The 110,138-nt window shown below is 70.0% G+C and carries 115 protein-coding genes (2 of these 115 cut by a window edge); 56 read left to right on the top strand and 59 right to left on the bottom strand.

The genetic code is table 11. The features are described from left to right. The 3 genes from BLV57_RS05790 to BLV57_RS05780 all read right to left on the bottom strand — a co-directional run. On the bottom strand, positions 1-1,641 hold the 5' portion of the coding sequence (locus BLV57_RS05790; protein ID WP_091287453.1) for a hypothetical protein. Its footprint begins 399 nt before the window's first position; the window shows 1,641 of its 2,040 coding nt (coding positions 1-1,641); it begins with the start codon at positions 1,639-1,641; its stop codon lies beyond the left edge, outside the window. Between the two features lie 76 nt (positions 1,642-1,717). Beyond that, the gene (locus BLV57_RS05785; protein ID WP_091287452.1) at positions 1,718-2,230 is read right to left on the bottom strand and encodes a GNAT family N-acetyltransferase; all 513 of its coding nucleotides are present in this window, start codon (positions 2,228-2,230) and stop codon (positions 1,718-1,720) included. A gap of 24 nt (positions 2,231-2,254) precedes the next feature. Then, positions 2,255-3,034: an NAD(P)H-dependent oxidoreductase gene (locus tag BLV57_RS05780; protein ID WP_091287450.1), complete on the bottom strand. Its 780-nt coding sequence runs from the start codon at positions 3,032-3,034 to the stop codon at positions 2,255-2,257. Positions 3,035-3,151: 117 nt separating this feature from the next. Between BLV57_RS05780 and BLV57_RS05775 the strand changes: the two genes are divergently transcribed. Beyond that, entirely contained in the window at positions 3,152-4,015 is an 864-nt protein-coding gene (locus tag BLV57_RS05775) for a helix-turn-helix transcriptional regulator (protein ID WP_091287448.1), read from the top strand. Here the strand turns inward: BLV57_RS05775 and BLV57_RS05770 are convergent. Then, complete coding sequence (locus tag BLV57_RS05770) at positions 3,944-4,717, bottom strand: putative protein N(5)-glutamine methyltransferase (protein WP_091287446.1); 774 nt, start codon at positions 4,715-4,717, stop codon at positions 3,944-3,946. The genes BLV57_RS05775 and BLV57_RS05770 overlap by 72 nt on opposite strands. A 109-nt stretch (positions 4,718-4,826) precedes the next feature. Between BLV57_RS05770 and BLV57_RS05765 the strand changes: the two genes are divergently transcribed. Next, the gene (locus BLV57_RS05765; RefSeq protein WP_091287444.1) at positions 4,827-5,786 is read left to right on the top strand and encodes a helix-turn-helix transcriptional regulator; all 960 of its coding nucleotides are present in this window, start codon (positions 4,827-4,829) and stop codon (positions 5,784-5,786) included. After that, positions 5,764-6,567, top strand: coding sequence for a pentapeptide repeat-containing protein (locus tag BLV57_RS05760; RefSeq protein ID WP_218134609.1), 804 nt, complete (start codon positions 5,764-5,766; stop codon positions 6,565-6,567). The genes BLV57_RS05765 and BLV57_RS05760 overlap by 23 nt, the downstream gene beginning before the upstream one ends. A 7-nt stretch (positions 6,568-6,574) precedes the next feature. Here the strand turns inward: BLV57_RS05760 and BLV57_RS05755 are convergent, their stop codons facing one another. From BLV57_RS05755 to BLV57_RS05745, 3 genes are read right to left on the bottom strand one after another with little or no spacing between them, the layout of a single operon-like run. Next, positions 6,575-7,411 carry an aminoglycoside phosphotransferase family protein gene (locus tag BLV57_RS05755; protein ID WP_245757210.1) on the bottom strand — a complete coding sequence of 279 codons (837 nt, stop codon included), beginning with the start codon at positions 7,409-7,411 and terminating at the stop codon, positions 6,575-6,577. Next, a complete protein-coding gene (locus BLV57_RS05750; protein WP_091287437.1) occupies positions 7,344-9,047 on the bottom strand; it encodes an ABC transporter ATP-binding protein in 1,704 nt (567 codons plus the stop codon). The genes BLV57_RS05755 and BLV57_RS05750 overlap by 68 nt, the downstream gene beginning before the upstream one ends. Further along, on the bottom strand, positions 9,044-10,702 hold the full coding sequence (locus BLV57_RS05745) for an ABC transporter transmembrane domain-containing protein (RefSeq protein ID WP_091287435.1): 1,659 nt from the start codon (positions 10,700-10,702) through the stop codon (positions 9,044-9,046). Before BLV57_RS05745 ends, BLV57_RS05750 begins: the two co-directional genes overlap by 4 nt. A gap of 187 nt (positions 10,703-10,889) precedes the next feature. On the opposite strand from BLV57_RS05745, the gene BLV57_RS05740 reads away from it, so the two are divergent. From BLV57_RS05740 to BLV57_RS05720, 5 genes are all read left to right on the top strand, one after another. After that, positions 10,890-11,735, top strand: coding sequence for an LLM class flavin-dependent oxidoreductase (locus tag BLV57_RS05740; protein ID WP_091287433.1), 846 nt, complete (start codon positions 10,890-10,892; stop codon positions 11,733-11,735). Between the two features lie 69 nt (positions 11,736-11,804). Further along, positions 11,805-12,635 (top strand): helix-turn-helix domain-containing protein, encoded by an 831-nt coding sequence (locus BLV57_RS05735; protein WP_176968501.1) that lies wholly within the window; start codon positions 11,805-11,807, stop codon positions 12,633-12,635. Beyond that, a complete protein-coding gene (locus BLV57_RS05730) occupies positions 12,632-13,237 on the top strand; it encodes a short chain dehydrogenase (RefSeq protein WP_091287431.1) in 606 nt (201 codons plus the stop codon). The genes BLV57_RS05735 and BLV57_RS05730 overlap by 4 nt, the downstream gene beginning before the upstream one ends. Positions 13,238-13,269: 32 nt before the next feature. Beyond that, positions 13,270-13,824: a TetR/AcrR family transcriptional regulator gene (locus BLV57_RS05725; RefSeq protein ID WP_091287899.1), complete on the top strand. Its 555-nt coding sequence runs from the start codon at positions 13,270-13,272 to the stop codon at positions 13,822-13,824. Next, a complete protein-coding gene (locus BLV57_RS05720) occupies positions 13,824-14,405 on the top strand; it encodes a DUF4865 family protein (RefSeq protein ID WP_091287428.1) in 582 nt (193 codons plus the stop codon). The genes BLV57_RS05725 and BLV57_RS05720 overlap by 1 nt, the downstream gene beginning before the upstream one ends. Positions 14,406-14,525: 120 nt before the next feature. Here the strand turns inward: BLV57_RS05720 and BLV57_RS05715 are convergent, their stop codons facing one another. The 4 genes from BLV57_RS05715 to BLV57_RS05700 form a co-directional block, all read right to left on the bottom strand. After that, the gene (locus BLV57_RS05715; RefSeq protein WP_091287426.1) at positions 14,526-15,635 is read right to left on the bottom strand and encodes an SWIM zinc finger family protein; all 1,110 of its coding nucleotides are present in this window, start codon (positions 15,633-15,635) and stop codon (positions 14,526-14,528) included. Then, entirely contained in the window at positions 15,632-18,118 is a 2,487-nt protein-coding gene (locus BLV57_RS05710; RefSeq protein ID WP_425425961.1) for a DEAD/DEAH box helicase, read from the bottom strand. The genes BLV57_RS05715 and BLV57_RS05710 overlap by 4 nt, the downstream gene beginning before the upstream one ends. 246 nt (positions 18,119-18,364) lie before the next feature. Then, positions 18,365-19,147, bottom strand: coding sequence for an ABC transporter permease (locus tag BLV57_RS05705; RefSeq protein WP_091287897.1), 783 nt, complete (start codon positions 19,145-19,147; stop codon positions 18,365-18,367). Positions 19,148-19,152: 5 nt separating this feature from the next. Next, the gene (locus BLV57_RS05700; protein WP_091287424.1) at positions 19,153-20,103 is read right to left on the bottom strand and encodes an ATP-binding cassette domain-containing protein; all 951 of its coding nucleotides are present in this window, start codon (positions 20,101-20,103) and stop codon (positions 19,153-19,155) included. A 481-nt stretch (positions 20,104-20,584) separates the two neighbouring features. Between BLV57_RS05700 and BLV57_RS05695 the strand changes: the two genes are divergently transcribed. Then, positions 20,585-21,283, top strand: coding sequence for an LppU/SCO3897 family protein (locus BLV57_RS05695; protein WP_091287422.1), 699 nt, complete (start codon positions 20,585-20,587; stop codon positions 21,281-21,283). Between the two features lie 136 nt (positions 21,284-21,419). Here the strand turns inward: BLV57_RS05695 and BLV57_RS05690 are convergent, their stop codons facing one another. Beyond that, positions 21,420-22,490, bottom strand: coding sequence for a coiled-coil domain-containing protein (locus BLV57_RS05690; protein ID WP_143046988.1), 1,071 nt, complete (start codon positions 22,488-22,490; stop codon positions 21,420-21,422). A 572-nt stretch (positions 22,491-23,062) separates the two neighbouring features. On the opposite strand from BLV57_RS05690, the gene BLV57_RS05685 reads away from it, so the two are divergent. Together BLV57_RS05685 and BLV57_RS05680 are read left to right on the top strand one after the other, a co-directional pair. Beyond that, positions 23,063-24,154, top strand: coding sequence for a site-specific integrase (locus BLV57_RS05685; RefSeq protein WP_245757165.1), 1,092 nt, complete (start codon positions 23,063-23,065; stop codon positions 24,152-24,154). A gap of 229 nt (positions 24,155-24,383) precedes the next feature. Next, the gene (locus BLV57_RS05680) at positions 24,384-25,517 is read left to right on the top strand and encodes a cytochrome P450 (RefSeq protein WP_218134608.1); all 1,134 of its coding nucleotides are present in this window, start codon (positions 24,384-24,386) and stop codon (positions 25,515-25,517) included. Between the two features lie 125 nt (positions 25,518-25,642). On the opposite strand, the gene BLV57_RS05675 is transcribed toward BLV57_RS05680, so the two are convergent. Next, entirely contained in the window at positions 25,643-27,115 is a 1,473-nt protein-coding gene (locus tag BLV57_RS05675; protein WP_245757164.1) for a glycosyltransferase family 39 protein, read from the bottom strand. Positions 27,116-27,207: 92 nt separating this feature from the next. Here BLV57_RS05675 and BLV57_RS05670 point away from each other — a divergent pair, with 92 nt between their 5' ends. Further along, positions 27,208-28,332 (top strand): hypothetical protein, encoded by a 1,125-nt coding sequence (locus BLV57_RS05670; protein ID WP_091287416.1) that lies wholly within the window; start codon positions 27,208-27,210, stop codon positions 28,330-28,332. Positions 28,333-28,386: 54 nt separating this feature from the next. Here the strand turns inward: BLV57_RS05670 and BLV57_RS05665 are convergent, their stop codons facing one another. Further along, positions 28,387-29,640, bottom strand: a complete 1,254-nt coding sequence (locus BLV57_RS05665; protein ID WP_091287413.1) for an RNA polymerase sigma factor — start codon at positions 29,638-29,640, stop codon at positions 28,387-28,389. Positions 29,641-29,687: 47 nt separating this feature from the next. Continuing rightward, complete coding sequence (locus BLV57_RS05660; RefSeq protein WP_091287410.1) at positions 29,688-30,119, bottom strand: YciI family protein; 432 nt, start codon at positions 30,117-30,119, stop codon at positions 29,688-29,690. Positions 30,120-30,286: 167 nt separating this feature from the next. On the opposite strand from BLV57_RS05660, the gene BLV57_RS05655 reads away from it, so the two are divergent. Both BLV57_RS05655 and BLV57_RS05650 read left to right on the top strand, forming a co-directional pair. Next, positions 30,287-30,766, top strand: coding sequence for a GyrI-like domain-containing protein (locus BLV57_RS05655; RefSeq protein ID WP_091287408.1), 480 nt, complete (start codon positions 30,287-30,289; stop codon positions 30,764-30,766). Between the two features lie 224 nt (positions 30,767-30,990). Continuing rightward, entirely contained in the window at positions 30,991-34,248 is a 3,258-nt protein-coding gene (locus tag BLV57_RS05650) for a glucodextranase DOMON-like domain-containing protein (RefSeq protein WP_245757163.1), read from the top strand. 79 nt (positions 34,249-34,327) lie between these two features. Here the strand turns inward: BLV57_RS05650 and BLV57_RS05645 are convergent, their stop codons facing one another. The 4 genes from BLV57_RS05645 to BLV57_RS05630 form a co-directional block, all read right to left on the bottom strand. Further along, the gene (locus tag BLV57_RS05645; RefSeq protein WP_091287402.1) at positions 34,328-35,086 is read right to left on the bottom strand and encodes an SGNH/GDSL hydrolase family protein; all 759 of its coding nucleotides are present in this window, start codon (positions 35,084-35,086) and stop codon (positions 34,328-34,330) included. Between the two features lie 65 nt (positions 35,087-35,151). Next, positions 35,152-35,916 carry a S1 family peptidase gene (locus BLV57_RS05640; RefSeq protein WP_091287400.1) on the bottom strand — a complete coding sequence of 255 codons (765 nt, stop codon included), beginning with the start codon at positions 35,914-35,916 and terminating at the stop codon, positions 35,152-35,154. Between the two features lie 88 nt (positions 35,917-36,004). Then, a complete protein-coding gene (locus BLV57_RS05635; RefSeq protein ID WP_091287397.1) occupies positions 36,005-37,090 on the bottom strand; it encodes an epoxide hydrolase family protein in 1,086 nt (361 codons plus the stop codon). A gap of 38 nt (positions 37,091-37,128) precedes the next feature. Then, positions 37,129-37,620 carry a GNAT family N-acetyltransferase gene (locus BLV57_RS05630; protein WP_091287395.1) on the bottom strand — a complete coding sequence of 164 codons (492 nt, stop codon included), beginning with the start codon at positions 37,618-37,620 and terminating at the stop codon, positions 37,129-37,131. A gap of 50 nt (positions 37,621-37,670) precedes the next feature. Between BLV57_RS05630 and BLV57_RS05625 the strand changes: the two genes are divergently transcribed. Next, entirely contained in the window at positions 37,671-38,618 is a 948-nt protein-coding gene (locus BLV57_RS05625; RefSeq protein ID WP_091287393.1) for a helix-turn-helix transcriptional regulator, read from the top strand. Beyond that, positions 38,615-39,055 (top strand): GNAT family N-acetyltransferase, encoded by a 441-nt coding sequence (locus BLV57_RS05620; RefSeq protein ID WP_091287391.1) that lies wholly within the window; start codon positions 38,615-38,617, stop codon positions 39,053-39,055. The genes BLV57_RS05625 and BLV57_RS05620 overlap by 4 nt, the downstream gene beginning before the upstream one ends. Here BLV57_RS05620 and BLV57_RS05615 read toward each other — a convergent pair. Beyond that, positions 39,039-39,263 carry a helix-turn-helix domain-containing protein gene (locus BLV57_RS05615; protein ID WP_091287389.1) on the bottom strand — a complete coding sequence of 75 codons (225 nt, stop codon included), beginning with the start codon at positions 39,261-39,263 and terminating at the stop codon, positions 39,039-39,041. The genes BLV57_RS05620 and BLV57_RS05615 overlap by 17 nt on opposite strands. 203 nt (positions 39,264-39,466) lie before the next feature. Between BLV57_RS05615 and BLV57_RS05610 the strand changes: the two genes are divergently transcribed. Then, entirely contained in the window at positions 39,467-40,372 is a 906-nt protein-coding gene (locus tag BLV57_RS05610; protein ID WP_091287387.1) for a GNAT family N-acetyltransferase, read from the top strand. A 72-nt stretch (positions 40,373-40,444) separates the two neighbouring features. On the opposite strand, the gene BLV57_RS05605 is transcribed toward BLV57_RS05610, so the two are convergent. From BLV57_RS05605 to BLV57_RS05590, 4 genes are read right to left on the bottom strand one after another with little or no spacing between them, the layout of a single operon-like run. Then, positions 40,445-41,014, bottom strand: a complete 570-nt coding sequence (locus BLV57_RS05605) for a TetR/AcrR family transcriptional regulator (RefSeq protein ID WP_091287384.1) — start codon at positions 41,012-41,014, stop codon at positions 40,445-40,447. 20 nt (positions 41,015-41,034) lie between these two features. Continuing rightward, on the bottom strand, positions 41,035-41,457 hold the full coding sequence (locus tag BLV57_RS05600; RefSeq protein ID WP_091287382.1) for an SRPBCC family protein: 423 nt from the start codon (positions 41,455-41,457) through the stop codon (positions 41,035-41,037). Continuing rightward, positions 41,454-41,765, bottom strand: a complete 312-nt coding sequence (locus BLV57_RS05595) for an ArsR/SmtB family transcription factor (RefSeq protein ID WP_218134606.1) — start codon at positions 41,763-41,765, stop codon at positions 41,454-41,456. Before BLV57_RS05595 ends, BLV57_RS05600 begins: the two co-directional genes overlap by 4 nt. 41 nt (positions 41,766-41,806) lie before the next feature. After that, entirely contained in the window at positions 41,807-42,085 is a 279-nt protein-coding gene (locus tag BLV57_RS05590) for a YggT family protein (protein ID WP_091287379.1), read from the bottom strand. Positions 42,086-42,186: 101 nt separating this feature from the next. Between BLV57_RS05590 and BLV57_RS05585 the strand changes: the two genes are divergently transcribed. Both BLV57_RS05585 and BLV57_RS05580 read left to right on the top strand, forming a co-directional pair. Beyond that, positions 42,187-42,933: an SIR2 family NAD-dependent protein deacylase gene (locus BLV57_RS05585; protein WP_091287376.1), complete on the top strand. Its 747-nt coding sequence runs from the start codon at positions 42,187-42,189 to the stop codon at positions 42,931-42,933. A gap of 10 nt (positions 42,934-42,943) precedes the next feature. Then, positions 42,944-44,155 (top strand): hypothetical protein, encoded by a 1,212-nt coding sequence (locus tag BLV57_RS05580; RefSeq protein ID WP_091287374.1) that lies wholly within the window; start codon positions 42,944-42,946, stop codon positions 44,153-44,155. Between the two features lie 60 nt (positions 44,156-44,215). On the opposite strand, the gene BLV57_RS05575 is transcribed toward BLV57_RS05580, so the two are convergent. Continuing rightward, the gene (locus tag BLV57_RS05575) at positions 44,216-44,959 is read right to left on the bottom strand and encodes a GH12 family glycosyl hydrolase domain-containing protein (RefSeq protein ID WP_091287372.1); all 744 of its coding nucleotides are present in this window, start codon (positions 44,957-44,959) and stop codon (positions 44,216-44,218) included. A 173-nt stretch (positions 44,960-45,132) separates the two neighbouring features. On the opposite strand from BLV57_RS05575, the gene BLV57_RS05570 reads away from it, so the two are divergent. The 4 genes from BLV57_RS05570 to BLV57_RS05555 all read left to right on the top strand — a co-directional run bounded on the left by BLV57_RS05570 (position 45,133) and on the right by BLV57_RS05555 (position 49,933). After that, positions 45,133-45,759 carry an alpha-ketoglutarate-dependent dioxygenase AlkB gene (locus BLV57_RS05570; RefSeq protein WP_091287894.1) on the top strand — a complete coding sequence of 209 codons (627 nt, stop codon included), beginning with the start codon at positions 45,133-45,135 and terminating at the stop codon, positions 45,757-45,759. A gap of 310 nt (positions 45,760-46,069) precedes the next feature. Then, positions 46,070-48,613: a permease gene (locus BLV57_RS05565; RefSeq protein WP_091287369.1), complete on the top strand. Its 2,544-nt coding sequence runs from the start codon at positions 46,070-46,072 to the stop codon at positions 48,611-48,613. Continuing rightward, the gene (locus BLV57_RS05560) at positions 48,606-49,274 is read left to right on the top strand and encodes an ABC transporter ATP-binding protein (protein ID WP_091287368.1); all 669 of its coding nucleotides are present in this window, start codon (positions 48,606-48,608) and stop codon (positions 49,272-49,274) included. Before BLV57_RS05565 ends, BLV57_RS05560 begins: the two co-directional genes overlap by 8 nt. Beyond that, the gene (locus tag BLV57_RS05555) at positions 49,271-49,933 is read left to right on the top strand and encodes an ABC transporter ATP-binding protein (protein WP_091287365.1); all 663 of its coding nucleotides are present in this window, start codon (positions 49,271-49,273) and stop codon (positions 49,931-49,933) included. The genes BLV57_RS05560 and BLV57_RS05555 overlap by 4 nt, the downstream gene beginning before the upstream one ends. Here BLV57_RS05555 and BLV57_RS05550 read toward each other — a convergent pair. After that, entirely contained in the window at positions 49,930-50,811 is an 882-nt protein-coding gene (locus BLV57_RS05550) for a threonine/serine exporter family protein (protein WP_091287362.1), read from the bottom strand. The genes BLV57_RS05555 and BLV57_RS05550 overlap by 4 nt on opposite strands. Beyond that, positions 50,808-51,365 carry a hypothetical protein gene (locus tag BLV57_RS05545; protein WP_143046987.1) on the bottom strand — a complete coding sequence of 186 codons (558 nt, stop codon included), beginning with the start codon at positions 51,363-51,365 and terminating at the stop codon, positions 50,808-50,810. The genes BLV57_RS05550 and BLV57_RS05545 overlap by 4 nt, the downstream gene beginning before the upstream one ends. Positions 51,366-51,482: 117 nt before the next feature. Between BLV57_RS05545 and BLV57_RS05540 the strand changes: the two genes are divergently transcribed. Continuing rightward, positions 51,483-52,562: a GDSL-type esterase/lipase family protein gene (locus BLV57_RS05540; protein ID WP_091287357.1), complete on the top strand. Its 1,080-nt coding sequence runs from the start codon at positions 51,483-51,485 to the stop codon at positions 52,560-52,562. 127 nt (positions 52,563-52,689) lie between these two features. On the opposite strand, the gene BLV57_RS05535 is transcribed toward BLV57_RS05540, so the two are convergent. After that, entirely contained in the window at positions 52,690-53,211 is a 522-nt protein-coding gene (locus tag BLV57_RS05535) for an LppU/SCO3897 family protein (protein WP_091287355.1), read from the bottom strand. A gap of 151 nt (positions 53,212-53,362) precedes the next feature. On the opposite strand from BLV57_RS05535, the gene BLV57_RS05530 reads away from it, so the two are divergent. Further along, on the top strand, positions 53,363-54,073 hold the full coding sequence (locus BLV57_RS05530; RefSeq protein ID WP_091287352.1) for an SRPBCC family protein: 711 nt from the start codon (positions 53,363-53,365) through the stop codon (positions 54,071-54,073). 12 nt (positions 54,074-54,085) lie between these two features. Then, positions 54,086-54,880, top strand: coding sequence for an alpha/beta fold hydrolase (locus BLV57_RS05525; protein WP_091287350.1), 795 nt, complete (start codon positions 54,086-54,088; stop codon positions 54,878-54,880). Positions 54,881-54,949: 69 nt separating this feature from the next. Here the strand turns inward: BLV57_RS05525 and BLV57_RS05520 are convergent, their stop codons facing one another. The 8 genes from BLV57_RS05520 to BLV57_RS05485 all read right to left on the bottom strand — a co-directional run bounded on the left by BLV57_RS05520 (position 54,950) and on the right by BLV57_RS05485 (position 59,841). Next, a complete protein-coding gene (locus BLV57_RS05520) occupies positions 54,950-55,165 on the bottom strand; it encodes a hypothetical protein (RefSeq protein WP_091287347.1) in 216 nt (71 codons plus the stop codon). Positions 55,166-55,212: 47 nt separating this feature from the next. Beyond that, the gene (locus BLV57_RS05515) at positions 55,213-55,512 is read right to left on the bottom strand and encodes a hypothetical protein (protein ID WP_091287346.1); all 300 of its coding nucleotides are present in this window, start codon (positions 55,510-55,512) and stop codon (positions 55,213-55,215) included. Continuing rightward, complete coding sequence (locus BLV57_RS05510; RefSeq protein WP_091287343.1) at positions 55,499-55,729, bottom strand: hypothetical protein; 231 nt, start codon at positions 55,727-55,729, stop codon at positions 55,499-55,501. The genes BLV57_RS05515 and BLV57_RS05510 overlap by 14 nt, the downstream gene beginning before the upstream one ends. Before the next feature lie 24 nt (positions 55,730-55,753). Continuing rightward, complete coding sequence (locus BLV57_RS05505; RefSeq protein ID WP_091287340.1) at positions 55,754-56,206, bottom strand: Lrp/AsnC family transcriptional regulator; 453 nt, start codon at positions 56,204-56,206, stop codon at positions 55,754-55,756. Further along, complete coding sequence (locus BLV57_RS05500) at positions 56,203-57,345, bottom strand: M24 family metallopeptidase (RefSeq protein ID WP_091287337.1); 1,143 nt, start codon at positions 57,343-57,345, stop codon at positions 56,203-56,205. Before BLV57_RS05500 ends, BLV57_RS05505 begins: the two co-directional genes overlap by 4 nt. 42 nt (positions 57,346-57,387) lie before the next feature. Further along, complete coding sequence (locus BLV57_RS05495; protein ID WP_091287334.1) at positions 57,388-57,984, bottom strand: sigma-70 family RNA polymerase sigma factor; 597 nt, start codon at positions 57,982-57,984, stop codon at positions 57,388-57,390. Positions 57,985-58,297: 313 nt separating this feature from the next. After that, complete coding sequence (locus BLV57_RS05490; RefSeq protein ID WP_091287331.1) at positions 58,298-58,687, bottom strand: response regulator; 390 nt, start codon at positions 58,685-58,687, stop codon at positions 58,298-58,300. 182 nt (positions 58,688-58,869) lie between these two features. Then, complete coding sequence (locus BLV57_RS05485; RefSeq protein ID WP_483860459.1) at positions 58,870-59,841, bottom strand: tetratricopeptide repeat protein; 972 nt, start codon at positions 59,839-59,841, stop codon at positions 58,870-58,872. Between the two features lie 75 nt (positions 59,842-59,916). Between BLV57_RS05485 and BLV57_RS05480 the strand changes: the two genes are divergently transcribed. Continuing rightward, the gene (locus BLV57_RS05480; protein ID WP_091287325.1) at positions 59,917-60,342 is read left to right on the top strand and encodes a DUF5655 domain-containing protein; all 426 of its coding nucleotides are present in this window, start codon (positions 59,917-59,919) and stop codon (positions 60,340-60,342) included. A 12-nt stretch (positions 60,343-60,354) separates the two neighbouring features. Here the strand turns inward: BLV57_RS05480 and BLV57_RS05475 are convergent, their stop codons facing one another. Then, positions 60,355-60,882, bottom strand: coding sequence for an EF-hand domain-containing protein (locus BLV57_RS05475; RefSeq protein ID WP_091287322.1), 528 nt, complete (start codon positions 60,880-60,882; stop codon positions 60,355-60,357). Further along, positions 60,872-61,351 carry a DnaJ family domain-containing protein gene (locus tag BLV57_RS05470; RefSeq protein ID WP_091287318.1) on the bottom strand — a complete coding sequence of 160 codons (480 nt, stop codon included), beginning with the start codon at positions 61,349-61,351 and terminating at the stop codon, positions 60,872-60,874. Before BLV57_RS05470 ends, BLV57_RS05475 begins: the two co-directional genes overlap by 11 nt. Before the next feature lie 117 nt (positions 61,352-61,468). Between BLV57_RS05470 and BLV57_RS05465 the strand changes: the two genes are divergently transcribed. Together BLV57_RS05465 and BLV57_RS05460 are read left to right on the top strand one after the other, a co-directional pair. Continuing rightward, positions 61,469-61,669, top strand: coding sequence for a hypothetical protein (locus tag BLV57_RS05465; protein WP_091287316.1), 201 nt, complete (start codon positions 61,469-61,471; stop codon positions 61,667-61,669). Between the two features lie 134 nt (positions 61,670-61,803). Then, the gene (locus tag BLV57_RS05460; protein WP_176968498.1) at positions 61,804-62,901 is read left to right on the top strand and encodes a response regulator; all 1,098 of its coding nucleotides are present in this window, start codon (positions 61,804-61,806) and stop codon (positions 62,899-62,901) included. Here BLV57_RS05460 and ligD read toward each other — a convergent pair whose 3' ends face one another. Beyond that, positions 62,902-63,843, bottom strand: a complete 942-nt coding sequence (gene ligD, locus BLV57_RS05455; RefSeq protein ID WP_091287310.1) for a non-homologous end-joining DNA ligase — start codon at positions 63,841-63,843, stop codon at positions 62,902-62,904. It abuts the gene before it with no gap. 162 nt (positions 63,844-64,005) lie between these two features. On the opposite strand from ligD, the gene BLV57_RS05450 reads away from it, so the two are divergent. Next, the gene (locus BLV57_RS05450; RefSeq protein WP_176968497.1) at positions 64,006-64,767 is read left to right on the top strand and encodes a spherulation-specific family 4 protein; all 762 of its coding nucleotides are present in this window, start codon (positions 64,006-64,008) and stop codon (positions 64,765-64,767) included. Here the strand turns inward: BLV57_RS05450 and BLV57_RS05445 are convergent. Beyond that, positions 64,747-65,928: a cysteine desulfurase-like protein gene (locus BLV57_RS05445; protein WP_091287303.1), complete on the bottom strand. Its 1,182-nt coding sequence runs from the start codon at positions 65,926-65,928 to the stop codon at positions 64,747-64,749. The two genes, BLV57_RS05450 and BLV57_RS05445, sit on opposite strands and share 21 nt — an antisense overlap. Before the next feature lie 4 nt (positions 65,929-65,932). Then, entirely contained in the window at positions 65,933-67,135 is a 1,203-nt protein-coding gene (locus BLV57_RS05440) for a sulfite oxidase (protein ID WP_245757162.1), read from the bottom strand. Positions 67,136-67,299: 164 nt separating this feature from the next. On the opposite strand from BLV57_RS05440, the gene BLV57_RS05435 reads away from it, so the two are divergent. Continuing rightward, on the top strand, positions 67,300-67,710 hold the full coding sequence (locus tag BLV57_RS05435) for a MerR family DNA-binding protein (RefSeq protein WP_091287297.1): 411 nt from the start codon (positions 67,300-67,302) through the stop codon (positions 67,708-67,710). A gap of 88 nt (positions 67,711-67,798) precedes the next feature. Here BLV57_RS05435 and BLV57_RS05430 read toward each other — a convergent pair whose 3' ends face one another. Next, a complete protein-coding gene (locus tag BLV57_RS05430; RefSeq protein WP_091287294.1) occupies positions 67,799-67,963 on the bottom strand; it encodes a CsbD family protein in 165 nt (54 codons plus the stop codon). A 195-nt stretch (positions 67,964-68,158) separates the two neighbouring features. Here BLV57_RS05430 and BLV57_RS05425 point away from each other — a divergent pair, with 195 nt between their 5' ends. Genes BLV57_RS05425 through BLV57_RS05385 form a run of 9 tightly spaced genes read left to right on the top strand, consistent with a single transcriptional unit; the run spans position 68,159 to position 72,003 of the window. Continuing rightward, entirely contained in the window at positions 68,159-68,716 is a 558-nt protein-coding gene (locus tag BLV57_RS05425; protein WP_091287292.1) for an RNA polymerase sigma factor, read from the top strand. Further along, positions 68,707-69,240 (top strand): hypothetical protein, encoded by a 534-nt coding sequence (locus tag BLV57_RS05420; RefSeq protein WP_091287290.1) that lies wholly within the window; start codon positions 68,707-68,709, stop codon positions 69,238-69,240. Before BLV57_RS05425 ends, BLV57_RS05420 begins: the two co-directional genes overlap by 10 nt. Beyond that, positions 69,230-69,616 (top strand): Asp23/Gls24 family envelope stress response protein, encoded by a 387-nt coding sequence (locus BLV57_RS05415; protein WP_091287287.1) that lies wholly within the window; start codon positions 69,230-69,232, stop codon positions 69,614-69,616. Before BLV57_RS05420 ends, BLV57_RS05415 begins: the two co-directional genes overlap by 11 nt. Next, positions 69,613-69,915, top strand: coding sequence for a hypothetical protein (locus tag BLV57_RS05410; protein WP_091287284.1), 303 nt, complete (start codon positions 69,613-69,615; stop codon positions 69,913-69,915). Before BLV57_RS05415 ends, BLV57_RS05410 begins: the two co-directional genes overlap by 4 nt. A gap of 58 nt (positions 69,916-69,973) precedes the next feature. Beyond that, a complete protein-coding gene (locus BLV57_RS05405) occupies positions 69,974-70,420 on the top strand; it encodes an Asp23/Gls24 family envelope stress response protein (protein ID WP_091287283.1) in 447 nt (148 codons plus the stop codon). 11 nt (positions 70,421-70,431) lie between these two features. Further along, positions 70,432-70,608, top strand: a complete 177-nt coding sequence (locus BLV57_RS43165) for a hypothetical protein (RefSeq protein WP_091287281.1) — start codon at positions 70,432-70,434, stop codon at positions 70,606-70,608. Between the two features lie 2 nt (positions 70,609-70,610). Beyond that, positions 70,611-70,922, top strand: coding sequence for an Asp23/Gls24 family envelope stress response protein (locus tag BLV57_RS05395; RefSeq protein WP_091287278.1), 312 nt, complete (start codon positions 70,611-70,613; stop codon positions 70,920-70,922). Further along, entirely contained in the window at positions 70,919-71,443 is a 525-nt protein-coding gene (locus BLV57_RS05390; RefSeq protein WP_091287276.1) for a DUF6286 domain-containing protein, read from the top strand. The genes BLV57_RS05395 and BLV57_RS05390 overlap by 4 nt, the downstream gene beginning before the upstream one ends. Then, a complete protein-coding gene (locus tag BLV57_RS05385; protein ID WP_091287273.1) occupies positions 71,440-72,003 on the top strand; it encodes an alkaline shock response membrane anchor protein AmaP in 564 nt (187 codons plus the stop codon). The genes BLV57_RS05390 and BLV57_RS05385 overlap by 4 nt, the downstream gene beginning before the upstream one ends. Before the next feature lie 81 nt (positions 72,004-72,084). On the opposite strand, the gene BLV57_RS05380 is transcribed toward BLV57_RS05385, so the two are convergent. Genes BLV57_RS05380 through BLV57_RS05330 form a run of 12 tightly spaced genes read right to left on the bottom strand, consistent with a single transcriptional unit; the run spans position 72,085 to position 83,917 of the window. Further along, positions 72,085-73,485 carry a lyase family protein gene (locus BLV57_RS05380; RefSeq protein WP_091287270.1) on the bottom strand — a complete coding sequence of 467 codons (1,401 nt, stop codon included), beginning with the start codon at positions 73,483-73,485 and terminating at the stop codon, positions 72,085-72,087. Positions 73,486-73,495: 10 nt separating this feature from the next. Beyond that, the gene (locus BLV57_RS05375) at positions 73,496-75,346 is read right to left on the bottom strand and encodes an FAD/NAD(P)-binding protein (RefSeq protein ID WP_091287268.1); all 1,851 of its coding nucleotides are present in this window, start codon (positions 75,344-75,346) and stop codon (positions 73,496-73,498) included. Further along, entirely contained in the window at positions 75,336-76,250 is a 915-nt protein-coding gene (locus BLV57_RS05370) for an NAD-dependent epimerase/dehydratase family protein (protein ID WP_091287265.1), read from the bottom strand. Before BLV57_RS05370 ends, BLV57_RS05375 begins: the two co-directional genes overlap by 11 nt. Positions 76,251-76,253: 3 nt before the next feature. Next, on the bottom strand, positions 76,254-76,769 hold the full coding sequence (locus BLV57_RS05365; protein ID WP_245757161.1) for a hypothetical protein: 516 nt from the start codon (positions 76,767-76,769) through the stop codon (positions 76,254-76,256). Further along, complete coding sequence (locus BLV57_RS05360) at positions 76,766-78,430, bottom strand: class I adenylate-forming enzyme family protein (protein WP_176968496.1); 1,665 nt, start codon at positions 78,428-78,430, stop codon at positions 76,766-76,768. Before BLV57_RS05360 ends, BLV57_RS05365 begins: the two co-directional genes overlap by 4 nt. Next, a complete protein-coding gene (locus BLV57_RS42765; protein ID WP_143046986.1) occupies positions 78,427-79,008 on the bottom strand; it encodes a beta-ketoacyl synthase N-terminal-like domain-containing protein in 582 nt (193 codons plus the stop codon). The genes BLV57_RS05360 and BLV57_RS42765 overlap by 4 nt, the downstream gene beginning before the upstream one ends. After that, positions 79,005-80,153 carry a beta-ketoacyl-[acyl-carrier-protein] synthase family protein gene (locus BLV57_RS05355; RefSeq protein WP_091287263.1) on the bottom strand — a complete coding sequence of 383 codons (1,149 nt, stop codon included), beginning with the start codon at positions 80,151-80,153 and terminating at the stop codon, positions 79,005-79,007. The genes BLV57_RS42765 and BLV57_RS05355 overlap by 4 nt, the downstream gene beginning before the upstream one ends. After that, complete coding sequence (locus BLV57_RS05350) at positions 80,146-80,388, bottom strand: hypothetical protein (RefSeq protein WP_091287261.1); 243 nt, start codon at positions 80,386-80,388, stop codon at positions 80,146-80,148. Before BLV57_RS05350 ends, BLV57_RS05355 begins: the two co-directional genes overlap by 8 nt. Further along, positions 80,385-80,654, bottom strand: a complete 270-nt coding sequence (locus BLV57_RS05345) for an acyl carrier protein (RefSeq protein ID WP_091287258.1) — start codon at positions 80,652-80,654, stop codon at positions 80,385-80,387. Before BLV57_RS05345 ends, BLV57_RS05350 begins: the two co-directional genes overlap by 4 nt. Positions 80,655-80,667: 13 nt before the next feature. Continuing rightward, complete coding sequence (locus tag BLV57_RS05340; protein WP_245757160.1) at positions 80,668-82,035, bottom strand: class I adenylate-forming enzyme family protein; 1,368 nt, start codon at positions 82,033-82,035, stop codon at positions 80,668-80,670. Beyond that, positions 82,035-83,114: a 3-dehydroquinate synthase II family protein gene (locus tag BLV57_RS05335; protein WP_091287255.1), complete on the bottom strand. Its 1,080-nt coding sequence runs from the start codon at positions 83,112-83,114 to the stop codon at positions 82,035-82,037. The genes BLV57_RS05340 and BLV57_RS05335 overlap by 1 nt, the downstream gene beginning before the upstream one ends. Beyond that, positions 83,111-83,917, bottom strand: a complete 807-nt coding sequence (locus BLV57_RS05330; RefSeq protein WP_091287253.1) for a 2-amino-3,7-dideoxy-D-threo-hept-6-ulosonate synthase — start codon at positions 83,915-83,917, stop codon at positions 83,111-83,113. Before BLV57_RS05330 ends, BLV57_RS05335 begins: the two co-directional genes overlap by 4 nt. An 895-nt stretch (positions 83,918-84,812) precedes the next feature. Here BLV57_RS05330 and BLV57_RS05325 point away from each other — a divergent pair. From BLV57_RS05325 to BLV57_RS05315, 3 genes are read left to right on the top strand one after another with little or no spacing between them, the layout of a single operon-like run. Continuing rightward, a complete protein-coding gene (locus BLV57_RS05325; protein WP_245757159.1) occupies positions 84,813-85,418 on the top strand; it encodes a flavodoxin family protein in 606 nt (201 codons plus the stop codon). Further along, complete coding sequence (locus BLV57_RS05320) at positions 85,415-86,914, top strand: MFS transporter (protein ID WP_091287249.1); 1,500 nt, start codon at positions 85,415-85,417, stop codon at positions 86,912-86,914. Before BLV57_RS05325 ends, BLV57_RS05320 begins: the two co-directional genes overlap by 4 nt. Position 86,915: 1 nt before the next feature. Further along, positions 86,916-87,824, top strand: a complete 909-nt coding sequence (locus BLV57_RS05315) for a LysR family transcriptional regulator (protein ID WP_091287246.1) — start codon at positions 86,916-86,918, stop codon at positions 87,822-87,824. Here BLV57_RS05315 and BLV57_RS05310 read toward each other — a convergent pair. After that, positions 87,821-88,516 (bottom strand): response regulator transcription factor, encoded by a 696-nt coding sequence (locus BLV57_RS05310; protein WP_245757158.1) that lies wholly within the window; start codon positions 88,514-88,516, stop codon positions 87,821-87,823. The genes BLV57_RS05315 and BLV57_RS05310 overlap by 4 nt on opposite strands. A gap of 284 nt (positions 88,517-88,800) precedes the next feature. Then, positions 88,801-89,580 carry an IclR family transcriptional regulator gene (locus BLV57_RS05305; protein WP_091287243.1) on the bottom strand — a complete coding sequence of 260 codons (780 nt, stop codon included), beginning with the start codon at positions 89,578-89,580 and terminating at the stop codon, positions 88,801-88,803. Positions 89,581-89,701: 121 nt separating this feature from the next. Here BLV57_RS05305 and BLV57_RS05300 point away from each other — a divergent pair, with 121 nt between their 5' ends. The 9 genes from BLV57_RS05300 (at position 89,702) to BLV57_RS05260 (ending at position 102,997) form a co-directional block, all read left to right on the top strand. Further along, positions 89,702-90,310 (top strand): DUF2238 domain-containing protein, encoded by a 609-nt coding sequence (locus BLV57_RS05300; protein ID WP_091287889.1) that lies wholly within the window; start codon positions 89,702-89,704, stop codon positions 90,308-90,310. Between the two features lie 266 nt (positions 90,311-90,576). After that, positions 90,577-96,078, top strand: coding sequence for an ATP-binding protein (locus BLV57_RS05295; protein ID WP_091287241.1), 5,502 nt, complete (start codon positions 90,577-90,579; stop codon positions 96,076-96,078). 312 nt (positions 96,079-96,390) lie between these two features. Further along, on the top strand, positions 96,391-97,353 hold the full coding sequence (locus BLV57_RS05290; protein WP_091287238.1) for an AraC-like ligand-binding domain-containing protein: 963 nt from the start codon (positions 96,391-96,393) through the stop codon (positions 97,351-97,353). 58 nt (positions 97,354-97,411) lie between these two features. Further along, positions 97,412-98,179: a MoaF C-terminal domain-containing protein gene (locus BLV57_RS05285; protein ID WP_091287237.1), complete on the top strand. Its 768-nt coding sequence runs from the start codon at positions 97,412-97,414 to the stop codon at positions 98,177-98,179. 10 nt (positions 98,180-98,189) lie between these two features. Beyond that, positions 98,190-98,582, top strand: a complete 393-nt coding sequence (locus BLV57_RS05280) for a nuclear transport factor 2 family protein (protein ID WP_091287234.1) — start codon at positions 98,190-98,192, stop codon at positions 98,580-98,582. Then, on the top strand, positions 98,579-99,748 hold the full coding sequence (locus tag BLV57_RS05275; RefSeq protein ID WP_091287231.1) for an ABC transporter substrate-binding protein: 1,170 nt from the start codon (positions 98,579-98,581) through the stop codon (positions 99,746-99,748). Before BLV57_RS05280 ends, BLV57_RS05275 begins: the two co-directional genes overlap by 4 nt. Before the next feature lie 9 nt (positions 99,749-99,757). Next, positions 99,758-100,618 (top strand): branched-chain amino acid ABC transporter permease, encoded by an 861-nt coding sequence (locus tag BLV57_RS05270; protein WP_091287228.1) that lies wholly within the window; start codon positions 99,758-99,760, stop codon positions 100,616-100,618. Beyond that, positions 100,605-102,308 carry a branched-chain amino acid ABC transporter ATP-binding protein/permease gene (locus BLV57_RS05265; protein WP_091287227.1) on the top strand — a complete coding sequence of 568 codons (1,704 nt, stop codon included), beginning with the start codon at positions 100,605-100,607 and terminating at the stop codon, positions 102,306-102,308. The genes BLV57_RS05270 and BLV57_RS05265 overlap by 14 nt, the downstream gene beginning before the upstream one ends. Next, entirely contained in the window at positions 102,305-102,997 is a 693-nt protein-coding gene (locus tag BLV57_RS05260; RefSeq protein WP_091287224.1) for an ABC transporter ATP-binding protein, read from the top strand. Before BLV57_RS05265 ends, BLV57_RS05260 begins: the two co-directional genes overlap by 4 nt. Before the next feature lie 87 nt (positions 102,998-103,084). On the opposite strand, the gene BLV57_RS05255 is transcribed toward BLV57_RS05260, so the two are convergent. Together BLV57_RS05255 and BLV57_RS05250 are read right to left on the bottom strand one after the other, a co-directional pair. Continuing rightward, a complete protein-coding gene (locus BLV57_RS05255; RefSeq protein ID WP_091287223.1) occupies positions 103,085-103,879 on the bottom strand; it encodes an SDR family NAD(P)-dependent oxidoreductase in 795 nt (264 codons plus the stop codon). 14 nt (positions 103,880-103,893) lie between these two features. After that, positions 103,894-104,601: an SDR family NAD(P)-dependent oxidoreductase gene (locus tag BLV57_RS05250; protein ID WP_091287220.1), complete on the bottom strand. Its 708-nt coding sequence runs from the start codon at positions 104,599-104,601 to the stop codon at positions 103,894-103,896. Positions 104,602-104,724: 123 nt separating this feature from the next. Here BLV57_RS05250 and BLV57_RS05245 point away from each other — a divergent pair, with 123 nt between their 5' ends. The 4 genes from BLV57_RS05245 to BLV57_RS05230 are packed head-to-tail and all read left to right on the top strand — an operon-like array spanning position 104,725 to position 109,649. After that, positions 104,725-106,584 carry a primary-amine oxidase gene (locus tag BLV57_RS05245; protein WP_091287888.1) on the top strand — a complete coding sequence of 620 codons (1,860 nt, stop codon included), beginning with the start codon at positions 104,725-104,727 and terminating at the stop codon, positions 106,582-106,584. 7 nt (positions 106,585-106,591) lie between these two features. Beyond that, positions 106,592-107,383, top strand: coding sequence for a molybdenum cofactor biosynthesis F family protein (locus BLV57_RS05240; RefSeq protein ID WP_091287219.1), 792 nt, complete (start codon positions 106,592-106,594; stop codon positions 107,381-107,383). 3 nt (positions 107,384-107,386) lie between these two features. Next, positions 107,387-109,021 carry an amidohydrolase gene (locus BLV57_RS05235; protein ID WP_091287216.1) on the top strand — a complete coding sequence of 545 codons (1,635 nt, stop codon included), beginning with the start codon at positions 107,387-107,389 and terminating at the stop codon, positions 109,019-109,021. 40 nt (positions 109,022-109,061) lie between these two features. Next, positions 109,062-109,649: a TetR/AcrR family transcriptional regulator gene (locus BLV57_RS05230; protein ID WP_091287215.1), complete on the top strand. Its 588-nt coding sequence runs from the start codon at positions 109,062-109,064 to the stop codon at positions 109,647-109,649. A gap of 323 nt (positions 109,650-109,972) precedes the next feature. Here the strand turns inward: BLV57_RS05230 and BLV57_RS05225 are convergent, their stop codons facing one another. Then, positions 109,973-110,138 carry the 3' portion of an alpha/beta hydrolase gene (locus tag BLV57_RS05225; protein WP_091287213.1) on the bottom strand. The gene runs 761 nt beyond the window's last position, so 166 of the gene's 927 nt are visible here — the last part of the coding sequence; the start codon falls outside the window, past its right edge; the stop codon is at positions 109,973-109,975.

Below are 110,138 nucleotides of genomic sequence, written 5' to 3'. Positions count from 1 at the left end.
GACGGCGGTTCCGTCGACGACCGGCACGGTCTCCCAGTCCCCCAGGTCCAGGCGGTAGGTGAACGTGGCCGATCCGGGCAGCGTGGCGTGCAGCCGGATCGAGACAGGCGTGCCCATCATCGGCGAGTCGGCCGGCATTTCGGCGGTGGGGTGCCCGAGGTCGACGAAGAAGTAGGCGTTGCCAGGTGCCGTGGCGTGGCCGGTGGTCAGCTTGGTCCGGACGCTCAGGGTGTTGAAGCCTGTTTCCGGGTCGGTCGGCGTGATGGTGATGGTCGCCGGGCCGTCGGCGTTGATCGTGCGCTCGGGTCCGTTGTTGAGCTGGTAGCTGTACCCGGTCACTCCCCCGGCGCCGCGCGGTTTGACGGCACACTGCCATGGCTTGCCGACGTAGGACGACTGCGCGGTGCAGGTGACCTCGGGTTCGTTGGCGGCGACCCAGAACCGGTAGTCGCCGGTCAGCGAGGTGTTGCCGGCGGCGTCGACGGACTGTGCGGCGATCCGGTTGAGGCCGCTGCTGGTCGGGACGTACTGGATGCTCGCGGTGCCGCCGGGACGGTCGGCGGCGATGTAGGTGGACGGGTATTCGCCGTAGCGGAAGCCGACGACGTCCTGGTCTCCATCGGCGTCGAAGGTGATCGTGCCGGGGACGCCGGTGCCGCCCGTGCCGGGCTGGGTGTCGGTGTTGTACTCAGCGGACCTGATGGTCGGTGAGCTGCCGGGGATGCTGTAGTCGGTGGTGAACCGGCAGATGTCGCTCCATGGGCCGTAGTCTTCCGATTCGTCCTGGGTGCGTATTTGCCAGGCGTAGGTGGTGCGCTCGACGAGGCGGCCGATGTCGGCCGTGACCTTGGCCGATGACGGGATTCTGGGCAAGGTGGTGCGCTGGTCCGGGTGATCGACAGGCCAGTAGACGAGCTCGGGGATGAAGTGGCTGTTGTCCGGGTCGGACAGCGTGGCACCGAGCTTGAACGAGGTGCTGACGAAGCTGGGGTTCGCGGTGCACGGTGCGTTGTTGACGGTCAGCCCGGCGGGCTTGGCCGGGTAGTGGTTGTAGGTGACGCCGAGGCGCATGGCCGAGGTGTACTCGCGGAAGCGGTCGGGGTCGTCCTGCTGGTCTTCGGGCAGGCGGAGGGTGAACGTCGCGGTGGAGCGGCCTGCGGCGAGCGCGTGCTGGAGGCCGGTGGTGACGGTGAAGATGAGCTCCGGCGCCGGGCATGCGTCGGCGCGGTCCGGGCCGGCCATCTTGAGGAGTTCGGCTGGCTGGTTGTTCCAGCTGGGTTCGTCCGCGGGCTCGGTGAGCCAGAGTTCGGTGCTCCGGGGCTGGTCGCAGTCGGCGACGCTGGTCTCGCCGGCGAACAGCACGGCGCGCAGGACGTTGGTGCCGCGCATGTCCGACAGGTCGAAGGTGACGTAGGTCTTGGCGATGTGGGTGGTGCCGTCCTCGTCGGTGTACGCGCCGACCGGCGCGTCTCCCCCGTTGTCGACGAAGCTCGCGTCGGGTGCGGCGGAGTCGGTGTGCGCCCAGGAGGTGGCGTCGCGTGTGACGGCGGTGCCCGCCAGTGCGGGCGTCGTGGTGATGACGGTGGTGCCTGCGATGAGCAGTGTCGCGGTTAATACGGTTCTGAGCGCGTGTGAGCGCACCAGACCTCCCCCATGTTCGTGTGACCCCAGGCCGCGGTGTGCGGCTGGTCGGTTATCGACGCATTTGGGTGGTTTGTTACCGGCCTTCGGGGCCGCGGGCGGGTCGTGAGCGCCAGACCGTCGCCAGCGCGCGGTCGCCGGTGGAGCTGGGTTCGATTCGGTCTACGACGAAGCCTTCGCGTTCGTAGAAGGCTGCCGCGAGTTCGTTCGCGGCGAAGTGTTCGATGTGGAGCCGGTCGGCGTCGGCGGGGAGCTGGTCGGCGAGGGCGTTGAGCAGCTGGGGACCCAGTCCGCGGCGGCGGTGTCCAGGATGGATGTAGAGCTTGTAGATCACGTGGTCGGCGCCGAGCTGGCCTACGCCGACGAGCTGGTCCCCTGCCTGCGCGATGATCACCCGGCCGTCGGTGACGGCCGCGCGGATCTGTGTCTCGTTCCACCACAGGCGGACCTGGTCGTCCGCGGCGGCGGCGCCGATCAACGGCGTGTAGTGCGGCCGGATGTGCGTCTCGCCGAACCGGCGGATCGCGTCGACATCGGTTTCCTCGGCGTTCCGTATCAAGGGCTGCTCCCAGCCATCGCGGGTGACCATGGCCCGACGCTACCGACCGGGGGCTCAGCCGTGCACGTGCAGGCTGAAGCCTGTCTGTCCAGCGGGCTCGAGTCCTTCCTTCAGGTGCAGTGAGGGGATCTCGTAGTCGCCGAAGTTCTGGCGCCGGAAGGCGATCGGTTCGGTCGAGTCGAGGGTGAGCAGGCGGTGTTGCCACGCTTTGGCGACGTCGGTGTAGTCCTCGGCGGTCATCCTGTCGGTGCCGTAGAGCACGAAGGGTGGCAGCACTTCGATGCCTGGGTAGTACAGGATGCCGTGGTGGATCGGGAAGAGCAGGTCGTCGATGGGGCCGTTGATGCCGCGGGCGGCGTAGTGCGACTCCGGGCCCCCGGCGGTCACCGACAGCAGGGCTTTCTTGCCCGCGAGGGTGCCTTCGCCGAAGCGCTCGCCGTACTTGGTGTCGCTGTGTTCGCCGACGCCGTACGCGAAGTGGTAGGTGAAGACGCGGTCCACCCAGCCTTTGAGGATGGCGGGCATCGTGTACCACCACAGTGGGAACTGGAAGATGATCGTGTCGGCCCAGAGCAGTTTCTCCTGCTCGGCTCGGACGTCGGGGGTGAGGGTTCCGGAGTCGAAGGCGCGGCCTGAGTCGAGGGCGACCTTCAGTGGGTTCGAGGCGGCGGGGCCGTAGTCGGTGGCGTCGACGACCGCCTTCCAGTTCATCGCGTACAGGTCGCTCAGCTGTACCTCGTGCCCGGCGTTTTCCAGGGTGGACACCGCGAGGTTCTTCAGTGAGCCGTTGAGCGAGTTCGGTTCCGGGTGGGCGTGGACGATCAGTGTTTTCATGGACTCGATCTTGGGTGCCGTGGTGGCGGGTGTTCAGGGGCGCTTCGTCCGTCGGCTTGGACTTCCTGGTATTGGCAGGGCCACCTTCGCGGGCGCGGCCGGGGTCATACTGGGGGCATGGATGATCTTGCGGGCTTTCTGCGGATGCGGCGGTCGCGGGTCGATCCGGCGGCGGTCGGTATCCCCGCCGAGAAGCGGCGGCGGGTGGCGGGGTTGCGGCGTGAGGAGGTCGCGCATCTGTCGGGGGTCAGCGTCGACTACTACGTGCGGCTGGAACAGGGGCGTGCGACGCAGCCTTCCGAGCAGGTTCTCGACGCGCTTTCGGGTGTTCTCGATCTTGACGAGACCGAGCGGGAGCATCTCCATCGGCTCGCGCGACAGCCTCGTCGCCGGGCGAAGGCGCCGGGTGGGCGGGTGCGGCCGGAGCTGGCGCGGGTGCTTGATCTGGTGGTGCACGCGCCGGCGCTGATCATGGATCATCGGCTGGACGTGGTGGCCGGGAATCGGCTGGCCAGGCTGTTGTTCGGGCGTGGCCTGCCGGGGTTGAACACCGCTCGGCACATCTTCCTGGAGGAGGCGGAGCGCGGGCTTTACGCGGAGTGGGAGGCTTGCACTCTGGATGTGGTCGGGCATCTGCGCCTGGCCGCCGGTAAGTATCCCGATGATCCGCGGCTGGCGTCGTTGATCGGTGAGCTGGCGATGGGCAGTGAGCGGTTCCGGCGGCTGTGGGCTCGTGCGGAGGTGCGGGCGCGCACGCATGGGCGGAAGGTGTACCGGCATCCGCTGGTCGGGTTGCTGGAATTGCATCAGGAGAATTTCGCGCTGCCGGACGAGTCGGGCTTGGAGTTGCTGGTGTTGTCCGCGGCAACCGGCAGTGCTGCCGAGGACGGGCTGCGCCTGCTCGCGGGGTTACCCGGCGGTCTTGGTGCCGATGACGACGGTGGCGTCGAGTTCGTCCGATGTGGACACTCGGGCTCGTAGGCCGTTGCGGGTGAAGGCTTCCGCGGTGCCTGCGGCTTGGGTGCGGCTGGTTTCGATGAGGAGGTGGCCGCCGGCGGTGAGCCAGTGGGTGGCTTCGGCGGTGACGCGGCGGTGGAGGTCGAGGCCGTCGGCTCCCCCGTCGAGTGCGACGCGGGGTTCGTGGAGGCGGGCTTCGGGTGGCATGAGGCCGATGGCGTCGGTGGGCACGTAGGGGGCGTTGGCGACGAGCAGGTCGACTTGGCCGCGCAGGTGTGGTGGGAGTGGGGTGTAGAGGTCGCCTTGGTGGACCTCTCCCCTGGTGATGTTGCGGCGGGCGCAGGCCACGGCGGCGGGGTCGATGTCGGTGGCGTGGAGTTCGGCGGGGTCGAGTTCGGTGGCGAGCGCGGCGGCGACGGCGCCGGAGCCGCAGCAGAGGTCGACGATGACCGGGTGTGGCGGGGCGAGTGCGACGGCGAGTTCGACGAGGTGTTCGGTGCGGCGGCGGGGCACGAAGACGCCGGGGTCGACGGTGATGTGGCGGCCGCGGAAGCTCGCCCAGCCGAGTACGTGTTCGAGTGGGAGGCCGTCGATGCGCTGCTGGAGCATGGTGGCGAGTTCGGCGGGGGTTTTCGCCGTGGTGAGCAGGAGTTCGGCTTCGTCCTCGGCGAAGACGCAGCCGACGGCGCGGAGCTTGGTGATGATGGTGGTGCGGGTGAGTGTCATGGAGCGCCTTCTGGGGTGATCCGGGCGCTCTCGCGTCGTGAACCGCGGTGAGGTTACCGCACGCGGAATGTGCTCATCGGGTGCGCACTTTGTTTGGGAGACTGCGGGGATGCGGGCGGATCGGCTGGTGGCGACTCTTCTGGTGTTGCAGGCGCGGGGGCGGGTGACGGCGGCGGAGCTGGCCGAGGAGCTGGAGGTGTCGGTGGCGACGGCGCGGCGGGATCTGGAGTCGTTGTCGTCGGCGGGGATTCCGGTGTATCCGCAGGCGGGGCGTGGTGGCGGGTGGCAGCTGGTGGGTGGGGCGCGGACAGATCTGAGTGGGTTGTCGGCGTCGGAGGCGCGGGCGTTGTTCTTGCTGGTGGGGCCCGCGGCGGCGATCGCGCCGGAGGCGAAGGCGGCGTTGCGGAAGCTGGTGCGGGCGTTGCCGGAGACGTTCCGGGCGGACGCGCGGGCGGCCGCGGAGGCGGTGGTGATCGACACGGCACGGTGGGGTGCGCGGGATCGGCGGCGGCCGGCGTTGGTGGATGTGCTGCAGGGTGCGGTGGTGCTGCGGCGGAAGGTGCGGCTGGCGTATGAGGGGCGGGCGCGGTCGGAGCGGGTGGTGGATCCGCTGGGGTTGGTGGACAAGGACGACATCTGGTACTTGATCGCGGGTACGCAGCGGGGGCGGCGGACGTTCCGGGTGGAGCGGATCGTGGAGGCGGAGGTGCTGGCGGAGCCCGCGGAGCGGCCGGCGGATTTCGATCTGGCGGCGGCGTGGGCGGAGGTCGTCGAGGTGGTGGAGGGCAAGCGGTCTCTGCTGTCGGCGACGGTGCTGATCGAGGATCGGTTCGTGCCGATCCTGCGTGATCATTTCGGGCGGCATTGTCAGCGGCTCGGTGTCGAGGAGGGCTGGGCGAGGGTGCGGGTGGCGGCGCCGACGGCGTTGGACATCGCGCGGACGCTGGCGGGCTGGGGCACGCAGGTGGAGGTGGTGGAGCCGGGTGCGGTGCGGCTGGAGCTCGCCCGGATCGGGGCGGAGCTGGCGGAGCACTACGCTGTTTTGGGTGAACCGCGAGCTGAAGGCTGATTGCGAGAACTGTTTCGCGTTGTGTTGTGTGGCGCCCGCTTTCGCGGCGTCTTCGGATTTCGCGATCACCAAGCCTGCTGGGCGGGCGTGCCCGAATCTGGCTGAGGATTTCCGGTGCGGTATTCATCGTGAGCTGCGGGCGAAGGGGTTTCGCGGGTGCACGGTGTTCGACTGTTTCGGTGCCGGTCAGCAGGTTTCGCAGGTGACGTTCGGCGGTGAGGACTGGCGGCGGTCGCCGAAGCTGGCGCGGGAGATGTTCGCGGTGTTCCCGGTGATGCGGGATCTGCATGAGCTGCTCTATTACCTGAGCGAGGCGCTGGGGTGGCCCGCGGCGGGGCCGGTGCGCGCGGAGCTCGAGGTGGCGGTGAAGGAGACCGAGCGGCTGACGTTGCACAATCCGGCGGCGTTGGGGCGGCTGGATGTGGCGGCGCATCGGCATGGGGTGAACGGGGTGCTGCTGCGCGCGAGTGAGCTGGCGCGTGCGGAGGTCAAGGGTAAGAAGAAGGATCGGCGGGGTGCGGATCTGATCGGGGCGTCGTTGCGGGGCGCGAGCTTGCGGGGTGCGAGTTTGCGGGGCGCTTATTTGATCGGGGCGGATCTGCGGGAGGCGGACCTGCGGGTGGCCGATGTGATCGGGGCGGATTTCCGGGACGCGGATGTGCGTGGGGCGGATTTCACGGGTGCGTTGTTCTTGATCCAGTCGCAGCTGGACGCGGCGAAGGGTGATGGGAGCACGAAGCTGCCGCCGTCGCTGCGTGCTCCCGGGCATTGGTCGGGGTAAGGCCGGTTCAGAGCAGGTCGGCGAGTTCGCGGGCGGTGGCCATTTCTTCGGCGGCGTCGTCGAGGTCGTCTTCGGAGACGCACCAGAGTGCGGATTCGACGGTGCGGGCGAGTGCCCAGGCGGTGAGCCGGTGCGGGGTCTCCCCCAGTGTTTCGGCGGCGATGGTGAAGCGGTCGGCGAGGGTGTGGTCGTCCTCGGTCTGTTCGATGAGGGGCCAGGGGTCGTAGGCGGGGTCGCCGGTCATGGGTTTGGGGTCGATGGCGAGCCAGGGTTCGCGCTGGGCGGCGAGGACGTTGCCGGGGTTGAAGTCGCCGTGGAGCAGGACGTCGCGGCTGGCGGAGGCGGGTAGCTCGCGCAGGAGCTTGACGCCGAGTGCGACGAGTCCGGGGTCGAATCCGGGCCGGTGGGTGTCCATGCGGGTTTCGACGAGGTCGGCCCATTCGGCGGTGACGTCGGCGAGTGTTTCGAGGCCGGTGCCCGCCGGTGGGGTGATCCAGAGTTCGCGCAGCAGTGCGGCGCCGGTGACGAGGTCGTCGAGGTGGGTGCCGGGGTCGCAGCGTTCGATGAGCAGTGCGAAGCCGTCGTTTTCGTAGAGGCGGGCGGCGTGGTGGCCGTTCCAGAGGCGTAGTGCGGTGGCTTCGCCGGCGGCTTCGCGGTGGGGGTCGCTGATCTTGAGCACGGCGGGGGTGCCGTCGGCGCGCCAGGCTCGGGCGGTGAAGGAGCAGCTGCCGCCTTCGTAGGGGGTGCCGAGGGTGAGTGACCAGCGTTCGGCGAGGTCAGCCGGTGTGGCCGTGCCAGGAGGCCCAGAGTGCTGCGTAGGTTCCGTCGCGGGCGAGGAGGTGATGATGACTCCCTAGTTCGGTGATGCGTCCGTGGTCGATGATCGCGACGCGGTCGGCGTCGTGCGCGGTGTGCAGGCGGTGGGCGATGGCGATCACGGTCCGTCCTTTGAGGACGGCGGCGAGCGCGCGTTCGGTGTGCCTGGCGGTGGCGGGGTCGAGCAGTGCGGTGGCTTCGTCGAGGATGACCGTGTGGGGGTCGGCGAGCACGACCCTGGCGAGTGCGAGCTGCTGGGCCTGTGCGGCGTCGAGTGCGCGGCCGTCGGGGCCGAGCGGGGTGGCCAGGTCGTCGGCCCAGTGGGCGCCGACGGTGGCGAGCGCGTCGCGCAGTGCGTGGTCGTCGGCGTCGGGTGCGGCGATGAGGAGGTTGTCGCGCAGGGTGCCGAGGAAGACGTGGTGGTCTTGGGTGACCAGGACGATCTCACCGGGTGCGAGTGCGGCGACGGGGACGCCGCCGATGGTGATGGCGCCGGTGCGGGGGTGGTCGACGCCGGCGAGCAGGCGCCCGAGTGTGGATTTCCCGGCGCCGGAGGGGCCGACGAGTGCGAGCTTCTCCCCCGGTTCGATCGTGAGGTCGATGCCGGTGAGGACGTCGGGGTGGCCTGGGTAGGCGTAGTGGAGGCCGCGGACTTCGATGGCGGTCTCGGGTGCGGTGGCGGTGGGTGGCTCGGTGGTGGCGTGGACGCCTTTGATCCTGGCGAGTGAGGCGCTGCCGAGCTGGAGCTGGTCGAGCTGCATGAGGATGCGGTCGAGCGGGTCGATGACCTGGCGCAGGTAGAGGCTGGTGGTGACGACGGCCCCGAGGGTGGCGTGGCCTGCGAAGTAGAGCGCTCCCCCGGCGAGCAGTGCGACGACCGTGGGGATGGCGTAGGCGATGTCGAGTCCCGGGAAGAGGACGCTGCGCAGGTAGAGGGTGCGGGTGCGGGCGGCGCGGGCGGTGGCGATGGTGCGTTCGCCCGCGGTGACGCGGCGTTCGCCGAGGTCGAAGGCCTCGACGGTGCGGGCGCCTTCGGCGGTGGCGGCGAGTGCTTCGGCGAGCGCGGAGTTGGCGGCGCCTTCGGCGAGGTAGGCGTCGCGGGCGCGGGCGAGGTACCAGCGGGTCACCACGTACATGAGCGGGAATCCGGTGAGGGCGGTGAGCCCGAGCAGTGGGTCGAGCAGGAAGACCGCGGCGTAGAGGAAGAGGATCTGGATGGTGGCGAGGAAGACCTCGGGCACGGCGTCGCGCAGGGTGGCGCCGACGGCGGCGACGTCGGTGGTGCCGCGGGTGAGCAGGTCGCCGGTGCTCGCTTGTTCGACGACGGCGGTGGGCAGGTTGAGGGTGTGGTCGATGAGGTCTTCGCGCAGTGTGGCGAGTGCGCGTTCGCCGATGCGGTGGGCGGTGTAGCGGGCGAAGCGGGTGAGCACGAGCTGGGTGAGGGCGAACCCGAGGATGGCGAGGGTGAGCGCGTCGACGGTGCCGGTGGTGGTGCCGGTTGCGACGCTGTTGACGACGAGGCCGAGCAGCCAGGGTGCGCCGAGTCCGGCCGCGGCGGCGAGTGAGCTGAGCAGGAGCACGCCGGCGGTGGCGCGGGCGTCGGCGCGGATGAGCGCGATGAGCGCGCGGCGGACGGTGGCCCGGTCGGCGATCGGGAGGGTCATCCGCGGAACACCAGCCGCTGGTAGCCGGGGCAGGTTTCGAGCAGGGCGGCGTGGGTGCCGGTGGCTTGGATGTGGCCGTGTGCGAGGTAGGCGACGGTGTCGGCCTGGTCGAGCAGCAGGGGTGAGGTGGTGACGACGACGGTGGTGCGGCCGGTCCTGGCGGTGTGCAGGCGGCGGGCGATGATCGATTCGGTGTGCGCGTCGACGGCGGAGGTGGGTTCGACGAGCAGGAGCACTTCGGGGTCGGCGAGCAGTGCGCGGGCCAGGCGCAGGCGCTGGCGTTGGCCGCCGGAGAGGTTGCGGCCGCCCGCGTCCACTGTGGAGTCGAGGCCGTCTGGCAGCGCGTCGATGATGTCTTCGGCGGCGACGGCGTGCACGGCGGCGGTGATCTCGTGGCCGGGGTGGTCGCGGTGGGTGGCGACGGTTTCGCGCAGTGGTCCGGCGAAGAGGTGGCTGTCGTTGTCGGCGACGAGGACGCGGGCGCGGATGTCGGCGAGCGGGATGCGGGTCAGCGGGGTTCCGCCCCAGGTGGCGGCCGAGTCGGTGTAGCGGCCGAGGCGGTCGATGAGGGCGAGCGCGTCGGCGGGGTCGGCCGGTGCGAGTGCGAGCATCCGTCCACTGGGGACGGTGAGGCCGGTGGCGGGGTCGTGCAGGTCGGCGGGTCCCGTGGGCCCGGGGTGGTCGCCGTCCGCTGGCTGGGGGCGCAGGTTGAGCAGGGTGGTGACGCGGCGGGCGGCGACGATGCCGCGGCCGACGTCGGTGGCGCTGGCGACGATGAAGTCGACGGGGATCACGAGGACGGCGACGTAGCCGTAGACCGCGACCAGTTCGCCGGTGGTGATCGCGCCGGTGACGGCCATGCGGGCGGCGAGCCAGGTGACGGTGGCGAGGAAGACGGCGGGCAGTCCGGCGGCGAGCGCGTCGATCCAGCTGCTGACGGCGCCGACGCGGTAGCCCTCGGTGCGCAGGTGGCGGGACGCGCGGTGGTAGCGGGTGGCGAAGAAGTCCTTGCCGCCGATGCCGCAGAGCACGCGCAGGCCGGAGATGAGGTCGGCGGCGCGGGCGGTGAGCGCGCCCTGGTGTTCGCGGTAGCCGGTTTCGGCGCGCTGCAGGCGGGTGAGCAGCGGGCCGATGATCAGGGCCAGCACCGGGACGCCGATGAGGATCACGGCGGCGAGCAGCGGGGAGATCGGGAAGAGCACGGCCGCGATCACGCAGAACGCGATGACGGCGCCGACGCCGGGTCCGGTCATGGTGAGTGCCTTGCCGATGTTGATGACGTCGGCGGCGCCGATGGTGACGACTTCGCCGCCGGTCATCCGGCGTGGCAGCACCGCACCGAGACCGGCGGCGTGGCGGGTGACGAGGTCGGCGGTGCGCAGTGAGGCGTCCATGCGCACGAAGGTCATGGTGCGGTGGCGGAAGGTGCCGAGCCAGGCGAGCAGGAGCCCGGCGCCGAACAGGCTCAGCGCCCACCAGGTCAGCGCGCGGGGGTCGTGTGCGCGCAGGCCGTCGTCGATGGCGTGGGAGAGCAGGTAGGGCGGGAGTGCGAGCGTGAGCATCCAGGCGGTGCCGACGAGTGCGCCGCGCAGCACGCGCCAGCGTTGGCGCATGGTCAGCCACCACAGATACCGGCCCGGCCCCCAGGCGATCATGGTTCCACGGTAGCGGTGGTGCCGAACGGTTTTCCGCGGAAAACCGGTGGACGGGGTCCGGTAGGGTGAGATCACTCTTAAGGAGCACGCTTCCCGGAAGTATCGCCGCAGTGTGGAAGCAAGCCCGCGGACTCGCGTGGCCAGGAGGGGCGGCAGCCTTATTCGTCATGCCCTTCCAAGGAGTCCCATGAACATCGGTCTCGGCCTTCCCATCGCCGACCCCGCCGGTTTGCTCACCTGGGCGCGTCGTGCCGACGCCGGCCCGTTCCGCACGCTCGGTCTGCTCGACCGTCTCGTGTATTCGAATCCTGAACCTCTGGTCACGCTGGCGGCGCTCGCCGGCGCCACCTCGCGTATCCGCGTGCAGACCGAGGTGCTCATCGCGCCCGTGTACGACACGGCCATGCTCGCCAAGCAGACCGCGACCCTCGACCGGATGTCCGGCGGCCGGTTCACGCTCGGCATCGGCGTCGGTGGCCGTGACGACGACTTCCTCGCCGTCGACCGTGATCTGCGTAGCCGTGGCAAGCGGCTCGACGAGCAGCTGGTGCGGCTGCGCCGGATCTGGGCCGGTGAACCGTTCGGTGAGGATGTCGGCCCGATCGGGCCCGCGCCGGTCACTCCCGGTGGCCCTGAGCTGCTGTTCGGCGGGTTCGCCGACGCCGCGCTCGAACGTGTCGCCCGCTTCGGCGACGGGTTCCTCGGTGCGTTGGCGCCGCAGTATCAGGATCGGATGTTCCGCAAGGTCGAGCACTTCTGGCGTGAGCACGGCCGCGACGGCGAGCCGCGGCTGGTCGCTCAGGTCAACACGGCCATCGGGCCGGACTCGGTGATCGACGAGGCGCGCTCGAACATCCTCGAGTACTACGCGTTCACCGATCGCGCCGAGTACATGGTGGACGGCATGGTCACCACGCCTGCGCGGTTGCGTGAGGTGATCGCCGCGCACACGGCGCTCGGCGCCGACGAGGTGATGCTCTACTGCTGGTCCCCCGACCCGGACCAGGTGGACCGGATCGCCGACCTGGTCTGACGGTTCGCTGCCTGCCCCGGTTTGGGGCAGGCAGCGGCGGGCGATCAGCGCCACGATGGGGTGGTGATCATGACAGCGAACGATCTCGGCGGGTTTCTGCGCAGCAGGCGGGAACGCCTGACGCCGGAGGCGGCGGGCATCGAACCCGGCCTCACGCGCCGGCGGGTTCCCGGGCTGCGCCGGGAGGAGCTGGCCGAACTCGCCGGCGTCAGCGTCGGCTACTACACCCGGCTCGAGCAGGGCATCAGCGCCAGCGCGTCGGGCGCGGTGCTCGACGCGCTGGCCGCGGCGTTGCGGCTGGACCCGGCTGAGCACGAGCACCTGCGGGTCCTGGCGGCGCCGAGCAGGCCGGTGCGTGCCCGGTCCCGCCGGAGCAGGCTGCGGCCGTCGGTGCGGGACCTGCTCGCGGCCATCCCCGGCACCGCGGCGGTCGTGCTCGATCACCGCGCCGACGTGCTCGCCTGGAACGCGCTCGGACACGCGCTGCTCGCGGGGCATGTCGCGATCGACGCCCCGGACTCGGCGGTCCGGCCGAACCTCGCCCGGATGCTGTTCCTCGATCCGCATCATCGGGCGCTCTACCGCGACTGGCACGCCAAAGCGCAGGTCACGGTCGCGTCCCTGCATCAGGCGGTCGCACGGCATCCGGGCGACACGGAGCTGGAACGGCTCATCGGCGGGCTCGCCGCGGACAGCCCGGAGTTCGCGAAGCTGTGGGCGCGGCGCCCGGTGCGGACCTGCTCGTTCTACGTCCGCGACTTCGACCATCCCGTCGTCGGGCCCGTGACCTTGGCGAACGAGACGGTCACGCTGCCCGACGACGATCAGCGGATCGGGCTGTTCTACGCGCGTCCCGGCACCGCGGACGCCGACGCGCTCACGTTGCTGGCGCGGCGATGAGGATCGTCATCGTCGGTGGCGCGGGGACCATCGGCCGTCGTCTGGTGCCCGCGCTGCGTTCACGCGGGCACGACGTCGTCGTCGCCGGGCGGGCTTCGGGCGAGGTCCGCGTCGATCTGGCGTCGCCCGCGGCGATCGAGGCCATGTACCGCGAGGTCGGGGCGGTGGACGGGGTCGTGAGCATCGGGGCGCACGGCGCGCTCGACGAGTTCGCGACGCTGACATCGGCAGCGCTGGCCGAGAACATGCGCGCGAAGTTCTTCGGGCAGGCCGAGCTGGTGCTCACCGGGCAGCGCCACTGTGCCGATGGCGCCTCGTTCACGCTGACGTCGGGGATCTTCGCCGATCAGGCGTGGCCCGGGGTCACCGGTGGTGGTGTCATCAGCGGCGCGTTGCACAGCTTCGTCCTGTCGGCGGCACTCGAGCTGCCGAGGGGCATGCGGGTCAACGTGGTCAGTCCGACGCTGGTGGGCGATTCGGCCGAGACGTTCGGTGAGCGGTTCCCCGGTATGCGGCCGGTGCCGATGGACGAGCTGGTCGGCCATTACCTGTCGTGCGTCGAAGGGGAGAGCACCGGGGGCGTCATCCGCGCATACGGCTGAGTCCTGTACCTACTGGTATGTACACTGACCGCATGGACACGGCCGAGCGGTTGATCACGAGCACCCAGGAGCTGCTGCGCGAGCGCGGGTACGTCGGCACCAGCCCGAAAGCCATCCAGCAACGGGCGGGCGCCGGACAGGGCAGCATGTACCACCACTTCACCGGCAAACCCGACCTCGCCCGCGCGGCGCTGACCCGCAGCGCGGCCGAATTGCGGGCGCTGGCCGATCAGCTGCTCTCGGCCGACGACACCGCGGTCAACCGCATCGAGGCCTACCTGCGCCGCGAACGCGATGTGCTGGCGGGCTGCCCGATCGGCCGTCTCGCCCAAGACCCCGACATCATCGCCAGCCCCACGTTGCGCGCGCCGCTGGACGAGACTTTCGCCTGGCTGCGCGGAAAACTCGCCGACGTCCTCACCGAAGGCCGCGAGCGCGGCGAGCTCGACCTCGACCCGGTCACCACGGCCGCGACGATCGTCGCCGTGCTGCAGGGCGGCTACGTGCTGGCGCGCGCCGCGGACTCGGCCGAACCGTTCGACCAGGCCGTCACCGGGGTGCTCGCGCTGCTGAAGGGAACCGCCTGATGTACGCGATGCAGTACCAGATCACCCTGCCCGCCGACTACGACATGGACATCATCCGGCACCGGGTCGCGTCCAGGGGACACCTGCTCGACGACTTTCCCGGCCTGGGCCTGAAGGCATACGGCGTCCGCGAGCGCGGTGTCGACGGCTCGCCGGTCAACCAGTACGCGCCGTTCTATCTGTGGAACACCTTGGCTGGCATGAACGCCTTCCTGTGGGGCGCCGGGTTCCAGGGCATCATCAACGACTTCGGGCGGCCGTCGGTGCGGCACTGGACCGGCGTCGCGTTCGAACACGGCGCGGCCCATGGCTCGCTCCCCCAGACCGCGACCCTGCGCACCGAGACGCTGCCCGCCTGGTCCGACCCGGCGCCCGCGCTGGCCGCCGCCCACGACGAACTCCGCGACCGCGCCGCACTGTCCACAGTGCACTCGGCCGCGCTGGCGATCGACCCGCGCCACTGGGAACTCGTCCACTTCACCCTCTGGACTGGCGACGCGCCGCCCGGCTCAGGCGAACGCTGGCAGGTCCTGCACCTCTCGACGCCCGAACTGGCCACCCTGCCCACCGGCCGCCTGTAGGACGTCGTGCGCGTTGCGGGCGCTTCTCACCGCCCGCAACGCACACGACCCACGTTTGCCCAGCTCAGGGGTCGTGAGTGGTACGGCCGGTTCTAACCGGTCTAAACACTCACGAGCCCTTTAGGCGTGGGTTGCCAGGAGGGTGGGGAGGTCGGCGGGCGGGCCTGCGGGCCACCACTCGCCGTCGTGGTCGCGGTAGGGATACCAGCGCTCGTCACGACCGAGCCGCAGCTGCAGGTCCCGGTCCGCCAGCGTGAACCGGTTGCGCGAGACCTCCACGACGTGGCCGTCCGCTTCGAGGACGGCCGTGGCACGGGCCTGGGCCTGCTTCGGTGGGGTCCATGGCGACTCCAGCGTCTTCACCGCCGCCAGCCCGCCGTAGGACCACGCCACCGCGGCCCGGTCCAGCTCCGGGTACCGCGCGCGCAACCCCGCGTCCGACGCCGCCAGCCGGACCGTGTCCTGCCGCAGATCCAGCGCGGGCTCCCCCGCCAGCAGCCGCCGCGCCTGCTCGGCCGCGTTCGCGACCAACGGCGCCACCTCAGGCCCTGGTGGCAACTCCACCGGCGTGAACACACCCGCGCCCAGCGGCTCGGGCAGCGGCGGCAACTCCCGCGCGTACGCCACCTCACCGCTGACCCCGCGCCGCTGCACCGGCGGAGCGTTGCGCAGGTTCAGCGCGTCGAGCAGCTCACGCTCACCACGTCCGCGCAGCAGCAGCAACACGAACGGATCCGCGTCCAGCAGCCACGACACCTGATAACACAACGCCGCCGCGTGCTCGCACGGCAACTCCCAGCCGGGACAGTCGCACTCCGGCTCCAGGTCACCGATCCCCGGCAGCAGCTCCACACCGGCGTCCTCCGCGGCCGACACCAGATCCCGCGGCATGTCCTTGTCCAGCAACGCCGCCAGATGCGACGCCCGCGCCGCGACCCGGTCGAGGAACCTCTCCCAGTCGGCGTCACTGAGCCGCGCCAGCGTGACCCGGGTCTGGAACAACCCGTCCGGGCTGCCGTCTACGGTCGCGCTCAGCCGCCCCGGGCTGACCGTGATCGTGCCGACCCGTCCCGCGTAGGCGAACCGCCTGCCCCGCTTGAGCGGGTCGAGCGCGAGCGCGCTGTCCTCCATCGCCTTGATCCACGCCTGGCCCCACCACGACCGCGCGAACCGCCCGGCGCCGCGCTTGACCACGCCGAAAGCCGGGAAACCCCGTACCCGATCGTTCATCGCAACTCCACGAGCTCGGCCAGTTCGGCGTCGGTCAGTTCGGTCAGCGCGGCCTCACCCGAGGCCAGCACGGCGTCGGCGAGCGCGCGCTTGCCCCGCAGCATCGCCCCGATCCCGTCCTCGACGGTGCCCTCGGCGATCAGCCGGTGCACCTGCACCGGGCGCGTCTGCCCGATCCGGTAGGCGCGGTCGGTCGCCTGGTCCTCCACCGCCGGGTTCCACCAGCGGTCGAAATGCACGACGTGATCGGCCCGCGTCAGGTTCAGCCCGGTGCCCGCCGCCTTGAGCGACAACAGGAACACCGGCGCCTCACCGGCCTGGAACCGGCGCACCAGCTCCTCCCGCTTCGGCACCGGAGTGCCACCGTGCAGCAGCTGCGTGGTGATCCCGCGCGAGGCGAGATGGCTCTCGATGATCCGCGCCATCGTCACGTACTGCGTGAACACCAGCACCGCGCCGTCCTCGGCGAGGATCGTGTCCAGCAGCTCGTCGAGCAGCTCGAGCTTCCCGGACCGCCCGGCCGCGTGCCCGCCGTCCTTGAGGTACTGCGCGGGGTGGTTGCAGATCTGCTTGAGCCCGGTGAACAGCTTCATCACCAGCCCGCGCCGCGCCATCCCGTCGCTTTCGGCGATCTGCGCCAGCGTCTCGCGCACCACCGCCTCGTACAGCCCGGCCTGCTCCTTGGTGAGCCCGACCGGCCGGTCCGTCTCGGTCTTGGGCGGCAGCTCGGGCGCGATACCCGGGTCGGTCTTCTTGCGCCGCAACAGAAACGGGCGCACCAGCCGCGACAACCCGTCCAGATCGTCCGACCAGCGCGTCAGGAACGACCCGAGCGAGCCCAGCAGTCCCGGCGTCGTCCAATCCAGCAGCGCCCACAACTCGGAGAGGTTGTTCTCCACCGGCGTGCCCGTCAGCGCGACCCGCGCCTGCGCCGGGATCCGCCGCAACGCCTTCGCCGTGCCCGACCGCGCGTTCTTGACGTGCTGCGCCTCGTCGGCCACCAGCAGACCCCACCGCGGGCCCGCCAGCCGCTCGGCGTCCAGCCGCATCGTCCCGTAGGTGGTCAGCACGAACCCGTCGGTCACGTCGTCGAGTGACCGCTCGCCGCCGTGGAACCGCCGCACCGCGGTACCGGGCGCGAACCGGCGGATCTCGCGTTCCCAGTTGCCCAGCAGCGACGCCGGGCAGACCACCAGCGTCGGCCCGGACGCGCGATGCAGGTGCAGCGCGATCAGCGTGATCGTCTTGCCCAGGCCCATGTCGTCGGCCAGGCACCCGCCCAGCCCGAGCGAGGTCATCCGGTCGAGCCAGTTCAGCCCGCGCAGCTGGTAATCGCGCAGCGTCGCGGCCAGCGCGGCGGGCTGCGGAGCCGGTTCGGGCGCCTCCGTCAGCCGCGCGCGCAACGCTTCGAGCCAGCCGTTCGAGACGACGTCGACCCGCTCGCCCTCGATGTCGGCGGTCCCGGTCAGCGCCGCACCCAGCGCGTCGATCGGGGTGAGCGGCTTCAACGCCCGGTCACGGGCCTTGCGCGCCAGCGCCGGATCGAGCAGCAGCCACCGCCCGCGCAGGCGCACCACCGGCCGATGCGCCTCGGCCAGCTGATCCATCTCCGCCTCGGTCAGCGCGCCGTCGCCGAGCGCGAGCTGCCAGTCGAACCCGAACAGCGTGTCCGCGCCGAAGAACGACTCACCCGCCGACTCGCCGGCATCGACCACGGCCCGCGCGGTCAGCCCGAGCTCGAGGTCCTTCGGCCAGCGCACCTCGACACCGATCGCCGCCAGCCGCGGCAGCACCGAGCCGAGCAGCTCCCCGAGATCGGCGTCGGTGAGCCGGACCGCGTCGGGCACGGCAGCGTGCAGCAGCTGCTCCAGCACCGGCCACACCCGCGCCACCCGCCGCACCGCCAGCAGCGTGTCGATCCGCGCTCTCGGCCCAGCGCCGTCGGCCCACAGCTCGGCCGCGTCGCTGACCTGCGCCGGATCGGCCAGGCTGTGCACCTGCAGCACCGCCCGGAACTCGGCTCCGTCGAAGTCGCCTTCGAAGTCGCCTTCGATCCGCAGCGACAGCCGCACCCCGGCGTCGAGACCGGCCGCGACCTCATCGGCCCACCCTCGCAGCTCGGGCACCCGGTGCGGAGCCTTCGCCGCGAACGCGGGCGCACCGGCCAGCCGTACGGCCGCCGGTGTTCGCGGCAGTCCGTCCACGACGGCGTCCACGAAGTCCCTGGTCAAACCGTGCGCGTCGGCGAGCAGCCCGTCCGGCGTGACGGCTCTGGCCTCCGGCGGCATCGCCTCACCGAGCGCACGCAGATGGCCGGACTCGTCGGCGGCGAGGGGACCGGCACGCCACGCGTCGAACCCGTCGGCAGAAACCCCCGGCAGCAGCCGCCCGCGCGCGGCCAGCCGCCACGCCGCGTCGACCAGCGCACCCCAGAACACCACCGACCGGTGCGCCCCGGCCTGGTTCCGCGCCGCGTGCAGCATCGGCGCCGCCGCGTCGACGCCCAGCCGCACCGCGGGCACGGTCCGCGCGCCCTCGGGAAGCATCACGGTCACCGATCCCGCCTCGCCGGACGGCAGCGCGCCGCCCTCCGGCGACCAGAAGACCATCCGGCCCGACCTCGGCGGATCCCCCGCTTCGAACACCGCCGCATATCCGGGAAAAGTCACCCACACCCCTAACTCTGTACAAAGTACGATACTGGCTTGTCGTGTGGCACCTGAAGATCGTTACGCCCCGAGCCCGCGATAGGCGCGCACGGACAGCGGGAAGAACACCGCGAGGATCACCACCGGCCACACCGCCGCCATCAGCACGCCGTGCCCGGTGATCCACGAATCCCCGCCCCAGCCGGGATTGCCGAACAGCTCCCGCGCCGCGCCCGCGGTCGACGACAACGGATTCCAGTCCGCGATAGTGCCCAGCCACGCCGGCATCGTGCTCGTCGCGACGAACACCCCCGACAGGAACCCGAACGGGAACTCCAGCGTCTGCACCAGCGTCACCGACGACGGCGTGCGGATCTTCAACCCCAGGTAGATCCCCACCCACAGCAGCGAGAACCGCAGCAGGAGCAGCAACCCGAACGCGCCCAGCGTCGCGCCGAGACCGCCATGCGGCCGCCACCCGACGGCGAACCCGCTCCCGACGACCGCCGCCAGCGCGATCACCGCGCTGACCATGTCCGCCAGGCTCCGCCCTACCAGCACGGCCGACGGCGCCATCGGCAGCGAGCGGAACCGGTCGGTGACGCCTTTCGACGCGTCGTCGAGCACCGCGATCATCGTCGCCGCCATGCCGAATCCCATGGTCATCGCGAACATGCCCGGCATCAGGAACTCCAGGTAGTTCCCGCCACCCGGTACCGTCATCCCGCCACCGAGCAGGTACCCGAACATCAGCACCAGCAGGATCGGGAACGCCGCCAGCATCACGAGCTGTTCCGGCTGCCGCCCCAGATGGATGAGGTAGCGCCGGGTCACCGTCCAGCTGTCCTCGACAGCCCAGCGCAGCGCGCTCATGCGTTCTCCTTCTCGGTCAGGCGCAGGAAGACCTCGTCGAGCGTCGGCCCCCGCAGCGCGATGTCGTCCGCGGGAACCCCCGCCTCGTCGAGCGCCCTGGTCACCTCGGTCAGCGCCCGCACCCGGTCCGCCACCGCGACGCTGACCCGGTAGGTCTCGGCATCGGCCGCCACCTCGGCGCCAAGCGCCGCCCCGATCAGCTTCGCCGCCCGCGACGCGTCCTCACCGGTCCGCAGCACCACCTCGATCCGGTCACCGCCCAGCGCCGACTTGAGCTCGGCCGGCGTCCCGTCGGCGATGACCGTGCCGTGGTCGACGACCGCGATCCGGTCCGCGAGCTGATCGGCCTCCTCCAGGTACTGCGTGGTCAGCAGCACCGTCATGCCCCCGGCCACCAGCGACCGCACGGCCGCCCACACCTCGGCCCGCCCGCGCGGATCCAGCCCGGTCGTCGGCTCGTCCAGGAACAGCACCGCGGGCGACAGCAGCAACCCCGCCGCGAGATCCAGCCGCCGCCGCATCCCGCCCAAGTACTGCTTCACCGGCTTCCCGCCTGCCTCGTCGAGCCCGAACTCGGCCAGCAGCTCATCCGCACGCCGCCGCGCCGCCTGCGGCCGCAGATGATGCAGCCGCCCGAACATCACCAGGTTCTGCCTGCCGCTGAGCACCTCGTCCACCGCCGCGTGCTGCCCGACCAGCCCGATACTGCGCCGCACATCGGCGCCCCGGCGCGCCACATCGAACCCGGCGACCTCGGCCCGCCCGCCGTCGTAGCGCAGCAACGTGCTCAAAATCCGCACGGTCGTGGTCTTGCCAGCGCCGTTCGGCCCGAGCAGCCCGCACACCGAGCCCGCAGGCACCGCCAGATCGATTCCCCGCAAGGCGACAGCGTCGCCATAGTTCTTCCGCAGCCCGTCGGTGACGACCGCGTATTCGGGATTGCCCACCCAGAAACCCCTCACTCTGTACGTTGTACGACAACCACGATAACACAACGCCGTACTACGTACAGAGAATTCCGGTGATTCGGCGTTCACCTCGGGCCGGTTCGTCCACGTGAGCGCCACTTTCACAACGTTGAGCGTTGTGAAAGTGGCGCTCACGTGGACGAACCGGCGCACCGCCAACGGACTTGGGTAGGCCGGTTTTGCGCGCACTGGGGAGGGCCGGCGCGTAACGAACGGGACTTCTGTCACGCTGAGCGTTACGGAGGTGGCGTGCGTGCGGACCGGACGGCTCAGGAGGGTCAGGTTCCCGCGACGCCATCCGCGACTTCCGGCCAATGACCGGTCGCCACGCTCACGACCATCGTCGGCGGACGTCCGGCGGGGTGTGATAACGGACGCTGTTGGGGAATCGGGTCATACCAGACGAGAGTCATCACCTAGAGTGAGCGCACTACGATCGACTTTCACCCTGGGGAACACTATGACCACGCCACCGCAGTCCGGCCAGCCCGAATTCCCGCCCCCGCCGCCTGCTTCCCTTCCCGAGTTCCCGCCGGCCCCGCCCGCCCCGGCACAGCCCGCCAAGCCGAAGCGCGGCCTCAAAGTCTTGCTGCGGTTCGCCATCCCCATCGTGATCGGCCTGATCGTCCTCGGGGTGCGCGTGTTCTCCGGTGGCTCGTTCTCCTCGGCCAGCCACGACGTCGGCGACTGCCTCAAGGGCAACAGCAACGACGCCGACAGCATCTCCAGTGTCGACTGCGGCCCTGACGCCAACTACAAGGTTTCTGGCGTCGTGAAGGACCAGAACGAGTTGTCGGTCAAGTTCTCCTCGGCCTGCGACCCCTTCCCCAACACCGACGCGACGTTCTGGTACGGCAAATCCGGCGGCACCGGCACCCTGTACTGCCTGGAGAACCTCAAGAACCCCGGCGAGCGCATGCCCGCGGTCGGCGACTGCCTCAAGCGCTCCGGCACCGACGACGCCAAGAAGATCGAGTGCGGCCCCGAAGCCGACTACAAGGTCGCCGCGATCGAAGACGCCCCGTCAATCGCGATCCCCGGCGACACGAGCACTTGCGCCTCGGTCCCCACCGCCAAGACGGTATTGCGCTGGTCGAAGTCAGGCGGCTTGCTCCCCACCACCAAGGCACTCTGCCTTGAAGAACTGAAGAGCCCGTGACCACAGGCTGCGGTTGCGTGAGTCACCCTCGCGCAGCCGCAGCCTGCGACTCCGCTCCTCCCCGGCTGTCCCCGCGACCACCTCGCAGGGGTTATTTCCTGGAGAGCAGCACTTACCGCCTCATCACGCAGGCGGCTCACGGAGCGAGCGCACCACGCAGGAGTTCTCGCACCGTCTCGGACAGTTCGCCGTCGTGTTCGGCCACCAGGTCGCGCACGACGGCGAACCGCGTTCCGGCGGCTTCCGCCCGGTCCTCGGCGACTTGCCGGGCATGCTCGGCCGCCCCCAGATCCCGGTTCAGTGAGTTGATCGACGCCCGCAGCTCCGCCAGCACACCGTCCTGCACCACCCGCGTCGCCCGCACTTCCTGCTCGAGCCTGCCCCGCGTTTCCTCGGCGTGCACACGGACCTGCTCGGTCTCCGCCCGTGCCCGCTCGATCGCCGCACGCGCCTCGGACAGCTCCTGGCGGTACCCCCTTTCCGCCGCTTCGACCTGCTCACGCAGCTTGGCCGCCTCCCGCGACAACCCCTCACCCCGTTCTTCGGCCGCCGCCGCCCGAGCCCGCTCGTCGTTCAACGCCGTCTTCGACTCCTCGAACGAACTCCGCACCGCGGCCAGCTCGGCGACCGTGGCGGCGAGCGTCTTGTCCAGCTCCGCCACCTGCCCGACAGCGGCTTCCGCCCGCGCGGTCGCCCGCGCCAGCTCGTCCTGCATCGCCGCCGTCGCGCCTTCCGCGCGCAATTGGGCCTGCTCGGCCTCGGTCCGCGCATGCTCTTCCTGGATGCGCAGCCGCTTCTGATTCTCCCGATCGCGAACCGCCGCCTGCGAAATCCGCAACGCGTCATCGGCCTTATCGCGCGCTTCGGCCGCCGCCGCGTCGGCGATCCCGCGCAGCCTGCGCTGCTCCGTCGCGTCGGCATCGGCCGAGTCGCGCGCCGTCAACGCCTCGGCGACGGTCGTGCGCAGCTGCCGCTCGATCGTCGTCAACGCCTCGATCAGCTCCCGCGCCGGCTCCGCCGCCCGCGTCACCTGAGCACCCAGCGCTTCGACCGAGGCGCTGTCCAACGCGACCGGCCCCTCGCGCAGGGAGTCCACATCGACCAACGCCGCCTCGGCATCCCGGCAGCTCAAGTTCCGCGTGCCCCAAGCCTTGCCGTCCTGGCAGAACCTCGCCCGGTTTCCCCGGCCGCTGACCTGCGGTAACACGGCTCCGCAGCGTCGATAGCCACAGGTCCGCCGACTTTCGTCACCGTTTTCGTCAGGCCTCGGCGGAAGTGGGGGTAATCCCTCCAGGCTCAGGCCGTCCAAGTCGCCGGTTTCGGGCGTTGGGTTCATGGTTTACACCCTATCATCACGATATTTTTGGAAGAATATTGAGTCTGTTTTAAAAATATCTGAGTTGAAGGATGCAGCTAGCTTCCGATAAGGTCACATATCCCAAGTGAGCTACCGGGCAAAACGGACACCGCTGGGGACGGGCTGACGGGCGGGAGGAGAGGGCGATCTCGGAGCTTCACGAGGGGTCGAAAAACTGGGTGGCCGCCCCCGGGGCGTCAGCGGAGCCTTTCGCGCCGCAGGGACCGGTGGCGCCGACTGAGTTGGCAGACGCGGCAGAGCCGACCGAATCGGCGATAGCCGCGGAATCGGCAGAGCCGACCGAATCGGCGATAGCCGCGGAATCGGCGGACGCTGAGGCTGAGACGGCAGGACTCACGGAGGCTGTCGGACTTACCGGGCCTACACGGGCGATCGCGCCGCAACAGCATCAGGAACGGCAGTTGGCACGGCAGTCAGAACGGCAAGTGGAACGGCAGCGGGAACGGGATGCGGATGTCGCGCTACTCCCCCGGTTCGCCGAGCTCACCCCGCAGGAGCGACTGGAGCGGCTCGACGAGGCCGCCACCCAGTACGTCGAAACCCAGAGGCCTGAGAACACGCTCAAGGCGTACGCACAGGACTGGAAGATCTGGCAGGACTACACGGCCGATCTCGGCATCCCGCTGCTGTCGGGCACGGCGGGCGCGTTGACCGGCTTCGTCGTCTGGCTTGAACAGGGCCGGGTGCTTCGACCGAGCGAGCGCGAGACCGTCGCGGGTGAACCGGGAACGTGGCGAGCCGCTCCCGCCGCGCCGTCGACGATCGAACGGCGGCTGACCGGGGCGATCGCGGGGCTGCGGGACCACCGCGTGCATGTCGAACCGGAGGCGAGCCGGGCCGCGTGGCAGGCGCTCAAGGGATACCGCAGGCGGCTCGCGCAGGCCGGGACCGAACTCGGGCGGGGCAAGGCCACGATGGTCACCCTCGCCGACCTGCGCGCGATGTCGCTGGCGTGCCCGGACACCCTCGCGGGGCGGCGGGACCGGGCGATGCTGCTGATCGGGTTCCCGATCGCGGCTCGGTGCTCGGACTTGACGAACCTGCTGGTCACCGACGTCAAGCAGATCGACGATCGTGGGCTGGAGGTCACCGTCCGGCATGGGAAGAGCACCGGTGAGATGGCGATCCCGCGCCGGGACAACCTCGCGACCGATCCGGTGCGGGCGTGGCGGGCTTGGCGTGAGGCTGCCGGGATCAGCGAGGGAGCGGCGTTCCGGCGGATCGATCGGCACGGGAACCTGTCCGAGCACGGGCTGACCACGACCGGCACCAATCAAATCCTCACGCGCGCCGGTGAGCGCGCGAACCTGCCGTATGCGGTGACCGGGCACTCGCTGCGGTCCGGGTTCGCCACCGAAGCCCGGCGGGCCGGGGCCGATGACGTGGCCATCGCCGATCAAGGGCGGTGGGTGCGGGGCAGTCGCGCGCTCTACGAGTACATCCGGCGCGTTGACCGCTGGGATGACAACGCCGCCGGAGCACTGGATCTCTGAGGTGATCAGCGTGGAACGCCGGCGCGCTCCACAGGCTCGGCGGCCATGCCATCGCCAGGGCATAGGCGGCGCCCCACGGATCGGCAGGCAGCGCATGGACCGGGCGAGTGGTGGCACTCCCGGCCGTACGGAGGTACGCCTGTTCTTCCGCCCCGAAGGCCGGATCGCCGGCGCTCGAGCTTTGTGATCCTTCGTAAGGATCTTGAGCGGCTCGAGGAGGGGGTGCCCGGTGAAGATCGGCGACAAGCGACGGCTGCGGCGCGACCCGCTGGCGTACCTCGAGGATCTCCACCGGCGCAGCACGGGCGACGTGATCCGGCTGCCCTGGGGCGGCTGGTGCGTCGGCGACGCCGACCTCGCCCACGACCTGTTGCGTGACCCGGAATTCAACGGCGACCGGTCGGAGTTCTTCGGCGACCTGCTGCCGACACGGGCGGCCCAGATCGACGTCGGCCACGCGGTGCGGGACTTCCTGCGGGCTCGGGTGCCGCGGTACCGGACCGCGCTGGCCGAGGCGGTCGCCGAGCTGCCCTCGGTGAGCCACTGGCCCGACGCGGGGACGGCGCTGGCGTACGGCTGCCTGGCGGACCTGCTGCTCTATCCGGGCACTCCGGCCGGCACCCGGCGGCTGCTGGCGCGGGCCGTCGACGGCGGCGTGGTGGTCCGGCCGACGCGGCTGTGGGAGCGGGTCCAGGCGGAAGTGGTGCGGGGCAAGCTGATCACGGCCGTGGCCGGGCAGGTCGCTCGGCGCCGGGAACACCCCGCCGCCGAGCCGCGCGATGTGCTGGACGTCGTGCTCGGCGCTTGCGCGCTGACCGATCGCCTGGTCGCCGAGGTGTACCTGACGATGGTCAGAGCGGTCGTGGCGCCGATCGGCATGATGACCGCCTGGTCGGTTCTCCTGGCCTGCCTGCGGAACCCGGCGGACGGCGCGTGGCCGTGGCCGGTCGACCAGATCGTCCGGGAGGCGCTGCGGTTCCGGCCGATGCCGTGGATGCTCGGCCGCACCCTCGCCAAGCCCACCCGCGTCGGCGGTGTCTCGCTGCGGGCAGGCGCCACTGTCTCGGTCAGCCCGTACCTGGTGCACCACGACGAACAGCGCTGGAGCGACGCCAAGGTGTTCCGGCCCGAACGCTGGGCATGCCCCAGCGGGCACGGGCCGAGCGTCTCGTTCGGCGCCGGGCCCTTCACCTGCCCCGGCGCGTCACTCGCACAGGTGCTGATCGCCGACACGCTGACCGCGCTCACCCGTGACGCCACCCTGGCAGTTGCCGGTGGCGACGTGCGACCAGTGCTCAGCGAGCACGCGATCCCCCGGCCTTTCACGGTCCGCCGGACCATGACCGACTCCGGGAGGAGGTGACCTGCCTTGCTGCGACGCATCTTCGGTACCAAGCCCGCCCTGCGCTGGAACTGGTGATCCGCTCGGCCCGGTGACCCCGAACCCGATGTGACGGGTCACCGGGCCGACGCACCCGCGCGGACCGCTCAGTAATACACGCGCAGGTCCGGCCACAGCTGCGACCACGGCTTCGGCGGGCGGGCGCACAACGCCAGGCGGGTGCCCTGCTCGTCGTTGTCCAGGCCGATGCCGTTGTCGTGCACCGCGACCACGCGGCAGTCACGGAAACCACGGCGAGCCGCCGCTTCCTCCTTGAAGCCGACGAGGAGCACCGGGCCGGTCTTCGCGTCCGACGGCGGGCCCCAGTCGTAGTAGGACATGTGGCCGGAATAGGGCTGCGGCAGGCCGAAGTTGCCACCGTAGCGCTCGACCGCGGCCGCCTGGCCGTAGTTCGACGTGAAGATGACCGCGCCGCTCTGCTGACCGGGCGGAATCTGTTCCCAGGCACGGGCGACCGTCGCGGTGAACTCAGGCCAGCCGACCTGCTCGCCCTGTTCCTTGTTCATCGCCATGATCGGGCCTGCCAAGGCACTCGCCGGAACGATCGGCAACCCGATCAGCAGCGAACCCGGAAGCGCCGCCACGGCCAGGACCGCCGCGATGATCACCCTGGACCTGCGGTCGATCCAGCCGAGCGTCGGTTCGGCGCCCGCCGCGGTCAGCAGGATCAGCAGCGGCACCGAGTAGTACGGCTTTCCGCCGAGCACCAGCAACACCACGCACAGCACGGGATAGCTCAAGGCGACCGCGCGCAGCTTCGGCGTGCGCCACAGCCGGACCAGGCCCGCGATCCACACCGGCACCAGCATCGGCGACAGATACACCAGCTGCAGCGGCACGAAGGTCAGCCGGTTCGCCGTGCCGTCGTCCTGGCTGATGCCCTCCGCGACCGTGAGCAGCGGGAAACCGTGGGCCGCCTGCCAGAGGAACGACGGGGCCGCGATCACCACCGCGATGCCGACCCCGGCGGCGAGCCAGCCGCTGCGGAACACCGCGCGCGGCCCCACCGCCAGCACCGCGGCACCGAGCGCGAACAGCAGCAGGAACACCAGCCACTTGTTCGTCAGGCCGAGTCCCGACACCACGCCGAGCGGCACCCACCAGCGGCCATCGCCGGTGCGCAGCAACCGGATCGCCAGCAGGCCGATGAGCAGCCAGATGACCATGTCCATCGTGTTGGTCGACACCATGTGCGACATCAGCAGCACGAAGGCGGACAGCGCGGTCGTCGCGGCGGCGAACAGCTGCGGGCCTCGGCCCCCGCCCAGCTCCCGCGCGATGAACGCGGCCAGCACGACCGTCAGCACACCGGCCAGCGTCGCGATCACGCGCAGGCCGGCCGGATCGCTGCCGAACACCTCCGCCGCGATCCGCGCCAGCAGCGGCGTGAGCGGCGGCTGATCGACGTAACCCCAGGCGAGCCGGTCACCGGCGGCGACGAAGTACAGCTCGTCACGGTGGAACCCGTAGCCGCCGGAAAACGCCGTCAGCACCACGACCTGGACGGCGACGAGCGCGCCGACCAGTCCTCCTTCGAAACGCGGCAGTTCTTCGTCCACAGCGGACCTCCCCAGGTTGCGTCGGAATCCTAGGGCAACCCCGCCGGGGGCCGGGGCGTGCTCGACACAGAGCACCAAGGGAAGGGGCCCTCATGTCCGTGCTTCACCTCAAGACCATCGCCGCGGGCGCCGCGGCGCTGCTCGTGCTCGGCGCCGCCACCGCGGCCGCCGAGCCACCGGGCAGCCCGCCGCGGGACCTCGGCGTGCTACCCGGAGATGCCTACAGCGAAGTGACAGGCATCAACGCCGCGGGGACGATCATCGGCCACTCGTACCAAGACCTGTCCGCCAAGCACGCCGTGAAATGGGACAGCACGGGCACGATGACCCGGCTCGACACCCTCGGCGGCAAGGTGAGCCACGCCGGCGCCATCGCCGACGACGGCACGATCGTCGGATACGCCGAGCGCGCCGATGGCACCATCGCCGCGACGCGCTGGGACGGCACCGGCCGGATCAGCGAGTTGCCCGCCCTGCCAGGGGGTCGCACGGTCGCGGCCGCGGCGATCAACGCCGATGGCGTCATCGTGGGCGTGTCCGTCAACGCGGCGGGCGAGCCGCGCGCCACGCGCTGGGACCGCGACCGCGTCACCGACCTGGGCACGCTCCCTGGCGGGCCGCGCAGCACGGCGAACGGGATCAACCGTGAAGGCATGAGCACCGGCCAGGCCATCGACGCCGATGGCCACGCGCACGCGGTGCGCTGGGATGTCGACGGCCGTATCACCGACCTCGCGCCGAAGGGCAGCACCACCAGCCGCATCACCGACAGCAACGACCGCGGCACGATCGTCGGGCAAGGCGATAGCGCCGCGGTGGCGTGGAACCGCCTCGGCACGCCGACGAAACTGTCGTGGCCGTCGGCGACCGACCCGAGCTGGGCGAACAAGGTCAGCGAGGACGGCACGATCGTCGGCGGCGGCTACCCAAGCTTCGCTCAGCAGCAGGCCGCGCGTTGGGACGCCACCGGCAGGCTCACGCTGCTGGGTCGCGCCGGCGCCGACAGCGACGCCAAGGACGTCAACGCGGCGGGCACGATCGTCGGCCAGTCCAGCGGCTTCGCGGCACGCTGGGACGGCAACGGCGTACTCGTCGACCTCGGCGCGCTGCCGGGTGGAGCCGACAGCTGGGCCGAAGCGATCAACGACCAGGGAACGATCGCCGGTGGTTCACGGACCGCCGACGGAAAACACCACGCGGTCGTCTGGCGCGCGTAGACACGGGGACAGGGCAGGCAGAGGCGCGCCTGCCCTGTCCAAAACCACGGGTGCTCACCAATCCATGACGCCCTGAGCGCAGGACGCGGCGCGCTCGGCCAGCAGGGCGCGCTCGCGTTCGTTCTTCGTCATCGAAGCGGCCCGCTCGAACTCCGGCTGGGCCTCGCCGAACCGGCCGAGCTTCGCCAGCAGGTCGCCGCGCACGCTCGGCAGCAGGTGATAGTTCTTCAACGAGGGGTCGTCGACGAGCTGATCGGCGAGTTCGAGGCCGACCGCGGGGCCGTACGCCATCGCCAGCGCGACCGCGCGGTTGAGCTCGACGACCGGCGACGGCACCGCGTCGGCGAGCTTCTCGTACAGGGCGGCGATGCGTTCCCAGTCGGTGTCCTTGGCACGCCGGGCCTGCGCGTGGCAGGCGGCGATCGAGGCCTGCAGCACGTACGGACCTTCGCCGCCCAGCGCGACGGCGCGCTCGAGCGCCTGGAGCCCGCGGCCGATGAGCAGGTAGTCCCAGCGGGCGCGGTCCTGGTCCAGCAGCAGCACCGGCTCGCCGTCGGCGCCGATGCGGGCGCGTGCCCGGGACGCCTGGATCTCCAGCAACGCGATCAGGCCGTGTACCTCGGGTTCGTTGGGCGCGAGCCCGGCGAGGATCCGGCCGAGGCGCAGCGCGTCCTCGACCAGCGCCGGCCGCATCCAGTCGTCACCCGCGGTCGCCGAGTAGCCCTCGTTGAACACCAGATAGACGACTTCGAGCACCGAAGACAGCCGGGGCGCGAGCTCGGCGCCCTCGGGCACCTCGAACGGCACGCCCGCGTCGGCGAGCGTCTTCTTCGCCCGGACGATGCGTTGCGCCACGGTCGATTCCGACGCCAGGAACGCCCGCGCGATCTCCGGTGTGCTCAGCCCGCACAGCAGCTTCAGCGTGAGCGCGACCCTGGCTTCCTTCGACAGCACCGGGTGGCACGAGACGAAGACCAGCCGCAGCAGGTCGTCGCTGATGGTCGCGGTCAGCTCGGGTTCCGGCTCGTCCTCGAGCTCGTTCGCCAGCAGCGCGTACTTGCGGCGCAGGGTCTCGTTGCGGCGGATCTGGTCGATCGCGCGCCGCTTCGCGATGGTCATGAGCCAGGCGCCCGGGTTACGCGGGACGCCCGATTCTGGCCATTGTTCGAGCGCCGCGACCAGCGCGTCCTGCGCGAGTTCCTCGGCGAGGCCCACATCGCGGACCAGGCGCGCGAGGCCGGCGATGAGCCGGGCCGATTCGATGCGCCACACCGCGTCGATCGCGCGGTGGGTATCGGTTGCCGTCACGGCGAGCCATCAGATCACCGATCAGGCCGTGACGGCAACCGAATCGCTCAGGAGCCGATCGGCTTCTCGTTCGCCTCGCGCCACTGGGCCTCCTTCTCGAGCACCTCCTGCGGCACCGCGCCCTCTGGCAGGTCCTCGGGCGCGAAGATCCGGCGGACCTCCAGCTCGAAGCCGTCACCGAACGGCGCGCGCTGCGCCCATTCGATGGCCTCCTCGCGCGACTTGACCTGCAGCAGCCAGAATCCGGCGAGCAGCTCCTTGGTCTCGGTGAACGGGCCGTCTGTCACGGTGGTCTTGCCGTTGCCCTCGTAGCGCACCTTCAGCCCGTGCGAGCTGGGCGCGAGGCCTTCGGCGGCCAGCATGACGCCCGCGGCGATGAGCTCCTCGTTGTACTTGTTCATCGCCTCGAACACCTCCGGGCCGGGCATCGTGCCGGCTTCGGTGTTCTCGTCGCCCTTGACCAGGAACATGTAACGCATGGCTTCTCCTCGACGTACGGAGCGGGTCTTCCGCCTGCTCTCTGCCTACGCGTCGAACAGCCCCCAGAGCTTTCGACACACCGTCCGAAGATTTTCTCCGGCCGGTTTTCCGGCGTTGACCCTGACACAGTGTGAGGTCGTAGAACAGCGGTATGGAGGAACACACCATGCGGATCGAAGACCGGCCAGAGCAGCACTACGTGGCGATCAAGCGGACGATCTCGATCAACGACTTCCCCGAGATCGCGGACAAGCTGCCCGTGGTCATCGGCTGGCTGGCCGGGCGCGGGATCGCCCCGGTGTCGGCGCCGTTCTTCAAGTACGACTCGCTGGAGATGCCGGACCGGCTGGAAGTCGAGGCCGGCGTCCCGGTCGCCTCACCGGTCGAAGGCGACGGCGAGATCTTCGCGGGCGTGCTGCCGGCGGGGCGCTACGCGGTGCACACCCATCACGGCCACCCGGACAAGCTCGCCGACGCCACCGGCAAGCTTCTCGCGCAGGCCGCCGAGCAGGGCCTGCGCTGGGACATGACCGACCGCGACGGCGTCGAGACCTGGGCCGCCCGCCTCGAGGTCTACAAGACCCACCCGGCCGAACAGCCCGACTGGAACAAGTGGGAGACCGACCTAGTCTTCAAACTCGCCTGACCGGGATTTAGCGGGCTTTATCCCGGACGCTTTTCCCGGGATAAAGCCCGCTAAATCCCGGTCCCACCCCAGCACCCACCCCAGCACCCACCCCAGCACCCACCCCAGCACCCAACCCAGCCCCACCCTGCACAAAGCACGCTTCACCCCCAGGCCGTCTTAGGGGTCCCTTGCGCCCATTCGGCCGTTGTCCCCCCGCCCGCAGCCGTGATCCGATGCTCGCCATGAATCGGTCCAGAGTCGTACCGGCCGCCCTGCTCGTCCTGCTGGCGTGTGCCACGCCGCCCGCCCACGCCGACCCGCCGTCCGGTCCCGGCGCGACCTCGCACTTCGGTCTCGCCCGCAAGGACTGCCTCGGCACCGCCCGCACCACCGCGAGCAAGACGTGGTTCACCGTCGCGGGCGGCGTGCTCTCCGACGTCTACGCGCCCACGATCGACAACACCAACGTCGAGTCACTGCAGTTCGTCGTCACCGACGGGCGCACCTTCACCGACCTGCAGAGCCGCGACACCACCTACACGGTGCGCACCACCGCGGGCGGCATGGCCTGCGAGATCACCAGCACCGCCCGCAACGGGCGCTACCGGCTGGTCACCGAATACCTGACCGACCCCGCGCGGGACAGCGTCGTCCTGCGCACCCGGCTCGACCCGCTGCGCGGCGGCGGTGACCTCAAGCTCTACGTCCGCTACGACGCCGGCATCAACGGCAACGGCGGCGGCGGGCAGGTCAACGGAGGCGCGGACGACGCGTCCGTCGACGCCGCGACCACCGCGCTCGTCAGCAGTGACCCCGTCACCGAAAGCAGCGCGCCCGAGCGTGACTACGGCGTCCCGCTGGCGGGCGCGCTACGGGCCGACCGCCGCTTCCTGGCCACCAGCAGCGGTTTCGCCGGGACGCCGTCCGACGGGCTCGCCCAGCTCGACGCCGCGCGCAAGCTCACCGACACCACGCCGTCGGTGTCGCACGGCAACGTCGTGCAGACCGCGCAGCTCGACTTCGAGCCACATCGCCCGGTGACGCTGTCGCTCGGCTTCGGGCGTACCGCGGCCGCCGCGGTGGCGGTCGCGGGCGACAGCGTCCGCACGCCGTTCCCCGAGCTGCAGCGCCGCTACGCCGACGGCTGGCGGGACTACGACGCCAGGCTCAAGCCGGTGCGCGGCAGCGACCGCGATGCCTACTACCACGCGGTCAACGTCCTGAAAGCCAGCGAGGACAAGACGTTCCCCGGCGCGGTCGTCGCGTCACTGGGCAGCCCGTGGGGCCAGGCGGTCAGCGCAGGCGACGCGCCCGGCGGCAAGCCGGTGTACTTCGGGTCCTACCGCGAGATCTTCGCCCGCGACCTCTACGAAAGCTTCTCGGGGCTGCTGGCCGCCGGTGACGTCGACACCGCCCGCGCCACGGTGAACTGGCTGTTCGGCAAGCAACAGCAACCCGACGGCCGGTTCCCGCGCAACTCGATGCTCAACGGCAAGAAGGCCCCGGACTCCGGTGGTGACCAGCTCGACGAGAGCGCGTACCCGATCCTGATGGCGCTGCAGGCCGGGCTCGACCGCGACAAGTCGTTGTACGACAACCACATCCGCGGCGCGGCGGACTTCGTCGTCGCGCACGGCCCGTCGTTCGGCTCGGAGCGCTGGGAGGAGCAGGGCGGGTACTCGCCGTCGACCATCGCCGCCGAGATCGCCGGGCTCGTCGCGGCGGGCACGATCGCCGACCGCAACGGCGATCCGGCCCGCGCCCGCGTCTACCGGGCCACGGCCGACCACTTCCAGCGCTCCATCAAGGGCTGGACCGTCACCTCGACCGGCCCGTACGCCGACGGCCGCTACTTCCTCAGGCTGACCAAGAACGGCGACCCGAACTCGGCCGTCGAATACAACCTGGGCAACGGCTCGGTCAACGCCGACCAGCGCGCGATCATCGACGCCGGGTTCCTCGAACTGACCAGGCTCGGCGTGCTCCCCGCCGACGACCCCGACGTCCGGCGCTCGCTGGCCGTCGTCGACCAGGTGATCAAGCGCGACACCCCGGCCGGGCCGGGCTGGTACCGCTACGGCACCGCCACGCCGGGCAGCGAGGACGGCTACGGCGACTGCTACGAACCCGACCCGACGGCCTGCGCGCCGAGCGGAAAGCCTTGGCCCAGCGGCAATGTCGGCTCCGGGCACCTGTGGCCGGTGCTCGCGGGCGAGCGCGGCGAGCAGCAGCTGCAGACCGGGGACCGGCGCGGCGCCGCGAGCCTGCTCAAGGCGATGCGCGACCAGACGAGCGGCACCGGGCTGGTGCCCGAGCAGATCTGGGAGAACCCGGCGGTGCCCGCCTCGCCGTTCGGCACCGATCCGGCGACCGCGTCGATCGGGTTCAAGCCCGGCGAGTCCGTCGGCTCGGCCTCGCCGCTGAGCTGGGCGCAGTCGCAGTACGCCCGGCTCGCCCGCGGGCTCGACGAGGGCCGCCCGGTCGAGCAGCCCGCCGAGGTCCGCGCCCGCTACACCCGGGCGCCCGGCGCGCTCGCGGTCACCGTGACGGCGCCCGCGACCGTCTCGACGCCGACGACCACCGTCACCGGCACCGCGCCGGCGGGCAGCGCCGTCGAGGTCTCGGCGACCGCGACCGACGCGGGCGGGGCGACCACCGTGGTGAGCACCCGGGCGGACGCGGCGGGGGCGTTCAGCGCCGTCGTGCCGACGCCGCTGGGGGCCACCGTCGTGACCGCGGCGGCGTCGCAAGGCAGGGACACCGGCTACGCGCAGCGCGTGGTGACCTCGGACTTCGTCACCGGCACCGTGCTGCTCGACGTCACCGATCCCGACCACGACGACAACGGGCCCGGCACCTACACCTACCCGACCGCGGGCGACTTCCACGACGGCGCGTTCGACATCCAGCGGTTCCAGGTGATCGACTCCGGCGCGACGCTGGTGCTGCGCACCCAGCTGCGCGACCTGAGCCCCACCTTCGGCTCCTCGTTCGGCGCGCAGCTGCTCACCGTGTACGCGCGTGACCCGGGCGCGGCGCGGACGTCGACCGCCGCGCCGTTCGCGAGCCGCCGCTATGGCATCGCCGCGCAGGACGCGTGGAGTTCCATGATCGAGGTGCAGGGCTTCGCCGACCCGGTCTTCACCGACGCTTCCGGTGCCCGGCCCGGCACGGCGTCCGTCCAGGCCAGCCAAGGCTCGCGCTACATCTCGATCAGTGTGCCGAAAGCGGCTTTCGGGACACCCGGGCCCGGCTGGAAGTTCGCCGTGGTGCTCACCGGCCAGGAGGGCAACAGCCCCGACCAGGCACGCGGCTTCACGCCGACGGCGGGCGCCTACACGTTCGGCCTGTGCGCGGCGGGCGGCTCCAGCCCGATCTGCGCGCTCGACCCGTCCACCGCCCCGAAGGCGATGGACGTGCTCACCCCGCCCGGAACAACCCAGGCCGAGATCCTCGACCCGACCCGGGGCCCGGTCGCCATCAGGGCGATCACGCTCTAGCGCTCAGTGGTCGTGAGTGTTCCGGCCGGTTAGAACCGGCCGGAACACTCACGACCCCAGGTTCCGGGAGCGGTCCCGGCTACTCGACCGGCGCGAGCGCGGGCCGCTTCGCGGTGACCGTGTCGCCGGAGGACTCACCACGCAGCCGCCGCTGCACCCACGGCAGCGCGTGCGCCTTGGCCCAGGCGATGTTCTCGCGGCGGCGCGTGCGCGGGTCGACGGTTTCCCGGGGCCCGAGGCCGGCGGGCTTGAGCGAGTGCGGGGCGCCGAGCGCGTCGAGCACCGCGACGGCGACCTCGGTGTGGCCGAGGTGGTTGAGGTGCAGCCGGTCGGCCGACCACAGCCGCCGGTCACGCAGCGGCCGCATCGCCCACATGTCCACCAGCGTCGCGCCGTGCCGCGCGGCCATCAGCCGGACGTGCTCGTTGTAGATCGCGACCCGGCCGCGCATCTTGCGGAACAACGCGTCCTCGACGCCGTCCACGCCGGTGAACAGCACCACGCGCGCACCGGCCTCGGTCAGCCGCGCGACACCCTTGTCGTAGTCCTCGAGCAGCCCGTCGATGTCGACCTTGGGCCGCATCAGGTCGTTGCCGCCCGCGTAGAAGGTCACCAGGTCGGGACGCAGATCGAGAGCGGGCTCCAGCTGTTCGGCGAGAATCTGCCCTGCCAGCTTGCCACGCACCGCGAGGTTCGCGTACAGGAAGCCGGGCGTGTGCGCCGCCAGCTGCTCCGCCACGCGATCGGCCCAGCCACGCACCCCGTTCGGGTAGCGAGGGTCCTCGTCTCCGACTCCCTCGGTGAAGGAGTCGCCGATACATACTAAGCGTCCGCTCATGTCTCCACTTTAGAGCACGCGAAAAGGCGGGCGCCCAGGCCAGCGGGGTACCCCGCCTCGACGGCTCACGTGTTCTGCTTGATCCAATCGGCGTACGCGACCACGTTCGTGTAGATGCCCGCCTTGTCGACGCAGCTCGCGCTTTGGCCGTGGCTGGTGGCGCCGACCAGCTTCCATTCGCCTCCGTCGGCGACCACGGCCGGACCACCGGAGTCACCGAAGCAGGCGTTGGCCGTGCCGTTCTTGTTGTCAGTGCACAGCTGCAAGGCCGGATCGAAGTCCTCCCCGCAGGCCGAAGCGCCGGCGACCGTCGTGTCGAGCTCCCGCAGCAGCACCGGCGCTTCACCACAGCCCGGGGTCGGGCACGTCTTCCCCCAGCCGAGCAACCGGATCGCGGCGCCGGTCGCCGGTGCCGCGCCGATCGCGATCGGCCGCGCGGCGACCGGCGCGGCGAGGTGCACGAGCGCGATGTCGTGGTGCAACGCCATGTCGAACTTCTCGTGCCGGATGAACCTGTCCGCTCGGATGCGTTCGCCGCCCTGGGTGCGATCGAGGGAGCCCACCCGGATCCACGTCAGCGCCGGGTCGAGCACCTCGCCCGTGTGGCGGTCCGAGACACAGTGGCCCGCGGTGACCAGCCATTCGGGACTGATCAGCGACGCGCCGCATCGCTCGTGGCCGAGCTCGTTCTGCACCGACGCCATGAACCCGTAGGTTTCGCTCGCGTCCGAGCCGCCCACGATCATCGGGCGGGCCGACGCCGGACCGGCGACGCCTGCCGCGCCCGCCACCGCCGCCAGCAGGCACAGCGCGAGCAATCGTTTCCTCATCGTGTTCCCCTCTCGGTTCCTGCTCACCGGTTTACCGAGGGGCGGCTGAACGGTTCCTGAAACGTCCTGAAGATCGCTTCAGCATCACCTAGGCGGGCTTGAAGAACGCCACGAGGTCGGCGACCAGCAGCTCAGGCCGCTCCATTGCCGCGAAGTGCCCGCCCCGCGCGGCTTCGGTCCAGCGCGCGATCTTGTTGTCGCGCTCGGCGAGGCGGCGCAGCGACGGGTCGTTGGGGAAGACCAGGTTCGCCGTCGGCACCAGCGACTGCGACGGCGCCCAGCCAGCCAGGCCCTCGTAGTACATCCAGCTCGACGTCGCGGCCGTGCCGGTGAGCCAGTACAGCGTGACGTTGGTGAGCAGCTGGTCGCGGTCGACGGCATCCTCGGGCAAGGCGGCCGCGGGGTCGGTCCAGTGCTTGAACTTCTCGACGATCCACGCGAGCTGCGCGACCGGCGAATCGGTGAGCCCGTAGGAGAAGGTCTGCGGGAGCTTGCCGAGGATGTCGGTGTGCAGGAAGGCGCCGCTCGCCATCAGTTCGCCCATCTCGGCGAACCGCGCCTGCTCCTCGCCGGTCAGCTCGCTGAAGTCCGACGGGAAACCGAGACCGCCGGTGAGGTGGACGCCGGTGACACGCTCGGGGAAGAGCCGCGCGAGCGTCGGCGAGATGAGCGCGCCGGCGTCGTTGCCGTGCGCGCCGAAGCGGTCGTAGCCGAGTTCGGTCATGAGCTCGGCCCACATCCGGGCGACGCGTTCGAGCGACCAGCCGGTTTCGCGGGGCGCCTCGGAGAAACCGAAGCCGGGCACCGACGGCGCGACCAGGTGGAAGTGCTTGCCGAGCGGGCCGAGAATCCGGGTGAACTCGGCGATCGAGCCGGGCCAGCTGTGCGTGAGCAGCAGCGCGGGCGCCTCGGGGTCCGCGCAGCGCGAGTGTACGAAGTGGACGGTGCGACCGTCGATTTCCGTGGTGTACTGCGGGAATTCGTTGAGCGCGCGCTCGTGTGCGCGCCAGTCGTAGCCGGTTCGCCAGTACTCGGCGAGGTCGCGGAGGTAGTCGACGGGCACGCCTCGGCTCCAGCCCTCACCGGGCAGCTGGCGTGGCCAGCGGGTCGCGGCGAGGCGCTGGCCGAGGTCGTCGAGGTCGGCTTGCGGGAATTGGATGCGGAAAGGCTTCATGCGGAGAAAGCTAGAGGCCTAGTAGGACAGATCTTGTCCTAGTGGCGATCAAGGCAGAGCACGAGATTCGTCCGCTTCGGTCCCTCGATGAGGTCGACCTGGCGGTAGCCCCAGCTCGCGTAGACGGCCCTGGCGACCTCCGCGGCCGGACGGGCCCACAGCACCACCTGGCGTTCGGGGCGGCCGTCGAGCAGCGCGTCGTGCAGTTTCCGTGCGATGCCGTGGCGGCGCCAGTCACGGTGCACCCCGAGTTCGGCGACGCCGTAGCCGGTTTCGCGCAGGCCGGACCACCAGGACGTGCCCGGTTCGAGGACATGGCCGATCGTGAACCCGGCCAGTTCGCCGGTGCCGGCGCGGGCGAGCACCACCCGGAAGCCCGGCTCGGCCGCCAGCTCGGGCCATTCCGCGACGAACTCGTCGGTGTCGGCCTGCGTGTCGTTGTACGGGGCCTCGGCGAACACCTCGACATAGAGCGCGAGCAGCTCGTCGGACAGCGGCGCCGTGCCGTCGTACACCTCGATCTGGACCATTTCGTCAATATAGGACGGGAAGCGTCCTAGACGCCTGGCATTATCCGGCCATGACCGACACCCCGGCACGGCTGCTGAACCTGCTGTCGCTGCTGCAGACCCCGCGCGAATGGCCGGGCAGCGAGCTGGCCGAACGGCTCGAAGTCAGCACCAGGACCATCCGCCGCGACATCGACCGCCTGCGCGAGCTCGGCTACCCGGTCGAGGCGACCATGGGGTCCGAGGGTGGTTATCGCCTGGTCGCGGGCGCCGCGATGCCGCCGCTGCTGCTCGACGACGACGAGGCCGTCGCGATCGCCGTCGGCCTGCGCACCGCCGCCGGGCAGGCGATCGCCGGCATCGAAGAGGCTTCGGTGCGCGCGCTGGCGAAGCTCGAGCAGGTGCTCCCGTCGCGGCTGCGCTACCGCGTCGGCGCGCTCGGCACGGCGACGATGGCGGTCACGACCACCGGCGCCTCGGTCGATCCCTCGGTGCTGACCCTGCTCGCTGGCGCCATCGCCAACCGGGAACGGGTCCGGTTCGGCTACCGCGACGCCAAACGACATGCCGAGCCCTACCGCCTGGTCGCGTCCGGGCGGCGCTGGTACCTCGTCGCGTTCGACCTCGACCGCGACGACTGGCGCACCTTCCGCGCCGACCGGGTCACCGAGCCGTTCCCGACCGGCGCCCGCAGCACCACCCGCGACCTGCCCACCGGCGACGCGGCGACCTTCGTCATCGACAAGATGTACTCGTCCGCGCCCCGGTACACCGCGGTCGCCACCATCCACGCCCCGCGCGAGGAGGTGGCGACCCGGTTCGGCGACATCCCGGTCGAGCTGGAGGCCGTCGACGAGGGAACCTGCGTGCTGCGCAGCCACAGCGACACGATCGAATGGCTCGCGATCCGGCTCATCCTGCTCGGCTGCGAGTTCGAGGTGCACGAGCCGCCCGAGCTCGCAGGCTACCTGCGTACGTTGGGAGCACGTGTGACACAGGCAGCGGGAGGCGTTGGGTGATCGAGATCGGCAAGCTCGAAGCGTCGGATCGAAGCGAGTGGGAGAAACTTTTCGCGGGCTACAACGAGTTCTACGGTCGCGAACTCACCGCGGCGATGGCCGACCGCGCGTGGGCGGAGTTCCAAGCGGACACCCGCATGCACGCGCTCGGCGCCAGGCTCGGCGGCTCACTGGTCGGCATCGCGCACTTCCTCGTCCACCCGAGCACCACCTCGGCCGACTGCTGCTACCTGCAAGACCTGTTCACCGCGCCCGCCGCCCGCGGCATGGGCGCGGCCAGGACGCTGATCGCCGCGGTGACCGACTGGGCCCGCGCCCGCGGGTGCGCCCGGCTGTACTGGTCGACCCAGACGTCGAACGCGACCGCGCGCCGTCTCTACGACCAGGTCGCCGAGAACCGCGGCTTCATGCTGTACCAAATCAGCCTGGATGCCTGACCGCCCGCCTGGGGATCAGCATTCGCAACGCGCGCACCTCGTCTTCACCGAGCCCGAGCGCCGTCGCGAGCGCGTTGAGCGTGTGCGGATAGGGCCGCTTGCGGTCCCCGCGTTCGAGCGCGCTGATCGCGTTGGTGCTCAGTCCCGCCTTCTCGGCCAGCTGCTCCTGGGTCAGCCGCGCGTCTTCCCGTAGCCGCCGCAGCGCCACCCCGAGAGGCGGGGACCTGCGGCTCCATAAATCCGGTTGCGCGCCCCGCGCCGCACCGGATACGTTGCCGCCACGCCCTCAACCGGACGCGAGAAGGAGGTGGACACCGTGATCACGTCAACGCAGATCATGCGCTCCCCACTCGCCTCGAGGGTGACGAGGACCTGACCGGGGAGCGCACCGCTTCCTTGGAAGGACCTCCCTTGACCGAACTGGTCATCCGTCCACTCGCCGCAGGCGAGGAAGGACTTTTCGCTTCACTGCCGGACCCCGGGCTCGTCGGCTTCGGCGCGTACCCGGAAACCTCGCTCCAGGCCATGACCGAGCGCGGCGAACTGCGCCCCGAATGGTCATGGATCGCGCTGCGCGACGAGAAGGTCGTCGCGCGGGCGGCGTGGTGGGCGTATCCCGAGTCGGCCGAACCGTTCGCATTGGCGTGGTTCGACTTCACCGACTTCGACGCCGCCGTGGCCGTGCTGCGCGCGGCTCCGCATCCGACGGAATACTCGATCAAGCTGCCCCCGGGCTGGCGCGAGGATCCGGCCGTCGCGGAAGCCGCCACCAGCCGGATCGCCGCGGCCGAGGCCGCCGGGTTCCAGTGGCTCGTCGAACGCTATCTCTACCGGTGGACACCGGACCGCGGCCTGCCCGCACGGCCCGGCAGGCTCGAATTCCGGCAGGAGCCGGACGACGAGGTGTTCTTCGACGTCCTCCGGCGCGTCGCCGTGGGCAGCCTGGACGCCCACACCCGCCGCGCGGCGGAGAAGGCCGGGCTCGACGCGGCCGCGCGGGAAGATCTCGACATCATGCTCGGCATGCCGGGGCCGCGTGAATGGTGGCGGCTGGCGTACACGCCGGACGGTGAACTGGTCGGGCTCAGCCTGCCCAGCCGCAATCACGTCAACCCGGTGATCGGGTTCATCGGCGTCGTGCCCGAGCACCGCGGGCACGGGTACGCCTACGACCTGCTCGTGGAGGCCACGCATCTGCTGGTGGCCGAGGGCGCCGACCGGATCATCGCGGCGACCGACGTGCCGAACGCCGCGATGGCCGCGACGTTCGCCAAGGCCGGGTACCCGGTCGACGCGCATCGCGTCGATCTGATCTGACCTGTGTGATTTAGCGGGCTTTATGCCACACCGGGATAAAGCCCGCTAAATCCCGTCCTGGCATAAAGCCCGCTAAATCCCGGGTTTCAGGCCCGAGAAGATGATCGCGACCGTGCGGGCGCGCAGGTCGTGGTCGGCGCCGATGTGCTCGGCGGCGCGGGCCGCGCCGATCACCACGGGCAGCAGTTCGTCAACGCCCATGTCCGCACGGACCGCGCCTGCTTCCTGGGCGCGCTTGAGCACCACGGCCAGCGCGGCCTTGAGACGGGCGCCGACCACCGAACCCGCCTTGGGCACCTCGACCCCGGCGGCGGCGAGCGCGTCACTGTAGGCGTTCTTGGCCGCGGACATCTCGATCCAGCCGGTCAGGAACTCGTAGAACGTCGTGCCAGGGTCGTCCGCCTCGGCCGCGACCTCGGCCTCTTCGGCGAACCGGTGCAGCCGGTCGATGAGGACGGCCTCCAGCAGCGCTTCCTTGGTGGGGAAGTGCCGGAAGACCGTGCCGACCCCGACACCGGCGGCTTTCGCGACCTCTTCGGTGGGCGCCGAGGTGCCTTTCGCGGCGAAGACGGCTTCGGCGGCTTCGAGCACCCGCGCGCGGTTGCGGCGGGCGTCCGCCCGCAACGGCTTCTCCTCGGTCACAACCGTAGATCGTATGCCTGTCAGGCCTCGAGCGCGGCCAGAACCTTCTCCAGCGCACGCGGCACGCCGGTGCGCCACCCGCCGCCCATGATCTTGTACGCCATCGCCTCGCCGGGGTCGTCGAGGTCGAATCCGTCGTGCGTCAGGAAGAGCCGGGTGCCCTCGCCTTCGGGTTCGAGGCGCCAGCTGACCGTCCACACCGGACCCCACTGGATGCTCAGCAGCTTCTCCGGGTCGGCGGCCAGCACCTCGCACCGCACCGGCCCGCCAGGGTGGTTCGCCGCCGGAACCGGCTGCGTGAGCAGCTCGAACCGGTGCCCGACGACCGGCCGGATGTCGTTGGGCATGTTCACCCAGCGCTCGAACAGCTCGGGTTCGGTCAGTGCCCGCCACACCTTGGCCGGTGGGTGCGGCAGGAACTGGTCGACTTCGATGGCGCTCACAAGGCCTCCTCGTCCAGCAGGTCACGCAGGTTGGCGAGCTTCTCCCGCCAGAACCGCTCGTACGGGGTGAGCCATTCGGTCAGCCCGTGCAGCGGTTCCGGTTCGAGCGAGTAGAAGCGGTGCCTGCCCTCTTTCCGCTCGCGCACGAGACCCGCGTCCCGCAGCACTTTCAGGTGTTCGGACAGGCTCGGCCGCCGCATGTCGAAATGCCCGGCCAGCTCCCCGACGGGTTTGGGCCCGTCGAGGAGCAGCCGGAGCACCTCACGCCGGACCGGACTGGCCAGCGCGGCGAAGACCTCATCGCTCACGCCGGCCACTATAGGTAGGAGATCTCCTACCTATCAAGTACCTAGAGACTGAACGCGACCGACTGCAGGATCACCACAATCACGAACACCACGGTGAACGCCAGGTCCAGCGACATCGCCCCGGCCCGCACCGGCGGCAGCAGCTTGCGCACCGGCCGGATCACCGGCTCGGTCACCGTGTGCGTCAGCCCGCGCGCCCGGTACGTCCACGGCGGCAGCCGTCCGGCCAGGCTGACGCTCCAGTCCAGGACGAGCCGCGCGATCAGCACGATCTCGAACAGGGTCAGCACGACCCCGATCAGGTAACCGAGTGCGCTCATGGTGGTCCTTTCGCCTGTTGAGCCCAGTTTGCCGACGCTTCCTAGGACCCGGCTGAGAAAACCGATCGTCCACCGATTTTCGCGTCTCTACGGTCGGGCCCATGCACGAGAAACACTGGTCGGAAGGCGTCACCCGGATCGCGGTGCTCACCGGCGCCGGCATCTCCACCGACTCCGGGATCCCCGACTACCGCGGCCCCGACGGCGTCTGGACGAAGAACCCGGCCGCGGCGAGCCTGTTCACCTACGCCAACTACATGGCCGACACCGAAGTGCGCCAACAGTTCTGGTGCGCCTACGCGGATCACGCAGCGTGGCGCGCGGAGCCGAACGACGCCCACCACGCGCTCGCCGAACTCGACACGGCCGGGCTCGCGGTCCGCGTGCTGACCCAGAACATCGACGGCCTGCACCAGCGCACCGCACTCGCCGAACGCAAGGTCCTCGAACTACACGGCTCGATGCGCTCGACCGTCTGCACGCGGTGCGGCGCGAAGACGTCCACCGAGAGCGTCTTGGCCAGGATCCCGGCCGAGCCCGATCCGCCGTGCCGGAACTGCGGCGGCATCCTCAAGCTCGCGATCGTCCTGTTCGGCCAGCCGCTCGACGCCGGCGTGCTCGGCCAGGCGCGCACCATCGCGGCGGCGAGCCAGGTGTTCCTCGCGATCGGCAGCTCGCTGCAGGTCGAGCCCGCCGCTTCGCTGTGCTCGATCGCCGTGCGAGCGGGCGCGAAGTTGGTCATCATCAATCGCGACCCGACTCCCTACGACGACGAAGCCGTCGAGGTGATCCGGGAACCGATCGCGACAGCGGTCCGTCACATCCGCAAGTTTGTGACAGATCGATGAGGGGTGTTACATGTCGAGTCGCTTGCTGGCCGCGCTGGCCGCCGGGCTGATCCTGCTGACCACGGCTTGTTCGAGCAGCGACAAGGTCAAAGGTGAGGCCGCGCCTTCGGACGCGGCCTCACCGGCCGCGCCGAAGTTCACCCCCTTCGACGAGTTCCCCGGCGCGGACCTCAAGTTCGTCGACACCCCCTCGAAGCCCGCCGCGCGGCTCAAGCCCGTCGACTCGGCGGTGGTGCCCGACCTGATCGGCGTGCCCGCCGAGCCCGGCTACCACTTCGTCGCGGTCTATATGGCCGTCACGGGCGAGCTGGCCGACCGCGGCGTCGACGACGTGCGGCTCAAGAACCTCGCGATCAAGTACCCGATGACCGGCGGCATGTGCGGCAAGTTCAAGCCCGCCTATCCCGACGACACCGCGTGCTTCAGCGAGTCCTATCCGTTCAGCGACCTCGCGAAGGTCGCTGACAACACGTGGCGCGACCACAAGTGGCAGAACATGACCGTGATGGGCACCGACGTCAAGAAGGGCGAGACGATGATCGGTGTCGCGGGCTTCAAGGTCGCGGACACCGTGGACGGTCCGTTCGAGCTGTGCGCGCCGAGCAAGGAAGAGCGAGCGACCACGTCCAAGTTCCCGTGCGTGCCGATCAAGGCGCCCGAGCGCTCGGGCAAGCCGGGTCCCGCCCCGCAGGACGGCGATTTCGCCTCCTACCCCGGTCAGCACGTCGTGTTCACCAACATGAACGAAAAGCTGGGCGTGCGCGTGAAGCCGGTCGACGCCACCTGGGCCGCCGAGCTCATCGACAAGCCCGCCCAGCCCGGGTTCCACTTCCTCGGCGTGTACCTCGCCGTGACGCCCGATCTCGCCGACCGCGGGGTGGAGAACGTCAACCTCGAGCGGCTCGTGGTCCGCTACCCCGCGCCCTCGGGCGGCTGCGTCTCGTCGACCGGGGGCACCGGTGAAGGCGCGTGTTTCGCGGCGGGCAGGCCGACGAGCCAGCTCGATCGGGTCGCCAAGGGTGAGTGGCGGACCCACTACTGGCTGAACCGGCCCTCGGGGACCGGCGTCAAGGCGGGCGAGACCCTGATCGGCTTGAGCGGCTTCGAAATCCCGGACTCGATCACTGGCACCGACTTCAAGCTCTGCGCCCCGACCCCGGAGAACCCGCTCTACCCGGGCACCTACCCCTGCGTGCCCATCACGGTCCCGGCCCGCGGCTGACCGAGGTCGTGAGTGTTCCGGCCGGTTAGAACCGGCCGGAACACTCACGACCCTGGCTGATCAGCGGATGTCGGCGGAGAAGCTGTTCACTGTCAGGCCTTCGCCGCCCTGCCACGGTTCGAAGCCGGCCTGGATGCTGGTGAGGTACCAGGAGCCGTCGACGCGCGTGCGGGCGTCGACGTCCCTGACGAAGTCCAGCACGTTGAACGACCAGCTCGGGATCGGCGACGGCGCCACATAGGACACCACGTCGTTGCCGCCGTTGTTGCCCTGCCACACCTGCCAGGTCCGGCCGCCGATCGTGGTGTTGCCGACCGGGCCGCCCACCGGCTGAACGCCGCCCTGACGGTTGAACCAGATCATCAGCTCCATCTGGTTGACGCCGGTGGTCTTCGGCGTCGGGTCCATCCAGATGTCGTAGGCGGCGTCGAAGGTGCCGCCTACGTAGCCGTACGAGATCGACGACGGCGCGCTGCCGATCTGGTTGAGCCGCCTGGGCAAGGTCGTGCCGGGCGAGCAGCCGTCGTAGTGGCAGCCGATGTAGATCGCCGGATACGACAGCGGCGCGCCGCCCGAGGTCGAGCCCTTCTGCGAGGCGATCCGGAAACCGGAGCCGGTCACGTTGATGCACTGCTCGGCGGCGCTGCCCCAGCGGTTGTTCATCACGGTGTACTTGCCCTGGATGGTCGTCGAGCCGTACTGAGCGCAGATCAGCGTGTCGGCGTGCGCCGGTGTGACACCGGGACTGGCCAGTGCCGCGGCTGCCAGCAGCGCCGCGGCGGCGAGGGACCGGATCAGCTTCATTGCTTCCTCCACCTCGATCAGGCACTCCACGTTGGGAGCGCTCCCAGAAAGGAAAGCACGTCGCGTCGACGCTGGGTAGTCCAGACGTGGCGTCGTGAGTGGTATCGCCGGTTAGAACCGGCCGGAACACTCACGACTGCCGATAGAACACGTGTTCGAGTATGCTGGGTGTCATGTCAGCGGCACTGCAGGGTTCGTTGTTCGACGACGCCGAGGAAATGAGCCTCGGCTCGCTGAAGAACGCCCGGCGCACGATGCTCGGCCGAGGCGCCTGGATCGACGTGCTCCCGGCCTGGCTCGCCGGCGCGAGCACACTGTTCGACCTGCTCGTCGACCAGGTGCCGTGGCGAGCCGAGCGGCGGCAGATGTACGACCGGGTCGTGGCCGTGCCCAGGTTGCTGAGCTCCTACCGTGAAGGCGACCCGCTCCCCCAGCCCATCCTCGCCGAGGCGCGCGACGCGCTGAGCGCGCACTACGCGCCCGAGCTCGGCGAGCCGTTCCGCACGGCCGGGCTCTGCCTTTACCGCGACGGCGCCGACAGCGTCGCGTGGCATGGCGACACGATCGGCCGCGGCAGCACCGAGGACACCATGGTCGCGATCCTCTCCGTCGGCGCGCCACGCGTGCTCGCGCTGCGGCCGAAGGGTGGCGGCGAGGTCATCCGGCGCGCGCTCGGCCATGGGGACCTGATCGTCATGGGTGGCTCGTGCCAGCGGACCTGGGACCACGCGATTCCCAAGACCGGCAAGGCGGTCGGCCCCCGGATCAGCATCCAGTTCCGGCCACGCGGCGTCTCCTGACGCCTCGGCCGTTCGGGTGACAATCGTTTCGGCCCGAACCATCTCGGGGCGGGGTCCGTGTCTTGAAGCGAGGGCGGTTCCAGGGAGACCCCCTCCGAGGTCTACGCGATGTCGGGCGGGCTTACCCCAGGGCCGGTGACCGCCGCGGAGGCCGTCGCCGGCTCGTCCCCACGCGGGCCGGCAGCAGCGGACCCGTCCGGGAGCACCCCTAGATCCCGGGCGGGTCCGCGTTTCCAACTTTGCTACACAACAAGCAACGAATTCGCCAAATCGATCGTGGCCACGGCCACGAACCGCTACGTTCGCGCACATGCAGCTGCCTTGGCGCGGGGCCCTGAAAGCCGCGTTCTCCAGCCCGTTGACCATGATCGTCGCGGCGGTGACCGCGCTCATCGCGTGTTTCCTGGCCACCGCGGCCGTGCTGCACGCTTCGGCGGCGGGTGGCGCGACCGCGCTGCACCAGTCCGGCATCGTCTGCCCCGACGAGTACGGCCCCATGTTCACCGCGCACCTGGCGAAGCCGTCGGCCATCCCGGCGGTCAACGAGGCCATCGCGAAACGCGCCGCGCAGCACGGTTTCGGCACGCCCGTGACCGGCATGTACACGCCGGTGCTCCAGTCGGAACACGGCGGCTCCGGCTACCGCACCCGCCTCGCCTACCGCGACGGCGGGCTCGACCAGCTCAAGCAGGTCAGCGGCGATCGGGCGCCCGGCATCTGGATGGGCGAGACGCTCAGCGCCGCCTCGCACACCGTGCTGGGCACCACCGGAACCTTCCTCGGCAAGCCGATGCCGCCGGTCAGCGGCACCTACCAGGACCTGACCAGGCCCGAGCCGCGCTGGTGGTGCTCGCAGCAGCCGTGGGCGGTGGAAAACCGGGTCGACGACCAGGTCAAGACCGGCTCCGTGCTGTTCGCCACCGACCGAGCCACCTTCGACAACGCCATGCGGCAGCTCGACATCGCCGCGCTCGACCAGGTCGTCATCACCTTCTACGAGCCAGCGCCGCGTTCGCTGGCCGCCGCCGAAGACCTCACCGAGCGCTCGCGCGCGATGGTCGCGGACGTCCGCGCGGATCTCGGCGACCTCGTCTACGGATCGGTCCCGTTCGACCGCTCACTCAGCATCGCGCAGCAGACCCAGCACAACGTCCTGGTGTCGATCCTGCCGCTGGCCGCGATCAGCGTGCTGGTCGGCTGCGCGGGCATCGCCACGGTCGCGCTGCAGTGGTACCAGCGACGGCACGCGCGGCTGCGGCTGCTCGCGGCACGCGGCAGCGCGCCGGTCTCACTCGGCGGCCTCGCCGCGGTCGAACTCGGCCCGGCGATCCTGCTCGGCGGAATCGCGGGCGGGCTGCTCGCCAGATCACTGCTCGGGGTGTACGGACCGGCGGGCGATGTCGGCGGTGACGCCATCACGCTCGGCTTCGCGCTCAGCGGCGGCGTGCTCGTGATCTCGCTCCTCCTGCTGGTGGGCGTGGTCGCGGTGCGCGCGCACCGCGAGTTCGAACTGGCACGCACACGCGGCCGCGGCCGGTTCGCCCGCGTGCTCCGGATGTTCCCCTGGGAACTCGCGACCGCCGCGATGGCCGTCGTCAGCTGGAACCGCATGGTCGGCTACGGCGACGCCAGCAAGCTCGGCGACCCGCTGCCCGCGATCGACCCGCTCGCGCTGACCTATCCGGTCTTCGTGGTGCTCACCGCCGGGCTGGTCGCCGCGCGGCTCGTCTGGCTGCTGCTGCACGCCTCGCACCGCGCACGCTTCTGGTCGCGCCCGGCGCTGCAACTGGCGATCCGGCGGCTGGCCAGCGCCCGCGCTCCCGTCACCGGGGTGCTGGTGATCAGCACGCTCGCGATCGGCATGCTCGCCGCGGGCACCAGCATCGCCACCGGGCAGCAGGAAGCCTTGCAGACCAAGGCGGGCTTCTTCGTCGGCGGCACCAGCCGCGTCGACACTGAAAGCGCTGTCGGGCTCGGCACCAAGCCATTGCCGGAAGCACTGCGCGACACCAGCACGGTCGTCGGCCGGATCAGCGACGCCAGCGGTGTCGTGCTGGTCATCGACCCCGCGACGTTCGCGAAGGCCGCCGAGTTCGGCGCACTGCCTCGCGACGAGGTCGACGCGCTCATCGCGAAACTCGACGGTGACCCGAACGCGCCGGTCCCGGCGATCCGCGTCGGCCCGCAGGGTTCCCTCCCGCCGCTACCGAATTCGACGATCGTCGGCAGGCTGCCCGGTTTCCCGATTCTGGGCACGCAGGTCGGCTACGTCATCTCGCGCACCGTCCTGTCGAAGTCGAAGCTCGCCGACATCGGGCGCTGGAGCATCGTGTCGACCGTGTCGCAGGAGAGCGCGCTCGCGGCGCTGGACGCGGCCGGTATCGGCAGGCTCGACGCGGTCAGCAAGTCCGGCGCGCTCAACGCGTTGCCGTTCTACGTGATCGAGTGGACGGTCGAGTTCCTGACACTGCTCGGCGCCGTGCTGGGCGTGGTGGCCGTGCTGGCGCTGCTCGTCGCCGTCGAGACCCGGCGACGGCAGAACGCGCTCGCGGGCGCGCTCGTGCTGCGCATGGGCATGCGGCTGCGGGCGTTGCTCGGCAGTCACCTCATCGAACTCGGCGCGCTGATGACGCTCGCCGCGGCGACCGGTGTCGCGTGCGGGGTCACCGTCGCCGGGCTTTCGTTGCCCCGCTTGGATCCGGCGACGTTCCTGTCGCCGAGGTCCCAGCTGCCCGACCCGACCGCGTTCGTCGCGAGCGTGCTGGTGATCAGCGCGCTCGTGGTGGCGCTGGCGGGATGGCTCGCGGTCCGCTCGGTGCGGACCGCCCGTACCGCGGAGCTGATCCGTGCCTGAGATCTTCAAGCTGCGCGGGGTCGGCGTCGACTACCGCACCCCGGCCGGGGTCGTCACCGGCATCGACGACGTCACGCTCGACATCCCCGCGAACGGCGTCACCGTGCTCGCCGGGCCGTCCGGTTCCGGCAAGTCGACGCTGCTGCGCGTGCTCGGCCTCTTCGAGCCGCCGGCGCGGGGCGAGGTCCGCTTCCAGGGCGCCGACGTCGGCGCGATGCGGCACCGCGCGCGCCGGGAATTGCGGCGCAAGCATTTGGGGCTGATCCTGCAGAATCCGCCGGACAACCTGCTCGGCTACCTCAGCGTCGCGGACAACCTGCGCGCGGCCGCCGAGTCGGCCAAGGTCACCTGCCGGCCCGACGATATCCTCGCGCAGCTCGGCCTCGACGGCACCGGCGGCTGGGACATCACCGCGCTCTCCGGCGGGCAGCAGCAGCGGCTCGCGTTCGGCTGCGCGCTCGCCCGCCAGGCGACCGTGATCCTCGCCGACGAACCGACCTCCCAGCTCGACGAGGCCTCGGCCGACCTCGTGCTGGACACCCTGCGTTATCTCGTCGCGCAGGACTTCGCGGTGCTGGTCACCTCGCATGACGAGCGGCTGATCAGCCTCGGCGCACGCGTCGCGAGGCTGCGCAACGGAAAGCTGGAGAGCGTCGCATGAAACCACCCGCGCTGGAGGCGCTCGGCCTCAGACGGAAGTTCACGCACCCCAGCGGAGACGTGGAAGTGTTGCGGGGCTTGGAATTACGGGTCGCCGCCGGTGAGCTGGTGACGGTTTCGGGCCGCTCGGGTTCCGGCAAGAGCGCGCTGCTCGCGCTGCTGTCGGGCTTCGACTCCCCCGACGACGGCAGCATCCTGCTCGACGGCGTCCCGATCGCGGGCGCGCCGCCGTGGCACACCTGCGCGGTGCTGCCGCAGGCGCTGGGCCTGGCGACCGAGCTGACGGTCGCCGAGAACGTCGCGCTGCCGCTGCGCCTGCGGTCGGACATCCCCCGCCTGAGCCGGTCCGCGATCCAGGCCAGGGTGACCGAGCTGCTCGACGAACTCAGCATCGGCGAGCTGGCCGACCGGTATCCGCTCGAGGTCTCGTTCGGTCAGCAGCAGCGTGTCGCGCTGGCGCGTGCCGTCTCCGGCAGGCCGAAGGTGCTGCTCACCGACGAGCCGACCGCGCATCTCGACGCGGCCAGCACCCCGGCCGTGCTCGGGCTGCTCCGGCGCTGCGCCGAGGAGGGCGCCGCGGTCATCGTCGCCACGCACGACGACCTGGTGCACAAGATCGCCGACCGCCGGGTGCGGCTGCTCGGCGGCGTGCTGACCTAGCAGGAGCCGGGGCTCGTGGTGGTGAACTCGAGCCGGAGGGAGTCGGTGCGCGGGAGCACGATGGCCGCGCCCTTGTCCGAGGTCCAGCCGGACGGCAGCAGCACGAGCTGGCCACCCGACTGGAGCAGCAGCTTGAGGCCGTTGTAGCGGTACCGATAGGCGGCTTCGGGCTGTTTGCAGACGACCTCGTGGACGCCGTCCATGGTCAGGTTGAGGCTTTTGGCGCTGTAGACGAGGACGTCCGGTCCTGACTGGACCGTCTCTTCCACCACGCCTCCCTGCTGCTTGCCCAACGCGATCGAGTAGTCGGCGACGGCGACGAACAAGCCGACGGTGACCAGCACGAACGCGATGCCCGCTTCCACGAGGATAGGCCCGTCGATCACCTGATGCCAGGCGAAGACGAGCAGCAGCACGCCGACGGCCAGCGCGACTCCCGGCAGGCCCGGGTAGCCCAGGCTCCTCGAAGGGTCGACCGCCACGAAGCCGAAGGCGACGATCAGCGCGACACCGGCAAGCGCGGCGATCGGCGTGCAGATCCGCAAAAGCGCGGACCAGCGGTTCGGGGCGAGACGTTTCTTCAGATAGCGGATCGCGCACAGCAGCACGAGGACCACCCCGGAGGCCGCGGCGAGCGGAATGAACAAGCCGTCGACGCCGCGCGCGAGTATTTCCGGTGTCGACTGGTTGAGCAGCGTGTAATGCACATGGAAATGGTCGAAGAACCATTGGGTGTACACGAAGCCGAAATAGAACACCAAGGCGGTGAGCAGCGTCGTGTTGGCGACGATGGACGCGACCACCTTGGCGGCGCGGGAAAACCCCGCGTCGGGTTCTTCCGGCGCCCGTGCGGGTGGCCGGAGCCGGGTCGACCTCATGGTGCTTTCTTCGACGAACTCGTGCTCACGCTCGAAACCGGCGGTTTGGGCGACTTCGGGTTGTACTTCTTGCAGGGGTTGTCGATGTGGACGTTGTACGCGATGGTCCTGTTACCGCTATTGACCGGCTCCCAGCTCTGCACGATGCATTCCGGCCCGGTCGCGCTGTCGCCCTCGAAGACTTTGTTGACCTTCACGCCGCACAGCGAGTCATCGCAGGGGTAGAAAGCCTTGAGCTGGCGCACGAACGTCGGGTAGGCCACGTCGTAATGCTGCGTCGTCACCTGGGGCATATAGCCGATCGGAATGCCCAGCACCTTGGGCGGATCCGATTTCTTCGTCGTGTTCTTCGACGGCGGCTTCCCCTGCTGGGTCGTCGTCCTGACCTCCGGCGGCACCGACGTTCCCGCGACGGTGGACGTCGATTCCTCGGTGGACGCCGCGGTCGTCCGCAATGGAGCGGGATCCTGTTGCCCGCCCAGTGTCGCCGGACCCTGACATCCGGCCACGAATAGTCCCGCGATCAGGTAAATACCGGCCCGATACCCTTTCATCTTCCTCACCCTCCCGGCCTCTCTTCCAGTGAAGAGCGCCCCGGCGCCGGAAGAAATACAGATCACCCGAGATGCAACCCGGTTGGTACAAACGGCGCACCGGTACCCTGGGCGGCGATGCGAAAGCTGAAGTGGCAATGGGGGGTCGCCGCCCTCCTGTTCGTGGGCGCACTCGTGGCGGTGTTCGTGCTGGCGGGGCCCGAGAGCCAGGTAGGCAGGCCGAATCCGAGACAGGGACCGCCCGGCACCGGGCCGCTCACCCTGGTCGCGATGGGTGACAGCACCGTCTCCGGCGAAGGCGCCGGCGCGTACACCGCGGAGACCAACGGCACGAACGGCAACTGGTGTCACCGTTCGCCCAACGCGTTCGTCAACCTCACCAAGCTCACCGGCATCGACGCGCGGATCAACCTCGCCTGCTCCGGCGCGCCCGCCGCGCAGGTGGGGCTCGGCGACGTGAAGCAGTGGACCGAGCCGTCGCAGTCCGCGCAGCTGGCCGCGCTGCTCAAGGATCACCGCGTCACCGCCGTCGTGGTCGCGGTCGGCGCCAACGACGACCCGCATTTCTCCGCGCTGGTGAACGGCTGCTTCAAGGCCTGGTTCTCCGCGAGCGGACCGCCCTGCAGCGAGGCGATCCGCAGGTCCTGGCAGTCCACAGTGGACGCGATGGTGCCCAAGGTGGTCAACGCGCTCGGCGACATCAAGAAGGTGCTCGCGGACGCGGGCTACGTGCCGTCGGACTATCAGCTGGTGCTGCAGTCGTACGCGGCGCCGATCGGCCCCGGCATCCCGGAGAACCTGCGCACGCTCAACGGCTGCCCGTTCCGCGTCGAGGACCTCGCCTGGGTCAGCCAGGACGCGGTCAAGTCACTGGCGACCGGGCTGAAACTGGCCGCGAAACAGGCGGGTGCCCGGTTCCTGGACCTGTCGCGCTCCGGCGGCGGGCACGAGGCGTGCAGTGGCGGCGCCGACATGGGCCGCGAGTGGTTCACCCGGCTGACGTTGCAGCTGCAGGACCTCAAGGACCTCGAACGCGCCCCGCACGCGGTGCAGGAGTCGTTCCACCCCAACGCGGCCGGGCACGTCCAGATGGCGCGCTGCCTGAGCGAGTTCCTCGGCACGCCGGACGGCAACGCCGCGTGCCTCACCGGCGCCGACGGCAACCTCCACCCGGCGCCCGAAGTCACCGCGAACTGAGTCGTGAGTGTTCCGGCCGAGGTGACAAGGGCGCCCCTTGTCACCTCTAGCGTTACAAAGGCCGCCCTTGTTTCCACCTCGGAACCGGCACACCGGACATCGACGGACATAAGGCCATCGTGGCGACCTAGTTCTTCTTGAGGCAGTAGGTCTTGAAGGGTGGGCGGGAGGATTCGGCGGTGTGCGTCGTGGCCTTGCTCAGCTCGCACGCCTTGCCGCGGGTGACCCCGCTGACCACGTCGAGCACCTCGAGCGTGTCAGCGCCGCACGGGACCGGAGTGAGGTCGATGCGCACCCCGGTGTCCTTGACGCACTGGCCGATGGTCGCGAGCGCGGAGGCCGAGGCCGACGTGCTCGTGGCCGCCGGCGGCACAGGCCCGCCCGGCGTGCTGTTGTTGATCGCCGAGATCACGATCGCGAAGGCCATCAGCGCCGTCAGCACGCCCGCGCCTATCAGCAGCGGCCGCTTGGCGCGGCTCTTCGCCACGCGGACGCGCAGGTAGAGGCCTTCCGCCAGCTGGAACGTCGTGTCGTCCTTGATCCGCGCCGGTATCTCGAACGTGAACTCGTGCTCGTCGGTCAGTACCGTCCGCGTGACGCCCGCGCGGGCCTCCGCGCGGGTCAGGTGCACCTCGATCGTCGAACTCATGATCTCCCCTCTCGAAGGGCCGAGTCTGGGACCGCGGGCCGATCACCGGGACGGTAAAAACCCCGACTCGCCGACAACATCCACGGGCTTGACAAATAAAGTTGTCGGTAGCAGAGTAGGCGCCGCACCGAGCACCGAAGGAGTTCCCCCGATGGGTCACCAGTTCGAGACGACCGACGAGTTCAGCGTGAACGCCACACCTGAGCAGGTATGGGAGGCCATCGCGACCGGCCCCGGCATCGACTCGTGGTTCATGGGCCGCACCGAGGTCTCCGGCGGCGCCGTGCGCACGGCCTTCGGCCAGTACAACCCCGAAATGACGGTCACGGCCGCCGAACCGGGCAGGCGGTTCGCCTACGAGTCGCCGGAGGCCGAAGACGGCCGGTTCATCGCGTACGAGTTCCTCATCGAGGGCCGCGCGGGCGGCAGCACCGTGCTCCGCGCGGTCACCAGCGGCTTCCTGCCCGGAGACGACTGGGCCGACGAGTTCGAGGCGATGACCCTCGGCGGCGCGTTGTTCCGCGCCACGCTCGAGACCTATCTCAACCACTTCGCAGGCCGCACCGCGCGCCCGCTCACCGCGTTCGGCCCGCCGGTGTCCGACTGGGACCACGCGTGGGCCGTGCTGCACCGCGAGCTCGGCCTCACCGCGCCGATCCACGCCGGTGACCGCGCCGTCGTCGACGGCGTCGAAGGCACCGTCTACTTCGTCAACGCGCACACCCTCGGCATCCGCACCGAAGGCGCGCTTTACCGCTACCTGCGTGGTTTCCACGGCGCGATGGTCGCGGGCCACCACTTCTTCGACGGGGAGCCGGACCAGCACGCCTGGGACGCCCAGCTCACCCGCCTCTACGCCTAGAAAGGACCGGTCATGCCCACCACGACCTCCGCCGACGGAACCACGATCGCCTACAGCAAGGTCGGCTCCGGCCGCCCGGTCATCCTCGTCGACGGCGCACTGTGCTTCCGCGGCATGGGCCCGCTCGACGCGCTCGCCGCCGAACTGGCGCCCGACTACACCGTCTTCACCTACGACCGCCGCGGCCGCGGCGAGAGCGGGGACACCGCGCCGTTCTCGGTCGAGCGCGAGGTCGAGGACCTCGACGCGCTGATCAAGGAAGCGGGCGGCTCGGCCAAGGTCTTCGGCTGCTCGTCCGGCGCGGTCCTCGCGCTCGAAGCGGCCACCCGCGGCCTCGCGATCGAGAAGCTCGCGCTGTACGAGCCACCGTTCATCGTCGACGACAGCCGCGAGATCCCGACCGGCTACATGGACCGCATCCGCGAGCACATCGCCGCCGATCGGCGCCCGGAAGCGTTGCGGGAGTTCATGGTCACCGGGGTCGGGATGCCCGCGTTCATGATGGTGATCATGCGGCTGATGCCCGCCTGGAAGAAGATCAAAGGCGTCGCGCACACCCTGCCGTACGACATGGCCGTGGTCGGCACGACGCAGGAGGGCAAGCCGCTGCCCGCCGACCGCTGGACCAACATCACCATGCCCACGCTGATCGCGGACGGCGCCAAGAGCTCGGCGTGGATGCGCAACGGCGTACGGAACCTGACCGAGCTGCTCCCCCAGGCCGAGTACCAGAACCTGGCCGGGCAGAACCACATGGTCAAGCCGAAGGTCCACGCCCCGGTGCTCAAGGACTTCTTCGGCCACTAGGACCCCGCGGTCCGGGATAAAGCGGGCTTTATCCCGGACCGGAGTAAAGCCCGCTTTATCCCGGATCTATCAGTCTTCGCGGACGACGTAGCTGTTGAGGAAATGGCACTGGCGGCAGGCGAACGCGGCGATCGGGTGCCTGGTCTTGCCCATCAGCTTCGCGCCGCCGAGGATGCCGCGCTTGAGCGGGCCGGCGATCCAGCGTGAGTAGCCGCCGGAGCCTTCGCCGGAGTCCATGACGAAACCCTGGTCCAGCGCGGTGGAACCGCAGGCAGCACATTTCATGGCCGGGAACCTAGCAACAGTCCCGGCCCGGCGACGCGGTTTCGCGGCTAAAGGTCGAGTGCGGCTCGCAACGCGATGTCGATGCGCTCCTGCACCTCATGGTCGATCTCGGCGACCCGTTCGTTGAACCACGGCCGGTAGAGGCGCGTCAGGTTCAGGGTGGACACCCAGTACCTGGCGTCGACGGCGACGCCGAGGATGTCCTGCGGATCCCGGTCCAGCAGCTCGGTGCCCAGCAGCCACGGGCGCTCCGAGTCGTTCACCCCGTCCGAGGACAACAGCACCACGGTGCGCTGACGCGCCGGGTCGGTCGGGGGGTGGTACGTCCAGACTTCACCCCTCCGCACGCAGGTCCTCTTCCGCCGCCGCCAAATCGGCCTCGTCGCCCAGCGCGGCGTGCTCGGCGTGCTGGGCCTTCTGCGGGACGTAGCCGGTGCGGACGGCTTCGCGCCTCGCGGCCTTCGAGAGCCAGGACGACACGGAGATCCCGTGTGCCTTGGCCGCGCGCTCGGCGAACTCGAGCGCGCCACTGTCCAGTGAAAGTGTCACCTTACGTGTCGCCATACCTTTTACCGTACCAGCCACCGGTCACAACGTCGGTGAACGTCCTTCGAACGGCGTAGAGAGCACGACCGTGGTCCGCGTCGACACCTTCGCCGACTCGCGGATCCGCCGCAGCAGGTCCTCCAGCGCCAGCGGCGACGCGACGCGCACCAGCAGGATGTAGGACTCGTCGCCCGCGACCGAGTAGCACGACTCGATCTCGGTGATGTGCTCGACGCGCTGCGGGTAGTCGTCGGGCGCTCCGGGGTCGTTCGGCGTCAGCGAGATCAGCGCCGTGAGCGGCAGGCCGATCTGCTCGCCGTCGAGGCGCGCGGCGTACCCGCGGATCACGCCGCGCTGTTCGAGGCGGCGGACCCGCTGGTGCACGGCCGAAACCGACAGGCCGACGCGCTCGGCGAGGTCGGTGAAGCTGCACCGGCCGTCGGCGGCGAGCTCACGCGCGATGGCCTGGTCGAGTGGTTCCAGCGGGCTGGTCACGAGCCCAGCACGACGAGCTCGTGGGGACGGTTGTTGAACGACTCGACGCCGGTCTCGGTGACCACGACGATGTCCTCGATCCGCGCGCCCCAGCGGCCGGGCTGGTAGATGCCCGGCTCGACGCTGAACGCCATGCCCGGCTCCAGCGGCAGGTCGTTGCCCGCGATGATGTACGGCTCCTCGTGCACGTCCAGGCCGATGCCGTGGCCGGTGCGGTGGATGAAGTACTCGCCGAACCCGGCTTCCGCGATGACGTCGCGGGCGGCGGCGTCGATCTGCTCGGCGGTGGCGCCGGGCCGGACCGCGGCGACCGCGGCGGCCTGCGCGCGCTGCAGGATCGCGTACGTCTCGGCGACGTCCGCGTCACGCGGCTCGCCGACGGCGTAGGTGCGGGTGGAGTCGGAGTTGTAGCCCTCGGCGATCGGGCCGCCGATGTCGACGACGACCACGTCGCCATGCTCGATCACCCGGTCCGAGACACTGTGGTGCGGGCTCGCGCCGTTCGGGCCGGAGCCGACGATCACGAACTCGGCCTCGGTGTGGCCCTCTTCGACGATGGCGGCGGCGATGTCCGCGCCGACCTCGGCCTCGGTGCGACCGGCACGCAGCCACTCGCCGACGCGGGCGTGCACGCGGTCGATGGCCGCGCCCGCCGTGCGCAGCGCTGCGATCTCGGCGGCATCCTTGCGCATGCGCAGCTCGCGGACGACCGGACCGGCCAGCACCTGCTCGGCGTCACCGAGCGCGTCGCGCAGCGCGAGCACGTGCAGCGCGGGGGTGAAGTCGCTGACCGCGACGCGCGCCGGCTTGCCGAGCCTGCCGGCGACCAGCTTGTACGGGTCGTCACCGTCGACCCAGGTGAGGATGTCGATGCCGAGCTCGTCGGTCGGGGTGTCCGCGTAGCCGGGTGCTTCCAGCTTCGGCACGACCAGCGCGGGCGCGCCGTCGGCCGGGACGACGAGAGTGGTCAGCCGTTCGAAGGAACCGCCGCCGGCGCCGATGAGGTAGCGCAGGTCGGAACCGGGCGTGATGAGCAGCGCGTCGGTGCCGGACTTCGCTGCGGCGGCGCGTGCTCGGTCGAGCCTGGCGCGCAGGCCGGCGACGTCAGGGGCGGGCGTATTCGGCGAACGGCGAGACATGATGCTGAGCCTAGCCGGATCCGCCGATCCGGATCAGCCGGGTTAACTCGCGATCCGCATGCCAGGCAAGTCGATGAACGCTTGGTCGCCGAGCGCCTCACGCAGCGCGCGCAACGCCGAGTGGGCGCGGGATTTCACGGTTCCGATGGGGATGCCGAGCCGTTCGGCGACGTCGGTGTGGCTGCGGTCGTGCAGGTACATGTGGATCAGGATCTCGCGGCGCATCGGCGTCAGCTTGGCCATCGCGTCGCGCAGCGCCAGTGAGGTGACGACGCGGTCCATCTCGCAGTGCGGCGCCGGAACCTGCGGCAGCGCCCCGTCGCCGGTCTCCTGCGGACGGCGGCCGCGCTTGCGGAGCCGGTCGATGGACACGTTGCGCGCCACGATGATCAGCCATGATCTGCAGGCGGCGAGGCTGTCCGCGGCGAGCTGCGGCGTGCGCCAGGCACGCAGGAACGTCTCCTGGATGATGTCCTCGGCGAGCTGGCTATCGCCGAAGGTCAGCCCGAGCAGGTAGCGCAGCAGCGCGCGGCCGTGCAGCCGGTAGAGCTCTTCGAGCTGGCCGTCGCTCAAGGTCTCACGATCGGAAAAGACCACGCTGAGTTGCGGATGCGATGTGGTCTGCCGCGTCACGGTCATTGCTCTCGCCTCCTGGCGTCGCTGGTCTATCCCAATGTGCTCTAAGTCACAGGCGGATACATCAGACGACCGACCGAACTGACATAGGAGGTTGAGGCGAGACGGAGCGCGACGAGTGTCGCCGCGCATCTACGTCATCCGACTTAGGATCCGGCATCCACATGGGCGAATTCGATGACCATTTGGTTCCAAATCACTTGACGGCCAGCTCCGCGACAGAGTCAGCGACACTGCCGATCACCGTGCGATTCATCGGATCACCAGCCGGATTGGATCAATCTAACCCAATCGGCGGACTGTCACCAGACCATGATCACGCCACGTGCTCAGCCGCCTGTTCCAGCGCGGGCAGCAGCAGGTCGGAGACGCTCCCCTTGTCCAGGAACCGGAACGCGCCCGCCTCCAGCGCGCCCGCGCGCACCCGGCCTTCGAAGCCGATCGCGACCACCGGGATGCGCAGCTCCCCGGTGAGCGCACGGACGAGTTCGAGCCGCTCCCCCTTGTCGAGCTGGGAGACGTCGACGAGCGCGACGGTCGGCCCGCACTCGCGGGCGAGCGTCAGCGCCGCGGTGGAGCTGCCCGCCTCGGCCACGACGTCGAAGCCGGGATGCGCGCGCAGGAACGCACGCAGCGCCGCCCGGACCCGGGGGTCCTGGTCGGCAATGAGCACCCGGGCTGGCCCGGCGCCGTCGTCACGGACCATCCATTGGCTCCTGAAGACAGGGATGCATACCTCCTATCGAGTGAACCGCGCCGAGTGATCACAAACTAGGGCCCGATGACCCGCTTCATCCGCGACACATGACGTAGACCGCCCATTGGGGTCGTGAGTGGTACGACCGGTTCTAACCGGTCTAAACACTCACGACCCCAATGCCCGGGTGGTCAGGAGATCGGGGTCTTGATGAAGATGTTGATCCGGCGGGCGAGGTCGGCGGCGTCCGCGTCGCCGCGCTGCTTGGCCAGCTCGGCGCAGAGCGGGCGGATGCGGGCCTTGGTGCGGACCGACTTCACCTTCGTGGCCGTGCGCAGTGCCTCCTCGCCGATCGAGACGCCTTGTTCGCGGTCGCCGCTGACGATGTGGTCGAACGCGAGCATCATCAGCGTGAACGCCCGGCTGCGCGACATCTCCTCGCTGTAGAGGACGGACGCGCGCGACAGCGCCGGGATGGCCTTGCGGGCCGCGCCCGCCTTACTCTCGCCGGCGAGAGCCAGTTCGGTGTACACCGTCCCGGTCATGGCGTCGAAGTCGATCATGTTGAAGAAGGCCGACCATGGCGCGCGGTCGTCCGTGCCGGCCTTGTCGAACTCCGTCTCCGCCTTGCCGAGCAGTTTCGACGCCTCGTGCTGGTTCGCGCGTTTGGCCCACGCCCACGCCTTGTTGGCGTGCAGGATCGCCAGCGCCCGGAAGGAACTCGCGCGCTGGGCGGCGGCCTCGCCGTACGCGAACTGGACCAGCGCCTCGGTGGGCTGGTCGTGGTGGAGCGCGATGCGGCCGAGACGGTAACGGACGTTGGCGACCAAGCCGTCGTGCCCGCTGTTCTCGGCCAGCCGGAGCGCGCGGCGGAAATGGTGCTGCGCGGCGGAAACCAGGCCAAGGTCGAAACTGGCCCAGCCCGCCACGTTGTGCAGGTCGGCCAGCGCGACGCGGAGTCGCTTGCGCACTTCGTCGGTGCGGGCGCCCGTCAGCAGCTCCTCTTCCCGCGCCAGCTCGGCGAGCACCCGTTCCCGGCTGGCGCCGCCGCCTTTGCGATAGTCGAGCGCGCGGTGAACCCGCGTCGCGGTTTCCAGACGTTCCACATCCGCTAACCCAACCCTGCCTTGCGGCTGATATCGCCCGCTGGTTTCATCGTCCATGAACACCCGGCCTCCTCAGGACGTTCCACCAGGATTTCCCTGTTCGGAGACGGTGTAAACACGTACGGTCATCGGATGAGCGCCGCGGCGGCCCGACGCTGGACCTGTCCGGCCTGCGACCGGGAGTTCAGCCGTGCCAACCAATCGCACGTCTGCGTGCCCGGCTGCACGGTCGACGAGTCGTTCGCGGGCCGCGCGCCGGTGCAACGGGCGATCTACGAAGCACTGATCGAGCATGTGCGGTCGCTCGGACCGGTGCATGTCGACGCGGTGCGTATCGGTGTCTTCCTCAAGAATCACACCAAATTCGCCGAATTCCGGCCGAAAGCGCGGTGTCTTTCACTCGAATTGGTACTTCCGCGCCGAGTGAACGAACCACGGGTTTTCCGGCAGGCGGAGATTTCCGAAGGCAGGGTCGTGCACACGATCAAGCTGACCTCGATCACCGACGTCGACCCGCAATTGCGGGCCTGGCTGACCGAGGCTTACGAGGCGGGTTGAGGTGCCCGTGTCCTAGAAGCGGCCGAAGACCCAGGTGCCGGGGGCGTCCGGGTTGTCCCCCGCCCAGAACTCGGTCCAGTGCTCGACGAATTCCTTGCGCGAGAGGTGGCCGTCACCGTCGAGGTCGAGCAACCCGAACGTCTCGTCCGTGTCGGTGGCCGTGCCGTTCCACGCCTCGATGAGCTGGCGGTACTCGGCGCGGGAGATCTCACCGTCGCCGTTCTCGTCGATCGCGTCGAACATGGTCTCCGCGGTGGCGGTGACCGCGTCGAGCATCCCGCCCAGCTGGTCGACGACCATCAGCACGTCGTCGAGGCTGACCTTGTCGGCGCGCTCGGACGCGGCCAGCAGCGTCGACCACCAGCCCATCATGATCGCGCGCAGGCGGACACCCTCCGCGGAGCCCGCGGTGACGCCGCGCAGCGCGACCCAGCGTCCGGTCAGCGCCTCGAAGTCGGTCTCGTCGAGGTACGCGTCACCGTCGTCGTCCATCGCGGTGAACACTGTGGCGATCTTCCGGCGCTGGAACTCACTGGCCACGGTCTCTCCCCTGCCACCATCGACGCCGGCGCGGCGCCTCCTGCCGGGGAGTCGCGGCGGGTGTGGCCGGGGTTACGGATCGCCACTGATCGGTGACCGCATCGACATCGACCGGCGCGAGTGGCACGTGTGGCGGGGTCGGCGTCCGCATCCACTCGGCGATCCGCCGGTTGAGCTGTTTGACGTGCGCACGGACCTCCTCCTCGCGGCCGAACCCGCGCACGGTCTCGGGCAGGCGGTCGATCTCCTTGCGCAGCTGGAGCGACTCGGGCAGCAAGGCCTCGGCGGTGAGGCCCTCACGGCGGAGGTAGCCCTTGAGCCACCATTGGTCGTCGTGCGGCTTGTCCAGGCCCGGCAACGGCTTGCCTGCGCCGGGCAGGTCGTCGAACTCGCCGCGTTCGATGGCCTCGCGGATCTGCTTGTCGATGAACGACTCGAAGCTCATCCCCGATGGCTTGCGCTCGGTCATCTCTCCAGTTTAGGGATTTCCGGCGCCGGTCATCTTGTTTGCAGTTCCTTGCGACCCGCTCCGGCCAGGGCGAGTGTTGCCTCAGCGCGGAAACCGCGCTGTCGAAAGGAGGTCTTGATGTGGCAACCCCGGAAGCCACCCGGCTCAGCTCGAGACGCGGGCAAACCCACGGGCTGGAAGAAGGCGCGTACCGCGCTGTTCGTGCTCCAGGCCGTCGTGGCGGCGCTGAAAGGCGATGAGGCCCTTGCCTTGGTGACAAGGGCGCTCATCTGGGTCGGTGACCTGATCGTCGAAGCAGGCAAGCACACGCGATCATGACACCCGGTCCGGCCGTCCAGGACGGCCGGACCACCACCACTTCAGGGAACAGCATCGACCGGCGTCAGCCAAGAGCAAGCGACACGAAACCCGTTTCGTGTCATCTTTCGCGGGATTGGGGGGATGATCGCCCGGTGGAGGAGGAACCGACCTGCCCGGTGTGCGGCGGCCCGCTTCCGGCGATGCCCGAGACGGGTCGTCCGCGCAAGTTCTGCTCGGACAGGTGCCGGACGCGGGCGCACCGGTCGCGCGAGCGGAGCCAGGTGCACCACTGCCAGTTCGAGGTCTTCGGGCGCGCCTGCGATCGGGCGGTCGAGTTCGTCGTGACCGCAGACGGTCAGGAGCTCAAGGTCTGTGCTGTCTGCCGTGAGCTGGCTTGGACTTTTCTCAACCAGCAACGCGCGTCCGTGACGACGGTGGCGATGCGGCGGATCGGCGACGCACCCGACCCGCCACCGTCCAGTGTCCGCCGGGGCCGCGCCCTCTACATCGAGGACGACGACCGGGTGCGCGGCGCGCTCATCCCCGCGTTGGAGCGGCGGGGATACCTGGTCAAGGGCGTGGCCAGCGGGCGTGAAGGCATGAGCCACCTCGAAACCGCCGGGCGGGACTTCGACGTCATCCTGCTCGACCTCGGGCTGCCGGACATGGACGGCATGCAGCTGCTGCGGCGGCTGCGCCTCATCAGTGACATCCCGGTGATCATCCTTTCGGCGCGCGGCGAACAACGAGACCAGCTGCTCGGTCTGACGAGCGGCGCCGACGACTACCTCGTCAAGCCGTTCAGCATCGACGAACTCGTCGTCCGGATGCGCACCGTCCTGCGGCGGACAAGCCGTGGCCAGGATCCCCAGGTCTTCGACGACGGCCTGCTGTACGTCGACTCCGCGCTCAAGATCGCGCAGGTGGCGAGCGTGACGCTGAAGCTGACCGAGTCCGAGTTCCAGCTCCTCGACCTGCTGGTGCGCCCGGCAGGCGCGACCAAGTCGGTCACCGCGATCGTCTCGGCCGTCTGGCCTGGCGAGAGCCCCGGCAATCGCGCGGGCCGGGTCGCCGTCCTTGTCGCGCGGCTGCGGCAGAAGCTCGCCATGACCGACCTCGGCCCCGACGCGATCGTGTCGGCGCGGGGCGTGGGCTACTTCTATCGGCCGTCCGACGGGACCGCCCAGCCGGACACCACCGGGCGGGTCGGCTACAGCCACGCCGAGCGGATCCTCAACCAGGACCCGTAGTCAGTCCTCTTCGGCTTCGAGCCCGTCCCGGTCCGCCCACTCGAGGAGGGTGTCCAGCGAGAACACGGCCTCGTCGATGCCCGCGTGCAGATCGCCGAGCTTCGCGAACCGCGCGGGAACGGTCGCGATCGTGCAGTCGCCCGGCTCGACGTCGTCGACCTCGTCCCACGCGATCGGCGTCGAGACCAGCGCCTCCGGGACGCCGCGGACCGAGTACGCGCTCGCGATCGTGTGATCGCGGGCGTTCTGGTTGTAGTCGACGAAGACCTTCGACGGGTCGCGGTCCTTGCGCCACCACGCGGTGGTGACGTCGCCGGGCGCGCGGAGCTCGACCTCCTTGGCGAACGCGAGCGCGGCGCGGCGGACGTCGCTGAAACCCCAGCGGGGTTCGATGCGGACGTAGATGTGCAGACCACTGCCGCCGGAGGTCTTGGGCCAGCCGACGGCGCCGAGCTCGTCGAGGATCTCGTGCGCGACATGGGCGACCCGTCGTACGGCGGCGAAGTCGCAGTCCGGCATCGGGTCGAGGTCGATGCGCCACTCATCGGGGCGCTCGGTGTCGGCGCGGCGCGAGTTCCACGGGTGAAATTCCACTGTGGACATCTGCACCGCCCAGATGACGCTGGCCAGCTCGGTCACGCACAGTTCGTAGGCATGGCGTTTGTAGCGGGGGAAGTCGACGCGGACGGTCTCCAGCCACGGCGGCGCGCCGTTCGGGACGCGTTTCTGGTGGACCTTCTCCCCCGCCACCCCGGACGGGAAGCGGTGCAGCATGCAGGGCCGCTCGGCCAGCGCGCGCACGATGCCGTCGCCGACCGAGAGGTAGTACTGGGCGAGGTCCAGCTTGGTCTCCCCGCGCGCCGGGAAGTAGACCCGGTCCGGGTTGGAGATCCGCACCGTCCGATGCCCGACCTCGAGCTCCACCGCGGAATCCTTGGCCATGGGCTCAACCTACCGCGCCAGGCGCTGACCTGCATCGATCACAACGGGCGGCCGTGGTGCGAAACAAGCCATCCGTGGGACATTTTCGGAAAGGACGTAACGGACACGCGCCGAGCCGCGACCAGCCCGTAAAGCGAACATCCCATGGGCGGGAGAAAACCGGTGAAACTCCGAAGACAGCTGGCCGCGATGGCCGTATCGCTGCTCACCACCGCCGTCGCGGCGCCGGGGATCGCCGCGGCGTGCGACGAGCGGCCCGGCACGATCGTCCCGCTCTACAGTTATCCAGCCTCGGGCACCTGGTCCACGCTGATCGAGGCCAAGAAGCGCTTCCCGAGTGTCCCGGTCATCGCGATCGTCAACCCGGCGAGCGGGCCCGGCGCCGCAGCCGATCCGGAGTATCTGACCGGCATCAGCAGGCTTCGCGAGGCGGGTGTCATCCCGATCGGGTACGTCACCACGTCCTACGCCACCCGCACGCCTGAGGCGGTGCGTGCGGAAATCGATCTTTACAAGCTGTGGTACCCGAAACTCCAGGGCATGTTCCTCGACGAGATGTCCAATGTGGAGGGTCTGGAGGGCTACTACCGCGACCTGTCGCAGTACTCGAAGAAGCTCGGATTCAAGCGGACGGTCGCCAATCCGGGGACGGCGACGCTGCGCAGTTTCGTCGGCACGGTGGACACGCTGATCGTCTACGAGAACTCGGGACTACCCGAGTCATGCTCGGCGGCAAGCTGGCAACGCAGGCACGACAAGGACAACTTCGCCGTGCTGGGCTACAACATCGGCAGCCTGAAGGAGTCCACAGTGGACTCGTGCACGTCGAAAGTCGGCTGGGTCTACTTCACGCACGGCGGCATGCCCAATCCTTGGGATGGGCTGCCGCCGTACCTGAACAAGCTACTTTGCTATCTCAAGTAGCCCGGCGAGCAGTCTGTCCACATCGGATTCGTCCGTGTACGGCGCGATTCCCGCACGCACCGCGCCGTCGTCGAGCCCGAGCCTGCGAGCGGGCTCGTAGGCGTAGAAGGTGCCCGCGGGCGCGTTGACGCCGCGGGTGGCGAGGTGCTCGTAGACGGCCTTGGGCTTGACGCCGTCGAGGGTGAACAAGGCCGTCGGCGTGCGACGCTTGGGCGAGCCGAATCGGCGGGCGCCGAGCTCGTCGAGGCCGGTTTCGAGGCGGTTGAGCAGCGCTGATTCGTACTCCTCCAGCGCGCGCATCGACGTCGCCAGCCGCTCGCGGCGGGTGCCGGTGCCCGGGACGAGCCCGGCGAGGAAGTCGATGGCCGCGGTCGTGCCCGCGAGCAGTTCGTACGGCAGCGTGCCGAGTTCGAAGCGCTCCGGCACCACGTTCACCGACGGGGCCAGCTTGTCGGGGTGGACGGTCTCGAGCAGCGCCGGGCTCGCGGCGACCAGGCCGAGGTGCGGGCCGAGGAACTTGTACGGCGAGCAGGCGTAGAAGTCGGCGCCGAGCTCCTCCAGGTCGACCGGGCTGTGCGGGGTCAGGTGCACGCCGTCGACGTAGAGCAGCGCGCCCGCCGCATGCGTCTCGGCGGCGATCGCCGAGATGTCCGGCCGGGTGCCGAGCAGGTTGGACGCGCCGGTCACGGCGACCAGCCTGGTCCGGTCGCTGAGCGGCGGCTCGCCGAGTTCGCCGGTTTCGGTGTCGAACTCCGTCCAGCGCACGGTGACCCCGCGTGCCTCAGCGGCCTGGACCCACGGGCGGATGTTGGCGTCGTGATCGAGCCTGCTGACGACGATCTCGTCGCCCTCGCGCCAGTCCTTGGCCAGCGCCCGCGACAGGTCGTAGGTCACCTGCGTCATGCTGCGGCCGAACACGACGCCCTCGGGCGCGGCGCCGAGCAGGTCGGCGACCGCCTGCCTGGCCTCGGCGACGATCGTGTCGGCCCGGCGCTCGGCGGCCGTCACCCGGCCGCGGTTGGAGACGCCCGAGGTCAGCGCCTCGGCGATCGCGGCGGCGACCGCTGTCGGTGTCTGGGTGCCGCCGGGACCGTCGAAGAAGGCCGTTCCGTCAGCCAGCGCGGGGAAATGCTTGCGTACCGAGGTCACGTCATAGGCCACGGCTTCAAACTACCCGGACCGGATGCCGGACGACGGCGCCGAAGAGATAGCCCTGGGTGTTGAACGGCGCGACGTCCGGCTGGGTCGCGCCGGTGATGTCGGTGGCGCGGGCGCGCAGGACGTGTGTGCCGGTCGCGGACGGCCGCCAGCGCAGCTCCCAGCACTGCCAGGCCCGCTCGTGCACCGGCCCGACCGGGTTCGCGCAGCGCCAGGTCGCGCCGTCGTCGGTGCTGACCTCGATCCGCTTGATCCGGCCGTGCGGCGACCACGACCGTCCCCGCAGGACGTGCGTGCGCCCGGCCGCGAACTCGGCGTCGCGCCGCAGTTCGAAGGCGCTTTTCGCGACCTGCTCGGTCATGAGCTCGCCCTCGGCGGGGTACCCCGGGCCGGTGAGCCGGTAGAACTGCGTGTTCCACGGCGAGAAGAGCGGCTCGTCCGCCACCTCGATCTGCCCGACCCACTTGATCGACGCGATCCCGATCCACGACGGCACGACCAGCCGCACCGGGAACCCGTGATCGGGCGGCAGCGGCTCGCCGTTCATCTCATAGGCGAGCAGAACGTCTTGCAGCGCCTTCGAAACCGGCAGCGGCCGCCGCACCCGCCCGAGGTTCTGATACTCCGGGTCGAGCCCCTGCGGCAGCACGTCGACGGCATGCCTCGTGAGTCCCGCGCGCTTCAGAACGGTCGCCAGGCGCACGCCACGCCACCGCGCGACCCCGATTCCGCCGAGCTTCCACGGCGTCCCCGAGACGGTCTGGCCCTGCTGGCTGGTGAAGAAGCTGCGCCCGTTCCCGGCGCATTCGATGGCCGCGGTGATCGTCTCCGACGGCAGCGCCCGCAGGTCGCGGTAGCTGAACTCGATCGCGTTGGCGAGCGTCGGCGCGCCCCGCAGCCCGGTCCCGAACAGCTTCAGCCGCCAGGTGTCGGCGTCGATCAGCGGCGTCGAGGTGTGATCGCGCACGAAGAATCGCTCGATCGGCGTGAGGTAGCTGCCCGCGAACGCCTCCCACCTGGTCTCGGCGTTGGTGCCGTAGACCTCGAAGAACTCGGGCGGCAGCGGCTTCACGATCGGCGCCTCGGCGAGCGCGCTCCCCGTGGTCCCCGGCAGCGCGGCGGTCGCGGCCACGCCCGCGGAAAGGCGGAACAGGGTGCGCCGGGAGAACCACTGGGCCGCGCGCACCTTGTCATAGGTCAGCTCGTTCATTTCGCTCATTGTGTGGACGCGGCGTGGCGCGTCCACCGCTTCCACCTGTCGGACACTATCGCGGGGTCGTGAGTGTTCCGGCCGGTTCTAACCGGTCTAAACACTCACGACCCCCGAAACTCGGGGTTGACTCTGGAGTCGGCTCCAAGTTCTACGCTCGGGGCATGTTGACGATGTCCCAGGTCACGGCCAGGACGGCGGTCCCGGCCGACACGATCAGGTACTACGAGCGGATCGGTCTCCTGCCGCCGCCCGAGCGCACGAGCGGGGCGCATCGGCGTTACGACGAGCGGGCCGTCGACCGGCTGTTGTTCATCCGGGGCGCGCAGCGGCTCGGCCTGCACCTCGCCGAGATCGGGTCGCTGCTCGAGGTCCGGGACACCGGCGAATGCCCGTGCGAACCCGCCGAGACGCTGCTGCGCAGGCATGTGGCGGAGATCGACGCCGAGATGGCGCGGCTCGCGGCGCTGCGGCGGGAGCTCACCACGATGTTGTCGCAGATGCCGGGACCGTGCGCCGATCCGGCGCCAGGGGCCTGGTGCCCGCCCGTGGAGGAGGTGACCCGAAGTGCTTGACGACTGCTGCTGCGGTGGCTGCTGCTGACCACAGGTGAACGCCCCGTTCGTCGACAGTCGACGAACGGGGCGTTCACGCGTTTCGGCGCTACTTCTGCACGATGTTCTTGACCTTGTCGATGACCTCGGTCGCCGCGTCCTTGACCTTCGCCGCCAGCTGGTCGGCCTTTCCCTCCGCGCGCAGCTGGTCGTCGCCGATGGCCTCGCCCGCCGCTTCCTTGGCCTTGCCACCCAGCTTGTCGCTCAAAGACATCGCGTTCTCCTCGCTCTCCGGCGGCGCACCTCCGCGCCGTTCACTGGATCGACACCGGGGCCGGCCGGATCGTCACGACCTCGTTCGGGTGACAACGATCACCTGGGCCCGTTTTTGCGGGTAAGCGTGACGAATCCGGACGTGCCGTGTCTTGAGGAAGTCAGCTCCCGCGGGGAAAGGATTGTCGAGCACCCCATGACGACATCCACCGAGATCACGCTCGACGATGCCACGCTGGTGGCTCGCGCGCGCGATGGTGATACGAATGCCTATGAGCAGCTGGTTCGCCGCTATCAGGGGCCGATGTACCGGCTCGCGATGCGGATGCTGGCCAGCACCGGGGATGCCGAGGACGTGGTGCAGGAGGTCTTCCTCACCGCGTGGCGCAGGCTCGGGCAGCTGCAGGAGGACGCCGCGTTCGTCGGGTGGCTCTACCGGGCCACGACGAACCGGTGCCTGAACGTCATCCGCGCCCGCAAGCCGGTCGCCGAGGTCGAGCTGGACGAGCACGCGGCCGTCGGCTCGGCGGGCAGGCCGGAACGCGCCGCCGAGACGAGCGCGCAGCTGGCGGCGCTGACCGACGCGCTCGCGCTGCTGACCCCGGAACAACGCGCCTGCTGGCTGCTCCGGGAGGTGCACGGCCGGTCCTATCAGGAGATCGCGCAGGTGCTGAACACGACGGCCACGGCCGCGCGCGGGCGGATCGCGCGCGCTCGGGCACAACTGGCGGAGGTGATGGCGCCATGGAAATAGCACAGGACTACCTCCTGCCCTGCGGCCGCGACGTCGAGACGGTCTGGGAACGGCTCGACGAGCCGGACGAGCACGAGGCGGGCTGCGAACACTGCCGCGGCGCGCGGGCGAGCCTGCTGGTGCTGCGGGACCTGACCGGCGAGCTGGTCGCGGATCAGTCGGAACCGTCGCTCGACCTGACCGGCCGGATCATGGCGGCCGTGCGGGCCGACGTGCGCAGGCGGGACCTGCTGCCGGTGCCGACGACCGAGCCCGGCGCGGTGCGGGTGAGCGCGCAGGCCGTGGCCGCGGTGCTGCGGTTCGCCGCCGACAGTGTCGAGGGGGTGCGTGCGCGCCGGTGCAAGGTGATCGAGGCGCCCGACTACTCGGTGACCGTCGAAATGACCATCGCGGTCGGCTATCGCGAATTCAGCGGGACCGCGCTCGCGCAAGTGCGCGACCGGGTGACCGCGGCCGCGAGCGCGCGTGTCGGCGTGCGGCTGGCCAGGCTCGATCTCACCATGGACGACCTCTATGAATCCTGAAACCTCGACGACTCCTGAAACCGAATCCGTGATCGCCGAGCCGGTGATCGCCGCCGTCGCCGCGCACGCCGCGACCACCGTGCCCGGCGTGATCCGGCTCGAACCGGGCTTGCGAGGGCTCGCGGGCTCGGTCGTCCGCACGGCCCGCCAGAAGATCAAGGGACTCGATCCGGCGCCGACCGAAGGTGTCCGCGTCACGGTCGAGAACGGGGAGGTCCGCTTGGAGATCGATCTGACCAGCTCCGGGTTCGACCAGGTGGCCGCCGTCGGGCAGGCCGTGCAGCGCACGGTCGCCCGCGCCGTCGCCGACGCCACCGGACTGACGGCCACTGCGGTCGTCGTGTCCATTGTGGACATCGAAGGCGGGCTGCGATGACCGCGCGGAGCGAGTTGACCCAAGCGCTGCTGTCCGCGCTGCGCGAGTTGGACGGTCTCCGTCCCGCCGCGCCGCGAGACCTCGGCGCGCTGGCCGTCGGCGTTGACGACGACCTTGTCGAGATCCGGCTCGTCGCGCTGGCACTACCGCTGCCTCCGTTGCTGCGTAAGGCGGAAGCGTCGCTGCGTTCCATTGTGGACGCTTCGCCGTTCCGCGGCGCGCGGCTGCGCTTGCTGGTCACCGACCTCGACGCGGCCGCACTCAAGGAAAGAGACCTGGGTCACATGATCGGCCCGTGACATTCCCGCGCACCGCGGGTCCTATCACCAGACCAACGAAAAACCAGGAGGAGCAGCCATGACGAACACGACCACCAAGGCACCCGGCACCGAGATCGCCAAGAGCGACGCGCTGGCCTCTTCGCAAGGCACCACCACCATCGCCGACACCGTCGTGCAGAAGGTCGCCGGCCTCGCCACCCGCGAGGTCCCCGGCGTGCACGCGCTCGGCAGCGGCACCGCACGCGCGTTCTCGGCGCTGCGCGAGCGAATCCCCGGCGGCTCGGCCAGCGCGGGCCAGGGCGTCGCGGTCGAGGTCGGCGAGAAGCAGGCCGCGATCGATCTCGTGATCCTGGTCGAGTACGGCGTGTCCATCGCCGAACTGGCCCGTTCGGTGCGGCGCAACGTGATCACCGCCGTCGAGCAGATGACCGGGCTCGAGGTCGTCGAGGTCAACATCAACGTCTCCGACGTCCACATCCCGGGCGACGACGAGGACAACTCGGACACCACCCGCGTGCAGTAAAGGAGAACACCATGTCCGCCACCCAGCTCGGCCTGCTGACCGGCCTCGCTCTCGGTTTCGCCGCGGCCTTCGGCGGTTTCGGCGCCTTCCTGGTCGTGCTCGTGCTCGGCGCGCTCGGCCTGCTCGCCGGGCGTGTGCTCGACGGCAAGCTCGACCTGTCCCAGCTGACCGGCCGCGATCGGGGCTGACCATGACCATCGCCGAGCTGGGCACGCTCACGATCGCCGACCGCGCGGTCGAGCGCATCGCGGCGCACGCCGCCACCGAGGTCGACGGGATCGGTGAAACCGCCAAGGCCAGCGCGAAGGTCGACGGCGGTTTCACCAGCCTCGGTGTGCGGCTGTCGGTCGAGTACCCGCGCTCGGTCGCGAAGACGACCGAGCGGGCCCGCGCGCACCTGCTGAGCCGAATCGAGGAGTACACCGGCCTCGAGGTGTCGCGAATGGACATCACCGTGACCTCTTTGGACGGTGCGGCCGCGGTCACCAGGAGGGTCTTGTGAAACGGCGGCCACGCAGGAGTCTCCCGGCCACGCTGACCGCGCTCGGCCTGCTCGCGATGTGCGCGCTGGTAGCGATCGTGTCGATCCAGCTGATCGTCGGCGAGCGGCCGTGGGTCGACTACCGGGTCGTCACCCGGGTGCGCTGGAACGAGCTGGTCCCGGTGATCGCGGGCGGGATAGCGGCGCTGCTGGGGCTGCTGTTGTTGCTCGCGGCTGTCCTTCCCGGGCGGTTGACCGTGTTCCCGTTGCGTGGCGACGAATCCGGCATCGACTCGGGCGCTTCCCGCCGTAGTTACCGCAGCACACTGCGGGCCGCGGCGTCCGGAGTGGACGGTGTGAGCAGCGCGAAGCTGAAGATCGGCCGTCGTCAGGTGGCGGCGGTGGTCTCGACCGAGCGCACGGTCACCGACGGCTTGGCCGACGCCGTGCGCTCGGCGCTCGATCAGCGGCTGGCGCAGATCGGGCCGGTCGAACAGCCGACCGTGAAGGTCAGGGTCAAGGCGAGCAGGAGTGCGTCATGAGCAGCCACAATCGTCCGGCCCGGCTCAACCGCGCACTGCTGGCGCTGTTCGGGCTGCTGTTGATCGCGGGCGGCGGGTTCGCGGTCGCCACGCACTTCGGGAAGCTGACGGTGATCAAGCCAGACGCGACCGTGCTGCCTGCCGGAACCCCGTCGACCTGGGTGTATTACGTGGTCGCCGCGGCCACGATCGTGGCCGGGTTGCTGATGGTGCGCTGGCTGGCGGCCCAGCTGGTCCGCAAGCCCAAGGCCGCCGCGTGGGTGTTCGACCAGGATCGAGGCCGGACCGAGCTGGCCGCCAGTACGGCGTGCGCGCCCTTCGCGGCCGAGGTCGGCGGATATCCCGGGGTGCGTGACGTCAGTGCGGCCTTGGCGGGGAGCCGGGAGGCGGCTTCGCTCGCGCTGGTGGTGACCGTCGAGCAGGACGGGGATCTGACCGAGATCCGGCGTCGGCTCGACGAGGAAGGGGTCCCCCGGCTGCGGCAGGCGCTCGACCTCGAGGAACTGCCCGTCCGGCTCGAGTTCCGGTTCTCGGCCAAGACCGGCGCTCGCGCGAAGTAAGCGAAGAACGGGATAAAGCGGGCTAAACTCCGGGAAAAGCGCCCGGAGTTTAGCCCGCTTTATCCCGTTCCAAGCTCAGGGTCAGAGGGTGCGGTGGTAGCGCTCCAGCACTCGGTCCACCAGCCCCGCGGCCCCGCCCAGGTATCCGGCCGGGTCCAGCAGCTCGGTCAGCCGGCGCGGGCCGATCAGGCCGTCCAGCTCGGGTGTTGCCTGGACGATCTCGGCCAGCGTCTTGCCGGTGCTGGCGGCCTGGTGAGCGGCGCAGGTCAGCAGCTTCTTGGCCGCCGCCTTGCCCAGCAAAGGCGCCAGTGCGACGTTCAGGCGCTCGGCCACGATCGCGCCCCCGGTCAGCGCGAGGTTCTCGGCCATCCGCTCCGGATGCACGACCAAACCCTCGCTCAGCTCGACCGCGGTGTGCGACGCTCCCCCGGCCAGCCGCAACGCCTCGCGCAGCGGCTGCCACTCCGAATGCCAGGCGCCGCCTGGGCGTTCGTCCTCCGCGAGCATGCTCTGCGCGAGGATCGCCGCGTGCGCGGGGACCTGCCGGGCCGCCGCGATGATCAACGTCGACAGCACCGGATTCCGCTTCTGTGGCATCGCCGACGACGCGCCTCGGCCGGCCGCCGCGGGTTCTGAAACCTCCGCGATCTCCGTGCGGCACAACAACTGCACGTCGAGAGCGAACTTGCCCAACGCGCCCGTGACGAACTGCGACACCACACCGATGTCGGCGATCGGGGTGCGCGCGGTGTGCCAGCACGTGGTCGGCTCGGTCAGCTCGAGTTCCTCCGCGAACGGGGCGAGTAGCTCGACTCCTCCCAACGGCAACCGGGTTCCCGAGTCGATCTCGGCGTACTCCCCATACGCCGACAGCGTGCCCGCGGCGCCGCCCAGTTCGGCGGGCAGGCCCGCGCAGACCAAGGCGCGCAAGCGGATTTGGGCGTCGAGGATCAGCTGCAGCCAGTTGGCCGCCTTCAGGCCGAACGTGATCGGGACCGCGTGCTGCGCGAGGGTGCGCCCGGCCATGACCGTGTGCCGGTGCTCGTCGGCCAAGCGAGCCAGTGCCGCTGCCACCGCTTCGAGGTCGGAGTTGATCAGGTCGAACGCGCGGCGGGCGATCACCATCGCCGCGGAGTCGAGGATGTCCTGACTGGTCGAGCCGCGGTGGACGTACTCGGCGGCGGCGGGATCGAGGTTGGCGACGACCTGGGTGAAGGCCGGGACGAAGGCGACGACCGGGTTGGCCGCCGCCCGTGCCGCGTGGGCCAGTTCGGTCACGTCGAGGTACTCGTGGCGGGCGGCCGCGGTGATGGCGGTGGCCGCCGCGGCGGGGATCAGGCCGAGCCTGGCTTGGGCTCGGGCCAGTGCGGCTTCCGCCTCGAGCATCGCTTGGAGCCAGGCCTCGTCGCTGACGAGCGGTTCGACCGGGGTGCCCGCCCAGGTCGGCGCGAGCAGGCCCCCGTCGGTGGAGCTGGTGGTCATGGCTCTCCTGTCATACGGGGACGGTGGCGTCGAGTGCCAGTGCCGCGCGGGCGATCGCGTCCGCGTCCTCGAGGGTGACCGAGCCGACGCCGGGGCGGATGCCCGCCGCCGTCACCCAGTGCACGCCTTCGGTCGGGACGCCGAACGCGAACCGCGCCGGGTGCGGGCGGCCGAGTGCGTCGATGACGCGGTACGGACGGGCCGTCACGGACAGACCGCCGCTTTCGTAGGCGCCGCCGGGCAGGCGGTACGGACGGCATTGGCCGGTCGTCAAAAGGTGGCGCAGCAACGGGTTCCCAGTGCGGCGAAGGTCGATTTCCGGCAGCCTGGCCTCGATCAGGCCGGTGACCGGCACGGCGGGCGACGGGATCGACGAGCCCACCAAGAAGCAGTCGTCACCCGGTTCGACCGTCATGCCGGGCCCGGTCATGCGCAGCACGCCCGCCTCGATGAGCGCGATCATCTCCTCGATGCGCCGGGCGGGCGGGCCGATCGAGGTGTACGCGTTGAGCGGGTTGTACCAGCGCTCCAGTTCGTCCCGATAGGACTCGCCGCCGATACCGCCGTGGTCGACGACCTGCCGGATCTCGTTGCGCAGATCGCGCAGGACGTCCAAAGCGGACTTGAGCGGGCTGGTGCGGTTGCCCATCCTGGCCTGCTCGACGTCGGCGCGCAGATAGTCCAGCAGCCAGGCGGTGAACTCGCCGGTGTCGGCGAACTCCCGGTCACCCTGCGGCCTGCTGATCCGTTCCCAGCTCCAGCGCTCCGTGATGCCGTATCGCTCCAGCAGCGGTTCCTCGTCCCGGGTGCGGACGAACTCCGTCACGAACGCCTGACCGTCCTTTTCGGACGCGCACAACGTCTGGTAGTAGACGGCTTTGACCTCGAGGTCGACCAGCGGCCAGACCGACTCGGCGAACGCGACCGGGGCCAGCGTCCGCAGTTCCCTGATCTTCGCCTCGGTCAGGAACAGCGGCACATGCCGCCCCGAAGCGCCTTTCTGGTTCTCTCCCCTTGCGTGGTAAGGGATTCCGCGCCGCGACCCGGCGAACAGCTGAGGCTCCAAACCGGACTTGACGTAGCGCAGAGAAGTGCCATGACGTTCGTAGACACCGCCGCGCTCGACCGTCAGGAGGTTCAGGTAGTCGAAGAAGTTCAGGCCGAGGCCACGTAACGCGACCGCCTCACCCGGCATGAACCGGCGGGTCTCGGTGTCGGCCGGATTGGCCTGCTCCAGGTAGATCAGCTTGCGCGTCTCGGCGAACCGGCTCAGCCGCTCCTGCTCGGCCGAGCGGGCCACCGGGCCGTGGCCGAGCGCGAGCGCCACACCGTCGAGTCCGGAAAGGACAGTGCCGTCCCGCAACGAGAGCGTCTGCTTGCCGTCGGCGGAGTCGTCCAGGGCGACCGCGGCCGACGTGTGCACGACGACCGACACTTGTTCGGGCGCGCCTGCCACGACCCGGCGGAAGACCCACTGCAGGTAGTGGCCGTAGAAGGCGCGAGACGGGTACTCGTCCGGTCCGAGCCGGTCCGCCTCTTCGCGCACCCAGGCCGGATACACCCCGGGCAGCTCACCGTCACGCAGCCAGGTCGACCAATCGTAGAGCGACGGACCGGGCACGATCGGGCCTTCGCACCGCACGCTGTCGTCGGTGAACATGCTGACCTGCGACGCGACCGTGTTCATCAGCAGGCCCGTACGCTGCCGGGTCCGCCACACCGCGCCGGGACCGGCCGGGAACTCGTCGACCACGTGCAGCACGACCTGGCGCGGACCGTCCACATTGGCCAGCAGCCGTTCGACCACCGAGGTGCCGCGTGGTCCGGCGCCGACCAGGCAGAGCCGGAGCTCACCGCTCATCGTCGGCCATCCCGTCACGCCAGCTGGGCCTGCCCGGCTTCCAGTCGAGGCCGAGCCTGGCGCGGTCGTTCGACGCGCCGCGCAGCTCGGTGAGCTGATACGCGGTGAACCAGCCGAGCAGGCGCCCGGCGAGATCGGCCGGGATCGTCCTCGGCGCGGGCCCGCCGAGCTGCTCGGCGAACCACGGCAGCCAGACCGAGGCCTCGGCAGGCTCGTCGTCGGTCACGTTGAACGTCCCGGTCACGTCGCTCTCCACGGCGAGCACCGCGGCCTGCGCGGCATCGTCGACATGCACGAACGACGTGATCCCGCCCGCGACCTCCGGCATCCGCAGCTTGCCCGCGGCGACCGCGGTGGCGATCGCGCCGTCGCGGCCGTACCAGGTGCCGGGACCGTAGAGCGTGCCGTAGCGCAGCGCGACACCGGAAATGCCTTGTGCGCCAAGGACAAGCCGTTCCAGCTCGGCGACCGCCTGCACCGTGCGCGCCCAGTCCTCGTCGGGCGCGTCCAGGTAGAGCGGGGCGTCTTCGTCGAGCACCGGATCACCCTCCGGCGCCGTGGCGAACGCGATGCTCTGCGCCACGATCCGCCGGACACCGGCGTCACGCGCGGCCGTGAGCAGGTTCGCCGTGCCCTCGGTGCGCAGCCGGGCCGTCACCTCCAAGCCGAGCGAACCACGGTCGCTCAGCGCGGAAAGCTGGTGCACGATCACATCCGGCCTGGCCACCAGCAGCGCGGCGCGCACCGCGTCCCGGTCGAGCGCGTCGGCGACCACCGTCAGGTCGGCTGAAGGCGCGCGGGCGGGCTCGCGGACCATGGCCGTCACGTGATGACCACGAGCACGCAGCAACGGGAGCAACCTCCGCCCGATCACGCCGGTCGCGCCGGCGATCAGCACGCGCATCGCTCAGTCCTTTCCGTCTGGGGTCGCGACCCGCATGAGCAGGCGGCAGGCCGGATCGCCGTGCCGGAGACATCCGGTGGCGCGGTTCTCCGTGAGTTCGATGCCGAGCCCGGCCGACCAGCCCGCGTGGATCTCCGTGCACGGGCATTCGTAGCCGTCGAGCGAACCGGCCATGCGGACCATCGTCACCGCGAAGTTCTGCCGCATGGTCAGCTCCAGCAGGTCTTCGCCGATCACCTCGATCCCGCCGTCGCGCAGCTCGGAGGGGAACATGTACTCGGCGCACGCGTCGTAACGGGCACGGAGTTCGTCCAGGTCAGCGGCTGGTTTGCCGCCGAACTGACGCAGCATCCGCTTGCCGACGTGCTCGGCGACGAAGCGCAGCGCCTCGGCGTTGATCTCGTTCGCGACCTCGTGCCCGAACCGCTTGGCGACACCCTGGTACCAGCGCGCGTCGTGCAGCCACCACTGCCGGTACACGTCCATCGCGCGGGCCACGCGCGGCTCGACGGCCGTCACCGCTGCTCCAGCAGACGCGTGCGGAACTTCTCGCGCATCTCGCGCTTGAGCACCTTGCCCGTGGCGCCCTTGATCACGTCGGACGCGTCCATCCGCATCGCCTTGGTCAGCTGCGGGAACCCATGCGTGTCAAGGACTTCGTTGACCACAGACGTCCAGTCGGTCTCGTCCGCGGACGCGGCGACTTGAAGCAGCACGTACGCGTCCGCGACGCCGTCGCCGTCCCAGTCCGCCCGGACGCCGTCCGGCGCGACCGCGACGACCGTGCAGTCGGCCAGCTCGGGCAGTTCACGCAGCAGCAGCTCCTCGGTGCGGGTGCTGAACACGATCCCGTTGACCGTCCGGATCGCGTCCGGCGCGCGGTCGAGGTGATAGAAGTTGCCGCCTTCGTCCTGAATGGACAGATCGCCGGTCAGCCAGTAGCCGCCGAGCCGCAGCTGATGCCAGGTCTTCGAGTCGTTCCAGTAGCCAGGGGTCAGCGTCGGCGACTTCACGCCGAGCCTGCCGACCTGACCGGGCGGCAACGGGACGCCTTGCTCGGACAGCACCGCGCCCTCGGCGAAGCTCATCGGCTTGCCGATGCACCGGCCGTACGACGCGCTGCCGGGCTTGTGTCCATTGTGGAAGATCGAATAGCCGGTCTCCGACGAGCCGAGCCCGTCGGTGAACACCGATCCGGCGATCCGGTGCCGCTTGAAGTCCTCGCCGACCGTCAGGTAACTGCCCTGCGCGATCAGCGCGCGGACATGGGCCTCGTGCGCGGCGTCGCCGGTGTTGTACCAGGCTTCGATGCTGCCCATCTTGCGCTGCGACAGGTCACTCGTGGCGATCTCGCCGTACGTTCCGGCGAAACCGAACACGGTAGTCGGCTGGAACCGGTCGATGGCATCGAGGACATCGGACCCACGCTGGCTGGACTGCAGGTAGACCGGCGAGCGCAGCAGCAGGCCGAACATCAGCACGGACATGGCGGCGTTGTGCGAGCCCGGAAGTGCTACTAGCAACCTCCCCATGGCCGTGCCGACGGAGAGTTTCAGCCGGTGCAGCTGGGCGTAGAGCAGCGTCTCGTGGGTGTGCGGCACGGCCTTCGGCATGCCGGTGGTGCCCGACGAGTGCGAGATGATGATCGGGTCGGTCTTGTCGTGCGCGTACGGGAAGACCTTCGGCAGCGGCTGCCGGTCGTCGGCGCGGATCGCCGAGGCGGTGACGCAGAACCGGAGGCCGAGGCGTTCGTAGTTCTGCTTGAAGTTCTCCTGGTGCGCCTCGTCGGTGATGATCCCGACGGCGCCCTGGCGGCGCACGTATTCGAGCGCGATCTCCGGCTTGAGGTTGCCGTTGACGAACGACGGGATCGCGCCGAGCGACTGCACCGCCATGAAGTTGATCGCGAACTCGGTGCTGGAGAAGGTCTGGACCGCGACCGGGTCACGCGGCTTGACGCCCTGCGCGTGGTACCAGCCCGCGTAGATCTCGACGATCTCGTGCAGCTGCCCGAGTGTGAGCACGTCGGGCCGGGTGCCGTCCGGCGCCAGCCAGGTGCCGTCGGTCCACAGGACCTGATCGTCCAGCGACCGGCCGTATGCCTTCAGCCGGTGGATGACGTTGCCGGCGCCGAGCCGCTCGTCGCCGAGGATCTGGGCCCGCTCTTCCTTGCTGATCACGATGATTCTCCCTTGAGTGAGGTCTGGGCCAGTGCGACGAGACCGGGCACGCCGCCACCCGGCGGCTCGTCGTCGAGGCTCGCGATGAGCAGTGCGACCGCCACGTGCCCGTCGGGCTCGGCGGTGCCGAGCACCCGGTGCGCCGCGGCCGTGCGCGGGTTCCCGGCGAGTTCGACGCCGATGACCAGCACCTGGTCGAGCTCGTCGTCGGCGAGCAGGACGGCGGCGACGTCGAGCGGGCCGGAGCCGGGTTCGTCCCCTGTGGACACCGACAGCAGCGGGCCGGTGATGCCGAACTCCTTGCTGACGTACCCGAGGATCGCGTTCGACGTCGCCTGCATGAACAGCAGCGCGTTGTGCGGCTGCCCCTCGGTGAGCAGCCTGCTGGCGAGGTCGGTGGTGACACTGTCGCCGAGCACGCTCGCCAGCACGATCGCGGTGCGGGCGCCGTCGGCCGGATAGGCGTTGAGGCAACCGGCCGCGACCTCGTACACGAGCGGGTTGAACGGCGACTCGACGAAGCCGCTGACCTGCGCCGGTTCGCCCGGACCCGCGATCGCCGCGGCCAGGATCTTCATACCCGCTCCAGCAGCAGCGCCGTGTTCGCGCCTCCGAAAGCGGCGTTGACGGTCAACGCCCGGCGCAGCTCCGCCCGGCGCGGCTCGTTCGGCACGTAGTCGAGGTCGCAGTCCGGGTCGGCCGTGGTGAACCCGGCGGTCGGCGGCACGACCCCGTCGAGCAGCGCGAGCAGCGAGATGACGAACTCCACCGCGCCGGACGCCTCCAGCAGATGCCCGGTGGTGCTCTTGGTCGAGCTGATCGGCACCTCGGGCGCCCGGTCGCCGAAGACCTCGTGGAAGCCCCGCGTCTCCGCGAGATCGTTGTGCTTGGTGCCGGTGCCGTGCGCGTTCACGTAGTCGACGAGCGCGCCCGCGTCGTCGCCCGCGCGGTGGAGCGCCGCGCGGACCGCCGTGACCAGGCCTTTCGCCTCCGGGTGCGGACGGGCGACGTGATACGCGTCGGAAGCCGCGCCCCAGCCGACGACGCGCGCGAGCGGCGCCGCGCCACGTTCTTCGGCACTCTCGGCGGATTCCAGCACCACGGCGGCGGCGCCGTCACCGAGCAGCAGCCCCGACCGGGCCGCGCTGAACGGCCGCACGACGCCATCACGCGCGAGCGCCCAGCCGGAGTCGAACTTGGCCTGATTCTCCTCCTCCACCAGGTAAGCACCGGCGCAGACCGCGCTCTCGACCCGGCCGGACGCGATCATCCGGCAGCCGTGGATCAACGCGGACGCCGACGCGACGCACGCGTTCGTGAACGCGATCCGCGGCCCGCGCGCACCCAGCCGGACGGCCAACGCCTCGGCCAGCCGTGCGGGCACGGTGCCGCCGACCCCGGTCAGATCCGCGCCGCCGGACCGCCAGAACCGGGTCAGCGCGGTGAAATCACCCGCCGTGCCGAGCAGGACGGCGGTGTCCCGGCCTGCCGGAAGCTCCGCCATTTCGACCGCGGTGTCCGCGCAGTGCGAGAGCACCGGACGTACCGCCGGGGTTTCCTCGCTGTCGTAGGTCGCGGCGACGTGTGAGCGCAGGCCGTTGGTGGCGAACCGGGTGATGCGCTGGAATTCCTGGCGCCCGGCGAACACGCCGTCCCGCACCCGCGCCGGGCCCTCGCCGAACGCGGTGTGCACGCCGAACCCGGTGACGACGACCTCAGCCATGGTTCGCCAGGCCCTCCGTGATGCGGGTGACCGAGGTGACGCCGGTGACGTGCTCGTCGTCCGGATCGAGCGCGATCCCGTGCCGCAGTTCGAGCAGGTGCAGGAACCACACCAGCCCGAGCGAGTCGAGGACCAGCTCGGTGTCGTCCCCCTCGAGATCGGGGAAGATCTTCGGATCGGACAGCAGCAGCCGCACCTGCTCGGCGGTGATCCGCGTCCCGGCGTCGGTGGTCATGCCTTGGCGCCACGCTTCGCGACGTCGGTGACCAGCTCACCGAGGCTCATCGCGCCGAGCGGCTCGATGTCGGTCTCGGGGAACTCGACGCCGAAGCGGCGTTCCAGCCGCATGGTGAGTTCGATCAGGCTGAGCGAGTCGAGATCGATGCCGCCGGAGCCCAGCGGCGCGGCGTCGTCGACCTCGCCTTCGAGCGGGTGGCTCATGTCGTCGGCCACCGTCTTGAGCACGAACAGCCGGATCTCGGTCTCCAAAGTGGTCTGCATTGCGTTCCTTTCCTTATGCGGGGACTGCTCCGCGGAGCACCTCACCGCGGCGGACGAGCTTTCCGTTGGGAGTGCGGGGAAGTTCGGCGAGCACCCGGATGCGGCGCGGCAGCTTGTAGTCGGCGAGCCGGTCACGGCACCAGGCAAGCAGCTCGGACTCCGAGGCCGTGCCGGTCACGTACGCCTCGGTGAGACCGTCGTGCACGACCACGGCGTCGAGCACCCCGGAATGCCCGCGCAGCACGGTTTCGACCTCACCGAGGTCGACCTTCAACCCGCCGATCACCACGAGCGAGTCGCCGCGGCCGAAGAGCAGGAGGCCGCCGTCGTCGCCGATCTCGGCCCGGTCGCGCGTGCGCAGCCAGCCATCGCGGTAACGGTCGCCGGGCACGGGATGCAGGTACGGCGAGCCGTCCGGGAGGTGGACTTCGAGTTCGCCGTCGAGCACGCGCATCCGGACGCCGGGGCAGGCCCTGCCGACGGACGGCCGCATCGAACCGCTGACGTCCATCGCGACCACGCCGGTTTCGGTGGTGCCGTAGGACTCGCCGACCGCGAAGCCGAAACGGTCCTCGAACCGTTTCGCGGTGGCTGGGTCCATGATCTCGCCGCCGCTGACCGCCGCTCGCAACGACGGGAGCGGCGGGAGGCGCGCGGCCGTGCTGACCAGCTCGTAGTGGAACGGGGTGCCGAACAAATGGTGCACGTCGTGCCGCGACGCCGCGGCGAGAATGTCCTTTGCGGACACTCGGTCGGCGAACACCGCGGTCACACCTGCTCGCAGCGAGTGCAGCAGGCCCGCGATGAGGCCGAAACTGTGCGCCGTGGAGCTGAGCAGCAGCACCCGCTCGCCTGCCCGCGGCATGCCGTCGATGCGGGTGAAGCGGTCGATCTCCTCGGCGAGTGAGTCCGGAGTCCGGCCGATGACCTTGGGCGTGCCCGTCGACCCCGAGCTGAACTGCACCAGCCGGTGCGCGGTGGCCGCGGGCAGCCCGGTGCGGTGGTGCCGGGTGATGAGTTCGTACTCCCTGGCGAAACTCGGCGTCTGCCCGGCGACGCCGCCGCGGACGGTGAACTCGGGGTGCGCGGTCGCCCGGATCGCGTCGACCTCCGCCGGTTTGAACCGGTGGTCGACGAGCATCACCTGCGCGCCGAGGCTCCAGAGCGCGAGCATCGCCTGCACCTGGGTGTAGCTGGGCGGCACCTGCAGCATCACCGTGCTGCCTTCGCGGATCCCGCAGCCCGCGAACACGGCCGCCTCCTGGGCGACCTCGGTGCGCACGCGGGCGCGGGTGCGGATGTCGTCGCCGTGCGCGAGATAGGGCAGGTCGCCGGGGTGGGCGTCGAACAGTCCACGCAGGAGTTCGGTCATCCCGCTCATCAGGACTCCCGGCAGAACTCGCCGATCGGGATGCCGACGTGGCGCTGGTCGGTCGCGAGGTAGCCGAGCAGCTCGTCGCCGAGCTGGAGTTCGGTGACGTTGCGGACCTTCGCACCAGGGCCGAGCACCCGCACGTGCCAGTCGTCCTGGACCGTGAGGCTGACGACGACGCCGTCGGCCGAGTGCGCGGTGATGGTCAGCAGCGGCCGCGACTCGAGCTTCGCGCGGCCGACGATCACCCGCCGGGTCTTGCCGTCGGCGTTCACCGCGAGGACGGTGCTCCCCGAGCCGAGCTCGCTGAGGTAGTTGGTGCGGTTGTCCGGGCCCAGCACGTAGGAGTGCAGCGCGCCGGCGTTCACCCGGAACGGGCGGGTCGGCATGTACGGCAGCGGGTGCGTTTCGCTGCAGCACAAGATGAATCCGGTCGAATAGGAGCCGACCAGGATGCCCTCGTCCTCCCCGAAGTGCGAGCAGGTGTCGACGCAGACGCGGTCGCCGAGTCCGTGGTGCTCGATGCGGTCGACCGTGAGGGTCGCCAGTTCGAGGTTCGGGGATTGGGCTTCGAGCATGCGGACGAGCGCGAAGACCTCGCCGGCGTCCTTGGGCGCCAGCAGGATGCCTTCGGAGCCGCGCTCGAGGACGTCGACGACGATCGAGGCCTCTTCGAGGTCGGCGCAGACGCAGATCAGCGCGCCGGGCGACTTGTCAGCGGCGGCGAGCACGATCTCGAGCGGGATCTTGGTGGGATCGGCGAATTCGACGACTGCGTACGGGAGGTCGACCGCGGCCGCGCAGGCGAGCTTGAGCGTGCGGTCGTCGCGGACGTGCACCCAGCCCGCGATGTTCTTGTCCGCCTGGTGGGTCAGCGCGGACAGCTGGTCTTCGTCGGCGACGTCGACGACCTTGATGTTCGCGGCGCCCTCGCCGGTCAGTACACCGACGATGGTGGGTGGCAGGGTCGCCAGCAGCGCGGCGTCATCGGACAGTACGCCGTGGACCTTGGCATGGATGGCCGCGTCGATCACCCCCTCGCGGTGCTCGAGCGGAACTGTCCGGACGTCGATCCATGCGAATTTCATGCGGCACCTGTCTGGAGTTTCGAACGGGGTTCAGTGGTCTGGACCGGCGACGCGTGCACGACGGCGGCGAGCCGGGCGACGAGCGGGGCGGGCTGGGGCGCGGTGAAGATCCGGCGGCCGATGGCGAGCCCGGCGCAGCCCGCGAGCATCAGGCTGGCGCCGTACGCGACGGGATTGGCGCCGTCGGCGGGGCCGCCGGCGCAGAGAATGGGGAGCGGGCAGCTCTCGACGACCTCGGCCATCCGGTCGACCGGGTTCGACGAGGTGGTCTTGACCAGGTCGGCGCCGAGGTCGACGGCGATGTTCACCACGTGCGAGAGCAGCTTGGGGTCGTGCGGGTCCTTGATGCGCGGGCCACGCGGATAGATCATCGCGAGCAGCGGCATGTTCCAGCTGTCGCAGGCCTCGGCGACCGCGCCCAGATCGGCCAGCTGCTTGGCCTCGGTGTCGGACCCGATGTTGACGTGCACGCTCACCGCGTCCGCGCCGAGCCGCACGGCTTCTTCGACGTCGCCGACGAGCACCTTGGCGTTGGTGTCGCTCGCGTGGATCGTCCCGGCGGACAAGTGCACGATCAGCGAGCACCGGCCGAGCAGCTCCGGCGCGATCGTGCGGGCCCGTCCCTTGTGCACGATCACCGCGTCCGCGCCGCCCGCGACGATCGCCCTGATCAGGTCGTCCCAGCCGCTGCGGCGCACCACCGGTCCATCCGAGACACTGTGATCCAGTGGCACGAAAAGGTATTTCCCGTCCCCCGCGACGGAAAGCCGGCGCAGCCGGAACCTCTTGCCGTCGGTTGCCATCTTCTCCTCCCCTCTCCACATCGAATAATCGATTGCCCAATCGTGCATGAATTACGCTCGGCACCGCCAATACCGGCCCGGCATAACTCGGAGATTATGGCGCTCTGAGAATATTTTGATAAACACGCGTTGAACGAGGCCATGGTCCGCCCAGTTCGGCATCGCGGACGCCAACTGGGGAATTCCACCCGGCGGCATTCTGACAAAGTCGGGGGTCGTGAGTGTTGTGGCCGGTTCTAGCGGACCGGTATTTGTCGACTTACCACGCGAGTCTCGGCGCGAGTGGAAGGTTTGCTCCGTTAGATGCAGAAATTCTTCCACTCGCTCGGGCTCGTCCACCCTGGGCACGTGACAAGGGTCGCCCTTGCAACGCTCTAGGTGACAAGGGCCGCCCGCGTCACCCAGACCGGGGCGCGGCGTGCGGGAAACGGAGCGTTGAACGCCTCGTTTCCCACACGCCACCACACATAAGTCACTGTCGTTCCGCTGAGCGTGACACAAGCCCCGTTCGTACCGACCAGCCAAGCCCAGGCCAGGCGTAGATCGCCAAAAACCGGTTGGCTCTAACCGGTCACACCACTCACGACCCCCGAGCACGGGTTCCCCGATCGCGGAAAGTTTCACCAGCTTGGCCGGGGCGGCGCTGGGCAACCCTGCGGAAAACAGTGTTTCTAATAGCGCGGAGTTCGTTATGGGAATATTCCCCTTCCCGGGATATGAGAGCGGTTCGCTCACAGCACCGAACACGACACCTTCCGCCAAGAACGGGTATCGGCCGAGTACAGGGGGCTTTCTCAGAAGATTCCGAGAAACGAACCTGAGCGGCTTTGAAAAATCTCTCAGGCTGGTCTGCGATATTCAGCGCATCCGCCCCGCATCCCGCTCAGGAGGACTGGTGTCCGACACCTTCCCTGCCGCCACCGTGGCGATCGCCTACCACGGCGGCCGGGGGCACACCGCCCGGCTGGGCGAAGCGGTCGCCGTCGGCGCGGCCGCGGTCGACGGGGTCGAGGTGATCCCGATCGAGGTCAGCGAGATCACCACCCCGCAGTGGCACCGGCTCGACGACGCCGACGCGATCATCTTCGGCGCGCCCACGTACATGGGCACCGCGTCGGCCGCCTTCCACGCGTTCGCCGAAGCCAGCAGCAGGCGCTGGTTCACCCGGCGCTGGACCGACAAACTCGCCGCCGGCTTCACGAACTCCGGGTCGATGGCCGGCGACAAGTCCAGCACACTCTCCTATTTCGCCACGCTCGCCGCCCAGCACGGCATGCTCTGGGTGACGCTCGGGCTCGCGCCCGGCTGGAACTCCGGCAAAGGCAGTGAATACGACCTCAACCGGCTCGGCTTCTATCTCGGCGCCGCCGCGCAGTCCAATCTGGACAGTAAACCGGACGCGGTGCACAAGTCCGACCTCGCGACCGCCGAACACCTCGGCGCCAGGGTCGCGACGCAGGCACGCGTCTTCGCGGCCGGCAGGCTGGCGACGCGCCCATGACCAGCACCGTCACCCAAACCCGTCCCCGGTTCGTGCTCGCGGCGGCCGTCACCGCCCAGACACTCGTGCTGCTCGACAACACCATCCTCAACATCGCCGTCGACGTCCTGTCCGACCCGGTGCGCGGCATCGGCGCCAGTGCCAGCGAGCTGGCCTGGGCCGTCAGCACCTATCCGCTGATGTTCGCCGCGCTGATCTTCACCGGCGGCGCGCTCAGCGACCGCTTCGGGCCGCGCGCGACGCTCGTCTCCGGCCTCACCGTGCTCGCGCTCGCCTCGGTCTTCGCCGCCGTCTCCCGCGACCCGGCCCTGCTCGTCGTCGCGCGCGGCGTGATGGGGATCGGTGGCGCGCTGGTCACCCCCGCCACCCTCGCCATCGCGACACTCGGCGTGCCACCCGAACGCCGCGCCAGGGCGGTCGCGACCTGGACGTCGGCCAGCGGTGTCGCGGTCGCGATCGGACCCGTGCTCGGCGGGGTGCTGCTCGACCGGTTCTGGTGGGGTTCGGTGTTCCTCGTCAACGTGCCGATCGCCGCGGTCTGCGTCATCGGGGCACTGTCGTTCGTGCCCAAACTATCCATTTCGGACAAGCGGCCGCTCGACCCGGCCGGGCTGATCCTTTCGATGCTCGGACTCGGCGGCCTGGTCTTCGGCATCATCGAAGGCGGCCGCGCCGGCTGGACCGATCCGCTCGCGCTGACGACCGTGCTCACCGGGCTCGCGCTCATCGTCGCGTTCGCGCTCGTCCAGCTGCGCTCACGGCACCCGAGTTTCGACGTCCGCCTCTTCACCCGGCCCCGTTTCGCGGGCGGCGCGCTCGGCCTGCTGCTCAGCTTCGCCGGGCTCGCGGGCCAGCTGTTCTACTGCGCCTTCTATCTCCAGGGCGTCCACGGGCTGTCCCCCGCCCAAGCCGGGCTCGTGATGACCGGAGCCGCGGTCGGCATCGTCGCGGGCAACCAGCTCTCCCCGCGCGCCGCCGCCGCGCTCAGCACCCGCTGGACCGCGCTCGCCGGGCTCCTGCTCGCCACCGCGACCTACGCGGCGTTCGTGCTCTTCGACGCGCACACCCCGCTCGTCTACCTGGTCCTGCTGCTGGTCGCGCAGGGGCTCGGCGCCGGACTCGCCGTTCCGCCCGTCACGTCGGAAATGCTCGCGGTCCTCCCGGCCGGGCGCACCGGCGCGGGCGCCGCGATCAGCGCCGCCGCCCGCCCGCTCGGCAGCACGCTCGGCGTCGCGGCGCTCGGCTCGCTGCTCGCCGCCGCCTACAGCACCGCGATCGCGCCGTCGCTGGCCGGTCTGCCCGGCACCGCGCGCGAGCAGGCCGCCGCGTCCGCTGAAGGCGCACGGGCCGTCGGCCAGGCCTTGGGCCGACCCGACCTCATTTCCGCCGCCGACAACGCTTACCTGCGTGCCATGGACCTGACGGCGATCGTCACCGCCGTCGTCTCACTGCTGGGCTGCATGATCATCGTCCGGTGTTTCCGGCGGGAGGACTAGCGTGGATCTGGGACTTCGTCACCTCAAGGTCGTCGTCACCGTCGCCGAAGCGGGCAGTATCAGCCGGGCCGCCGCCGCGCTGAGCATCGCCCAGCCGGGGCTCACCGCGCAGATCAAGCGGATCGAGCAGGACCTCGGCGGCCCGCTGTTCGAACGCAGGCCCGAAGGCGTCGTGCCGACCGAACTGGGCACGCATTTCGTGTTGCGCGCGCGGGATCTGCTCGCCCAGTTCGACGATCTGCTCGCCAGCACCCGTGCGCTCGGCTGTGAGGCGACGCCCGCGTCCTCGATCCTGATCGGCGCCAGCGGCGGCGGCAACTGGCTGCCGAGGGTGACCGGGATCGTCGCGGACCTGCTGCCCGACCACGAGCAGTTCGTCTACGTCGAGGAGCAGCAGCATCGCCTGCTCGCGTCGTTGCGGGCAGGCAAGCTCGACCTCGGCCTGATCACCGAGTACCCGTACCTCCCGACGCCGCGGCTGACCGGGCTCGCCGGACTCGACCTGGGCAAGGAGCCGTTGCTCATCGGCCTGCCCGACCGGCATCCGCTCGCCGGGCGCGACCTCGTGAGCCTGCGCGAACTCGCCGAGGAGGCCTGGGTGGTGCCAGCGGGCCGGTCCGAGGAGCTGCGGCTGAGCCTGCGGCTGGCGTGTGAACGGACCGGCTTCAGCCCGCGGTTCCGCCACTTCGGCGTCGATCACACCACCGCGGCCGACATCATCCGCGGTGGCCGGGCCATCGGCGCGTTCCTGGCGCACGACGTCCCGGCCGCCGGGCTCACACTGGCCAGGCTGGTCGACGGTCAGCTCTGGCGGCGGACCCGGCTCGTCTGGCCGCTGAACTCGCCGATCGCGGCGGTCGCGAAGGAGCTCACCAGCCGGACCGGGACGGCCATGGCGAGCGTGGGCTAGACGGTGCCGAGGCGGTACCCGATGCCGTGCACGGTCTGCACCGACGTCCTGCCGAGCTTGCGGCGCAGGTAATAGACGTAGGTGTCGACGATCGAACGGGCCTCGGTGTCCGGGAAGACCTCGTCGTGCAGCCGCTCGCGCGACAGGACCGCGCGTGGTTCGCCCGCGAGCGCCGCGAGCAGCGCGCATTCCCGGCCGGACAACGGGATCGGGTCTTCACCCGGTCGCACCAGCTGACGCCGTTTGAGGTTCAGCCTGCTTTCGCCGAGTAGTACGAAATCCGGTTTGGCAGGGCGCCTGCGATGCAGCGCGCGCACCCGCGCGAGCAATTCCTCGACGTCGAACGGCTTGACGAGGTAATCGTCCGCGCCCGCGTCGAGGCCCTCGACGCGTTCCGCGATGGCGCCACGCGCGGTGAGCATGAGCGCCCGCGTGAGCACGCCCGCCACCCGCAATCTGGTCAGCAATTCCGTGCCGGAACAGACCGGCAGCCCGCGATCGACGACGGCGACCTCGAACCGGCCGGTCAGTGCCAGCTCGAGGCCGCGGTGCCCGTCGTAGGCCCGTTCGACCGCGTATCCCTCACCCGAAAGCAGCTCGGCCAACAGGTCGGCGGTCTCTCGGTCGTCGTCGACGACGAGCACCCCGACCGATTTCGGCGGGATCGGCGCGTAGTTCGGTGCGGTAGCCATGGTGCAACGTTAGGAAGCCGTCCCGCTGATTACCACGGCCACCTTCCGCCTGACGGAAAACTGACAGAAAACCGATAGAAACCGATGGCCTGGTTGACATCCAAGGTCAGCCCAAAACGGACAACAACCCATCTTCCATTGACCGGAAGTAATTGTGATCCGACCTGAGCCGGGCATCCGGAAATCCGGAAAAGGCGTCAACTATCGATTTCGTTGATCACCGCCGCCGGAAAATCGGCGATTCCGCCGGGCGAGAACGTGCGAACCCGTTCTCAGTCAGCTCTTCAGGCCAGATTTCCACCGGGCGAAAGCGGAGCGGACAATTCCCGGGTGACGCCCAGCGCCGCGGTGCGCACGGCGGCGACCAGCGGCCGCACGTTCGTCGAGGACCGCACGACCAGTGCCAGCGCCGCCACGAGCGTGCCCTCCGGCCCGAAGATGGGCGCGGCGACCGAAGAAGCCCCCATCGTCATCTCCTCGAGCGAAAAGGCGACCTGGTTCTGGCGGACCTGCTCGAGCGTTTCGGCCAGCACCCCCGGCAGCGTGATGGTGTGCGGTGTGCAGCGAGCGAGGCCTTCGGCCACGACCTGGCTGAACAGCTCCGCACCCGAGAACGCGAGTATCACCTTGCCGACGCCGGTGGCGTGCAGCGGCAGCCGCCCTGCCACCTGCGTCATCGTGTCCACGGACTTGCGGCCGGAGATCTTTTCCAGATACAGCACGCGTTTCCCGTCGCGGATGGCGAGCTGGACGTTCTCGTGGGTCGCCTCGTAGAGGTCCTCCATGAACGGCATCGCGACCGACCGCAGGTCACGGTGTCCCGGCGCGAGCGAGCCGACGTGCCACAGCCGGAGCCCGATCTGGAACCGGCCGTCGGCGAGGCGTTCCAGCGCGCCCCATTCGATCAGCTCGCCCGCGAGCCGGTGCGTGGTCGCGATCGGCAGGCCGCTGATCCGAGCGAGTTCGCTCAGCGTCAGCACCGGCGCCGCCGGCGTGAACGCCGCCAGCAACGACAGCAACCGGTTCGCGGTGCTGCGGCCCGCCTCTCTGGTGTTGCCACCCATGTCGCGTGACTCCCCTTCCGCGTGGATCTACTGTCCCGGCGAAGCCGCCGCCCACACCTACACGGACGGGAGGGCCGAAAGGTTCGACGTCCGCGATGATCTCGCGGGTAAGGTCGCTGCGATGACGACCGTCGGCCGGACCGAGGGCGGCCTGCTGGTCGCGGTGGTGCTCGCCGCGCTCGCCTGGACGGGAACGCACGCGACCTCGCTCGGCACATGGGTGCTCGAAGTGGTCTGGGTGCTCATCGGCCTGCCGCTGGTGCTCGCGCTGCGGAAGCGGTTCCCGCTCACCCGGCTGCTCTGCTGGCTGCTCGTGTTCCACGCGCTCGTGCTCTGTTACGGCGGTCAATACACTTACGCGGAGACGCCGCTCGGCGAAGCGGTCCAAGATCTCATGGGCAGCCAGCGCAACAACTACGACCGGTTCGCCCACTTCGTCCAGGGCTTCGTGCCCGCCGTAGCGGTCCGCGAAATCCTGCTCCGGCGGACCCCGCTGCGGCCGGGCGGCTGGGTGTTCACGCTCACGACGAGCGTCTGCCTGGCGATCAGCGCGTGCTTCGAGTTCGTCGAATGGCTCAGCGCGGTGATACTCGGCGCGGGCGCCGACGACTTCCTCGCGACCCAAGGCGACGTCTGGGACACCCAGTGGGACATGTTCCTCTGCCTGTGCGGCGCGCTGGTGTCGCAGGTGCTACTGAGGCGGCTCCACGACCGCCAGCTCGACATCTGAGCCGGGCCCGTCATCCGGACATTTCGGACAGCTTGTTTACCCTCCGGCAATATAGGGGACCCCTAACTACTGCGACCCAGCTCACGGAAAGTTCGCTGGACAGGCCGTTTTTTGACGTTGTCCACAATGAATGGCCCGCGCCATGCGTCAAGTCCGACATAGCGTTCCGGCGCGGTACGCGAGAGAGTGTGCCTCAGGAAACTGGGCGATGATTCCTTGATCAGGATCGTCGCCCTGAGGTGTGTCCGTCGTGGGAGGCTCAGTCGGTGTTCAGTCGTGTCGCCATCATCAACCGTGGTGAGGCCGCAATGCGTCTCATCCACGCCGTCCGGGAGCTCTCCGCGGAGACAGGAGCCCGGATCGAGACAGTCGCCCTGTACACCGATGCCGATCAGACGGCGACCTTCGTCCGGGAGGCGGATATCGCCTACCCGCTCGGGCCCGCCGCCGCTCGGCCGTATTTGAATTTGGAGCTGCTGGAGAAAGCGCTCCGCGAGACCGAGGCCGACGCCGCGTGGGTCGGCTGGGGCTTCGTCGCCGAGGACCCGGCGTTCGCCGAACTGTGCGAGAAGACCGGCGTCACCTTCGTCGGCCCGAGCGCCGAGGCGATGCGCAAGCTCGGTGACAAGATCGGCTCGAAGCTGATCGCCGAAGAGGTCGGCGTGCCGGTCGCGCCGTGGAGCCGCGGCGAGGTCGCCACGCTCGAAGACGCCATCGCGGCCGCCGAGAAGATCGGCTACCCGCTGATGCTGAAGGCGACCGCCGGTGGTGGCGGGCGCGGTATCCGCCGGGTCGACTCGGCCGACGAGCTGACCGACGCCTACGAGCGCACCAGCCAGGAGGCGCTGCGCGCGTTCGGCTCCGGTGTCGTCTTCCTGGAGCGGCTCGTCTCCGGCGCGCGGCACGTCGAGGTGCAGGTCATCGCCGACGGCCAGGGCACCGCGTGGGCGCTCGGCGTCCGCGACTGCTCGGTGCAGCGGCGCAACCAGAAGGTCATCGAAGAGTCCGCTTCGCCGGTGCTGAGCCCCGAGCAGACCGAGGACCTCAAGGCCTCGGCCGAGCGGCTCGCGCTGGCCGTGGACTACAAGGGCGCGGCGACCGTCGAGTTCCTGTACCACCCCGGCGAGAAGCTGTTCGCGTTCCTCGAGGTCAACACCCGCCTGCAGGTGGAACACCCGATCACCGAGCTGACCACCAGCGTCGACCTGGTCAAGGCGCAGCTGCACGTCGCGTCCGGCGGCAAGCTCGAAGGCGAGAAGCCCACCGAGTTCGGCCACGCCATCGAGGCGCGGCTCAACGCCGAAGACCCCGACCGCGACTTCGCGCCGTCGCCGGGCCGCATCGCGCGCCTGACGCTGCCCGCCGGTCCCGGTATCCGCGTGGACACCGGCGTCAGCGAGGGCGACAGCATCCCCGCCGACTTCGACTCGATGATCGCCAAGATCATCGCCTACGGCCGCGACCGCGACGAGGCGCTCGGCCGCCTGCGCCGCGCGATGGCCAACACCACGGTCATCATCGAGGGCGGCGCGACCAACAAGAGCTTCGTGCTCGACCTGCTCGACCAGCCCGAGGTGATCGACGCCTCCGCCGACACCGGCTGGATCGACCGCGTCCGCGCGCAGGGCAGGCTGGTGCTGCACCGCCACTCCGCGATCGCGCTCGCCGCGGCCGCCATCGAGGCGTACGAGGTCGAGGAGTCCGTCGAGCGCCAGCGCCTGCTGGAGACCTCGCACGGTGGCCGTCCCCAGGTCCAGCACAAGAGCGGCCGCCCGCTCGACCTGAAGCTGCGCGGTATCGCCTACAAGGTCACCGTCGCGCGCACCGGCCCCAAGCGGTTCCGCGTCGGCGTCACCAACGGCAACGACCTGCACCCGATGGACGTCGTGGTCGACCGGTTCGACGCGCACACCGGCCAGATCACGGTCAACGGCAGCCGGTTCCGCCTGGTCACCGGCACGCACGGGCCGATCCACCTGGTCGAGGTCGACGGTGTCACGCACCGCGTCAGCCTCGACGAGGGCGGCGTCGTCCGCTCCCCCGCGCCCGCGCTGGTCGTCGCGACCCCGCTGGAAGTCGGCGCTGAGGTCGAGGCGGGCGCACCGGTGCTCGTGCTCGAGAGCATGAAGATGGAGACGGTGCTGCGCGCGCCGTTCCGCGCCAGGCTCAAGGAATGCACGGTCTCCGTCGGCAGCCAGGTCGAGACCGGCGCCCCGCTGCTGCGGCTCGAGCCGCTCGGCGACGCCGACGAGGCCGATGGTCCCGCCGAAGAGGTGGCCGAGGTCAAGCTGGACGTCCCGGTCGAGCCGGGCGGCGTCTCGGCGGCGGACCGCGCCGCGCGCGGCCTGCAGGACCTGCGCAGCCTGCTGCTCGGGTTCGACGTCGACCCGCACGACGAGAAGCGTGCGCTGACGTCGTACCTCGCGGCGCGCCAAGAACTCCTCGCCGCCGGTGAGCGCACAGTGGACGGTGAGACCGAACTGCTGAGCCTGTTCGCCGATCTTTCCGAGCTGAGCCGCAACAAGCCGGCCGGTGAAGAGTCCAAAGCGGACAGTCGGGTGCACAGCCCGCGCGAGTACTTCCACACCTATCTGCAGAGCCTCGACGTCGACCGCGCCGGGCTTTCGGAGACGTTCAAGGCGCGGCTCGCCCGCGTGCTGAGCCACTACGGCATCGAGGACTTCGAGCGCACGCCCGCGCTCGAAGGCGCGGTGTTCCGTATCTTCCTGGCGCAGCAGCGATCGGCGGCCGACGTCAAGATCATCGTCGCGCTGCTGCAGCTGTGGCTCACCGAGGAGCCGCCGACCGGCGACTCGCGTGAACCGGCAGGCCTGGTGCTGGAGCACCTGGTCGCGGCCACCCAGCTGCGCTTCCCGTCCGTCGGCGACCTCGCCCGCAGCGTGGTGTTCCGCTGGTTCGCCCAGCCGCTGCTGCGCCGCAGCCGCGCCGAGGTTTACGCGGACGTCCGGGCGCACCTGCGCTACCTGGACAAGAACCCGGACGCGCCCGACCGCGCCGAGCGCATCGCGTCGATGGTCACCAGCTCCGAGCCGCTCGTCAGGCTGCTCGGCCAGCGCATCGGCCGCGAGGGCATGGACCCGGTGCCGCTGCTCGAAGTGCTGACCCGCCGCTACTACCGCAACCGCTCGCTCGAGAACCTCCGCACGGCGAGCTCGGAGACCGGCACGTTCGTCGTCGCCGAGCACGTGGCCGAGGGCGAGCACACCCGCGTCGTCACCACCGCCGTCGACTTCCCCGCGCTGGGCGAGGCCGTCCGCGCGGTCGGCGAGCTCGCCGCGGATCTGCCGCCGTCGGGTGACCTGGTCGCCGACCTCTACCTCACCTGGGGCGACCAGCCGGACGACGCCGACGCGATGGCCGCCGTGCTGCGCAAGGTGGTGGCCGCCGAGCCGCTGCCGCAGCAGGTCCGCCGCATCACCACGACCGTCGCCGGGCGCAGTGGCGCGGTGATCCACCACCACTTCACCTTCCGGCCGTCGGCCGAAGGGTTCACCGAGGAGCGGCTCATCCGCGGCCTGCACCCGCAGATCGCGGTGCGCATGCAGCTGGAGCGGCTGCGCGGGTTCGACCTCACGCGGCTGCCGTCGGCGGACGAAGAGGTCTACCTGTTCAAGTGCGTCGCGCCGGAGAGCCCCGGTGACGAGCGGCTCGTCGCGCTCGCCCAGGTCCGCGACCTGACGCCGCTGCGCGACAACAACGGCAAGCTGCTCGCGCTGCCCGCCGCCGAGGACATCCTGGCGACCTGCATGGACGCGATCCGCAAGGTCCAGGCGCAGCGCCCGGCCAACAAGCGGTTCGACACCAACCGGATCCTCGTCTACGTGTGGCCGACCAGCGAGCTGTCCATGGACGAGCTGAACACGCTCGCCCAGCGCGTGCTGCCGACCACCGGGGGCGCGGGCCTCGAGGAGATCCAGTTCCTGGGCCGCCGCCGCGACAAGAACACCGGCGAGCTGGCGGAGATCGCGGTCCGGATCAACGTCGACGCGAGCACCGGGGTCAAGCTGACCGTCGGCGAGCCGTCGACCGAGATGATCAAGCCGCTCGACGATTACCGCCAGAAGGTGCTGCGCGCGGCGCGTCGCGGCAACGTCTACCCGTACGAGCTCACCGAGCTGCTGTCCGGTCCGGACGGCTCGTTCACCGAGCACGACCTGGTCGACGGCAAGCTGGTCCCGGTCGACCGGCCGCGTGGCAAGAACAAGGCCTCGCTCGTCGCCGGTGTGGCGACCACGCCGACCAAGCGGCACCCGGAGGGCATCACGCGTGTCGTGCTGCTGGGTGACCCGACGAAGGGTCTCGGCGCGCTGTCCGAGCCCGAGTGCTCGCGGGTGATCGCGGCGCTGGACCTCGCCGAGGAGATGCAGGTCCCGCTGGAGTGGTTCGCGCTCTCGTCCGGCGCGAAGATCTCCATGGAGTCCGGCACTGAGAACATGGACTGGGTGGCGGCCGCGCTCAAGCGGATCGTCAACTTCACCCAGGACGGCGGCGAGATCAACATCGTGGTCGCCGGCATCAACGTCGGCGCCCAGCCGTACTGGAACGCCGAAGCCACGATGCTCATGCACACCAAGGGCATCCTGGTGATGACGCCGGACTCGGCGATGGTGCTGACCGGCAAGCAGGCGCTCGACTTCTCCGGTGGTGTCTCGGCCGAGGACAACTTCGGCATCGGCGGCTACGACCGCGTCATGGGTGTCAACGGGCAGGCGCAGTACTGGGCGCCGAACCTGGCAGGCGCGCGCGACGTGCTGATGGCGCACTACGACCACACGTACATCGTGCCGTCGGAGACCTCGGTGCGGCGGGCGACCACGAGCGACCCGACCGACCGCGACGTCACCGTGTACCCGCACAACGCCGAGGGCAGCGACTTCACCACGGTCGGCCAGATCTTCGCCAAGGAGACCAACCCCGACCGCAAGAAGCCGTTCGACATCCGCACGGTCATGCGCGCGGTGTCCGACCAGGACCACGAGGTGCTGGAGCGCTGGGCGGGCATGGCCGACGCCGACACCGCGTCGGTGCAGGACGTCCACCTCGGCGGCTTCCCGGTCTGCCTGATCGGCATCGAGTCGAAGTCCGTGCAGCGCCGCGGCTTCCCTCCCACCGACGGTCCGGACTCCTACACCGCGGGCACCCTGTTCCCGCGCTCGTCGAAGAAGGTCGCCCGCGCGATCAACTCGGCCAGCGGCAACCGGCCGCTCGTGGTGCTGGCGAACCTGTCCGGCTTCGACGGCTCGCCGGAGTCGATGCGCAAGCTCCAGCTGGAGTACGGCGCGGAGATCGGCCGCGCGATCGTCAACTTCGAGGGCCCGATCGTGTTCACCGTGATCTCGCGGTACCACGGTGGCGCGTTCGTGGTCTTCTCGAAGGCGCTGAACCCGAACATGACCGTCCTCGCGATCGAGGGCTCGTTCGCCTCGGTCATCGGCGGCGCGCCCGCCGCGGCCGCGGTCTTCGGCAGTGAGGTCAACCAGCGCACGGCCAAGGACCCGGCGGTGCTCGAACTGGAGGCCCGCATCAGCGCCGCGTCCAGCTCGGAGAAGGCGCTGCTGACGGCCCAGCTCGCCGAGCTCCGCGCCTCGGTCCGCACGGAGAAGCTGAGCGAGGTCGGCGCGGAGTTCGACGGTGTGCACAGCATCGAGCGCGCCGTCCAGGTCGGCTCGGTCGACGAGATCATCTCGGCGGCGGCTCTCCGCCCGAAGATCATCGAGGCGATCGAACGAGGCATGAAGGACCGCTGACCCCCGAGGTCACCCCAAGCCCGAAAGGGGCTTTCGTCAGATCCCACCTGACGAAAGCCCCTTTCGGGCTTTTCGTACCTGGGCTCCAGGGTCGCGGACGGTTGGGACTGGCAGTAGCTGGTGACCTGCGCGGGGTCGCGCTCGCTGGACGTGACAAGGGCGGCCCTTGTCACGTCTAGCGTGACAAGGGCCGCCCTTGTTTCCACTCGCACCGGCCGACATCCTCGAGGCCCGGGGGGCGAGCGTTGCCCAGTGGCATCGTATCGCTTATCGTATATGAAATTGGTCCCCCCGATGCTGTGAGGTGACGTCGTGAGCACCGCCACCGCCGACCCGACCATCACCACGGTCGCGCGCGATTTCACCGATTTCCGCACGGCGGTGTCGCAGTCCTTCGTGCCGTTGCACGTGACGAGCGAGCATCGCGATCATTTCCGCGGCCGCATCCGCACCTGCGGGGCCGATGACGTGCAGCTGACCGAGGTGACCGCCTCGGCCCACGTCGTCGAACGCACGCCGGAGCTGATCGCCAGGGCGGACCGGCACTACTACAAGCTGAGCCTGATCCTGTCCGGCACCGGAGTGCTCAGGCAGGACAACCGCGAAGCCCGGCTGCGACCCGGTGACGTGGCGTTGTACGACACACACCGCCCGTATTCACTGGCGTTCGAGGAGGACTTCCGGACGCTCGTGGTGATGTTCCCGCAGCGGCGCATCGACCTCCCCCGTGACCTGGTCGGCCAGCTGACCGCGGTCCCGATGTCGGGCAAACGCGGCATGGGCAACGTTGTCGTGCCGTTCCTGGCCCAGCTTGGCAGCAACCTCGACCAGCTCGGCGGCCCTGCGGGGGTCCGGCTCGCGCATACCGCGGTCGACCTGCTCGCCACCCTGTTCGCCAGCGAACTGGATCTCGCGCGCGCGACAGCGGGCCCGCATCACGAACTCATGCGCCGCGTGCTGGCCTACATCGACGCGAACCTCTCCTCCCCCGAGCTCAACCCGGCGCAGATCGCCACCGAGCACTACATCTCCACCCGGCATCTGCACGGGCTCTTCCACGAGCAGGGCACGACTGTCTCGGGCTGGATCCGCACCCGCCGTCTCGAGCACTGCCGCCGCGAATTGCTCGACCCGGTGCACGCTTCACGGCCCGTCGCGGCCATCGCGGCGAAGTGGGGTTTCGTCGACGCGCCGCACTTCAGCCGGGTGTTCAAGACGGAGTTCGGCTGCTCGCCGAGCGAGGTGCGGCGCGGCTTGACCGTGAGCGACCGGTAGTTGCCACCCAGCGCGCGATGGCTGGCCTCGGCCGGGCGGGCACCTCGACGATGGCCGCATGTCCGAAGCACCCGAGGAGAAGTGGCGCACCTATGACGAGTTCGCCGCCGGAATCGCCACCTATCGACTGCCGAACGCGGACCTGACCGGACGCGAGCTCACCGTCACCCTCGACCGCGGGACGACGCTCGCCCTGCGGTTCGAAGACGCCGAAACCGCCACCTGCAACGGCATCAAGGATCCCTACGACGCGGTCGCCGTCCGGGAAGACGTCTTCTTCGTGAACCTTCCCCACACCAGCGTCGAAGGGGAAGCGCTCACCGTGGTCTTTTCCACGACCACGCATCGCGCGCTGGCCGTGCGTTCGGTGATCGGCGCCGAAGACGTCGAGGGCGTTCCCCGTGTCTCGCAGACGTTCTGGTCCGGCATCACCGACGCCGGCGCCGCGACGGGTGAGGAACCCGCGCCGTCACGCGACCTGATCGGCAAGCGCAACATCTACCGCTACAGCCCGGAACACCTCTACGAGCACGTTTACGTTTCGTCGCAACGGTATGCGTGGCAATGCCTCGAGGGTGTCCAGCGCGGCCACGGCGACATGGACCTGTCGACCGTGTGGAAGTTCCAGGACGGGCTTTACCTGTTCTGCTTCCGCGAATTCCGCATCGCCGTGGCCAGCGTGTGGCTGCACGACCTCGGCTACGCGCTGCGGACCACCGGCGTCTTCCTCGGCCTGACCGGTGACGGCCGGTCGGAACATTCCCGCGCGGGCGGGCACATCTACCCACTCGGCGCCGTCGCCTACCCCGACGCGCAACCGGTCTGAAGGAGCACAAGTGTCCAATGTAGACATCATCGCCGCGCACTACGCGGCGAGCGACCGGGGTGACCTGGCGGGCATGCTGGCCCCGCTCGGCCCGGCGACCACCTGGACGGAGGCGGCCGGTTTCCCTTACGCCGGAACCTATACCGGCCCGGACGAGGTCAAGGAGAAGGTCTTCGGCGCGATCGCGAACGACTGGGACGGCTACCGGTTCACACTCGGCGAGCTCGCCGACGCGGGCGACACCATCGTCGGCATCGGCACCTACCAGGGCAAGCACCGCGAGACCGGCCGCTCGTTCACCGCCCGCGTCGCGCACGTGTGGAAGTTCGACGGCGGCGAACTCACCTCGTTCGAGCAGTTCGTCGACTCCGTCCCCGTGGTGAACGCGGCGGAGGACCGATGAGGCGCCTGTCCGCGCTCGCCGCCGCCGTACTGCTCGCCACCACGGGCTGCGCGGGCGCGGAAAGCGGCTCCAGCGGCCCGATCAAGGTCGGTTCGGTCAACGCACTGAGCGGCGCGGCCACCTTCCCCGAAGCCTCACAGGCCGCCAAGGCGGTCTTCGACGCGGCCAACGCGAGCGGCGGCGTGAACGGAAGGCAGATCGAGTACAAGGCCCTCGACGACAAAGGCGACCCGGCGGCCGCGGCCGCGGCGGCCCGCGAGGTCGTCGGCCGCGACCAGGCGGTGGCGCTGGTCGGCTCGTCGAGCCTGCTCGAATGCGAGATCAACGCCAAGTACTACGAGCAGCAGAAGATCCTGTCGATGCAGGGCATCGGCGTCGACCCGGCGTGTTTCTCCAGCCCCAACATCGCCCCGGTCAACGTCGGCCCGTACCACGACATGACGCTGACGCTGCTCTACGGCTCGGAGACCCTCAAGCTCGACAACATCTGCGCGTTGCTCGAGATCGCGGGCAACACGCTGCCGTCGTACCAGGCGGCCATCGACGAGTGGTCGGCCATCACCGGCAAGAAGCTCAAGTACCTCGACGCGACCGTGCCCTACGGCGGTTCCGACTACACCTCCTACATCGTCAAGGCACGCAACGCGGGCTGCAAGGCGATCACGGTGAACCCGGTCGAGCCGGACTCGATCGGCCAGCTCAAGGCCGCCGCGGCGCAGGGCTGGACCGACGTCACCTGGCTGCTGCTCACCAGCGTCTACAGCGAGAACTACGCCAAGGCGACCACCAACGCGGGCGCCGGGGTGTACGTGCCGGCCGAGTTCTACCCGTTCACCGACGCGACCAGCCCGCAGAACAAGGACTGGCGCGACCTGATGACCAAGAACGGCATCCCGCTGACGTCCTTCAGCCAGGGCGGCTACCTGGCGGCGAAGTACTTCCTCGCCGTCGTCCGCGGGATCAGCGGCGACATCACCCGCGAGTCGGTGACCAAGGCGCTGCACGAGATGAAGCCGATCAGCGACCCGATGGTCGGCACACCGTATGTCTTCGGCCAAGGCCAGACGCACCACGACAACACCGCGGGCTGGCCGATCAAGCTCGCTTCCGGCGCAGGCAAATGGGAGCTGGTCGCGAACGACTGGCTGCGCATCCCGAAGAAGTAGGAGGAGACGATGCTGCAGGGAGCGCTGGCAGGCCTGGCCGCCGGCGGGCTGTACGCGGTGCTGGCGGTGTGCCTGACGCTGATGTCGCGGCTGGTGCGGGTGGTCAACTTCGCCCAGTCGGCCACCGGCATGTTCGGCTGCTACGTGGCGGTGTTCCTGTCCGCCGTCGCGGGATTGCCGACGTGGCTCGCCACCATCGCGGGGATACTGCTCGGCGGGCTGCTCAGCGCCCTGCTCGGCTGGATCGTCTCGACGTGGCTCGCCGAGGCGGACACCGGCACCCGCTCGGCGGTCACCGTGGCGGTGCTGCTCCTGCTGATCTCGTTGTCGTTCATCCTGTTCGGCAACAAACCGCAGCCCTTCCACCCGATACTCGATGGCCCCGCGCTCACCGTCGGCGGAGTCGTGATCAGCCAGGTCACGGTGGTCACCGTCGCGGTGGCGGCGGTGGTCGCGGCAGCCAGCAAGATCGTGCTGAGCCGGACCCCGGCCGGAGTCCAGCTGCGGGCCCTGTCCGAACGCCCGACCACGGCCGAGCTGCTGGGCATCCCGGCGAAACGGCTCGCCGTCGCGGTCTGGGCGGCGACCGGACTGGTCAGCACGCTCGTGATCTCGATCGTCGCGCCGTCGCAGTCCAACGACGCGACCTCGCTGGCGATGCTGGTGGTGCCCGCGTCCGCGGCGGCACTGCTCGGCGGGTTCCGCAGGCTGGATCTCGCGGTCGCGGGCGGGCTGGTGCTCGGGCTGGTCCAAGGCGCGGCCGCGCAGGTCGACGGCCTGTCCGTCGCGCGGTATTTCCTGCCGTTCGCGGTGATCGTCGCACTGCTGCTGTGGTCGCAGCGCAAGGAGGTATGGGATGCGGCTCGCTGAACGCGGGATGCCGTTCGTGGTCGCCCTGGTGGCGATCGCCGTCGGCTACGGGCTGAGCGTCGGGCTCGACGGGTACTTCGTCTACCTCGGCATGAGCGCGGTCGTCGCCGGGATCTCGCTGCTCGGACTGGGCGTGGTCACCGGCAGCGCCGGGATGATCTCATTGTGCCAGCTGACCTTCGGCGCTGTCGGCGCCTGGACGGTGTCGGCGCTCAACAAGGCACAGGCACCAGGCGGGTTCCTGGTCTGGCTGCTGCTCGGCGGGCTCGTGGCGGGCGTCGTCGGGATCCTCGTCGGGCTCCCGGCGTTGCGGCTGCGCGGGATCAACCTCGCCGTCGTCACGCTGGGGCTCGCCGCCGCGACCGACCTCGCCCTGGTGCAGCTGCAGTTCCCCGGTGTCGCCGGCGGCATCTCGGTCGAACGGCCGGACGCCTTCGCCGACGACCGGTCCTACTTCCTGCTCGCCGTGGTCGTGCTGGTGCTGTGCTGCCTCGCCGTGTACTTCCTGCGCCGTGGACGCTGGGGCAGCGCATGGCAGGCGGTCGCGTTCTCCGAACGCGGGACGGCGGCGGCGGGCACGAGCGTGCGGACATCCAAACTGACCGCGTTCGCGGTGAGCGCCACCCTCGGCGGGATCAGCGGCGGCCTGCTCACCGGGCAGGTCGGGCTGGCGTTCCCGGCCAGCTTCACCGCGATCCAATCGCTGGCGTTGTACGTACTGGCGATCATGTCCGGCGCGCATCTGATCGACATGGCCGTGTTCGGCGCGATCCTCTGGGTCGGTGTCCCGGAACTGCTCAAGCGCTGGGGAATCCCGCAGGACTGGGGTCTGGTGGTGTTCGGCGTGCTCGGTGTGCAGGCGCTGGCCAGCGGCGGCAACCTCGGCACCACCGTGCGGCACCTGTGGTACCGGCGGTCGAAGAAGGAACCGGCGAAACTCGACCTGGCCGCCGAGACCGCGACCGTCGAACCGGTCTCCCCCGGACCACCGCTGCTCACCGTGCGCGGGCTGAGCGTGAACTTCGGCCACGTCACCGCACTGTCCTCAGTGGACATAGTGGTGCCCGAACATGGCGTGCTCGGCGTGATCGGGCCGAACGGCGCGGGCAAGTCGACGCTCGTCGACGCGATCAGCGGGTTCCTGCCGAACGCCGACGGCGCGGTCGAACTCGGCGGCAGGCCGCTGACCGGCTCTCCGTCGAACCGGGCGCGCGCCGGGCTGCGCCGGACGTTCCAGCAGGACCGGGTCCCGCCGGGGCTGACCATCGGCGCGTATCTCAAGTTCCTCGCCCGGCGGCGGCTGACCGCGGCCGAGATCGGCGAGGCGCTGGACTTCTTCGGCTGCCCGGCCGCGCGCACGCCACTGTCGCAAGTGGACGTCGGCGCGCGCAGGCTGGTCGAGGTCGTCGGGAATCTGCTGGCGAAGCCGCGGGTCCTGCTGCTGGACGAACCCGCCGCCGGACTCCCGCACGAGGAGCACGTCGCCTTCGGCGAGCGGCTGCGGCAGGTGCCCGCGCGGTTCGGGGTGTCCGTGCTGCTCATCGAGCACGATCTGGACCTGGTCCGCTCGGTCTGCGACACGATCACCGTCCTCGACTTCGGCCGGGTGCTGGCGTCTGGCCCGCAGGCCGAGGTGCTGGCCGATCCGGCCGTGCTCAAGGCGTACATGGGTGAGAAGGAGTTGCTGTGAACGCTTTGCGGATAGCGGGGCTGACCGTCACGCGCGGCGCGGGACCGGTGATCCGGGACGTAGACCTCACCCTCGAACCGGGCCGCATCACCGCGCTCGTCGGCCCCAACGGCGCGGGCAAGACGAGCCTCCTGGAGGCCGTCTCCGGGGTGGTGCCCGCCGCGGCCGGGACCATCCACATCGGACCGGACGAGATCACCAAGCACTCCCGGGTCGCTCGCGCGCGCCGGGGCCTGGCGCATATCGAGCAGGGCCGCGCGGTGTTCGGCGGCCTGACCGTGCTGGAGAACCTGATGCTGACCGCGCGCACCCGCGCGCGGGTGGACGAACTGTTCGATCTCTTCCCCGAGCTGGAGAAACGCCGTGACTCACCGGCGGCGCTGCTGAGCGGCGGCGAGCAGCAGATGGTGGTGCTCGCCCGCGCTTTCGCCGTGCGGCCGTCGTTCCTGCTGATCGACGAGATGTCACTCGGCCTCGCGCCGGTGGTGTTCACCCGGCTACTGCCGCTGGTGACCCGCTTCGCCGAGGAGGGCGCCGCGATCCTGCTCGTCGAGCAGTTCACGCACCTGGCGCTCGGCGCCGCGACCGACGCGCTGGTGGTGTCTTCGGGCCGGGTCACGTACGCGGGCGGCGCGCAGGAGCTGCTGGCCTCCCCCAGCACCCTGCACGCCGCCTACCTGGGGTCGTGAGTGCTCGAACGAACACAGCGGCGCGCAGCGCCTCCGTTGAGGGTGGTGGTGGGCGACGGGCGGGGCGGTTCTAACCGGCCTAAACACTCACGACCCCAGGCCGGCGCGTTCGAAGGCGAGGGTGGGCAGGTCGACGGCGTGCGCGCCACCATCGGCCACGATCACCGCGCCGGTGATGTAGGACGACTCCGCCGAGCCGAGGAACCGCACGATCGACGCGATCTCCTCGGGCTCGGCCGCCCTGCGCAGCGGGACCTCGGCGGTCACGCGGCGGTAGCCCTCGTCACGACCGGAGAAGCCCGCGGCCTCGGCGAACTGGTCCATCTCGCCGTCCGCCATCGGCGTGCGCACCCAGCCGGGGCAGACCGCGTTCGCGCGGACGCCCTGCGGGCCGTAGTCGCGGGCGATCGAGCGGGTCAGCCCGATCAGCGCGTGCTTGGCGACCGTGTAGCCCGCGACGTTCGGGCCGGCGAACAACCCCGCCAGCGACGAGACGATGACGAGCTGGCCGCCGGTCTCGACCAGCGAGGGCAGCGTGGCCCGGCAGAACACGAAGGCGCTGTTCAGGTTCGAGCGTAGTGCCAGTTCCCATTCCTCGTCGCTGGTGCCGGTCACCGAGGACAGACCATGGCCGCCCGCGTTGGCCACCACGACGTCCAGCCTGCCGTAAGCGCCGATGATCTCGGCCACCGCGTTCTCGGCGGACTCCCGTTCGGCCGCGTCGCAGGCGATGACGTGCGCGCCGGTTTCGGCGGCCACCTTCTCCAGTGGCTCTCGCCGTCGTCCGAGCACCACCACTTGGGCGCCCTCGTCGGCGTACCGGCGGGCGACCGCGGCGCCGATGCCGGTACCGCCACCCGTGATCGCGACAACCTTGGTCACAGCAAAAGTCCTCTCTAAGCGGGAAAACCCGAGCGGGCCGAGACGCCGTAGTCGGCGAGCACGGCCTGGCCGTTGACCGTCCGCGACCGCGCGGAGGCCAGGTAGAGCACGTGCGAAGCGACGTCTTCCGGAGCCTGCACGGGAAACGCGGGATCGTCGAGCACGTCGCCGAGATCGCCGCGGGACATCGGGGTGTCCACCACCGACGGGCAGACGCAGTTGACGCGGACGCCGGGCAGGTCGACCGCGAGCGCCCTGGTCATCGCCACCACGGCGCCCTTGGAGGCGCAGTACGGCACCATGCCGGGCGCGCTGGTGAACGCCGAGTCGCTGGCCAGCAGCACCACCGAGCCCTGCGACGCGGTGAGCCACGGCGCGGCGTGCTTCACCACCAGGAATTGGCCGGTGACGTTCACCGCCAGCACCGCCGCGAACTCCGCGGCCGAGGTCTCGGCGGCCCCCGTGCCCACCGGACCGGAGATCCCGGCGCAGCCGACGACCACGTCGAGGCCGCCGAACCGCTCGGCCACCACGCCGACCGCTGCGGCGACAGAACGCTCGTCGGTCACGTCGGCCTGGACCGCCACCACGTCGTCAACGGGTGCCAAATCGAGTGCCGCAACCCGCGCGCCCTCGGCCTGGAACGCGCGGACGCAGGCGAGACCGATACCGGAGGCCGCGCCGGTCACCAGCACGGCCTTGCCCGCGAGATCCAGTCGCATGGCGTCATCCTGCGGGCCTGGCCTTTCGCGGGGGTTGGCCGTCAGCGCAGCCTTCTTGTCCGCGACCGCATGACGGCCGCGCGGCCGCTCCACACCGGTGCGAACCCGGCAAGACTGCGCGGCATGACCAGGCCGCATCCCTTGGACCCGCTGACCGCCGACGAGCTCATCGCGGGCCGCGCGATCCTGGCCGACGAGGGCCATTTGACCGAGACCACGCGGTTCCCGTCGGTGCTCCAGGTGGAACCGGACAAGTCCGTCACCGACCGCCAGGTCCGGTACACGCTGCTGGACACCGCCACCGGCCAGGCGCGCGACATCCTCGTCTCGCTGACGAAGCACGCGGTGCTCTCCAGCGAGGACTGCGGGGACGGCCAGCCCGCGTTCCTGTTCGAGGAGTACGACCTCGCCGCGTCGATCACCAAGGCGTCGCCGGAATGGCAGACCGCGATGGACCGGCGCGGGCTCGGCGACCGGATCGAGCACGCCTTCTGCGCTCCGCTGGCGCCCGGGTTCTTCGGCAGGGCCGACGAGGCCGGCCGGGTGATCCGCACCGTGACGTTCCTGCGCGACGACGAGTCCGACAGCCCGTGGGCACACCCGGTCGAGGGCCTGATCGTGCACATCAACCTGACCGAGCGGCGCGTGCTCCGGGTGGAAGACGAGGGCGACGTGCCCGTCCCGCCGGAACACGGTCGCTACACCGGCGTCCCGCCCCGCACCACGCTCAAGCCGATCGAGATCACGCAGCCCGAGGGACCCAGCTTCGCCGTCGACGGCAACGAGGTCACCTGGGAGGGCTGGAAACTGCGGGTCGGTTTCAATGCCCGCGAGGGACTGACGCTGCACCAGATCTCGTTCCAGGACCGGTCCGTGCTCCACCGGGCCTCCGTGCCGGAGATGGTGGTGCCGTACGGCGACACCGCGCCGGGCCGGTTCTGGATCAGCTACTTCGACGCGGGCGAGTACCTGCTCGGCAAGAACGGCAACGACCTGCGGCTCGGCTGCGACTGCCTCGGCGTCATCCACTACTTCCCGGCGTTCGTGGCCGACGACCACGGCCACCCGGTGGAGATCCCGCGCGCGATCTGCCTGCATGAGGAGGACTACGGGATCCTCTGGAAGCACACCGATCTCGACGGCCGCGCCGAAGTCCGCCGCTCCCGGCGCCTGGTGATCTCGTCCATCTCCACGATCGGGAACTACGACTACGGGTTCTTCTGGTACCTCTACCTCGACGGCACCGTCGAACTGGAGGCGAAGGCCACCGGCATCGTGTTCGCGGGCGCCGCGCACACCGGCACGAAACACCCGCACGCCAACGAGATCGCGCCCGGCCTGTTCGCCCCGGTGCACCAGCACCTGTTCTGCGCCCGGCTGGACGTGGCGATCGACGGCGAACGCAACTCGCTCGTCGAGATCGACGTCGAAGGCGTGCCGATCGGCGAGCGGAACCCGTACGGCAACGCGTTCACCTGGAAGGAGACGCCGCTGCGCAGTGAGCGAGAGGCTCAGCGGCTCGCGGATCCGGCCAAGGCGCGGGTGTGGGAGATCCGCAGCTCGGAGCGGACCAACCGGCTCGGCTCGCCCACCGCGTACCAGCTGATCCCCCGGCCGTCGGCGACGCTGATGGCGCAGCCGGAGTCGAGCGTGTACCAGCGGGCGACGTTCGCCACCCGGCACCTGTGGGCCACGCAGTACCACCCCGAGGAGCGATTCCCGGCTGGCGACCGGCCGAACGCGCATCCGGGCGGCGAGGGCCTGCCCGCGTGGACCGCGGCCGACCGGAACCTCGTCGACACCGACCTCGTGCTGTGGCACGTGTTCGGTCCGACCCACATCCCGCGCTCCGAGGACTGGCCGGTGATGCCGGTCGACTACTCGGGATTCTCGTTGCGCCCCAATGGCTTCCTTGACCGCAACCCCGCACTCGATCTACCGTCCGGCGCCACCGAAGACCACTGTTCCGCCCACGACCACTAGGACTCCGATGCCCGAGCTGACCCTCTCCGACACCTCCACCTGGCTGCCGCTGGACGGCCTCGCCCCCGGTTTCGACGCGAACAAGGCGCCCACGGTCGGCGACCTGCACGGCCGCGCCTTCGAGCTCACGTGCGAGGACGGGACCACCTTCACCGCGGCGTTCACCGGCACCCGGATCGAGTGGACCTACCGCGGCTCGGGGACCGACCGGTGCGAGACGTTCCTGGTCGACGACGAGCTGTACTACGTCCAGTTCCACCCGCAGGCGCGCGAGGAACAGGCGTTCACGCTGCTGCTCGACCTGCGGCGCGGCCGCGCGCTGCTGGTGCTGAGCCGGATCGGCGACACCTCGCCCCGCGTCACGCAGACCTTCCTGGCCGCCACGATCGGCGGCATCGAGCCCAGCGGTGACCCGCTCGCGCCCAGCACGTCGCTGGTCGGACGCCGGGTGCTGTGGGTATACAGCACCGCGCACGCCTACGAGCACGTGTATCTCAGCCCGCACTGGTACACCTGGCAGTGCCTGGCCGGGCCGGAGAAGGGGCTCGCCGACACCGACGAGAACTCGGTCTACGAACTGCGTCCGGGGATCTACGTCTTCGCCTGGCGCGAGAAGGTGATCCCGTGCGCGTCGGTGACCGTCGCCGACCACCGCGACGCCAAGCGGCTGCGCTCGCACGGTGTCCTTTTCGGACTGGACGCCACCGGCACCACCCCCACCCACTTCACCTTCGGCGCGCACGGGAAGCTGCTGAGCACCACCGTCCACCCCGAGGCCTACGACCCCGCCGGGAGCTGAGCCTTGGCCGCCGACCTCATCCTCACCAACGCCAAGGTGTACACAGTGGACAGTACGAGGCCATGGGCGTCGTCACTGGCCATCAAGGACGGCCGCGTGCTGTCACTGGAGGAGCACGAACGCGGCCCGAACACCGAGGTCGCCGACCTCGGCGGCGCGTTCGTCATGCCCGGCCTGGTCGACGTCCACAACCATCACGCGCTCGCCGGCCGGGCGGCGCTGTTCGAGCTGAACTTCGGCTTGGACGCGGGCTTCGAGGACATCCTGGCCGCGGTCCGGTCCATGGCCGACGGGCTCGGACCAGACGAATGGGTCGTCGGCGGCGCGTGGGCGTCCACTTTGGTCGGCACGCTCTCGCGGTCTTCTGCCAGGCACGCGCTCGACGAGGCGGCCGGCGGCCGTCCGGTCATGCTGTCCGATGACAGCAGGCACAACCGCTGGGTGAGTAGCCGCGCGCTGGAACTGGCAGGCGTGACCGCGGCTTCGGCCGATCCGGCCGGCGGGGAGATCGTCCGCGACCCGTCGACCGGCGAGCCCGTCGGCATCCTGCTCGAGGCGGCGAGCGTCCCGGTCGAACGGGCGCTCGGCGAGACGCGCACCCTCACCGACGAGCAGCACGCGGCCGCGTCACGGCACGGGATCGCCACGCTGCACTCGTTCGGGGTCACCGCTTTCCAGGACGCCGGGGTCTCCGCGGACATACTCGGGGCACTGAAATCGCTCGACGACGCGGGCGAGCTGGGCGCCTGGGTCGTGACCTCGCTGTTGATCAACGATCCCATCTTCGGCTTCGACCCGATCGGCGCACCCCTGCTCGAAGTCGCCGGGAAGTACCGCACCGAGCACCACCGCCCCGACTTCGTGAAGATCTTCCTCGACGGCGTGCCGCCCACCCGCACGGCCGCGTTCCTGGAGCCGTACCTGCCGGACGACGCGCACGGCGCCTGTCACCACGGCGCCACCACGATGCCCGGCGACGAACTCGAAGGCTGGCTGCGCACGGCGGCCGCGGCCGGGCTTTCGGCCAAGGTCCACTGCACCGGCGACGCGTCCGTGCGCGCGACACTGGACGCGGTCGAGAAGGTGCGCGCCGAAGGCTTCACCGAGGCGCGGTTCCAGATCGCGCACGGCCAGTTCGTGCACCCGGACGACATCCCACGGTTCGCCACATTGGACGTCTCCGCCGACATCTCGCCGTTCCTATGGGTGCCCGGCGTCATCCCGGCGGCCATCGCGGAGGTGCTGCCCGGCGACCGGGCCGGACGGATGCAGCCCAACCGATCGCTGCTGGACAACGGCGCTTTGGTCGCGGGTGGGTCGGACTGGCCGGTCAGCGAATCCCCGAACGCGTGGGAGGGCATCCACGGCCTGGTCACCCGCCAGGACCCGACCGGTACCTTTCCCGGGTCTTTGTGGCCGGAGCAGGCGATCACGCTGGCCGAGGCGATCGAGGTCTTCACACTGGCCGCCGCCCGTGCGATGGGACTTGGCGACGTCACCGGCTCACTGTCGCCAGGAAAGTCGGCGGATTTCGTCGTACTGGACCGCGATCCGTTCACTCTCGATCCGTCGGCGCTCGTCAAGACAAAGGTGACGGAAACGTGGTTCTCCGGACGCAAGGTGTATCACCGCGCCTGATCTCCTACACTGGTAGAAGAACCAGTGCGGGAGGCCACCGATGCCGAAGATCATCGACCACGACGAGCGTCGCAGTCACATCGTCGACGTCACCTGGGACTTGATCACCCAAGGCGGAATCGAGGCCGCCACCATGCGCGAGATCGCCGCCGCCGCGGGCTTCGCCAACGGGGCGCTGAAGCTGTACTTCCCAAGCAAGGAAGACATCATCGAGGCCACCTACGAACGCGCGCTCGGCATGATGCGCGAGTACGTCGAACTGGAGGGACTGCGCGGGCTGACCGCGCTCCGCGAACTGTGCGTGTCCTCGATGCCGATCGACGAAGACCGCATCGCCGCGGGGCGCGTCCTGCTCACGTTCTGGCAGCTGTCGCTGACCAACCAGAAGTTGCAGGACAAGTACCTCGAACACATCCGGTCGTGGCGCGGGCTGCTGCACCGCTATCTGGCCGAGGGCCGGGAGGACGGCGACATCGTCACGTCGACCCCGGACGAGCAGCTGGTCGACGAGGTCGTCCTGATCAACGCGGGCGCGAACGTCATGAGCCTGGTCGCCGGGGAGTTCTCGACGATCGCGCTGCAGCGGCAGCACCTCGAGTCCTTCTTCGACCGCCTGACCCGCCCGTGACGCAACGGTCAGCCTCGAGGACGTGACAAGGGGCCCCCTTGGAACGCTCAGCTTCTCACGGGTGGCCCTTGTAACGTGCGAACGTCGATCCTCCGGTCCTTTGCGGACTCAAACCCATTGACGGGCGTCGTGAGTGTTCCGGCCGGTTAGAACCGGCCGGAACACTCACGACCCCCTCTAGCCCGAGTGAGGGAGGCCCTCACTGCACAGCACCCCTAGGCTCAGGGCGCCTCGGCGAACTTGGCCAGGAAAGCGCACACCGGCCCAGAACACGCCACGTTTGGGTTGCCGCTCAATAACCGCCCGCAACGCGCACGAGCCCTTTACCCGAAGACGCGGGTTAAGAAGTTGGCTACGTGACGGTGCGAGCGCGGCGACGCAGGTAGGTCCGTGTAGAGCCCGTAGAACCCGTGGATCTGACCCGAGTAGCGCGTCATCTCCACCTTGGTGCCCGCCTCGGCCAGCCGCCGCGCGAACTCCTCGCCTTCG

Source organism: Amycolatopsis xylanica (genome assembly GCF_900107045.1).
In the GTDB taxonomy this organism is placed as follows: domain Bacteria; phylum Actinomycetota; class Actinomycetes; order Mycobacteriales; family Pseudonocardiaceae; genus Amycolatopsis; species Amycolatopsis xylanica.
The sequence above is the reverse complement of the archived record's forward strand: the minus strand, read 5'-3'. Positions and strand labels throughout refer to the sequence as shown.

Coding starts and splice junctions, on each gene's coding strand:
- BLV57_RS05555 (WP_091287365.1), top strand. CDS start 49,271: ATGAAACCACCCGCGCTGGAGGCGCTCGGCCTCAGACGGAAGTTCACG.
- BLV57_RS05430 (WP_091287294.1), bottom strand. CDS start 67,963: ATGTCTTTGAGCGACAAGCTGGGTGGCAAGGCCAAGGAAGCGGCGGGC.
- BLV57_RS05645 (WP_091287402.1), bottom strand. CDS start 35,086: ATGAGCGGACGCTTAGTATGTATCGGCGACTCCTTCACCGAGGGAGTC.
- BLV57_RS05715 (WP_091287426.1), bottom strand. CDS start 15,635: ATGAACGATCGGGTACGGGGTTTCCCGGCTTTCGGCGTGGTCAAGCGC.
- BLV57_RS05545 (WP_143046987.1), bottom strand. CDS start 51,365: ATGAAAGGGTATCGGGCCGGTATTTACCTGATCGCGGGACTATTCGTG.
- BLV57_RS05735 (WP_176968501.1), top strand. CDS start 11,805: ATGACAGCGAACGATCTCGGCGGGTTTCTGCGCAGCAGGCGGGAACGC.
- BLV57_RS05510 (WP_091287343.1), bottom strand. CDS start 55,729: ATGGCGACACGTAAGGTGACACTTTCACTGGACAGTGGCGCGCTCGAG.
- BLV57_RS05650 (WP_245757163.1), top strand. CDS start 30,991: ATGAATCGGTCCAGAGTCGTACCGGCCGCCCTGCTCGTCCTGCTGGCG.
- BLV57_RS05695 (WP_091287422.1), top strand. CDS start 20,585: ATGACCACGCCACCGCAGTCCGGCCAGCCCGAATTCCCGCCCCCGCCG.
- BLV57_RS05710 (WP_425425961.1), bottom strand. CDS start 18,118: ATGCTGCACGCGGCGCGGAACCAGGCCGGGGCGCACCGGTCGGTGGTG.
- BLV57_RS05355 (WP_091287263.1), bottom strand. CDS start 80,153: ATGGCTGAGGTCGTCGTCACCGGGTTCGGCGTGCACACCGCGTTCGGC.
- BLV57_RS05580 (WP_091287374.1), top strand. CDS start 42,944: ATGTCGAGTCGCTTGCTGGCCGCGCTGGCCGCCGGGCTGATCCTGCTG.
- BLV57_RS05240 (WP_091287219.1), top strand. CDS start 106,592: ATGCCCGAGCTGACCCTCTCCGACACCTCCACCTGGCTGCCGCTGGAC.
- BLV57_RS05420 (WP_091287290.1), top strand. CDS start 68,707: ATGGAAATAGCACAGGACTACCTCCTGCCCTGCGGCCGCGACGTCGAG.
- BLV57_RS05670 (WP_091287416.1), top strand. CDS start 27,208: ATGTCCGTGCTTCACCTCAAGACCATCGCCGCGGGCGCCGCGGCGCTG.
- BLV57_RS05780 (WP_091287450.1), bottom strand. CDS start 3,034: ATGAAAACACTGATCGTCCACGCCCACCCGGAACCGAACTCGCTCAAC.
- BLV57_RS05385 (WP_091287273.1), top strand. CDS start 71,440: ATGAGCAGCCACAATCGTCCGGCCCGGCTCAACCGCGCACTGCTGGCG.
- BLV57_RS05405 (WP_091287283.1), top strand. CDS start 69,974: ATGACGAACACGACCACCAAGGCACCCGGCACCGAGATCGCCAAGAGC.
- BLV57_RS05350 (WP_091287261.1), bottom strand. CDS start 80,388: ATGACCACCGACGCCGGGACGCGGATCACCGCCGAGCAGGTGCGGCTG.
- ligD (WP_091287310.1), bottom strand. CDS start 63,843: ATGGCCAAGGATTCCGCGGTGGAGCTCGAGGTCGGGCATCGGACGGTG.
- BLV57_RS05765 (WP_091287444.1), top strand. CDS start 4,827: ATGCGGGCGGATCGGCTGGTGGCGACTCTTCTGGTGTTGCAGGCGCGG.
- BLV57_RS05775 (WP_091287448.1), top strand. CDS start 3,152: ATGGATGATCTTGCGGGCTTTCTGCGGATGCGGCGGTCGCGGGTCGAT.
- BLV57_RS05435 (WP_091287297.1), top strand. CDS start 67,300: ATGTTGACGATGTCCCAGGTCACGGCCAGGACGGCGGTCCCGGCCGAC.
- BLV57_RS05485 (WP_483860459.1), bottom strand. CDS start 59,841: ATGGACGATGAAACCAGCGGGCGATATCAGCCGCAAGGCAGGGTTGGG.
- BLV57_RS43165 (WP_091287281.1), top strand. CDS start 70,432: ATGTCCGCCACCCAGCTCGGCCTGCTGACCGGCCTCGCTCTCGGTTTC.
- BLV57_RS05380 (WP_091287270.1), bottom strand. CDS start 73,485: ATGACCACCAGCTCCACCGACGGGGGCCTGCTCGCGCCGACCTGGGCG.
- BLV57_RS05635 (WP_091287397.1), bottom strand. CDS start 37,090: ATGAAGCCTTTCCGCATCCAATTCCCGCAAGCCGACCTCGACGACCTC.
- BLV57_RS05585 (WP_091287376.1), top strand. CDS start 42,187: ATGCACGAGAAACACTGGTCGGAAGGCGTCACCCGGATCGCGGTGCTC.
- BLV57_RS05490 (WP_091287331.1), bottom strand. CDS start 58,687: ATGGTCCGTGACGACGGCGCCGGGCCAGCCCGGGTGCTCATTGCCGAC.
- BLV57_RS05480 (WP_091287325.1), top strand. CDS start 59,917: ATGAGCGCCGCGGCGGCCCGACGCTGGACCTGTCCGGCCTGCGACCGG.
- BLV57_RS05440 (WP_245757162.1), bottom strand. CDS start 67,135: ATGAACGAGCTGACCTATGACAAGGTGCGCGCGGCCCAGTGGTTCTCC.
- BLV57_RS05785 (WP_091287452.1), bottom strand. CDS start 2,230: ATGGTCACCCGCGATGGCTGGGAGCAGCCCTTGATACGGAACGCCGAG.
- BLV57_RS05495 (WP_091287334.1), bottom strand. CDS start 57,984: ATGACCGTGACGCGGCAGACCACATCGCATCCGCAACTCAGCGTGGTC.
- BLV57_RS05655 (WP_091287408.1), top strand. CDS start 30,287: ATGCGGATCGAAGACCGGCCAGAGCAGCACTACGTGGCGATCAAGCGG.
- BLV57_RS05640 (WP_091287400.1), bottom strand. CDS start 35,916: ATGAGGAAACGATTGCTCGCGCTGTGCCTGCTGGCGGCGGTGGCGGGC.
- BLV57_RS05375 (WP_091287268.1), bottom strand. CDS start 75,346: ATGAGCGGTGAGCTCCGGCTCTGCCTGGTCGGCGCCGGACCACGCGGC.
- BLV57_RS05565 (WP_091287369.1), top strand. CDS start 46,070: ATGCAGCTGCCTTGGCGCGGGGCCCTGAAAGCCGCGTTCTCCAGCCCG.
- BLV57_RS05345 (WP_091287258.1), bottom strand. CDS start 80,654: ATGCAGACCACTTTGGAGACCGAGATCCGGCTGTTCGTGCTCAAGACG.
- BLV57_RS05590 (WP_091287379.1), bottom strand. CDS start 42,085: ATGAGCGCACTCGGTTACCTGATCGGGGTCGTGCTGACCCTGTTCGAG.
- BLV57_RS05395 (WP_091287278.1), top strand. CDS start 70,611: ATGACCATCGCCGAGCTGGGCACGCTCACGATCGCCGACCGCGCGGTC.
- BLV57_RS05470 (WP_091287318.1), bottom strand. CDS start 61,351: ATGACCGAGCGCAAGCCATCGGGGATGAGCTTCGAGTCGTTCATCGAC.
- BLV57_RS05300 (WP_091287889.1), top strand. CDS start 89,702: ATGACGACCGTCGGCCGGACCGAGGGCGGCCTGCTGGTCGCGGTGGTG.
- BLV57_RS05335 (WP_091287255.1), bottom strand. CDS start 83,114: ATGAAATTCGCATGGATCGACGTCCGGACAGTTCCGCTCGAGCACCGC.
- BLV57_RS05630 (WP_091287395.1), bottom strand. CDS start 37,620: ATGGTCCAGATCGAGGTGTACGACGGCACGGCGCCGCTGTCCGACGAG.
- BLV57_RS05410 (WP_091287284.1), top strand. CDS start 69,613: ATGACCGCGCGGAGCGAGTTGACCCAAGCGCTGCTGTCCGCGCTGCGC.
- BLV57_RS05305 (WP_091287243.1), bottom strand. CDS start 89,580: ATGGGTGGCAACACCAGAGAGGCGGGCCGCAGCACCGCGAACCGGTTG.
- BLV57_RS05245 (WP_091287888.1), top strand. CDS start 104,725: ATGACCAGGCCGCATCCCTTGGACCCGCTGACCGCCGACGAGCTCATC.
- BLV57_RS05745 (WP_091287435.1), bottom strand. CDS start 10,702: ATGATCGCCTGGGGGCCGGGCCGGTATCTGTGGTGGCTGACCATGCGC.
- BLV57_RS05770 (WP_091287446.1), bottom strand. CDS start 4,717: ATGACACTCACCCGCACCACCATCATCACCAAGCTCCGCGCCGTCGGC.
- BLV57_RS05265 (WP_091287227.1), top strand. CDS start 100,605: ATGCGGCTCGCTGAACGCGGGATGCCGTTCGTGGTCGCCCTGGTGGCG.
- BLV57_RS05270 (WP_091287228.1), top strand. CDS start 99,758: ATGCTGCAGGGAGCGCTGGCAGGCCTGGCCGCCGGCGGGCTGTACGCG.
- BLV57_RS05285 (WP_091287237.1), top strand. CDS start 97,412: ATGTCCGAAGCACCCGAGGAGAAGTGGCGCACCTATGACGAGTTCGCC.
- BLV57_RS05660 (WP_091287410.1), bottom strand. CDS start 30,119: ATGCGTTACATGTTCCTGGTCAAGGGCGACGAGAACACCGAAGCCGGC.
- BLV57_RS05320 (WP_091287249.1), top strand. CDS start 85,415: ATGACCAGCACCGTCACCCAAACCCGTCCCCGGTTCGTGCTCGCGGCG.
- BLV57_RS05415 (WP_091287287.1), top strand. CDS start 69,230: ATGAATCCTGAAACCTCGACGACTCCTGAAACCGAATCCGTGATCGCC.
- BLV57_RS05550 (WP_091287362.1), bottom strand. CDS start 50,811: ATGAGGTCGACCCGGCTCCGGCCACCCGCACGGGCGCCGGAAGAACCC.
- BLV57_RS05520 (WP_091287347.1), bottom strand. CDS start 55,165: ATGAAATGTGCTGCCTGCGGTTCCACCGCGCTGGACCAGGGTTTCGTC.
- BLV57_RS05525 (WP_091287350.1), top strand. CDS start 54,086: ATGCCCACCACGACCTCCGCCGACGGAACCACGATCGCCTACAGCAAG.
- BLV57_RS05340 (WP_245757160.1), bottom strand. CDS start 82,035: ATGAGCGGGATGACCGAACTCCTGCGTGGACTGTTCGACGCCCACCCC.
- BLV57_RS05540 (WP_091287357.1), top strand. CDS start 51,483: ATGCGAAAGCTGAAGTGGCAATGGGGGGTCGCCGCCCTCCTGTTCGTG.
- BLV57_RS05275 (WP_091287231.1), top strand. CDS start 98,579: ATGAGGCGCCTGTCCGCGCTCGCCGCCGCCGTACTGCTCGCCACCACG.
- BLV57_RS05725 (WP_091287899.1), top strand. CDS start 13,270: ATGGACACGGCCGAGCGGTTGATCACGAGCACCCAGGAGCTGCTGCGC.
- BLV57_RS05625 (WP_091287393.1), top strand. CDS start 37,671: ATGACCGACACCCCGGCACGGCTGCTGAACCTGCTGTCGCTGCTGCAG.
- BLV57_RS05500 (WP_091287337.1), bottom strand. CDS start 57,345: ATGTCTCGCCGTTCGCCGAATACGCCCGCCCCTGACGTCGCCGGCCTG.
- BLV57_RS05310 (WP_245757158.1), bottom strand. CDS start 88,516: ATGGCTACCGCACCGAACTACGCGCCGATCCCGCCGAAATCGGTCGGG.
- BLV57_RS05570 (WP_091287894.1), top strand. CDS start 45,133: ATGTCAGCGGCACTGCAGGGTTCGTTGTTCGACGACGCCGAGGAAATG.
- BLV57_RS05750 (WP_091287437.1), bottom strand. CDS start 9,047: ATGACCCTCCCGATCGCCGACCGGGCCACCGTCCGCCGCGCGCTCATC.
- BLV57_RS05250 (WP_091287220.1), bottom strand. CDS start 104,601: ATGCGACTGGATCTCGCGGGCAAGGCCGTGCTGGTGACCGGCGCGGCC.
- BLV57_RS05230 (WP_091287215.1), top strand. CDS start 109,062: ATGCCGAAGATCATCGACCACGACGAGCGTCGCAGTCACATCGTCGAC.
- BLV57_RS05575 (WP_091287372.1), bottom strand. CDS start 44,959: ATGAAGCTGATCCGGTCCCTCGCCGCCGCGGCGCTGCTGGCAGCCGCG.
- BLV57_RS05330 (WP_091287253.1), bottom strand. CDS start 83,917: ATGGCAACCGACGGCAAGAGGTTCCGGCTGCGCCGGCTTTCCGTCGCG.
- BLV57_RS42765 (WP_143046986.1), bottom strand. CDS start 79,008: ATGAAGATCCTGGCCGCGGCGATCGCGGGTCCGGGCGAACCGGCGCAG.
- BLV57_RS05370 (WP_091287265.1), bottom strand. CDS start 76,250: ATGCGCGTGCTGATCGCCGGCGCGACCGGCGTGATCGGGCGGAGGTTG.
- BLV57_RS05535 (WP_091287355.1), bottom strand. CDS start 53,211: ATGAGTTCGACGATCGAGGTGCACCTGACCCGCGCGGAGGCCCGCGCG.
- BLV57_RS05740 (WP_091287433.1), top strand. CDS start 10,890: ATGAACATCGGTCTCGGCCTTCCCATCGCCGACCCCGCCGGTTTGCTC.
- BLV57_RS05730 (WP_091287431.1), top strand. CDS start 12,632: ATGAGGATCGTCATCGTCGGTGGCGCGGGGACCATCGGCCGTCGTCTG.
- BLV57_RS05425 (WP_091287292.1), top strand. CDS start 68,159: ATGACGACATCCACCGAGATCACGCTCGACGATGCCACGCTGGTGGCT.
- BLV57_RS05465 (WP_091287316.1), top strand. CDS start 61,469: ATGTGGCAACCCCGGAAGCCACCCGGCTCAGCTCGAGACGCGGGCAAA.
- BLV57_RS05530 (WP_091287352.1), top strand. CDS start 53,363: ATGGGTCACCAGTTCGAGACGACCGACGAGTTCAGCGTGAACGCCACA.
- BLV57_RS05720 (WP_091287428.1), top strand. CDS start 13,824: ATGTACGCGATGCAGTACCAGATCACCCTGCCCGCCGACTACGACATG.